The following is a 115,343-nucleotide window of genomic DNA, read 5'->3' on the forward strand; positions in this document are numbered from 1 at the left end:
GTTCTTCACGAATAATCTCTTCTACTTTTTTTAAAACTTTATTCCCCAATGGCAAAAAGCTATAAATACCACTGGCATTTTGTCTTATAAATCCTGCACGCAAGAGAAGCTGATGGCTCTTAATTTCTGCATCAGCCGGAGTTTCTCTAAGTGTAGGGATGAATGTATTACGTTGCTTCATCTATTAGCACCTCAGTTACCATATAAATTATTTATGTAGTGTGGGAATTTCCTTCTCACTATTTTATCTTAAATTAACAGGCAGTAACACCCTCATTTTTTTATTCTGGAGGGAGAAACTGCCTGTTCATGATTCATACGTTAAATTTTATAAGAAAAATCGTTGAATGTCATTCCATGTAACAACGAGCATCAGAACCATGAGGAGGGCAAACCCGACAAAATGGACCATTCCTTCCATTTGGCGATCCACCGGCTTTCCTCTTACCGCTTCAACAGCGAAGAAAAGAAGTCTGCCTCCGTCAAGGGCAGGGATTGGCAGAAGGTTCATAATACCCAGGTTGATACTTAAGATGGCCGCCCATCTCATCAGGTAGTATATACCTGATTTAGCCACAACATCTGTTGACTGATAGATTCCGACCGGTCCTGATAAAGCATCGATTGAGAACTCACCGGACACAAGCTTTCCTAGTAGAACAAAAATCATTTTGGTCCATTCATAGGTTTGTTGTGCACTATTGGTCACCACTTTGAGAGGGGACTTTTCAACAGGGCTATGAACTCCAATGATCCCTATTTCTTCCCCTTCTATTTCTTGAGGCTTAGGTGTGACAGGAATCTCAGTGTTAGAGCCATTACGATCCACATTAAATCGCAGCTCATCCCCTGGGTGTTTCTGTATGATTGTAACAATATCTTCCCATGTTGAAATCTCTTTACCGTCTATACTTAAAACAACGTCATTTTCCTGAAGGCCAGCTTCTTTGGCTGCCCCGTCTTCTGTTAGTTCGCCCAGAACGGGATCATTCGTTGGAACCCCTTGCAATAGACCCACAAGGATGAAAATGAAGAAGGCTAGAATAAAGTTAAAAAGAGGGCCTGCAAAAATGGCCATGGCTCTTTGAGGCAGAGATTTAGACGCAAATTGCCGATCCCAAGGTGCAATTTGTGTTTCCACTCCATCTTCAATGAACACGGCATCCCTGGAGATCGAGAAGGTTTTCAGTTCCTCCTCATCTTCCTCGTATCCACGAATATGTAGTCTATGCTCTAAATCTGCTTCTTCTACTTCAATGACACGAATGTTCGGATATCGATCTTTGTTATTCAAGACAATTTTTCTTATATTTTCATCCTGATCGAGTACAAGACCAACCCGATGTCCAGCCTTTAGCTCGACCATTTCCGGATCTTCCCCGGCCATCCGCACAAAGCCCCCAAGAGGCAGTAAGCGAATCGTATAGGTTGTTTCATCCTTTTTGTAAGAAAACACTTTAGGACCAAATCCAATGGCGAATTCACGGCATAGGATGCCTGCACGCTTAGCAAAAATTAAATGTCCAAGCTCATGGAAAAAGACTAAAGCTCCAAAAATAACAACAAAGGCAATCACCGTTTGCAAATAAAAAACCACCTTTTTTATAACCTGTCGGTAACAGATCTAAATGTTTAAAGTCCAGGCAAACACGTCCACTATCATACTACGTTACAGATCATGTAAACATGCCCAAGTACTCTACAACCAACTTGAAACGAGTTGTCGAGTCTGTCGATCAATCTCATGTATGGTTTCAAGGTCAGGTCTATGTATCACTTGATGGGAATTCAAGGCCTTTTCAATATACGTTTCAATATCAAGGAATGATATTTTATTATCCAGGAACAAGGCAACAGCCGCTTCATTTGCAGCATTTAAAACAGTTGTCATACTACCGCCAATCCGACCAGCTTCATATGCAAATGCCAGACATCGGAATCGATTTAAATCCATTTTCTCAAAATGAAGCTTACCCATTTCAACTAAGTCCAATCTATTACCTGGTCTTCGAAACCTGTCCGGATATGTTAAAGCATATTGAATCGGCACACGCATATCAGGTGTCCCCAATTGAGCCATCACAGATGAATCATGGAATTGAATCATCGAGTGGATGATGCTTTCCCTATGTTGTACAACATCAATTTGATCATAAGGAATATCAAATAACCAATGTGCTTCAATAACCTCTAATCCCTTGTTCATCATAGAAGCAGAGTCGATGGTGATCTTCGCTCCCATTGACCAATTAGGATGATTCAGAGCCTCTTTAACCGTGACACCAACTAATTCTTCTCTCGTACGGTCTCTAAAGCTGCCCCCGGAAGCTGTAATGATCAATTTTTCAATGTTCTTATCTTGTTCTCCCTGGAGAGCCTGGAAGATAGCAGAATGTTCACTATCAACAGGTAATAGAGTGCTGCCCTTTTTCCGGGCCGCTTCCATCACCAGGTGTCCAGCTGTTACAAGAGTTTCCTTATTGGCGATGGCTATCATTTTTCCTGCCTCTATGGCCTGCAGTGTAGGATAGAGTCCCACACTTCCCAGCACTGCATTAACGAGTATGTCAGCTTCCTGATGACAGGCCACCTCCACAAGACCTTCTTCCCCATACAGGACCTTAATGGAAGAAGGTACCTCTTTGGCTAATAATTCAGCATCTTCTTTATTCTGAACAGAAACCAGCTGAGGATTGAATTCTCCAATCACTTTTCTTGCTTCTTCTATATTTCTGCCAACAGACATAGCTGTCAGTTTGAATTCTTCAGGATGCTCCCGAATTACATCAAGGGATTGTGTTCCAATAGAACCCGTAGCCCCCATTAAGCTGATCTTTTTCAACACTACACTCCTCCCGCTAGAAGCCTTCTACCTTTTTTATAAAAGAAAGTGAAGAAGGGGAAATACAAATAATAAACTATCAAAACGATCAAGCATTCCACCATGTCCAGGTAATAAATGACCAGAATCTTTTACTTTGTAATGTCTTTTCAAGGCAGATTCGACTAAGTCTCCCACTTGTCCAAAGACAGAAAGAATCCCAGTCACGATAATGAGTTTGGGAATGGACATATCAAGATCTGTGAAGAATGTCATGATGACACCGACTACGATGGCACAAATGATCCCACCTACAAAACCTTCAATGGTTTTATTCGGACTGATTTCAGGCCATAGCTTCTTTTTCCCCATCGCTCTTCCGATGAAATAAGCACCTGAGTCTGTCGCCCATATAATAAATAAAGCATAGAAAACAAACTGTACTCCTTCATCCAAACGGATCTCCATGAAGTAATAGAATCCAATCCCTACATATAAAATGCTTAATAGAGCAAATGCCACATCATCGAATGTGTAACGGTTCTTGGTTGCCACTGTATATGTTAAAAAGAGCAGCACGGCAAGAAAAGCCATTTCAATTTTGGAATAGCCAAAGTCAGCTATGATCCCAATTGCATCGGTTGGGATCAAGAAAACCCACAAAAGGGCCAGAGATAATAAACCAGGAATGGTAAAAATCCATTGCCCCCTCATCTTTAATGCCTCATATAAACTGATTGAAGCAATAAGATACATTAAAATAATAAATGGTGTTTCACCAAAAATGATGATCGGTAAAAATATCGCTGCAGCTACCACTGCTGTAATAATTCTTTGTTTCATTAGGATTCCTCGCTTTGTAACCCACCAAATCTTCTTGAACGACCTTGATATGCTTCAATTGCTTCTATTAAATGCTCTTTGCCGAAATCCGGCCACAGTACGTCTGTAAAAAAGAACTCTGTATAAGCTAATTGCCATAGCATAAAGTTACTTAAGCGGATTTCTCCACTCGTTCGAATAAGCAGGTCTGGATCTTTTAAATCTTTCGTCATCAAGTAACTCGAAAACACTTCTTCATTTAATTGGTTCTCATCTAGTATTCCATTCTGAACATCTTTTAAGACATGCTTCATGGAATCTATAATTTCTGAGCGGCTGCCATAATTTAAAGCAAAGTTTAATATTAGTCCGTTATTATGCTTCGTAGCTTCCATCGCTTTCGTGACGGCTTTCTTCGTATGGTTCGGCAGTGCATCAGGAGAACCCATCATTTTAACTTGAACATTTTCTTCTACCAATTCAGGCAGAAAAGTTCCTAGAAACTCCTCTGGCAACTTCATCAGAAACTCAACTTCCATTTTTGGGCGTTTCCAGTTCTCAGTTGAAAAAGCATAGAGTGTTAAGGCCTCTACACCTAGTTCGTTTGCCAATTTAGTGATTCTCCGCACACATTTCATGCCTTCATGGTGTCCGGCCACTCTGGGCAATGCCCTTTTTTTGGCCCATCGTCCATTACCATCCATAATAATTGCTATATGACCCGGAATAGGGTGTTTTATTAATTCTTGAAATCGATCATCCACTTCCTCGGAAGTTTGCTGTCGTTTCCATTGCTTAAGCTTGTTTAGCATAAAAAATCCTCCACCAACAATCCAAAAAATATTTACCCTTACTATCATATCAAAAAATAAGGAAGATATCTTCAAGAAAATAGATTATGTATATTCATATAGGTATCTTGAACGTTTTATACGAAGTTGTTCCGCCCCATCACAACTAATATAAACGTTCTATCAGAGAATACGAGAAGCTTGCTATCATTACGCATACTCTAAACAAGCATAAACAAAGGGACTGTCCCATAAGGAATATGAGTTCACTTATAGGTCAGTCCCTTAGGATTAGAATATGATCATTAAACTTCTAACATTTCTTGTTCTTTATCTTTGGCAATGCCATCGATCTTGACGATGCTCTCGTCTGTTGCTTTTTGAACATCATCAGAGTATCCACGAAGATCATCTTCTGTTATGTCTCCGCTCTTTTCTTTCTTCTTAAGATCGTCATTTGCATCACGACGGATGTTACGAATCGCCACTTTTGCATCTTCAGCTTCTCTTTTCACAAGCTTCACGAGTTCTTTACGACGTTCTTCCGTTAAGGCAGGAACTACGATTCGGATAATATTCCCATCACTGGTAGGTGTAATTCCAAGATCTGATTTCAAAATCGCCTTCTCAATATCACCTAAAGCAGATTTGTCATAAGGTTGGATTACAAGCATACGAGCCTCTGGAATGGAAATTCCCGCTAATTGATTCACAGGTGTAGGTGCACCGTAATAATCAACTGTGATCTTATCAAGTAGTGATGCGTTAGCTCTACCGGCACGGATACTTGCTAACTCACGAGAAAATGTTTGAATTGCTTTTGTCATTCTTTCTTTTGCATTTGCAATGATCGTATTTGGCATTATGATTTCCCCCTAACGATTGTACCTATATTCTCACCAGTGATGGCCCTCTTAATATTCCCATCCTCCATAATAGAGAATACAATAAGTGGAATATCATTGTCCATACAAAGGGAAGAAGCTGTTGAATCCATTACAGCTAAACCTTCTTTCAGAACATCTAAATAGGAAAGTTCTTCATATTTAACAGCCGTTTCGTCCTTCTTAGGATCTGCTGAATATACTCCATCTACGTTGTTCTTAGCCATAAGGATCACTTCTGCTTCGATTTCAGCTGCTCTAAGTGCGGCAGTTGTATCTGTCGAGAAGTAAGGATTTCCAGTACCTGCTGCAAAAATCACAACACGTTTCTTCTCTAAGTGGCGGATCGCTCTTCGTCTAATATAAGGCTCTGCCACCTGACGCATGTCAATCGATGTTTGAACTCTTGTTTCAATACCCAGCTGTTCAAGGCTGTCTTGAAGGGCTAAAGAGTTCATAACGGTAGCAAGCATCCCCATATAGTCTGCAGATGCACGATCCATGCCCATTTCACTACCTATCTTACCACGCCAGATATTACCTCCACCAACTACAACTGCCACTTCAACATCAAGTTCAGCAATTTCTTTTACTTCTTCTGCAACATTTTTAATGACAGAAGGATTGATTCCGAAGCCATCATCACCTGCTAATGCTTCTCCACTAAGTTTCAGAACGACACGTTTGTATTTTGGAACGCCCATGGGAACCTCCATAAAATAGAATTTTTCTTGAAAAATAGGGAACACGCTAGGTGTTCCCTACTTATAGATGTTTAACTTTAGCTGATCTTATTTGTTTACTTGGTTCATTACTTCTTCAGCGAAGTTTTCTTGACGCTTCTCAAGACCTTCTCCTACTTCGTAACGGGTGAAGTCAGTTAAAGTAGCTTTATTTGCTTCAAGGTATTGACGTACTTTTTGATCTGGATTCTTAACGAATGTTTGATCTAAGATACAGATATCCTCGAAGTATTTCCCAAGGCGACCTTCCACCATTTTTTCAACGATGTTTTCAGGTTTTCCTTCATTTAATGCTTGTTGCTTAAGTACTTCACGCTCACGCTCTACTTCTTCAGCAGAAACCTGATCACGTGAAACATATTTAGGATTTAATGCTGCAGCGTGCATAGCAACGTCTTTCGCAACATTAGCATCTGTAGTGCCTTCAACCACTGTTAGAACAGCGATACGGCCACCCATGTGCAGGTATTCACCGAAAGCAGCGTTATCATCTTTAGTACGGATTTCAAAACGACGCAGAGTGATTTTTTCTCCGATTTTAGCGATAGCAGCATTGATGAATTCACTTACAGTTGAACCATTTGTCATTTTTTGCTCATGAGCTTCCTCAACAGAAGCTGGTTTGTTAGCAAGTAAGTGGTCAGATAATTCTTTTACAAGGTTTTGGAAGTTTTCGTTTTTCGCAACGAAATCTGTTTCTGCATTTACTTCAAGAATAATTGCAGTGTTTCCTTCGCTCGCAATGTAAGTAGTACCTTCTGCTGCGATACGGTCAGCTTTCTTAGCTGCTTTCGCAATTCCTTTTTCACGTAAAAAGTCAATTGCTTTGTCCATATCTCCATCAGTTTCTGTTAACGCTTTTTTACAGTCCATCATTCCAGCGCCAGTTTTTTCACGAAGTTCTTTAACCATTTGTGCAGTAATTGCCATAGTGGGTTTCCTCCTTAGATTAACTATGTAGACTATGTCACCAATAGGTGAGAGTCAAAAATGTACTGTCTCTATAATTGAGGACAGTAAATGTGAATACTCTTTAAAAAAAGGTGATAAGGGTAAACCCTCTTATCACCTTTCATTCATTACTCAGCTGCTACAGCTGCTTCTTCACCTTGCTTAGCTTCTAAAATAGCATCTGCCATTTTACCTGTAAGAAGCTTAACTGCACGGATCGCATCGTCATTCGCAGGAATAACTACATCGATTTCGTCCGGATCACAGTTTGTATCAACAATACCCACGATAGGGATATGAAGTTTACGAGCTTCAGCTACTGCGATACGCTCTTTACGAGGATCGATGATGAATAATGCATCAGGTAGCGTGTTCATATCTTTGATTCCGCCTAAGAATTTCACTAAGCGTTCATGTTCTTTTTTAAGTTGTACTACTTCTTTCTTAGGTAGTACTTCAAACGTTCCGTCCTCTTCCATTTTTTCAATTTCTTTAAGACGGGAAATACGCTTTTGGATTGTTTCGAAGTTAGTAAGAGTTCCACCCAACCAACGTTGGTTGATGTAGTACATACCTGCACGTTCTGCTTCTTCTTTAACAGACTCCTGTGCTTGCTTTTTCGTACCGACGAAAAGAACTTTACCGCCGTTACCAGCTAATTCTTTAACGAAGTTATAAGCTTCTTCAACCTTTTTAACTGTTTTTTGAAGGTCGATGATGTAGATGCCGTTACGCTCAGTGAAGATGTATCTCTTCATTTTTGGGTTCCAACGGCGGGTTTGGTGTCCGAAATGTACACCAGCTTCTAGCAATTGTTTCATAGAAATTACTGACATGTGTGTTTCCTCCTAAATGGTTTTTGTTTTCTCCTCCGTTTCCGTCATCTTGTAGTAGAAACTATTTATCAAAAATAGCACCATCTACCTCAATCGAGAAACGTGTGTAATCACACCATGAATACTATAGCATACCTATTCAGACCAATCAAGAACTTCCTACATAATTTGACGAAATTTTAAAAGAAGCTCAATTTCTGTTTGACCTTTTCCGACAGTTTGAGCTATTTCTTCTACGGTCAATCCTTCTCTCTTTAGTGAGAGAACCTGTTGAAGAAAGGGATCTTCATTGGTTTTTACTGTTGGTTGCACCTCAAACTTTTTTTCGCCGGCTCCCATTTGTGGTGTTAATTTTTGCTGATAGGCCTTTGAAGCTTGCTTATATCCTGCTCCTGACCACTTGGGATTGGTTTGAAGCGGGGAACTGTTTACATTTTCATCATCCGTATTGTCAGTGATACGTTTTTCACTTTTAGCATGTTGATTAAATGTACGCATGAACTCTTCATTCTCTTCTTTCATTTCGATCAGATAAGTAGAGATGACATCTTCCAATTCCTTGATCATTTTCTTTTGTTCTTTTTCCATGTTAAGAAAACGATTTTGCCTTGAGTATAAAATGACGATTGCCAGCAATGCAACGATATTAAGAAGAAAAGATATAAAAAGCAGGAATGTTACCATGAAATCACCTTAGTTTAGTTTGATTTTAGTCTTTCTTAAAACTATAAAGGACTGCCCCCTTAAACTGCATTTCGTCGGAACAGTCCATCAACATCTATTGGTTTGGCTCATTTACTGTTCTGTCAATCGAGAGGGTCAAGAGCCTAATAAATTGCGCAGTTTAAAGATGGCCTTGGAATGTATTTGTGAAATACGCGATGTTGATAGTTTCATGACTTCCCCGATTTCCGTTAACGTTAATTCTTCTTTGTAGAATAAGCTTAATACAAGCTGTTCCTTTTCAGAGAGGGTTAGAATCGTTTTCTCTAACTCCGATACTTTTTCACCCTTCAACACTTCTTCTTCAGGAGAGATCGTCTTATCATCTTTAATAGAATAGCTCTGAGATTCATGATCATCATCGGTTAGTTGCTCATCCATGGAAAGAATATTGGCAAAGAAATGTTCATTGGTCGTTTGGTAAACTTCTTCCGGAGCGATTTCTAACGAAGCAGCCACTTCCTCAGCCGTCACGTGTCGCAATAAAATTTGTTCGAGTTCCACTGTTTTGGCTTCAATTTTTTTCGCCCGGTCCCTTGTTGATCGCGGAAGCCAGTCTTCTTTTCTTAGTCCGTCAAGAATTGCTCCCCGTACTCTGAAGGAAGCATATGTATCGAACTTTAGATCTCTCGTTGGATCAAACTTCTGAAGTGCATCCAGTAATCCCATCAACCCAAGACTCTTTATATCTTCTCTCGAGACGTTTCTTGGCAGCCCAACGGAAATTCGCTGAACATGATACGACACAAGTGGCATATACTTTTTCACTAACATGTCACCTGCCCGGGTATCACGACTGTTTATCCATCTCTCCCAATATAGTTGTTCATCTGTTCGAGGGGGTTGCTGAGACATAAGTATCCTCCTTGCTTACTATTTTCTTTCTTGAAATCTACTTTAAAGTATAAAACACCTTGAGTATGAGCAAACGAACTTTTTGAAACTGAACGTATACTCACAATTCCTTAGTTCCTTCATTAACTGTGCGAACATGAAGGATTCCAGTCGATGTGAAGAATTCAATGGTTCTCCCTTTATTACCACCAATGTCCTCTGCTACAATCGGAACTCGATGCTTCAAGAGGGCCACCTTAACTGCATCCGCATTCCTCGGACCTATTCTCATCACATCGCTTTTTGCCTGAAATTGAAACATTTGTGCACCTCCCGCCATTTTGCACTTAAGTCTCCCCATATTCGCTCCCCGTATTCCCAGTTGTCGAATGAGTTCCTCTATTCCCGTGTCTGCGTATTTGGCTAAGTTCATCAACGGCTCTTTCCCTATCGTAGAATGGGGGAGCATAACGTGGACCATACCTGCCAATTTGATAAGGTCATCGTATAGTACAACTCCAATGCAAGAACCCAAGCCCGATGTGCGAATTGAACTTCCATTACCCACGATATTCATATCTGCAATCCCCACCTTTACCACGGTGTGTAAAGCATTCATAACTTCACACCAAGTGATTGAAAGATGACCTCAAATGAATCCGGATCGGGTAAGAGGAAGAAATGACCTTTCACACTTTCTGATTTCTGAAATTCTTCTTCTTTCAAGGCAGTATCTATAACAATCGCATAATCACTTACCTGAGAAATTTCAAGTAATCCGAAACCGATGATGGCTCCGGCCATATCTACCGATAATGCGGGGACTGAAGGTAATAGCTTAAGATTCGTAAAGTCAGATAGGGACGACAAATAAGAACCTGAGAGAATATTACCTAACTCTTGCATAGCTGATAATCCTAATTCTGAATACGGCGGTTCACTAAATGAAAAGGAACGATCCTGTATCATGGTCCGAATATAAATAGAGGCTTGTTCAAGAGGCAACAAAAAAAACATGCTTCCCGGTGCTTCCCCTTCAATCCTTAAGAATACACTTACGACCACATTATCCGGTCCCCCTGCCATCTCCATCATTTCATCGAATGTAACAACCTGCACACTGGGAACCTTCATATCAATCTTCTTACCCAGTAGAGTGGAGAGGGCAGTTGCAGCATGACCCGCTCCAATATTTCCGATTTCTTTCAAAATATCCAAGTGCATTGACGATATTTTCTTTTCATATCCCATTCGTATCTGACCCCTTAAATGGATTCCAGAATTTTGTCAAGATGGAGCAGGATCAACAAACGTTTGTTCTGCTTGACTACTCCACCAATGTACTCTGCCTCCATTATTCCGACAACTTGTGGCGGCGGTTCAATCATTTCTCTCGCTACATCTAACACATCATTTGCTGAATCTACGATCAATCCTACTTCTTTATCCTCTGAACCAACGATAATCAAACGGGTGCTTTCTGATGAATCTGAAGAGGATAAACCAAATCGGCTTCTTAAATCGATAATGGGAGTTACGACACCACGTAAATTTATTACTCCCCTAACATAGGAAGGCATTCCAGGCACTCTCGTAATATATTGCAGCTTCTCAATTGACCGAACCTGATTGACGGGAATCGCATATTCCTTATCCACCAATTGAAATACGATAAGCTTTAGGTCTTCCATCGTCTCTGATACTACACTCATTTCCCTTACCTCCTATTTTATCAACGCATTACAATCAACAATCAGCGCTACCTTTCCATCCCCCAATATAGTGCCACCGGAAATAGCGAATACATCGTGCAGATAATTCCCTAATGATTTTAGAACAATTTCCTGTTGACCAATAAAGGAATCTACCACTAACCCTGCCATCTTTTCACCTTTACGGACAACCACGACAGAATATAAGTCCTCATCCTTTGAATCTTTAGGAACTTCGAAAACATCCTTGAGGAATAACAATGGTACAATCTTGCCTCTGAAATCAATCACTCTTTGATTATGTGCGTTCATCATCTCTTCTTTTTTCACTATGGCCGTCTCTATGATCGAAGAAAGTGGAATTGCGTATTTCTCAGCTTCAATTTCAACAAGCATGACTGATATGATCGATAAGGTTAATGGTAATTGGATAGAAAACAGTGAGCCTTGTCCAACAGTAGAGTCGATTGTTATTGAACCGCCCAATGACTCAATCGTTGCTTTGACGACATCAAGGCCAACTCCCCTACCAGAGATATCCGAGATTTGCTCAGCAGTAGAAAAGCCTGATGCCAGGATGAGTTCATAGATTTGCCGATCCGATAAGGTTTGCGCAACTTCTTCTGATACAATTCCTTTTTGAATCGCTTTTTCCAGTACCCGCTGTTTATTTATTCCTGCACCATCGTCTTCTAGTTCAATAAATACATGATTTCCGCTATGATAGGCTCGCAGCTTGACGGTTCCTTGTTCAGGCTTACCATTTTTAGTACGAACATCAGGCATTTCGATTCCGTGATCTAAAGCGTTTCGAATTAAGTGGACGAGAGGGTCTCCAATCTCATCAATGACCGTACGATCAAGTTCGGTCTCTGCCCCGATGATTTCTAATTCTATTTCCTTATTTAAATCTCTTGCAAGCTGCCTTACCATGCGTGGAAAGCGGTTAAATACCGTCTCTACAGGAACCATCCGCATATTGAGAATGATGCTTTGTAAGTCTCCGGAAATCCGTGTCATTCTTTCAACCGTTTCATTTAATTCCGGGTTATTCAAATCTTTAGAGATCTGTTCCAGTCTGCCTCTATCAATGACAAGCTCTTCAAACAAATTCATCAGCACATCTAAGCGTTCAATATTCACACGGATCGTTTTGCTCGAAGGGTTCGATTGTTTTGATGGATTACTTGTTGTTTTGGGTATCATTTCTTCCCTTTCTTTTTCAACACCTTCTCTATGCTGTTCCTCATTAGCATTATTTTCATTATCATGAAGATGATGAGAGGTGAGTTCCAGTACAGTGACTTCTTCAACCTCAGATACCTTTCGTATACTCTTTTCTATGCCACTTGCATCCCCTTTTGACACAACGGCTACAACAAAGGAATGATCGAACTGTTCTTCTTCCAGCTGATCTACAGTTGGGAAAGACTTAATGACTTCCCCGATTTGTTCCAGCACTTCAAAAACCATATAAACCCTTGCTGCTTTTAAAAGGCAATCCTCCCGCAAGGATACGGTGATTTCAAAGCAATGGAATCCCTGTTCATAGGATTGCTGAATAACGGTTTGTTCAAATGCTTCATACTTCATGGATAATGTATGTATTTCGGTGGCTGAGGATGCGGCAACTTCATTACTAGCTGACTGTAGAACTTCACCCTTTTCAATCGCTTGGAGGAGAGTTACTACTTCTGACACGTCCCGCTTCCCATCTCCGCCGTCTGCGATAGAAAACACCATTGCTTCTAAGTCGTCAACGGATTTAAACACAATATCCAAAATTTCTGGCGTCACTTTTATTTTTTCGTTTCGAATAGCATCCAGTACGTTCTCCATTTTATGGGTAAGGTTTGCTAAATCCTCGTATCCCATCGTTGCAGACATTCCTTTTAACGTGTGAGCTGAACGAAAAATTTCATTAACAATCGCCAGGTTTTCAGGGTTTTTCTCCAATTCCAGTAATTGCTCATTACAGGTTTGTAGATTTTCCTTACTCTCTTCTATAAAAACTTCTAAATATTGACTCAATTCCATGTGCACCACACCTCTCTACAACATGTACTTCATAATGGTTTGAGAAATATCCCCGATGGTTTCCACGCTGTCCACTAAATTTGTCGCGATAGCCGATTTCGGCATTCCAAACACAATACAAGATTCTTCAGATTCTGCAATGGCTCTCACTTCGCCTCGTTCTTTAAGCTTGATCAATCCTTCAGAGCCATCAGAACCCATACCGGTCATAATGACAGCAATTTTGCCATAGTCTCGAATCAAGCTTACGGATTCGAACAATATGTCAACGGAAGGTCTGTGACCATTCCTTGGTGCTTCTTCCTTTGAAAGATGAATGGATAATTGTGATCCAAACTCAACAACCTTTGTATGAAAACCACCAGGTGCTATATATGCTGTTCCTTTTTGAAGGATTTCTTCATGTTCCGCTTCCTTCACTTTAATGACTGACTGACCATCTAACCGATTGGCGAGTGATCTGGTAAAACCAGGCGGCATATGCTGCACCACTACAACTGGTGCATCCAGGTTAGGTGGTAATTCAGTCAGCACCTGCTGTAAAGCGCGTGGACCTCCTGTTGAAGTTCCAATTAGGATTATTTTCGGTGAATTCATGCTCCAGTTGCTTTCTGAAGCTGTCGTGAGTTCTGTCCCATTAGCTTGTCTGCTTGATCCTTTTAATTCTGACCTCTTTCTCTTCCCATAAGTTTTGGTCATCTTTGTCATATTCACCTTGCTTGCCGCGACTACTTTTTCAACTATTTCATCTTGAACTTTATGAAGGTCCAATGATATGGTCCCTGAAGGTTTAGCGATAAAATCCACAGCTCCCAGTTCCATGGCTTTAAAAGTCTCCTCTGCCCCTTCTCTGGTTGTGGAAGAGAGCATCACGACAGGAACTGGACATTCCCCCATAATCCGCCTTAAGGCTTCTATTCCATTCATCCTTGGCATTTCAACATCTAAGGTTACGACGTCAGGACGAAGTTTATTAATTTTCGAGATTGCGTCTTCACCATTCCTTGCAATTCCTATCACTTCTAGTTGCTTTGAGGCTGTTAGAAAATCACTAATAAGTTTTCTCATAAATGCTGAATCATCTACAACTAGAACCTTTTTCATTCAGGACTTTTACCTCCCAAAAAATAAATTTTTCATACTCTTTAAAAAACCTGCTTGTTTACTCACCGGTTGTCCCCCGGAAAGCTGATGCAACATCGTACGCAGACTTAAGGTCATGGCTGAAGCAGGGTAAGAAACGACTAAGGGGGTTTGTTGAATGACCGCCTTCCTGACCGTTGAATCTTCGGGTAAGACCCCTAAAGAGACAATCTCCTTATGCAGGAATTTCCTCATCGTTTCTTGCAGTCTAGTAATCGTTTCAAGGCCTTCCTTCTTGAATTCAGCCCGATTACATGTCAGATAGAACTTTTTCTCTTGATCTCTCAAGTAAATATATTTCATCATCGAGTAGGCATCTGTGATTGAAGTAGGTTCAGGTGTCGTGACTACAATGATTTCATCCATGGCCAGGAGGAACTCTATTGTTTCTTTCGTAGCACCTGCCCCCATATCGAAAAGAATATAATCATACTTTTGAACTGCATACTCTAACACTTCAAAGAAGCGTTCTATCTGCTTCTCTTTCCACTCCACTATGTCTTTCAGGCCATTCCCACCGCTTATGTAAGAAATACCATGAACATTTTCACAAATAATCGTGTCGATATCCGATTCTTTTTCGTCGATATAATCCATGATTGAGTAGGTATGATGACTTCCCAGTAATATATGAATGTTTCCCATCCCGATATCAAGGTCAAATAATAATACTTTCTTATTTTCTCTACCAAGCAAAATAGAAAGGTTAGTTGAGATATTCGATTTTCCGACCCCACCCTTTCCACTTACAACTGCAATCGTTTTAGCAGGAGGAGAGTCATCTAAGAGCATTTTCCTCCTTAGGTTATATGCTTGATCTCTCATAGCGAAATCCTTTCATTAGAAAATGACCTATTTTTTCAATGTTCACCTCGGTGATATCCTCAGGTACATCCTGACCGATTGTTACATAGGCTGCACCGATCTTCATCTCGGACATCATGTTGATCATAGAGCCATAACTGGATGTTTCATCCAATTTCGTAAAAATGAACCGATCAATGTCAATAGAAGAAAACTGTGAAATGATTTCCTTCATATCCCGCTCCTTGCTGGTCAGGGATAGAACCAAGAACGTTTCCATGTGATGCTTGAAGTCGATAATTCCCCGCAAATCTTCTACATATTTCTTTTCTCTGAAATTCCGGCCGGCAGTATCAATGAACACATGGTCATAGTCCCGGAATTTATCGATTGCTTTTTTAAAGTCTTCCATTTTATAGACTACTTCAACTGGTACATTCAACAGACCGGCATACGTTTTTAATTGCTCGATCGCTGCAATGCGATACGTATCCGTCGTGATGAAAGCTATTTTCATCCGTTTCTCAATGACTGCCTCAGCAGCCATTTTGGCTAAAGTAGTTGTTTTACCCACACCTGTAGGGCCAACTACGTTAATATATTTCTTCTTGTAACTCATACCGCCTGAAGAGATTTCCTCCAGAAGAGCATTAAGAAAATACGTGACTTCCTGTCGGGCCCATTCATTTCGATTATTCCCTGGAAGAAAACCACCCTTGATCCTTCCTTCAAGATAGTCACCGAGTTGGAAGAGTGTTGGGTCACTCACATCATGATTTTTAAGATATAACAAGATTTCTTGAATATCTTCAGAGTAATTCTGGAATTGATTTTTTGATTTCATGGTAGAAATCATGTGTTTTAGTTCTTTTAATTCTGACTCTACCGACCGATTAGGACCGTCGTATTTTTTTTCGGAAGGATCGGAAGTAGGAACGATTGGTGCAGATGCGGCTTTCATCTTATTCATTTCCATCTTTTCAATCTCAACCTCTGGATCGATGGCAGCGATGACCTCTATCATCTTCTTTTTAAATAACCCCATAAATCCACCCGTATACGCTACTTTAGAGTTTAGGATGACAGCATCATCCCCTAATTCAGCTCTAACCTTTTTCATTGCCTCATTCATGGAAGGTGCTGCATATTTCTTTACTTTCATCCGACATTCACCACCCCTAAACTTTGTACTTCTACAGTTGCTTCTAATTCGTTATATGAAATGATAGGCACTTGTGGGAAATACCTCTCTGTCAATTGTCTTACGTACATTCTCACAGCTGGGGAACACAGAATGATCGGTGACTCCTCCATAAGAGACAACTGCTCCATTTGTGATGCGACTGCCTCCAGGATTCCTTGAGAATCGTTTGGATCCATTGATAAATAATTTCCATGTTCCGTTTGTTGAATGGCGTCGGCAATCAATTTTTCAACCTTTCCTGACATAGTCACAACCTTTAAGGAAGCATCTCCTTGAACATATTGACTGGTAATTTGCCTTGCCAACGATTGCCGGACATATTCAGCTAAAAGATCTGTATCTGAACTCATTTTGGCATAATCAGCAAGTGTTTCAAAAATAATCGGCAAATTTCTGATAGACACATTTTCCTTTAACAACTTGGCTAATACTTTTTGTACTTCACCTACTGTTAAAGGATTCGGCGTCACTTCTTCCACTAATATCGGGTAGGATTCCTGCAGGTGATCAATGAGCTGTTTCGTCTCCTGCCTGCCAAGTAGTTCATGAGCATTTGTTTTAATCATTTCGGTTATGTGGGTGGACACCACTGACGGCGGATCCACAACTGTATATCCGAATATTTCTGCCTGCTCTTTCATATCTTCTGAAATCCACTTAGCCGGAAGACCGAATGATGGCTCGACCGTATCAATTCCCTCGATCGAGTCATCCTCCACACCTGGACTCATGGCTAAATAATGATCAAGCAAAAGCTCTCCACGGGCCATCTCATTGCCTTTAATTTTCAAACGATATTCATTCGGTTGAAGTTGTATGTTGTCCCGGATCCTTACTACAGGTATCACCAGCCCCAGCTCTATCGCTAATTGACGGCGTATCATCACAATCCGGTCAAGGAGATCTCCTCCCTGATTCGTATCGGCAAGGGGAATCAGACCATAGCCGAACTCAAATTCAATCGGATCCACATTCAGTAAGTTCACGACGCTCTCCGGACTTTTCATTTCATCCTGCTCTACTTCCTCTTCCATTTCCATCATGTCGGATTCAGTTTCCTTAGGTGACCTTGAAAGCATGTAGGCCCCTATCGCTAATAAGGCTGCCACTGGAATGGTTAAGATATCGTGAATAGGAGTTGCTACACCCAGCATGAAGATCGTGAAGGCTGCTACATATAGCATCGCAGGATAAGCAAGTAGCTGATTCATGATATCCTGTCCCAGGTTCCCTTCAGATGCGGCTCTTGTTACCACGATGCCCGTGGCTGTTGAAATCAACAGGGCAGGAATCTGACTGACGATTCCATCTCCGACTGTCAGTAAAGAATAACGGGTTGCCGCTTCGGCAATAGGAAGCCCTTGTTGTGTCATGCCGATTATAATACCGAAGATTAAATTGATCATGACAATGACAATACCAGCTATGGCATCTCCCTTAACAAACTTGGATGCCCCGTCCATGGCACCATAGAAATCTGCTTCACGCCCTACTTTTTCCCGACGATTTCTGGCATCATGCTCTGAAATCATCCCGGCATTCAAATCGGCATCTATACTCATCTGCTTACCGGGCATTGCGTCAAGGGTAAATCTTGCCGCAACCTCGGACACACGCTCAGATCCTTTTGTTATGACAATAAATTGGATCACGATGAGGATGATGAATACTACGAGACCGACGAGAATATTTCCCCCTACAACGAATGTTCCAAAGGTTTCCACAACGTCCCCTGCTTCACCCTTACTAAGGATTGATCTCGTTGTGGAAACATTTAGACCTAATCGAAAAAGTGTTAACAATAATAATAGGGAAGGAAATATAGAAAATTGCAATGGCTCATTCATATTCATCGAGGTTAGGAGTACAAGGAGTGCAAGTGAAATATTAACGATGATCAGTAAGCTTAATAACCAGGATGGGAACGGGATGATAAGCATGGCAACGATTAATATGACACTGGCTAGTACGGATAAATCTCTTGCTGACATTGTTTCTCTCCTAACTGCTTACATTTGATTTTTTATTCGGTAAACATAAGCTAAAATTTCTGCAACTGCTTTGAAAAATTCTTCAGGTACTGCATCGCCTATTTCAGCCGAGTCATATAGGGACCGGGCTAAGGGCCGATTTTCCACCATAACCACATCGTTTTCATTGGCGATATATTTAATCTTCTGTGCTAGATAATCAACGCCTTTTGCCACTACATAAGGCGCATCCATTTTATTCTCATCGTATTTAAGAGCAATGGCAAAGTGAGTAGGGTTTGTAATTACTACATCTGCTTCAGGAACTTCCTGCATCATGCGTCTCATAGCCATTTCACGCTGTCTTTGCTTAATTTTGGATTTAATTAGTGGGTCGCCCTCGATGTTTTTATGTTCATCTTTTAAATCCTGCTTTGACATTCGAATATTTTTTTCAAAATCATATTTCTGATAAAGAAAATCGAATAGAGATAAGAATAGTAGCGCAAGTGAAGCAGCGATTCCCATTTGCACAGTCAAGCTCGCCATCGTTGCTAATGAATCCCCCACTGATTTAAACGATAAGCTTAACACTTGATCAATATTCATCCAGAGAATGACAAAGGTGATTGCCCCAACAAATGAAATTTTTAAAATGGATTTTAATAGTTCAACGATTGCTCTTAAAGAAAAGATACGCTTGAACCCTTTAATCGGATCAATCTTTTCAAGCTTCGGCTCCAGCGGTTTAGTGGTAAACATGACTCCTACTTGAATATAATTCGAAAACAATCCGGCAAGTAAGGCCACTAACATAATCGGTCCGAGAAGTAACGCAAGCTCTTTCATAATATCCATGGTTATGACTTGAACTGTATTCTCTGTCAGTTCCATCAGCATATATTCCTGAAAGGTTTGATTAAAGAGATCGAACACAATATTTCCAATATAAGAAGCACTGAATGTAAGGAATAAAAAAACGGCAAGAAGGATGATTGCTGTATTCACATCCTGACTTTTTGCTGTTTGTCCTTTTTTCCGGGCGTCATCCCTCTTTTTCGGAGTTGCTTTCTCTGTTTTCTCCCCACTGAAAAACTGTAGGTCTAATGTTAGCCACTGCAAATTATGTGCCTCCAATTATTCTCATTAAATCTCTCATGGTTACGAACATCATCTCAAATAGCTGCTGCATGACAGCAAACATCACACCCATTACAATAAATAACACGATAAAGGCAACGGCAATCTTAATGGGAAACCCAACGACAAAGACGTTTAATTGTGGAACCGTCCTGGCGACAATGCCCAAAGCCACATCTACTAAAAATAATGTTGCAACCACCGGAATCGACATTTGAAAGGCAATGATAAACATTGAATTAAAGGAAGAAATAACATAATCAATTAATCTCTCATCTCCAAATGGAATCCAAGGGCTATCGATGGGAATCAATTGATAACTATAGAAAATTCCGTCCAGTAGTAAATGATGTCCATCCAGGGCAAGCAACAAAAGAAGCGCAAAGGTATATAAATATTGACCCATCAAGGGGCTTTGGGTTCCTGTTTGAGGGTCGATTACATTGGCTATGGCAAACCCCATCTGGAAATCTATGAATCCTCCTGCTATCTGAATGGCCGTAACGATCATATAGGCAACAAAGCCAATGAGAAGACCGATCATGGCTTCTTTCATAATCAATAAAAAGTATTGTCCGTTGATTTCAAATGCCGCAGAATCAATCGTGTAATACATCACCCATGAGAGTACAAGCGAGAAAGCGATCCGATTCTGTGCAGGTATATTACGGTATGAAAACAGGGGCATTGTAACAAAAAAAGCCGAAACCCTTACAAACACAAGTAAGTATACCGATAGAATAGGTACAAGTTCTTCCATTCTCTTACCCTACGAACCTTGTTAAATCCGAAAAGATTTGTGAGGTATACGTCACAAGCTTCGTTAACATCCAAGGGCCAAAGAAAACAATTCCGATCAAGACCGCCACAATCTTAGGTATAAACGCAAGGGTTTGTTCTTGTATTTGTGTTGTTGCTTGAAAAATACTGACGACCAACCCGACTACGAGGGCCAGCAGCAGTAATGGACCTGAAACGATGAGGGTTACATATATTCCACGCTCCGCTATTGCGATAACAGATTCAGCATTCATTGAAGCTCACCTACTTAGAAACTTTGTAAAAGAGATTTTATTACTAAATACCAGCCATCCACTAACACAAACAGTAAAATCTTGAACGGCAAGGAAATCATTACAGGAGGGAGCATCATCATCCCCATGGACATCAAGACACTTGCTACCACCATGTCGATGACTAAGAAAGGAATAAAGATCATAAATCCTATTTGAAAAGCCGTCTTGATTTCACTTAACGCAAATGCCGGCACTAGGGATGTAAGAGGTATGTCTTCCACAGACTCCGGCCGTTCTGCCCCGGAATACTGTAAAAACAACTCTAGATCCTTTTGTCTTGTGTGCTTACTCATAAATTCTTTAAACGGAATCGAAGCCTTTTCGTAAGCTTCTTCAAGATTAATCTCTTCATTAAAAAGAGGGGTCAATGCTTCATCGTTTACCTCTTGAAAAGTTGGAGCCATGATAAAGAACGTAAGAAATAATGAAATTCCAATCAATACCTGGTTGGGTGGCATTTGCTGAGTGGCGAGAGAAGTTCTGACAAAGGACAGGACAATCATGATCCGGGTGAAAGATGTCATTAATATCAGAATACTGGGTGCCAGTGAAAGGACGGTAAATAATAATAGCAGCTTTACGCTTGTCGATACATTATCAGCAGAACTACTATTAAAAAACTCCATGAATTCATTCATCTGAATGATTCTCCTTATTCTTTAAATCCTTAAACATCTTCTTTCTTCCCTTGCTCATTTCCTCAAGCTGTGATTTCAACTGTGATTGAAATGAGCTTTTAGAAGACGCTGGAGAAGGGCCTTTTACCTTTGTCAACCAACTGGAAACGGCTGTTTTAGTATCGGGAAATTGAGCTTCCTGATAATAGGATAGTATCTCTTCTTTTTCTTTTTCATCCTGAATTTCTTTCAGTAGCTGAATATCTTCTCCCACACCCAGTACAAGTACTTGCTTGCCTACCTTAACAATTTGGACAGAACGATTGCCCCCGAGTGGCGTTCCACCTAAATGATTGATTAATTTCGTCTGTTGAAAGGATCTTCCTTTTTGATTTATAAACTTCAATAAAAAATAAATAAGTGCAACTACAAAGATAAGAGCAACGATCATTTTAAGATAATCCAAAAAAGTAACCGAGGTAGAGACACCTGAATCAGAACTGTCCGCCTCTTTACCTTGTTGTTCATTGCATTTCTCAGGATGCTCTATGCAGTCCTTAACATTATTCACTTCCGCAAATGCTGTTTGGTTTACAGCATTTGCAGCAATGATGAAAACGATCAGACCCACTAGAATTTGAAACTTCTTCAACACATGCACCTTCTTATTAATCTGTTAGCTTAGAGCTTTCTGGATAGCTTCGATGACACGATCAGCTTGGAATGGTTTAACGATAAAGTCCTTTGCACCCGCTTGAATGGCATCAATCACCATTGCTTGTTGACCCATTGCAGAGCACATGATAATTTTCGCACCTGAGTCGAATCCTTTAATCTCCTTTAAAGCTGCAATACCATCTTTTTCCGGCATCGTAATATCCATTGTGACCAGGTCAGGTTTCAGTTCTTTATATTTATCAACAGCTTGACTTCCATCGGCTGCTTCTCCAACTACATCGAACCCATTTTTCGTTAAAATATCTTTAATCATCATTCTCATAAAAGCTGCATCATCAACAATCAGAATTTTATTCGCCATTACCGTCATCCTCCATTGTCTAAGTTATTTAAGTTTTTTAATACGATCACTTTGACTTACGATGTCGGTAATTCTGACACCAAAGTTCTCATCTATCACGACAACTTCTCCCTTAGCCATTAATTGGCTGTTCACAAGAATATCAACCGGTTCTCCCGCTAATTTATCAAGCTCTATAATGGAACCGGATGATAGTTCAAGTATGTCCCTGACAGACCGGTTCGTTCTTCCGAGCTCTACCGTAACCTGAAGAGGAATGTCTAATAACATATTTAAATTCTTCGTTTCCTGTTGTCCCAGCGTTGTCGGTTCAAAATGACTAAACGTTGCCGGTTGTACATTTACGGTTTCTCCATGCACGCCTTGTCCGCCCAGATGTTGAGGAGACCCGTGCTGGTGGGAAGTACGGACAGTTTCCTCATACATACCGCTATAAGCAGGCACTGGTTGTGGAGCAGTAGGAGGAGCGACGCCCGGTGCAACCGCGGCTGCAACTTCTTCAGTAGCTCCACCATTCATTAATTCATCCACCAGGCTCTTGGCAAAAGTTAGGGGCAACAGCTGCATAATGCTCGAATCAATGAGGTCCCCAATTTTCAATGAGAATGATACCTTCACTAATAGATCTTGATCAGGAAGGTTTTCTTCCCCCTCCCCTTTAGGTATGTACATCAGATCGATGGATGGTGGGGAAATATCCACTTTCTTACTAAATACCGTGGACATGGAGGTTGCAGCAGATCCCATCATTTGATTCATGGCCTCTTGCACGGCGCTAAGCTGAATTTCACCCAATTCACCAGATGGATTCCTTCCATCCCCACCAAGCATTAAATCAGCGATGATCGATGCATCTGATTGTTTGATCACCAACAAATTCACTCCTGAAAATCCTTCAGTATATTGAACCTGAATGGCGACATATGGATGAGGAAATTCCTCTTCTAAATAATTCTTATTAATGATGGTTACTTTAGGGGTCGTTATCTCCACCTTTTTGTTAAGCAAAGTAGACAAAGCCGTTGCAGAACTCCCAAAGGAGATGTTCCCTATTTCACCTAAGGCATCCTCTTCAATTGAACTAATGTAGTCATTACTATTTATCGTTTTGCGCTCTTCTGTGTCCTCTTCGGGTTCTGCAGAACCACGAAGAAGAGCATCAATTTCATCTTGTGATAACATATCATCACTCATCATCGTCGTCTCCCCCCTTCAAGGAATCTAAAATTTGTACCGCCAGTTTCTTATTTGACTTCCCTGGCTGAGCAGTAAATTTAGGAATCTCACCCACTCTGATCGTTAAAGGATCATCGATTCGGGTGTTCATTTCTATTACGTCTCCTATATCCAGCATAAGGAACTCTTCAATTGAAATATCAGAACGTCCTAATTCAGCTACAATTGGTACATGGGCTTTCTTGATTCTTTTTTCAAGATGTGCCGTTTCTTCCGGCTTACTCTCTTTCCGTTTGCTTTCCATCCAATAGCTTCCTGATAATTTCGGAAGGATCGGCTCCAGGACAACGTGCGGAATACAGATGTTAATCATTCCACTTGTTTCACCAATCGTTGTATTTAATGAAATAACCACAACCGTTTCATTTGGTGACACCATTTGAAGGAATTGCGGGTTCACTTCAAATTCTGCAAAAAACGGGTCTACATCCGCCACAGTACTCCAGGCTTCCCTTAAATTCTCAAACGCCTTTTCAAAGAGCTGACTCATGATCCTTGTTTCAATTTCCGTTAAATTCTCTACTTTGTTAACGCTGACTCCTCTACCACCCATCACCCGATCCATCATCGAATAAGCGATATTAGGGTTGATTTCCATGAGGATCCTTCCATCCAATGGAGGCAATTCATAGACATTTAAAATCGTCATTTTCGGAACGGAACGGATAAATTCCTCATATGGGATTTGGTCAGCAGATGCCACGTTTATTTGAACGTACGTTCTTAGTTGGGCAGAGAAGTAGGTAGTCAAGATACGGGCGAAGTTTTCGTGAATTCTCGTTAAACTTCGGATTTGATCCTTCGAAAACCGTAAAGCTCTCTTAAAATCGTACACTTTCACTTTTTTCTCTTCTTCTTCTTTTTTGAAATCATCTGCGCTCATCTCTCCCGTATTGAGAGCAGACAACAGAGCATCGATTTCACTTTGAGATAAAATTTCACTAGCCATGCCTTCACCTCCAAATACTCTTTATAGTCTACTTTATTGAATCATCATAGAGGTGATATAGACTCTTTCTACCATTCCTTCTTGCATAAGGGAGTTCACTTTGTCTTTAACCCTTGTTTCGATCAATTCTTTCCCTTTTTTCCCTTGCAGTTCTTCTGCTTTCAATTCTGAAAGCTCTTCTATGATGATGTTATTCACTTGAAAATTTCTCTTTTCCAACTCACTTTTCGCTTTTTTACTATCCGTTTGAATCTTAAAGGAAATACGAATAAAATCATTGCTCATTAAATTGGTAGTCGTCTCAGGGATATCCACGGAGTTTTCAATCACTTCTTCAATGGAAGGCTCCTTCGTTTCTTCATCTCCTGAAAACTTCAGAATGACAACTAACGCAATCACACCGACAAGCGTAATCGTAACCAACAAGATCATCATGATTGTCAGGGCTTTACTCTTCAACTAGTACTCCCTCCCCCATGCGGCAGGCTTAGTAGATTTGCTTTTTGAAAGAAAGAAAGTGTAAGGCAGCGAACCTCGTCCACCGTTTCCTTCACAACATATCTTCTGCCATTTGTTAATAGAATCGTAGTGTCTGGAAACGCTTCTACTGTTTCTATGTATAAAGCATTCAACGTAAACGTCTTTCCATTCAGTCTGGTTAACGTGATCATCAGCTTTTGGGACCGACTTTCATCATCGGGGTTTACCAAAGGTACCCTCCGATTAGCCAGTCCCTTCCTCCCTTTTTAACGAACTAACGTTTCAAGTTTACAAGCTCTTGCAAGATTTCATCCGACGTTGTGATGATACGTGTATTTGCCTGGAATCCACGCTGTGCCGTAATCATTTCGGTGAATTCTTCGGATAGGTCTACGTTTGACATTTCAAGGAAACCTGATTCAATTGTTCCGATTCCAGATACTCCAGGTGAATCAACAATTGGAGCACCTGAGTTAGTAGTTACTTTGAAGTAGTTCCCCCCGGCTTTTTCCAGTCCACCGTCATTTGGGAACTTTGCTAATTGTAATTGTCCAGCAGGTGTAAGTACACCATCCTTATCAACAAAGTTCACTGTACCATCTTGACCAATACTCATACTCTTTGCATCAGTAGGAATATTAATTTTTGGAGACAAATAAAATCCATCACCTGTAACCAGATCACCAGATTCATCGAGATAAAAATTTCCAGCTCTCGTATATAAAGTCTCACCACCAGTTGCGTCCGTTACTTGAAAGAAACCAGACCCGGAAACTGCTAAATCTAGTACTCGTCCAGTTGATTGCAGACTTCCTGTAGTGTGAATAGTGTCAATGGTTGAAATTTGCGAACCCAACCCTATCTGTTTAGCATTCACACCACCCCTTGAGGCACCGCTAGCGCTAGCTCCAGAGATATTTTGATTAATCATATCTTTAAATACAACTCGACCTTTTTTAAATCCATACGTATTAACATTCGCAATATTATTTCCGATTACATCCAGCTTCGTTTGAAAGTTTTTCATTCCACTTATACCTGAATACATTGAACGTAACATTGATTTTTCCCCTTTCGTGTTAGCTGCTTCGATCATTCCACAGCTACAGGCTTCCTATTTGGTCCAGCCTATGAGTCTATTAGTATGGTTCCATTTATATTTGTGAAAATTTGAGAACTTGCTTCATCACGGTCTAATGCTGTTATCACTGTTTTATTTTTTGCACTTACAATTAGTGCTGCATCTTTTAAAATCACCAGTGAATCTTGAACACCCTTTGTTTTCGCCTCATCTACTTTCTCCCCTATCTTCTCCCATGTTTGTGGAGTAATAGAGATTCCCCGTTGTTCCATCCTTACTTTTGCATGCTTACTGATCTGCATATGGGGTACTTCTTGAATGGCTTTATCTAATTGAGCAGCGAAAGATGATGCGATTGAAGGTTTAGTAAAGGCTTTCGTTTTATAATTTGGTGCAATTGGTTGCAGTGAACGATGAACGAATGTCTTTTCCATACAACCACTCCCTAAGATTCAATTTTGATTAATTTATCACTGGAAATTTTGTCCCCTGCTTCTGTATGAAACCATATTTTTGAATCTTTCGTTGATACGGATTGAACGATTCCGCTCATCTCTCCATCTTCGCTGTTCCATGTTACGTTCTTTCCTATTAATAAAGATGCATTTACGAGAGAAGCTTCAGGGATATCCGTCGTATTCACTTGCGATATATTCCCGGGAGTCAGGATCGTGCCGTCCTCCATGATGAATTCAACAGAGTCACCTGTAAAGCGGACTCCTTTAACAAACCCCTGTCCTTCTTGTATTTCGGGTGTATCGCCTTCTTCAGATTCTATAATTTTATGCCATGTCACTTGTTTACCAACAAACTGATTGTAAGAGATCAATTGTGTTTGGGTTTGGTTATCCACAAATTTCTCCATTGTTTGCGTCAGGTTCGTCATTTGCTCTAATGATGAAAAGGTAGCCATTTGTGCGATGAAGTCTTTGTCCTGCATCGGATTTAACGGGTCTTGATTCTGTAATTGTGTCATCAGGATCTTCAGGAAGTCATCTTTTCCCAGAATATCCTTACCACCTTCACGCTGTTTTGTTTGGACGGTTGAATATAGTAAGCTCGGATCGATTTTCGTCATATTATCACCTATATTTCGGTATTTACGAGATATTCCTTAAAGGATTCAGTTCTTTCTTCTCCCCCGCTTCCTCCATGTTCGGGTTGATTCTGCTTATGTTGTTGTGAGGACTGTTGCTGTGACTGCCCTTTGGATTGCCGCTCAGCATCTGTTAACGCCTGTGAGATTTCAATCTTCTCTACCTGGAGGTTCTGAGATGTAAATGCATGCTTTAATCCTTGAATTTGAGAATCAAGCATTTCTTTCGCAGTTGCCGTTGAAGCTAATATTTTTGCGGTCATCACTCCGTTTTGCTGTAAAAGTTCGATCCTTAATGAGCCCAGTTGCTCTGGATACAGCTTGATTAACAGCTTACTCATGTTCGGCTGGGACACCATTTGAGATTTACTTAGGATATTCTGAAATTCTTTCACGAATTGTTCATATTGAACGGAGCGATTTCCTGATGAGAGACTCATGGAAACGGATTCTGTTTTCGGAAGTACAAAGTGTATGTGACTTGCCAGTATCGGTTGAATACTTTTCTTCTCCACTGTGACCCTTTCTGTTGAGGACTGCTTTTCCATTGTTTGCACAGGTGCTTGGCGTTGAAAAGCATCTTTCAAGATCCGGGACCAATCCTTCGCATGATTAAACTCCCTGGACAGGGATTGATCTACAGCCGCTTGAACCATCTTCATCATGTCTTTCAGCTCCGACGCTTTTGATGCTTCCATCACAAGTAAGTCACGGTTAGCTGCCAGAAGTTCAATGACCTTTACAAGTCTCGCCACTTCTTCCACTGGCCCTCTTCCACTTAAGCCCCCCACCTCATTCTTTAATGCGGATTGCAGTAACTGCATCGTTCCCAACAGGGTTTCATGAAGATCCTCTATACTATCACCTGATGAAGACGAAGATTGCTCAGTCCCAATAAGAGCGGATTGGAGCTCAGAAAAAAGTGTTTTGACCGTTTCTTTATCCATACCAACTATTTCAGCGATTTGGTCAAAGTCAAATTCCTTTAATCGGGATAAGTCTTCTAATTGTCCGCTTGATAGTCCAACTTCATCAAGCTCTGTTGCGCGTAAGATGCCTTGCAGGCTAACCAGAAGAGATAGTGTCTCGGGCTGTTTCACTTCTTCCCTTTCAACCACATGATTCGATACAAATCCTAAAAGTTTTGAAAACCCATCCAATTCTTTCTTAAAAAGCGTTGATTCCTGTCTCATCCCCATTAGTGGGTGGGAAGCTTGTGTACCTATTCCGACTTCCACTTTTTCACCTCCTCTCATGCCTTTAGCTTATCTTTCCTCCGTCGAGAGCAGCACCGTATATTTGGCAGCATCTTCCGGAGGCATGTTTTCTAAAATATCAGCTAGAGTATCAGGTTTGATACTTGATAGAATCTTCATCGCCTCATCGTCATTCATATTCATCAGAACAGGTGCTGCACTCTTTGCTGACATGGATTCAAATGTATTGACCACCTCTTTAAAGGCACGTTTGTTTTCTTCGCCAATTTGCCGTAACTCTTCAAGCTCTTCTTTTTGTTGCTGAATGGTTGCTTGTAGTTGTTCATTATCACTGTCTTTTTTTTCTGCTTCACTTTGAAGCTGAACAATTTTCGCCTCTTGATCTTCTGTTAAAGCTTGAAGTGAGATCATTTGCTCATGTAATTCCTCTCCATCCCGTGTATTCTCTGAAGGAAGGACTTTAGCTAAAAAGGGAATATCCGAACTTAAAGATTGAGCTTTTTCAAATACATTTATTCCTGCTACTGTCATGATTACAAGAGCGAAGGTTATAGCAAATAAGAGAGGAATGAAGATGATAAACACTACCCTTTGAAAACGACTTGATTGCTCTTTTTTTTCCTCTTCGATTACCTTTGCCATGAAATCACCTGACTCCCCGTTTCATATATTGAACGACCGACACTTCGTCTAATTGTTTATTTTCCACTTGTTGATTGCTTTGAAGGAAGCGATGGAGATCTTTTTCCCTCATCTTTTCGTATTTCTTCACTTCTACATTCATGTCCACAAGTTTCTCTTCGTACCAGTTCATTCGATTTCTAGCTTGTATCACCAAGTCCTGGTAATAAGAGATGGTCTTTTCGAGATTGGTAATGAATTGTTGATGATGTCGGATATCCTGTACGGATAATCCATTTTGCAATCCGGTTTCTTGGTGCTGTTCAAGGTATTCTTTCTTCTTCAGAAACTCATATAGCTTCTCGGCCACTTTTTCAAATTTTTCAATGGAACCCCTGTACATTTCTTGAACTTCATCTTTTTCTTTTTCCTTTAATGTTAAAATCCGCTCGAACCTGTATTGATAATTCACTCGATTCATCCACCTTTTTCCGATAGCTTTACAAGTTCATCAACACTTCCATGAAGGGAAACCTTCTCGTATACATCCTGCTTCAAGAAGGAGATGATGTCTGGATAGTATAGGATGGCTTCATCAACCTCACGGGAAGTACCCTTTTTATAAGCACCAATTTGGATAAGATCCTCGGAATTCATATAAGTACTCAATAGCTCTCTTATTCTAGTGGCGGCATGTAAGTGTTCATTTGATGCCAGATGATTCATTAACCGGCTCACACTTTTTAAAATATTGATAGCAGGATATTGGCCTCTATTTGCGATTTGGCGGTCAAGCACGATATGACCATCGAGGATTCCCCTGACCGTGTCTGATATAGGTTCATTTAAGTCATCACCATCTACCAATACGGTGTAAAATGCCGTAATACTTCCAAATACATTCGTTCCTGTTCTTTCTAATAGTTTGGGTAAAATAGCGAATACGGAAGGGGTGTACCCTTTAGTGGTCGGTGGTTCCCCGACCGCCAACCCGATTTCCCTCTGAGCCATTGCTACACGTGTAGCGGAATCCATCATGAGCATGACGTTCAATCCTTTATCACGAAAATATTCCGCAATGGCAGTTGCCGTAAATGCCCCTTTGATCCTCATTAAGGCAGGTTGGTCTGAAGTGGCTGCCACAACAATCGTTCGCTTTAACCCTTCTTCTCCTAAATCTCTTTCAATGAATTCCCTGACTTCTCTGCCCCGTTCACCGATTAACGCAATCACATTCAAGTCCGCTTTCGTATTTCGGGCAATCATCCCAAGCAATGTGCTTTTTCCTACCCCACTTCCAGCGAATATACCGACCCTTTGTCCTTTGCCTACAGTCAGCATGCTGTCGATGGCTTTTACACCAACCTCCATTTTCTCGTTGATTGGCGGCCTTGCCAAAGGATTGGGAGGGTCTTGTTCTGTATACGTTGTGCTCAATCCACTTGGCAAGTTACTTCCATCGAGTGGATGTCCAAGGGAATCAATCACCTTCCCTATTAAAGATGGACCAATTTTGATTTCTAACGGCTTTGCGGTTCCTTCAACCAAACTGCCGGGAGAGATATCCTGCATATTGGTATAAGGCATGAGGATCACTAAATCATCATTAAACCCTACCACTTCTGCTAAAATCACTTTCTGCTTGCCTCGGGAATAAATATGAATATGACATACTTCACCAACAGAACTTTCAGGTCCTTGAGATTCGATCATTAACCCGACAACCCGCTTTACCTTTCCAAACTTTTTGAAAGTCGGAATCCGGTGGATATGGTGAATTAGATCTGCGGCTTTCATTCAACATCACCTTCCAGAAAATGAAGAAGCTTCAGCTTTAATTCTCTTAATTGGGAATCCACACTCACAATGACACGTCCCTGATTGGTTTCTATATAACATTCCTCTGGTTTAAGGTCATCATTTGCATAAATAAAGCACTGAACATTAGTGGGGAACATGACTTCAAGCTCGTTTTTGTTTTCAACCAAAAGTTTATGCTTAGACGGATGAACATGAATCTGAATGTGGGGTAAATCTCTTACTTCCCTCAACCCCTGTTGGACGATTGAAAGGAAATGATCGGGTTCGTCCTCAAGTTTCCGATTCAAAATCTTCTCAGCACTTGTAATCCCCAGACTAACAATGACCTTTTCTGCATTGTGAATATAGTCATGATATTGTTGTTTATTTAGCTCGGTCATTTCATTGGCTTCCATTAAAAGCTGTTGATAATCTTGATAACCTTTGTTTCTGCCCTCTTCTTCACCTTGAAGAAATCCGGCATTATAGGCTTCTTGCATGAGTTGCTCCCGCTCGATCACCCACTTTTCTCGTTCACGTTCAATTTGACTCTGAGCATGAAGAGTCATTTCTTTCGCTTCTTCGATTATTCGGGCCGCTTTTTCTTTCGCTTCTTCTATAATGTGATCTACCTGATTTGCTCTGTTCAGTTCAAAGTCATTCGCTTCATGCTGCTTGGATTTTCCTAGTGGCATAACTCTTTTAAGGGATATCACTTTTCCATCTTCATGAATGGTTTGAGTAATGGAAGACTTAATGATTCTAGACAATGATATCGTCTCCTCCACCACGGGCTATGATAATCTCACCGGAATCCTCTAATCGCCTTATCACAGCTACAATCCTAGACTGTGCTTCTTCTACATCGCGCAAACGAACCGGCCCCATGAATTCCATTTCTTCTTTAAGGGTCTCCACCATTCGATTAGACATGTTTCTATATACAACTTCCTTGACCTCGTCGCTGGAGACTTTAAGGGCAAGGAGAAGGTCTTCGTTATCACAATCCCGAATGACACGTTGTATGGAACGTCCATCAAGGGTAACAATATCTTCGAACACAAACATTCTCTTCTTGATTTCTTCTGCTAATTCCGGATCTTGAATTTCCAATGCATCTAGGATTGTTTTCTCTGTAGAACGATCTACCCCATTCAGCACTTCCACCACTGCTTCAACTCCACCCGTTTGCGTATAATCCTGGGTAACTGTCGCAGAAAGCTTTCTTTCAAGGATAGCTTCTACCTCACTTATCACTTCTGGTGATGTACCATCCATAATTGCGATTCTCCTTGCAATATCCGCTTGAACGTCTTGAGGAAGTTCTGACAGAATTTGGCCTGCCTGCTGGGGTTCAAGATAAGATAGAATCAATGCAATGGTTTGTGGGTGTTCGTTTTGAATAAAGTTGAGAATTTGAGCAGCATCTGCCCTCCTTGCAAAGTCAAAAGGCTTTACCTGTAAAGATGACGTTAATCGATTGATGATAGCTAATGCTTGTTCTGATCCGAGTGCTTTTTCTAGTACTGTTTTGGCATAGCCAATCCCGCCCTGAGAGATATAATCTTGAGCAATGGCAATATTGTGAAACTCCTCTAGAATATCCTCTTTCGCTTCATTCTCTACCTTTTTGACTCCGGAAATCTCTAACGTTAATTTTTCGATATCTTCTTCTGACAAATGCTTGTACACTGACGCGGATACATCAGGACCAAGAGAGATCAGGAGGATGGCTGCTTTTTGTTTTCCGGTTAATTCTTTCTCTCTTCTAACCATGTTCACCCCTCCTAATCCTCTGCTAACCAGGTACGTAATAATTTTGCAAATTCTTCCGGCTTTTCTCTAGCCATCTTTTCAAGCTGTTTCCGGCGAATGGATCCTTCTGTTTCTTCTTTAGGCTCAATATCAGGGATATGGACAGGCTCCCTTTTTTCTTCGTAAACCATTTCTTCTAGCACTTCTTTCTTTCTGGAACGAATTAAGAAAAATACTAACAGTAGGATGACAACAAGAAGTATCCCTCCAACTACATAAGTCCACCAAGGAAGAACAGATTTCTCTTCAGAGACCAAGTTGACTTTTCCATTAAACGGTTGAACCGAAACGATTACTTTGTCTTCAATTGCCTCGTCTGTTAATTCAGGGGTAGAATCCTTGTCAATGGACGTTCGTACAATGGTCGATAGTACTTCGCGGATATCATCCACCCTATCTTGAGGAAGAGAATTTACCTCTTCAGGATTTGGAGGCTCCACCATTACCTGAATCCCAAGGTCCCGTATTTTGTATGGACTCTCTACCACTTCTTTACGGATACGATTGACCTCATTGTTGATCGTTTCTTCCATTCGTTCATAATCACCGTTTGATTCAGACCCAGAGCCATAAGTATCTCCGCTATTCGTTGGTTCATTGCCATCCCCGGCTCCAGGTGTCCCTCCCGGATTTGCCCCTTCTCCTGAAAAGGTTTCGGTAATTCGTTGGGCACTAACGGCAATTCCTTCCATATTTTCTTCATCCACTGGGGTTACAATGTTTTCTTCACGGTTTTCCTGGGTAAAGTCTATATCAGTTGTAACCGATACAACCACCTTGTTAAATCCAATCAATGTGCCGAGCATATTCTGAACTTGACGTTGTATATCACGTTCAATTTCTTTCTTAACATCCATTTGTTGAGCAAAGTTCCCTCCACCCATGGAATTATTTTGGGATTCCAAGTCAAAATACTCAAAAAATTGATTCATGATGACGATATTCTCAGTAGGAAGATCAGGAACACTTTTCGAAACCAGATGGTAAAGAGACTTAATCTGCTTTTGATCAAAAGTGAAACCAGGATTAGTATTTAATACAATGGACGCTGATGCTTGCTGAACGTCATCATTCAAGAAAACCTGCTTCTCAGGAAGATTGATCATGACTTTTGCATCTTGTACTCCCTCGATCCCTTTCATGAGTTGAGCCAGTTCCGTTTGCATTGCATCCAGCTTTAACACATTAAATTCATTATCGGTCATGCCAAATCCAGCATTTTGACTGAAGAAAGAGTAATCGATACTGCCCGAGTTAGGGATACCTTCTGCCGCTAACTCAACCTTTAATGTATCTACTTGTTCTTTAGGAACCATGATGGTTGATCCACCATCGGAAATCTCCGATGGTATTCCTCTACCGTCGAGATTTTCTTTTATGGTTCCGGTTTCTGATGGTGATAGATTACTGTAAAGGGGCACAAGAGACGTTCTTGTTGCAAAGAAGCTCACAACACTAATCAGAATGACCATAATCAGGAAGGTGGCACCCATACTAATCTTCTGTTTTTTTGTTCTGCTTGCCCAATAAGACTTTATTAGTTCTGTATATTTCTTTAACGATTCATTCATTACAATCCTCCGGTACATGACTGCATGAGCCTACTACATTGGCATTCTCATTATTTCCTGATACGCTTCTACTACTTTGTTTCGCACTTCCATGGTCGTTTGGAGCGTAATACTGGCCTTTTGCGAGGCGATCATCATTTGATGAAGATCAACATTTTCTCCCCGTACAAGCTTCTCTGTCATTTGATCTGATTGAACTTGCATTTCATTCACTTCTTCAATGGAATTTTTTAGTAATTGACTGAAATTCCCTGTACTTTCTGAAGGTGAAATATTTTTTTTTTCAAATGACGGACGTATAACTCCAGGATTAATCGAATTGATATTATGTATTGTCATAGAATTATACCTTCTTCCCTACTTACCAATTTCTAAAGATTTCATTAACATCGCTTTATTTGCATTAAATACGGTTACGTTTGCTTCATAAGAACGAGTAGCCGATATAAGGTCAACCATTTCTCGTAAAGGATCCACATTGGGTAGTTGTACATACCCCTCGACATTCGCATCAGGATGTTCTGGATTGTAGACCATTTTAAAAGGTGTCTCATTATCTTCTTCGATTCTGGAAACCTTTACCCCGCTACCAACACTATGTTTGTCTCCAGTGTTCATAGCATTATTTAATAATGATGAAAATTGATTTTCCTTAGATGCCATTACAACAGATTTTCTCTTATAAGGCCGCCACTCCCCTTCCACCATTTCTCCTCTTGTAGTGTCCACATTCGCCATATTAGATGAAATGACATCCATTCTTAAACGCTGAGCAGTCAAGGCAGAAGCTGTTGTATTCATACTTGTAAAAATAGCCATTATCATTTACCTCCCCTTACAACCGTTTGAAGACTGTTGAACTTACCATTTATCCGATCTGTCAGGGCGTTAAAATAGATTTGATTCGAAGCCATTTCTGACATTTCCTGATCTAAATCTACACCATTACCATTGTGATTATATTGATAAGCTGTTTTTGTTTTAACTGTTGGATGTTGACCGCTTGAATGAAAGGAAAAATGCCGGTGATCGGTTCTTTTGGCATCTAGTTGTTGAATTGATTGATCCAACATTTTCTTAAATTCTACTTCTTTTGCTTTATAATTTGGCGTATCGACATTTGCGATATTTTGAGAAATTACTTTTTGATTTAATGAGGCGTAATTAAGTCCTCTTTCTAGAGTTGTGAAAGTGTTGGAAAATAATTTCACTTAAGGCACCTCTATCCTTTTTTTTGACAAGATACTACTATTTTTTACAAATTTAGCATGCAACAGTATTTATTGTAATGTTTAGCAAGATTAGTGTCTATGAATATTCCGTAAATTTTCAAGAATGAGCTCGATAATCAAAGAATTCGTGACTTTTAATCTATATTTAACCCTTAAATTCCCAAGGATATTTTTACAAATAAATGATGTTTTTTCTAATTTTATTACATACATGTTACACTTCCGCTTTTTTAATAGAATTATTTTCAATGTACAAAATTCAAAGATGTTGCTTTCTTCATGAATCTCTTACATAAATATAAATCCACCTTTATTACACATGAAAATAACACCTGCAAAGAGGTGAAAGTTCTCATAATTCTCATTCTCTACTGGTTTAGAAGCATTTTGTCGAAAATAGTCGTAACATTGTTGTAACTTTATTGTACTATTCATGTCATTTATGACAATACCTAACGGATAATAATCGATAGTCCATTTGGCTTATTTTCACTAAACAATCTGATATTTCCGTCCATTCGTACCACAAAAGCGGAGGGACTTTGCTTAGAGGCGACAAGCATAAGCCAAGGCCACCGGAAAGGCGCTCATTGCCTTTTTGGTGGACTTGACTTATGACCTCGAGCCTCTAAGTCCCGGAGCTGGATGACACAAAAGCGGAGGGACTTTGCTTAGAGGCGACAAGCATAAGGGAAACCAAATAAAAAAGCTGTTCCCCATTTGGGAACAGCTTTTCATTGTATTAATTTGTACGAAGCTTATCTAATTCAACTAAGAACTTATTGTTTAAGACTTTAATGTAAGTACCTTTCATTCCCAGGGAACGAGACTCAATTACACCGGCACTTTCTAATTTACGAAGGGCATTAACGATTACTGAACGAGTGATTCCCACTCTATCCGCAATTTTCGAAGCCACCAAAAGACCTTCATTACCATTAAGCTCTTCAAAGATATGCTCGATCGCTTCAAGCTCACTGTATGATAATGAACTGATCGCCATTTGTACAACTGCTTTACTTCTAGCTTCCACTTCAATTTCTTCAGCTTTTTCCCGAAGAATTTCCATACCAACTACTGTTGCACCATATTCAGCCAAGATTAGATCATCGTCTTCGAAGCTTGCTTCCAGGCGAGCGAGAATTAATGTACCCAGTCTTTCTCCTCCCCCAATAATAGGAACGATTGTTGTTAACCCATTTTTGAAGAATTCTCTATTTTCAACAGGGAAAGCAGTATATTCACTGTTAACATCCAGGTTTGGTGATGTTTCTTGAACATTAAACAGGTTTTGAGTATACTCCTCGGGGAATTGACGGTCAGCAAGCATTTGTTTCATGCGCTCGTTTTCAATTTGCTGATTGATAGCGTATCCAAGTAATTTACCTCGACGACTTACAACGAATACATTTGCTTCGATGACCTTGCTTAGTGTTTCTGACATTTCTTTAAAGTTAACTGGTTTACCAGCTGCTTTTTGCAGCATAGCATTAATGGTTCTTGTTTTACCTAATAAATTCATTTCATTTCCTCCTACTACAACTTAAGTGTATCTATTATTTAATTTAGTATTGTGATTAATTCATCTATCTTTACCCAATAGAGTGAAGGTGAAAACTTATAGAATAAACTGACTCAGATCCTTATCCTTCGATATGGCGCCTAACTTATCATCCACATACTGAGGTGTGATTTTAACCGTTTCTAGTGTAATGTCCGGAGCTTCAAAAGATAAGTCCTCGAGAAGTTTTTCCATAATCGTATGAAGTCTTCTCGCTCCTATATTATCGGTGTTCTGATTTACGTCATATGCAATTTCAGCTAATCTACGAATAGCATCGTCAGAAAATTCAATTTGTATACCTTCTGTTTCCATTAAAGCAATATATTGTTTGATTATCGCATTATCAGGTTCAATGAGTATACGCACAAAGTCTTCTGTAGAAAGCTTCTGAAGTTCCACTCTGATTGGAAAACGACCTTGTAATTCCGGGATAAGATCAGATGGTTTACTCATGTGAAAGGCACCTGCGGCAATAAAAAGCACGTGATCTGTTTTCACGGAACCATGCTTCGTGACAACCGTAGATCCCTCTACAACTGGAAGGATGTCACGCTGAACCCCTTCTCTTGAAACATCGGCTGAAGATTGGCCAGAGCCCTTGCTTGCAATTTTATCAATCTCATCGATAAAAATGATTCCTGATTGCTCTGCACGCACGATTGCCTCCTGGGTCACTTCGTCCATATCAATGAGCTTTTGAGCTTCCTCATTAGTAAGAACGATTCTCGCTTCTTTCACCTTTAATTTGCGTTTTTTCTTTTTCTTTGGCATGAAGCTGCTCATGGCATCCTGCATGTTCATCCCCATCTGTTCCATACCGGATCCTTGGAGCATATCGAACATGGAAGGCTGCTGCTCTTCTACTTCAATGGTGATGAACTCTTCTTCAAGCTCACCATTCTGTAGCCTCGTTTCCATTCTTCGTCTTTGCTCTTGAAGGGAACTCTCTTCTTGCTTTTCTTCCTCTTCTTCCGAAGTGCCCTGAGTCTGACTGCCACCAAAGATCATTTCAAATGGGTTTTTGTAAGAGGATGACTTTTTCTTAGATGGTACAACCATTTCGACTAAGCGTCGATTGGCGTTTTCAGCAGCTCTTTCACGAACTCCTACCATCTTCTCCTCTTTCACCAGCCGGACAGACGTTTCGACTAAATCTCTTACCATTGATTCTACATCACGTCCAACATAGCCTACTTCAGTAAACTTTGTAGCCTCCACTTTTACAAAAGGAGCTCTTACAAGCTTCGCGATTCTTCTGGCAATCTCTGTCTTTCCGACCCCTGTTGGTCCCATCATTAAAATGTTCTTTGGAATCACTTCATCCTTTAATACATCAGAAAGAAGGCTACGGCGATAACGGTTACGTAATGCAACAGCGACCGCTCTCTTTGCATCTTTTTGTCCTACAATATATTGATCCAGACGTTCAACAATTTGCCTTGGAGTTAAGTGATCGGTACTCTTCATCAAATGGCACACTCCTTACTTTCCCTATAGTGTGAAAGAATATAAAATTTCTACATAATGATCCATGTTTAAAGCTCTTCAACAATAATTTGATTATTTGTATATACACATATATCAGCAGCAATTTGTAAGGAAGATTGAGCGATTTCCCTTGCTGATAAATGGTCACCTGCGTATTGCTTTAATGCTCTTCCAGCAGACAATGCATAATTTCCACCTGATCCAATGGCTAAAATTCCATCATCCGGCTCGATCACTTCACCTGTTCCTGAAATTAGAAGCAAGTGATTTTCATCCATTACAATCAACATCGCTTCAAGCTTTCTTAACACCTTGTCGCTTCTCCACTCTTTAGCTAACTCAACAGCTGCTCTCGGAAGGTTCCCGTTAAATTCCTGGAGTTTCCCTTCGAACATTTCCGATAGTGTGAATGCATCTGCAACAGACCCGGCAAAACCTGCCAATACTTTACCATTAAAAAGCTTCCGTACTTTTTTTGCTGTATGCTTCATCACAACTGTATTGCCAAATGTAACCTGTCCGTCACCAGACATCGCACATTTGCCTCTATGTTGCACGGCAAAAATAGTGGTTGCGTGGAATTGTTCCATATTCTGACCTCCAACTCTTCTAAGCACGTGGATGATGTGCTAAATACGTTTTTCTTAACTGGTCCTTTGATACATGAGTATATACTTGAGTTGATGATAACTGAGAGTGTCCAAGAAGTTCCTGAACCGTTCTTAAATCGGCACCATTATTAAGTAAATGCGTAGCAAATGTATGCCTTAGCATATGGGGATGAATCTTTCCGGTCAAGGAAGCCTTCTCGATAATCTTATTTAAGATAAGACGTATCCCCCTTTGGGTTAATGCTCCGCCACGATGATTGACCAACAAATGGGTATGAGTTTGATTCTTCATTAACATGGGGCGTGATTGTGTTATGTATTGTTCTATAGCATCATGAGCAAAGCTGCCAAATGGTACATATCTCTCTTTGTTACCCTTACCTTTCACAAGAATTGTAGAAAGACCTAAATCTACGTCCTTCAGTTGCATATTTGTGCATTCACTTACGCGAATACCTGTTGCATAAAGAAGTTCAAAGATGGCTCGGTTGCGTATGTCTAAAGGTGTTTCTCCACCGCACGCTTCTAACAATACTTGTATTTCTTCCTCGTAAAAAAAGTTAGGCAATCGTTGTTCTTTTTTAGGAAGATTCACAAAGGAAAATGGATTAACAGTTAGCTGTTTTTCCCGATTTAAATAACGGTAAAAACTTCTTAAACTGGAAACCTTCCTTGAAATGGAAGACCTCATTAAACCATGATCATGCAGCTTGGTTAAAAAAAGTCTCGCATCAGAATACTCGACATCTTTTAATGAACTTAAACCTTGTTCTTTCATAAATACGTAGAACTCTTCAATATCATGACGATATTGTTCAAAAGTGTGAGCAGAATAATGCTTTTCTATTTGTATATATTCAGTAAAGGATTGTAATTGTTCATATAATTGATTTTTCATTTTCAACACCTCACAAGGGCTACTAAATAGTAACACAACCTAGCAGCCCTTGCAATGAATTTTACACTTTTTTCACAAAGTTCTGAATTGTTTCTAAGGCCCGAGTTGCATGCTGTTCATTACGCTCTTTCTTGCCTTTTACCTTTTTGGGTAAATCAGGGAAAAGACCGAAATTAGCATTCATCGGTTGGAAGTTATTTTTGTTGGCAGTCGTTATATATCTTGCCATGCTTCCAATCGCTGTTTCATGTGGAAATACTAGGGCTGATTCACCCTTGGCTATCTTCGCAGCATTGATTCCAGCAATCAACCCGCTGGCAGCGGATTCCACATAACCTTCCACACCTGTCATTTGGCCGGCAAAAAAAAGATTCTCATGTTCTTTTAATTGATAGGTATCTTTTAGAACATTTGGAGAGTTGATGAAGGTATTTCTGTGCATGACCCCATAACGGACAATATCTGCATTCTCAAGTCCCGGAATTAATTGGAGAACTTCTTTTTGAGGGCCCCACTTTAAATGTGTTTGGAAGCCTACAATATTATAAAGTGTGCCCGCTGCATCATCTTGTCTTAACTGAACAACAGCATAAGGTCGTTTACCTGTTTTAGGGTCTTCTAATCCCACTGGCTTTAAAGGGCCAAATAACATGGTTTTCTTTCCCCGGGAAGCCATCACTTCTATCGGCATGCAGCCTTCAAAGAAGATTTCTTTTTCAAACTCTTTCAAAGGCACCGTTTCAGCTGAAATAAGAGCTTCATAAAAACGATTGAACTCACTCTCTGTCATCGGGCAATTTAAATATGCCGCTTCCCCTTTGTCATATCGGGATTTCAAATACACTTTGTCCATATCAATGGAATCCTTCTCGATGATTGGAGCTGCAGCATCATAGAAATATAAATGCTCTTCACCTGTTACTTTTCTAATTTTCTCAGAGAGACTCTCACTTGTCAGCGGCCCTGTGGCTACAATGGTAATTCCTTCAGGTAGATCCGTGACTTCTTCATTGAATACTGTGACATTCGGGTGATTTTTTACTTTCTCAGTAACATGTGCTGCAAATTCATGGCGGTCGACTGCCAACGCTCCCCCTGCCGGAACTGAACATGCATCAGCTGCTGACATAATGACCGAGTCTAATTGACGCATTTCTTCTTTTAATACCCCAACGGCATTGGTTAATGTATTTGCTCTAAGTGAGTTGCTGCACACAAGCTCTGCAAATTTATCTGTATGATGGGCAGGTGTTTGGCGTACAGGTCTCATTTCATAAAGGTTTACCTTTATTCCCCTCTTGGCAATCTGCCATGCGGCTTCACTTCCCGCTAACCCTGCTCCAATAACATTTACTGGCATCTATATAAACCTCCTGTAAATCGATCCTTCGTCTTAACCATATTGTATTGTACACCAATGCACAAAGATAAAAAAGACAAAAGCATATTGAGAATTTGTCATTTTGACTAAATGCAAACAGAAAAGGGCTGACCCAACAGATAATAGAGAAATCACCTGTTGGGACAGTCCCTTGTTACATTGTATAAGTTCATTGTTCAACAATCAATCTTTTTATTGATCAGAGGAATAGGAAACTCACACTATTTCTGAGGTTCTTCTTTATAATCACAATTCGTACATTGAATTTGATTACCTTTTTTAAGCTTTTTCTCTACGAGCAATTCTGAACATTTCGGACATTTCCGTTCGATAGGTTTATCCCAAGATAGGAAATCACATTCAGGATACTGATCACAGCCGTAGAAAATACGCTTTTTCTTGCTTTTTCGCTCTATGATATTCCCTTTTTCACATTTAGGACATTTCACACCAATTTCCTTGACGATCGGCTTTGTATTTCTACAATCGGGGAAATTACTGCATGCCATGAATTTACCATATCTGCCCATTTTGAACACCATTGGATGTCCGCATTCTTCACAGTCTTCACCGGCAGGTTCATCGCGGATTTCGATTTTTTCCATCTCATTTTCCGCTTTTTCTAAGTGTTTTTCAAAATCCTGATAAAAACGGTCGATGATACTTTCCCATTTCACATTGCCGTCTTCAATATCATCAAGGCTGCGCTCCATGTTTGCCGTAAACTCTACATCAATGATCTCCGGGAAGAACTCTCTAACTAACTCTAAGACGATTTCACCCAGTTCCGTTGGAATGAAACGCTTATTATCAAGTGTTACATAGCCTCTTCGTTGAATCGTATCCAGAGTCGGGGCATACGTGGAAGGGCGGCCAATACCCAGTTCTTCCAATGTCTTAACCAGCCTCGCTTCTGTATACCTTGGTGGTGGTTGAGTGAAATGCTGATTTGGATCAATACTTTCACTTTTCACTTTATCGTTTTCTTCCAAGGCAGGAAGAAGATTGTCTTTTTCTTCTTTCTGATCATCAGATCCTTCAACATAGACTTTCATAAAGCCTGGGAACTTCACTTTAGAGCCGGTTGCTCTAAACATGACTGAACCATTTACGATATCAACGCTCATCGTATCCATGATTGCCGGGGACATTTCACTTGCCACAAATCGTTCCCAAATCAATTTATAAAGTCTGTATTGATCTCTTGAAAGATATTCTTTCACTGAAGCCGGATCCCTTAATGTACTGGTTGGACGGATGGCTTCGTGGGCATCTTGTGACTTTTGTTGTTTTTTCTCTTTGCGCTCAGTCTGCTTAACGAAGTCATTTCCATATTTATTAACGATGTAATCGTTCGCTTCTTTTTGAGCCACTTCTGAAATACGAGTCGAGTCAGTTCTCATATAAGTAATAAAACCAACCGTACCTTCTTTCCCCATCTCAATTCCTTCATATAATTGCTGGGCAAGCATCATCGTTTTCTTCGCACGGAAGTTTAACTTTCTTGCTGCTTCCTGCTGTAGTGAAGAAGTTGTAAATGGCGGAGCCGGATTCCGTTTTCTTTCCTTTTTTGTCACTTTGTTAATTTCAAAGGACTTCCCTTTTACTTTACCAAGCACTTCTTTCACATCTTCTTCGGTCTTCAATTCAACCTTCTTACCGTCCATTCCGTAAAACGATGCCTGGAATGTATCGTTCCCTTTTGTGAATTCAGCTTCTATTGACCAGTACTCTTCTGGAGTAAAGCTTTTGATTTCATTTTCACGGTCAATGATTAATCGTACAGCGACGGATTGTACTCTTCCTGCACTTAGACCTTTTTTAACTTTTTTCCAAAGGAGAGGGCTGATGTTATACCCAACTAATCGATCTAAAATTCTCCGTGCTTGCTGTGCATCGACTAAATCCATATTGATTGCTCGTGGATGCTTAAAAGATTCTTTAATCGCATCCTTCGTGATTTCATTGAAGACCACACGACACTCGGAACTCGTGTCCATATCAAGGCTGTGAGCCAAATGCCACGCAATGGCTTCTCCTTCTCTGTCGGGGTCAGCCGCCAGGAAGATTTTCTTTACTTTTTTTGCTGCGGTTTTCAGTTCTTTTAATACAGGGCCTTTACCACGTATCGTTATATACTTCGGTTCAAATTCGTTTTTAACATCCACGCCCATTTGACTCTTCGGTAAGTCTCTGACGTGTCCCATTGAAGCCCTGACCTTATATTTCTTTCCTAAATAACGTTCAATTGTTTTCGCCTTAGCCGGCGATTCCACTATTACTAAATAATCTGCCATCCAATAAGCCTCCTTAAAGAGGAAAATAATCACTGTTTATAGCACCTTGGAATGATAAAGATCCTAGCGTAACGGAAACGTTTACACTTTCATTCACATAGGTATAGAATTGATATCATTGTAGATAATCACTACTTTTAACGATTTATTTCTCTTATATATAGTTTTAGATACCTGTTGCAAAATGTATAACAGTTTCACAATAATTGCAACCATTTTGTATAAATTACTTGTAATTATTCAAACATTCGCAGGAAAAATCCCACTTTATTAAAAGATTCTATATCATATGTTCTGACTTTATACTCCCAGTTCTGAAAAAATATCTTCTATTGATAAGACCATTCTTGCACCTTCCTGGATTAAACTGTTGGTTCCTTCTGCTAATGGCTCAAATATGGATCCTGGTATACATAATACTTCTCTTCCTTCATTTAATGCATAATCAGCCGTGATGAATGTCCCGCTTTTTTTTCTTGCTTCCGTAACAAGCACTGCGTCGGAAAGACCGCTGATGATCCTATTTCTAAAAGGAAATTGCCATTTTTCAGGTTTGATATAAGGGGGATATTCAGAGAGGAGAAGCTGATGCTTCATCATATGATGGGCTAACCCTTCATTTTGCTTCGGATAAATGTGGTTGAAACCTCCAGCAAGTACACCTATCGTTTGGCCACCTGATTGAATCGTTTCGTTATGAGCCACCGTATCGGCACCTTGCGCTAGTCCACTTACAATGACTACCTCTTTCTTCACCAGCTTTGGAATCATATCGCGAAGAATTTTATCAGTATAAAAGGTGGCATTTCTCGAACCGATAATGGCCAATTTTTTTTGGCCATGAAGGAGATTCCTGTTTCCTTTTAAAAAGAGGAGAAAGGGGGGATCATATACGTTTCCCAATAGAGCAGGGTAGTCTTCGTCCATAATTGTGATCCATTCTATATCATTTTCCGAATAAAGCTTTTTGTATCGCTCTGAATCAAATGAATGAAGATCTCTATAGAAGAGTTCTGAATTGACATTGGTGGAAAGGATTATCTTTTGAAGGGTGGAAGGGGATAAATCAAAGATAGAGTGTAATTTCGGGAGCGATTCTAGTATTCTTTTTGTTCCTTTCAATCCAATTCCCCGACAATGATGAATATGAAATAGAATATGACGACGTTCTTTCATTTATTACCTCCTGAATATTGTTTAATAGAGGATATAAAACTGAGACTGATAGCTTGAATGCCATCAGTCTCAATCCATGATTAATGCGTTTTACATTTATCTAAGATTCCTTCTTCTTTAAGAACCTTTATTAATGTTTCTCCCATATCTGAAGGTGTAGGAGCAACTTGAATTCCGCATTCATTCATAACGCGAATCTTCTCATCAGCTGTTCCTTTACCGCCTGAAATGATCGCACCGGCATGGCCCATACGTTTTCCTGGAGGTGCTGTACGTCCTCCAATGAATCCTACTACAGGCTTAGTCATGTTGGCTTTAACCCATTCAGCAGCTTCTTCTTCAGCAGTACCGCCGATTTCACCAATCATGATGACGGCATACGTATCTTCATCTTCATTGAATGCTTTCAATACATCGATAAAGTCTGTTCCATTCACAGGGTCTCCACCGATACCGACTGCCGTCGACTGTCCGATTCCCGCTTGTGAAAGTTGGTGAACTGCTTCATACGTAAGTGTACCAGAACGTGAAACAACACCTACATGACCTTTCGTATGGATGTAACCAGGCATGATTCCGATTTTACACTCTTCAGGTGTGATGACTCCCGGACAGTTCGGTCCTACAAGGCGTGTTTTCTTGCCTTCCATATAACGCTTGACCTTCACCATATCCAATACCGGGATATGTTCAGTAATACAGATTGCCAAATCAAGCTCGGCATCTACCGCTTCCATGATTGCATCTGCTGCAAACGGAGCAGGAACATAAATGACGGATGCATTTACGCCAGTTGCTTTCTTTGCTTCTTCAACTGTATTGAAAACAGGTACGCCTTCAACCTCAGTTCCGCCTTTTCCTGGTGTTACACCTGCCACGATTTGTGTACCGTATTCAAGCATTTGCTTCGTATGGAAAAGAGCTGTTGATCCTGTAATCCCTTGTACAACAACCTTGGTATCTTTATTAATAAATACGCTCATTAGTCCCCCGCCTTTCTCAGCCTACTTGCTCAACGATTTTTTGTGCGCCGTCCGCCATAGATTCAGCTGCAATGATATTCAATCCTGATTTATTAAGGATTTCTTTCCCTAAGTCAACATTTGTACCTTCAAGACGAACCACAAGAGGAACTTGAAGACCGATTTGCTTAGCTGCTTCTACAACACCTGTTGCAATAACATCACATTTCATGATTCCACCGAAGATATTGACGAAAATACCTTTAACGTTTTCATCAGAAAGAATGATTTTAAATGCCTCTGTTACCTTTTCCGCTGTCGCACCGCCCCCAACATCAAGGAAGTTAGCGGGATCTCCGCCGTAATGCTTTACGATGTCCATCGTTGCCATGGCAAGACCTGCTCCATTAACCATACAACCGATATTACCGTCAAGGGAAATATAGCTCAGGTCATATTTAGAAGCTTCGATTTCTTTTGCATCTTCTTCTTCAAGATCGCGTAGTTCAATGACATCTTTTTGACGGTATAATGCATTTGAATCGAAGTTGAACTTCGCATCAAGTGCCATGACGTCTCCGTCACCTGTCACAACCAATGGGTTGATTTCGACGATTGATGCATCCTTTTGGATGTACACGTTATAAAGACCCATCATGAACTTGGCTGCTTTTCCAACCAGTTTTTGAGGGATATTGATGTTGAATGCAATGCGTCTGGCTTGGAAGCCTGTTAATCCAACAACTGGATCGATGTACTCTTTAAAGATTTTTTCCGGTGTTTTTTCTGCTACTTCCTCGATTTCTGTTCCGCCTTCTTCAGAAGCCATCAGGACAACTTGGGAAGTCGCACGGTCAAGTACCAGACCTACGTAATATTCTTTCTTAATATCACAGCCTTCTTCGATAAGTAAGCGCTTTACTTCCTTACCTTCAGGGCCTGTTTGGTGAGTTACTAATGTTTTGCCGATTAACTCATCTGCATATGTACGCACTTCGTCCAGGCTTTTAGCGATTTTCACTCCGCCAGCTTTACCTCGACCACCTGCATGGATTTGGGCTTTCACTACATACACGCTGGAATCTAATGTCTTCGCCGCTTCTACTGCTTCTTCAGCTGTAAAAGCCACTTTACCATTTGGTACGGATACCCCGTAATTTCTGAGGATTTCTTTACCTTGATATTCATGGATATTCATTTTCCATCCTCCTATCAAACTCTTCAAAAAATAGACTGCGCTTTCATTGTATAAAATGACAGTATATCTGTCTACCATTATGCTAAAAATATTATATTAATTTTAAAATTCTGAACTTGAAATAGTAGAATTACTCCATATGCTCCGTTGTTCCTGAAGTGACTATCCTTGAAATTATTATTCTTAAAAAATATAATTTGCTATTCTAATTCGTGTTGATGCCTTTTAGTGACAGGAAGTATATTCGATTGGCAAAGAATTATCCCTTCCCCGCTATATCCCGATCTAATCGATAGATGAAAGCAAAAACCTCCGCTACAGCGCCATATAATTCTTCGGGTATTGATTCTCCTATATCCAGGTTCCCAAGAAGTGAGAGTAAGCTCTTGTCTTCTTGTACAGGTATTTGATGGTCTTTTGCTTGAGCCAAAATGTTTTCAGCAATGATTCCCTTCCCTTTAGCAAGGACCTTTGGAGCTGATTCACTACTTTGATTATATCCTAAAGCAATCGCTTCTTTTCTCTCATGAGGGTTTTTCATATCTTTAAATCAACTCCCGAAAACGTTTTAAAACGTTCTGCCATGATTTTATCAGAAAGCTCAACCTGCTTATCCGGAGCTTTCACCTTTACCATAGATAGTTGATAGTCCAGTTTCTCCAGACCTTCTTTTAATCCAGGAATAAATGATCTGGACATCCTCTCTGCGTTTGGGTGGTCATTCCAAACGGTCAAGGAGACCACCCGGTTTTGAACCTGCATATCGATCAATGTCTCTCTCATGATATCCAGCTCTAAATAAAATAAAACCCGGCAGTAGTCTCCATCAATCACACCTTTTTGTTTCTCTTTCCCTGTCCATTGAAGGGTGATATCGGTGCCCTGTCCATTTAGAGAAAATGGGAATTGCTGTACGATTGTTAGAAAAGGAGAACTCTCCTGTGATTGAAGCACTTGGTGGTTCATTTTGAGAACAAGATCATCGGCTAACATTCGAATATCTGCGAGTGGGTGATTTTGACTTAACCCAATGAGATACTGCTTAATTGTTGGATGATTTTGAAGCTCTTGTCCGTTTTTTTGTAACTGAGCTTCAAAGTTAATCCCAAACGTTCCAATTACTTTTTTCAGCATCCTTGCCAGTTCTTCTCCCCGAATCGTCTGAGTGATTTCTTGCTCTATCTGTAGGTGAAGTTTTTGTAATAGCCGTTCCATGTTCGATGCAGGTGCTCCTTTTCCATAAGACTGCAAGAGCCTCATATAGTTCATCTCAATGGACCGCCATTTTCCCTCTCCAACTACTCCCATCAGCTCTTTAGCTGCCACAAAGGAAGGTTTATCCATTTCTCCATTTAGTACAGTCTCCGAACTCAATAGTATATTAATCCATTTATCGATATGAGTTCCAGATCGTTTAGGAATTTCCGGGATCCTGCCGGTAGTCGTTGATAGGAGCTGATTCAGATCATTTCGAAGCTTTACGGGAGCTGGACCTGGATGATTTGCCAATTGGGTTCTTAGAATATCGATCTTTCTTTCCCACTGCCCGTATGTAGACTGTTTCAGTTCTTCTGAAAGCATTGTCTTTAACCCTTTCCTCCACTGATTCATGGGAGTGTCTTTCGGAAAGACTCCTAGTGATTTCAATAGATCGAAATGGCCTAATCGATTTGAGAAGGTTTGGGATGAATCAACTAAACTGGATAAGGCATTTATCACAAGTTTTTCAGACGCCAGCCTATTCAACGGTTTCTGGATCCCCGTAAGTAAATGAAGTGCGGCCGTGCCCCCTCCAGTTCCCCTTAACTTTGAAGACAGCTCATTTAACATGGATAAAATGCTGGTGGTTGAAGTTCCCGCTCTCATTGAGAGAAAGACCCTGTCAGAAAGCGGCATGTTCCTCTTAGCCATTTCAACCAGGGTTTTCACATTTTCCGATGAATCCTTCCCTTTCAAATGTTTCTCTCCGAATAATAGCAGTTCTTTATGAATGGGAATGTTTTTTTTCATTAGATCCATTACAAATTCGTTCATTTCTTTTCCACTTGTTGATATGGAAAAATGCTGTAATAGATTTGCTGCTATTTGCTTTCCATTTTCTACTCCAGTTTGCCCACGGCTCGGGATCAGATGTAGACTTACACTACTTTCAGATTGCTTCACTTCTACCCAATAACGTTCTCCAGCTTCCATAGGCGCTTCAATTTTCGCAATAAACCGTTGTCCATTTGCTGACACCACCGCATTGCCCTCTCCTAACAGCTTATGGACGCTGATAATTAGAACTTTTCCACTTTGAATGGAAAAGGGCTTTTGATCAAGGGGCTGGTTACTGTAAATACCATGAATATGGGTCATATCCTTATCTCCCGTTCATTGTGAATCCTAATCGTTTATACAGGCGAACCGGCTGCTAATCTATAGCAGCTCCTTCACAGGTGCAAAGGTCTTTCGATGAATGGGCGTCACTCCTAATTTCTCCAGCCCGCCTAAGTGATCCTTTGTTCCATATCCTGCATTTTTCTCAAACGCATATCCAGGATAGGTAGCGGCATACTCCTTCATCAGCCTGTCACGTGTCACCTTGGCAATGATGGATGCTGCGGCGATGGATATACTTTTCGAGTCTCCTTTAATGATCGACTGACTCGGAAAGGGCGATTGAATTTTCATCGCATCGATCAGTAAATACTCAGGCTGAACCGGCAGGCTGTCGATCGCTTCACTCATAGCCTTTTTTGTAGCCTGATATATATTTATGGAATCAATTTCTTCCGCATGTACCATTCCTACTCCAACAGATGTTGCGTGTTCCATGATGTATTCATAGAAATCTTCTCTTCTTGCTTCTGTTATCTTCTTGCTATCATTTAATCCCGCCAAATAGAAGTCATGGGGCAGGATGACGGCAGCCGCTACCACAGGACCTGCTAAAGGACCTCTGCCTACTTCATCGATTCCTGCAATAAGGGTGAATCCTTGCTGGCGAAGTTCACTTTCATATTGAGTAAGGACGGCAAATTCTTCTCTTTCCTTCTCTCGTTTCATCTGCTCGCGTTCAATCTGTTTTAATAGTTTTTGGACACCAATTCTTTTGTCCTTCTTCAATCCCTCAAGAATCGGATCATGAGCAGAAGCAGACTTGATGATTTCACTTATTTCCTTAATGGTCATATGTACTGTATTCATATTGCTCCTCCTATCTATATCGGATGTACTTCACATAAATAAAGAGGCTGCGCTAAAGAGATCCCCTCTTTTTACAGCCTCTTTTTTATTCGCTCTCCCGCTCAGTCTCACCAATGATGTCAAACGTCATGGGTCCTAATTGTACATTTCGAATGTCACGGACGATAATTTCAGATGTCTTGTCATAGTTCACTTCTCCACCAGCCATCAGACAGCCTCTTTTAGCTCCGATTTTATCGAAGCTATCCACTACTTCTTCAGGTATTCCTTCGAGGCCGTAGCGCTCTTCTAATCGCTCTGGATAGTTCTCTTCAAGAAATCGCAAACCATAAACGGCGATATCCTGTAAATTCAGGATGGTATCTTTAATGGCACCGGTCAATGCCAGTTTATATCCAACTTGCGGATCTTCAAACTTAGGCCATAATATACCAGGCGTGTCGAGCAGCTCAAGCTCTTTCCCTACTTTGATCCATTGCTGGGCTTTTGTCACTCCAGGAGTATTTCCTGTTTTCGCTATATTTTTCTTAGCCAGGCGATTGATTAATGTGGATTTTCCTACGTTAGGAATACCGACAATCATGGCTCTTATGGCACGAGGTCTCATTCCTCTTGATTTCATGCGGTCGAACTTTTCTTTTAATATTTCTTTAGCGGCTTGAACTATGACTTGAAGTCCTTTGCCAGCCTGTGCATTTACAGCAAGGGCTGTTATTCCTTGCTCTTTAAAATAAGAAATCCACTGATTCGTTCTATTTGTATCTGCCATGTCTGCTTTATTTAACAAAACAAGTCGCGGCTTTTGTCCAATAATTTCTTCTATCATTGGATTTCTTGATGATAACGGTATTCTTGCATCTACTAATTCAATCACAATGTCTACAAGTTTTAACTTCTCAGTAACTTGCCTACGAGCTTTAGCCATATGCCCTGGGAACCATTGTATTGTCATATGACCACCTCCAAACAACTTTTTTCTATTATTTCACGAAACCTATATCTTTAACAGGCCAATAGATCACTTTTGTATCACCGATGACTTCTTCCATTGGAACTGTACCGATGTGACGACTATCTTTACTGAATCGGCGATTGTCACCCATCACAAAGATTTCCCCTTCAGGAACAGTGCCTTTTTCAATGATATCATTTAAAGTGAAATCTTCTGTTAACACACCTTCATTTAATTGATCTTTATACTCTTGTAAGTATGGTTCATTATACGCTTTTCCATTAATATATAATGTGTCATTTTTGTACTCTACTTCATCCCCCGGGAGCCCGATGACGCGTTTAATATAGTCTTTTTGTTCAGGTGCATGGAAAACGACGATATCAAATCGCTCCGGCTCCCCTAATTTACTTACAATCATTCGATCTCCATTATGTAAAGTAGGCATCATTGATAATCCATCGACAACAATGGGTGCAAATAAAAAGAATCTGATAATTGCAGCTAAACCTACTGCGATCAACAGTGCCTTCATCCACTCCCACCACTCATTTTTCTCTTTAACCACATCTCCACCACCCAATGTATTTTTCTATCTTTTTCTATTCTACTAGAAATTCTTGTATTTCTCATTAAAAAAAGGTGGCTTCATTAAAATAGTCAGGCCGTTTTTCCGCGGATGTTTCATTTATTTCACAACAAATCTTGTAAAATAAGGAAAAGGAGCTTGTCTCCAAGCTCCTTTTCTTACGTTCTTATCGAATTTCTTTAATACGTGCCGCTTTACCACGCAGGTTACGCAGGTAATAAAGTTTCGCACGACGGACTTTACCGCGACGAATAACTTCTAATTTAGCGATCTTTGGTGTGTGTACTGGGAACGTACGTTCAACACCTACACCGTAAGAAATTTTACGAACTGTAAATGTTTCGCTGATACCGCCACCGCGGCGTTTGATTACTACTCCTTCGTATACCTGAATACGTTCACGAGTACCCTCAACGATGTTAACGTGTACACGTACTGTATCACCAGGACGGAAAGATGGTAGATCAGAGCGAAGTTGTTCTTTCGTAATATCTTCGATTAATTTGTGCATCTTTTTCAACTCCTTCCAACAGATGCTCTTACAAAAGCGATTGATTGCAGCGGAACATCGGGATCAATGGCAACAGGGGATAACCCCTCAAGCCACAAAGAATATAATATCACACAGACAACCAGGATGCAATAGCCTATTTAGACTTTCTCCATTCCTCTATCCAGGCTTTTTGTCGATCTGTGAGCTTATAGCTTTCCAATAGATCCGGTCTTCTTTCATAGGTTCTTCTCAAACTCTCTTTCTCTCTCCATTCATCGATCAGACGGTGATTCCCTGAAATCAGCTCCTCCGGTACCTTCATCCCCCTAAAGTCGGACGGGCGGGTATAATGGGGATGTTCAAGGAGTCCTGACGAGAACGAATCCAGAATGGGAGAATCCTCATTCCCAAGCACACCTGGAAGCAGGCGTACTACACTATCAATGACCACCATGGCGCCAAGCTCTCCACCAGTCAAAACATAGTCTCCAATCGAAATTTCATCTGTGACAACATGCTCCCTGATTCGCTCATCGTAGCCCTCATAGTGCCCACATATAAATACGAGATGATCTTCTTTGGCCAATTCCTCAGCCTTTTGTTGAGTATAGCGTTCACCTTGGGGACACATGAGGATAACCCTCGGTTTTGATTGTTGTTCACTCTTCAATGCGTCGACGGCATCAAAAATAGGCTGGGGCTTCAAAACCATACCTGCTCCTCCACCATACGGATAATCATCGACTTGATTATGCTTATTGTCAGCGTATTCCCTGAAGTTAATCACATTATAGCTTACAGCTTCTTTTTCATGTGCTTTCTTAAGTATCGATTCACCTAATATTCCTTCGAACATAGGTGGGAAAAGAGATAGGACATCAATTCGCATCATGATAACAAGCCTTCCATAGGTTCTATCGTGATGAGCTGCTTCTCAATATCGACGGTTTTCACAATATCCTCAATGTAAGGAATAAGGTGTTCTTTCCCCCGTTGACCCTTCACTACCCAAACGTCATTCGCTCCGGGGCTCAGAATCTCTTTAATCGTCCCCAGTTCTTCTCCTTCAGTCGTAACGACCTTACAGCCAACGATTTCATGGAAATAGTATTCCCCTTCTTCAAGTTCCTGTAATTGGTCTTCTTGAACCTTTAAGATGCCTTCTTTAAATTTCTCAACCTCATTAATGTTTTCATAACCCTCAAAGGTCAGTAAATCAAAGCTCTTATGATTTCTATGAGATTTAATCACGAGATTGATCGGTTCATTATTTTGACCTTGGAACAAATAAAGTGTGTTCCCTTTTTGATAGCGTTCTTCCGGGAAGTCGGTAGTCGAGACGATCTTTACCTCTCCTTTAACTCCGTGCGTGTTGACGATCTTACCTACATTAAACCACTTTTCCATAGCTTTCACCTCTTGCATTAACGAATTTCTTTCACAATACCATCTTCTACGACAATCGTCTTAGAAAGTGCTTCTTCCTCCCAATTGTCACCAACTTGAATGTCCATCATACCTTGGACTTCCCTTTCCTTTAGTTCGCTTCCGATAGGCAGGATATTTAACTGCTCGATTTGGAATTCCAAGAGCTTGATCTTTTCAGCACGTTCATTCAATTCTCTTTCAAAATGCTGACTTAACTTATGTGACGGGTATTTCTTCCCACGTTCGATCTTTTTCATTTCGAACTGCAACTGGTCACATTCCTTGGCTAAATGAAACTTTTGATTTTCATATCGTTTCATTAACAAGTCCTTACTGTTTACTGTCAGCACTTGTTTAATCGTAATCGTATGTATCACATTCAAAAGCTCTTCCTCCTCCTTCTATTCACCCCACGCTGTCATATTAAATCCTTAGGGTGTTCTCTTCGGGGAGTGTTGGATTGTACCATTTTTTCTTTATATACAGCAGCCTAAGCCTATGAAAAAGGGGACTGACGTCTTAAGGCTATATAGTAACCTTGTGGGTCAGTCCCCTGGTTCTAAAAGAGCAAGTGTTGAAGGTCTAAAGCCTCATGAGAAGGCAGCTGATGAAAGCTTCCTTACTCCACTATCTCTAAAAAGATTTTCTTCTGTTGTGAAGATCCTGCTGCAGCGTATACCACAGTTCGAATCGATTTAGCTACTCTCCCTTGTTTCCCAATAACCTTCCCCATGTCCTCGGGATGAACAGATAACTTATACGTTATGCCGTTCGTTCCTTCATCCGTTTCGATGTGGACCGCGTCAGGATGGTCAACTAAGGGTTTCACAATCGTTAGAATAAGATCTTTCATCGATCTAATCGATTACTTGCTGTTTTTAGCATTGTGGAATTTTTCCATAATGCCTTGTTTTGAGAATAGGTTACGAACTGTGTCAGATGGTTTAGCACCATTAGATAACCATTTAAGAGCTAACTCTTCATCGATTTTCACTTCAGCTGGTTTAGCAACCGGGTTGTACGTTCCAACTGTTTCGATTTGACGTCCATCACGTGGTGAACGAGAATCTGCAACTACGATACGATAGAAAGGAGATTTTTTTGCTCCCATACGTTTTAATCTGATTTTTACTGCCATAATTAAAGCACCTCCGAATAGTTTCACACAAGTTAGTATAATATCAAATGTGTATTTTGTTTGTAAAGTGTTTTTTCTTAACAGTTCTATTTTTCTTATGAAAAACAGAATGAATTGCTTACATAAATGGGAATTTCATCCCTTTTTTCTTACCTTTTCCTTGCATGCCGCTCATCTGTTTCATCATTTTCTTCATATCCTCGAATTGTTTCAGAAGCCGGTTTACCTCTTGAATAGAAGTTCCACTTCCTTTGGCAATCCGTTTACGGCGGGAAGCATTGATGGTTTCCGGATGAATTTTCTCATCACCAGTCATGGATTGGATAATCGCCTCTACATGACTGATCTGCTTGTCATCGACTTGCAGCTTATCCAGACCCTTCATTTTGTTTGCTCCCGGCATCATTTTGAGTAACTCATCAAGTGGACCCATTTGCCTTACTTGACCTAATTGCTCAAGGAAATCATCAAATGTGAAAGACATGGTACGCATTTTTTGTTCCAGTTCTTTGGCTTTCTCTTCATCCACATTGGCCTGAGCCTTTTCGATGAGGGATAAAACATCCCCCATACCGAGAATCCGTGACGCCATACGCTCAGGATGGAATGCTTCCAAAGCATCCATCTTCTCGCCCATCCCAACAAATTTAATTGGTTTTTCAGTGACTGAACGGATGGATAATGCGGCCCCGCCACGTGTATCACCATCAAGTTTTGTCAGCACAACACCGGATATGCCAAGAGCTTCATTGAAGCTTTGCGCAACATTTACTGCATCTTGACCAGTCATGGCATCCACCACAAGGAAAATTTCCTCTGGATTTGAGAGTTCTTTAATTTCTTTCAACTCTCCCATTAGATTTTCATCAATGTGAAGTCGACCTGCCGTATCAATCAGAACATAATCGTGATGTTCTTCTTTTGCCTTTTCGATGGCTTGCTTTGCAATTTCCACCGGACTGACCTGATCCCCCAATGAAAACACAGGAAGGCTTAATTGCTTCCCGATGGTTTCTAACTGCTTGATTGCAGCAGGACGGTAAATATCAGCAGCCACTAAGAGTGGTTTGCGGTTATGTTTCTTTCGAAGCAGGTTCGCAAGCTTACCAGTGGTGGTCGTTTTACCTGCACCTTGTAAACCAACCATCATAATGACAGTCGGAGGACGTTTAGCGACGGCAATCTGACTTTGTTCGCCACCCATCAAGTTTGTAAGCTCTTCTTGAACAACTTTAATGACCTGTTGTCCAGGTGTAAGACTTTTCATGACTTCCTGTCCGACAGCCCGTTCACTTACTTTCTTGACGAATTGCTTCACCACTTTAAAATTAACGTCTGCTTCTAAAAGAGCAAGACGAACTTCACGCATCATTTCTTTAACATCCGCTTCTGATATCTTTCCTTTTCCACGGATTTTTTGTATTGTACCTTGCAGTCGGTCGGCTAATCCTTCAAATGCCATTCATGCCGCCTCCTAATCCAATATTTCAAGATCATCAATGAGTTTTAAACAATGAGAAGAATCGATTGATGGTTCTTCTATTTTTTGTCTGAGTTGATCAAGAATCTCGTTGCGTTCTTGAAATTTTTTAAATAATAAAAGCTTTTCTTCGTACTCCTCGATCATGGCCTCTGTTCGTTTAATGTTATCATACACTGCTTGTCGACTAACATTATACTCTTCAGCGATTTCCCCTAAAGAGAAATCATCCAAATAATAGAGGGACATATAGCTTCTTTGCTTAGGAGTTAACAAAGATTGATAAAAATCGTAGAGATAATTCATTCTGGTTGTTTTCTCCAGCACGGATATCCCTCCTTGTTAAGTGAAAAACCTTTACATATGAAGAATACAGTCTTTACGGGCGTTTGTCAAGGATACTTATAGATTTTTCAGAGAGAAAACCTAAAAAAACATACTGATTCCGTAAACAAAAGAAGAGTAACCTGCAAGACCGCTTCTCAAAGTCTCTCATCAGGCTACTCTATCGATTCTTGTATCTATTCTTCTTCTTTATCAACCAGGTTTGAGAATAAGCCATAGACATACTTTTCAGCGTCGAACGGCTGGAGGTCGTCCATTTTTTCTCCAAGACCTACATATTTCACAGGGATTTCGAGCTCGTTTCTGATCGCAAGGACAATACCACCTTTTGCTGTACCATCAAGCTTCGTCAGGACGATTCCTGAGACGTTTGTTGCTTCTTTAAAGGTTTTCGCCTGTACCATTGCATTTTGACCTGTGGTTGCGTCAAGAACGAGTAATACTTCGTGAGGAGCTCCCGGAATTTCTCTTTCAATCACTCGCTTCACTTTTTCAAGCTCTTTCATAAGGTTCACTTTATTTTGCAACCTTCCTGCCGTATCACAAATGAGTATGTCTGCTTTTTTCGCTTTGGCAGACTGGACGGCATCAAACATAACCGCCGCAGGATCGCTTCCCGCCGCCTGCTTAATGACCGGAACTCCTACACGTTCACCCCATACTTCAAGCTGCTCGATCGCTCCTGCTCGGAATGTGTCACCTGCAGCAAGAACAACATTCTTACCCTGTTCCTTAAACATATGGGCCATTTTTCCGATGGTCGTCGTTTTTCCGACACCGTTCACCCCGACGAATAATAAAACTGTTAGCGCATTGTCTTGAATGTTCAGGCTGCTGTCTTCTTCACGATCCCCCTGGTAGATTTCTACGAGCTTCTCTGAGATGACAGATTGAACATCTTCCGTGTCTTGAATATTCTTTCGCTTCACTTCAAGCTTTAGTTCATCAATCAGCTCCATCACTGTATCAAAGCCGACGTCCGCTCCTATCAGGATTTCTTCCAGCTCTTCAAAGAAGTCTTCATCGACTTTGCGGTATCTGGCAACCAGGTCATTCATCTTTGAAGTGAAGTTGTTCCTCGTTTTACTTAATCCATCTTTAAATTTCTCTGTTACATTATCACTCGACTGTGTAAATTTATCTTTAAGTTTCTTAAAAAAACTCATTCTTCCGCACCCCTTACCTAAGTTTCAAGTAATTCCTTTGTTTCTTGCAGTCTGACAGATACCAATTTGGACACACCGGATTCCTGCATCGTTACACCGTACAGTACGTGGGCTTCTTCCATCGTTCCTTTACGATGGGTGATGACAATGAATTGTGTTTCATCACTGAATTTTTTTAAATACTGACTGAATCTCTGCACATTTGCTTCATCAAGAGCTGCCTCAACCTCATCCAATATACAGAATGGCACAGGGCGGATCTTCAGGATTGAAAAAAGGAGTGCAATGGCCGTCAAGGCCCTTTCCCCACCTGACATCAGGCCCAGGTTCTGCAGCTTCTTCCCAGGTGGTTGTGCCACTATATCGACCCCGGTATGAAGAAGATCTGATGGATCTGTCAGCTTTAACTGAGCTCGTCCGCCACCAAACAAGGCTTTAAATACACCTTCAAATTCCACTTGAATGGCCGTAAAAGTTTGATCAAAACGTTTGATCATTTCTGTATCCATTTCATTAATGACCAAATATAGTGTATCCTTCGCTTCAGTTAAATCATTCTTTTGCTCAACTAAAAATTCGTACCGTTCTTTTACTCGTTCATATTCGTCAATGGCACCTAGATTGACGGTCCCCAGCTCTTCCAAGGCCAATTTCACAAGTTTCACTTTCTTTCTTGCTTCTTCAACCTCAATCGTCAATGGGTAGTCGGACTTAGCCGCTTCAAATGAAAGCATATACTCATCACGTAAATGATCAAGACGATTTTCCAGTTCAACATCAAGACGATTGATCTTTACTTCCTCGTCCCTTAAAGCTCCAACCAATCCTTTATGCTGACGCTTCAATTCTTTTAACTCAAGCTCCTCATCTTCAACCCTATGCTGAAGCTCCAAGCGCTCTTCACGTCGCAAAGAGATCAAATTTGACGTTTCTGCCTTTTGAATTGCACATTCTTCTGCCTTCATCCCGAGCTGCTCTTCACCTGAAAAATTATCCTTCATTTCCGTCTGCAACCATTCTAAATCATCCTGCAAAGTCGCTTTTCGCTTCTTTGATTCAACGATTGTTTCCTGCACCCGCTTTAATTGACTACGACTGTTGACCAGTTGCTCGTTTCGCGCAGCCAGGTTCGCTTTAATATCGCTGATTTCGTTCAATAAAGCGTCTTTGGACGTTCGTTCACTATTCTTCTGCAGAGTAAGCTCACTGATCTTTAGATCGAGTCTTGTAATCTCTTCTCCAATTTCATCGAGTGACGATCTTAATTCTTTCGTTCTGGAATCATGCTTTTCTTTAACCGACGTAAAGTCTTTTTTCTCCAAGTCATATAGGGAAAGCCTTTCATCCAGATTCTGTTGGGATAATTCATTTTCACGAAGTTGGGAAAGAAGCTCTTGCTCCTTGAGTCGCAAACGCTCTCCCTTCACTCTCATTTCCTCAAGCTTCTTTTCTCTGAAGCTGCTCTCTTCTTTGAGTGATTTCACTTGAGACTGAAGCTGTTCAGTCTGATTTTCCATTGTAGTAAGCTTTGCTTTCATTTCTTCAAGCTCACCTTTTCTGGAAAGAAGAGAATTCTTTTTCTGCTTTATCGTACCACCCGACATGGATCCGCCGGGATTAACCACATCCCCATCAAGAGTCACGAGACGGTAGCGATATTGTATAAGCTTCGCGATTTCATTGGCACCCTTTAAATCCTTTGTGATGATCACATTTCCAACCAGGTTGGAGATCACCATTTGGAAGCGCTGATCATAATTCAGGAGATCGGTTCCAACTCCTATAAAGGAAGAATGCCCCTTCAGCATGTTTTTTTGACTATCGGGTATCGATTTCCCTTTGATCACGTTCATCGGTAGGAAAGTAGCACGGCCATATTGGTTCTTCTTTAAGAAAGCAATGGCTTTACGACCATCTTCTTCAGTGTCGACCACAATATGCTGCATGGAGGCTGCCAGAGCAGTTTCCATAGCTGTTTCATATGCTTTAGGTACGGTAATCAGTTCTGCAACCGCACCTTGAATACCGGTTAACTGACCGTCACGTTCCTTAAGGACTTCTTTTACACCTTGGAAGAAACCTGTATAGTCCTCTTCCATTTCCTCAAGCATTTCTTTCCGGGATTTTGCTTGTTGCAGAAATTGGATAGCTTGGTAAAGGGTTTTTTCTTGCTTTTCATATTTTTCTTTAACCGATTCAAGCTTCTTCTGTTCTTCCCTATAGAAGAATATGTGCTCATCGATTACCTCTTTTTGCGCTTGCAGCTCTTTCGAAAGTTCTTTGTGACGCAGATGAAATTCCTCACGCTGAATCACATATTTTTCATTCTCTGCTTCTAATCGGCCGCTTCGATTGGATTGCTGCTCCAGTTGCTGCTCAAGGTACTGAATTTCATTTTTGGCTGACGCCTGCTGATTCAGCTTTTCAATGTAATCACTTTTGAAGGATTCAATCACATCTTCAATATTTTCATTGTAATGCTTAAATTGATTCTGTTTCGTTATGAGCAGCTCTTTTAGTTCCTTGACGTCTGAATCGATAGACTTGAATTCCATTTCTCCTTTTTCTTTTTCAGAAGTCAGTTGTTGGATTTGATCCTTGGTTTCTTCTATCGATTGCATTAATTGAGATTCGTTGGAAGACGAATTCCTCTTCCGCTCCACTAATACTTGCTTCCTGCCCTCAAGCTTCTCCAATTCTTCACTAGTAGCCAGGAGCACCTCTTGAAGATTCGAAATCGACTCATCAAGAGCTGCAATTTTATCCCGGGTGTGGGTTAGAATGGCCTCTTTCTTTTGTATACGCGTGGAAAGTGCAAGTTCTTCTTTCCCATGATGCTCGAATTCTTCACTGAGCTTTTCCCATTGCTTATGTAAATCCTCAATATCATAAACCGTCAGGGCAACCTCGAACTTCTCCAGCTCTTCTTTTTTCTCTAAATAGTCACGTGCCATGGAAGCTTGAATCTTAAGAGGTTCTACCTGCCCTTCCAACTCATGAAGAATGTCATTTACACGATTAAGATTTTCCTGTGTTTCGAATAACTTATTCTCAGCCTTTTTCTTGCGTGATTTATACTTCAATACGCCCGCTGCCTCTTCAAAAATGGTTCGTCGTTCTTCGGGCTTACTATTAAGGATTTCTTCCACTTTCCCCTGACTGATGATAGAGAACGCTTCTTTCCCCAAACCTGAATCCATAAATAATTCAATAATGTCTTTCAATCGACAAGGCTGTTTATTGAGTAAATACTCACTATCCCCGGAACGGTAGACTCGTCTTGTGACACTGATTTCACTGTAATCAATCGGAAGGGCTCCGTCTTCATTATCCAAGACAAGTGTTACCTCTGCTATATTAAGGGCTTTTCTCGAATCACTGCCGGCAAATATAACATCTTCCATCTTTGATCCACGTAAACTTTTTGCTGATTGCTCGCCCAGCACCCAGCGAATCGCGTCGATAATATTGCTTTTTCCACTGCCGTTTGGTCCAACAACAGCTGTAACACCCGGGACAAATTCCACGGATATTCTTTCTGCAAAAGATTTAAACCCCATTACTTCTAGTTGTTTGAGGAACATCTTCTTTCCCCCTATTTAGCGTCTAGCTTTTGTTTTAGCTTCTCAAGAGCCTTCTGTGCGGCTTGTTGTTCGGCTTCCTTCTTAGATCGACCTTTTCCGATACCTAATTCTTCGTCATTTAAACTGACACGGGAAATGAACTGACGATTATGGGCTGGCCCGCTTTCTTCAAGGATGCTGTATTCAATCATTCCTGCACTGCCTCGTTGGACTAGTTCTTGTAGCTGGCTCTTATAATCCATCACATGAGAAAAAGCACCGACATTGATTTTTGGATAGACAACTTTTTCAAGGATTGAAATCACTGTATCTAACCCTTGATCCAAATATACCGCTCCGATAAACGCCTCAAAGACATCTGCGAGTAGTGCTGGTCTTTCTCGACCACCTGTCATTTCTTCTCCTTTACCAAGTAAGATGAGCTCGCCGAAATTCAGTTCGATCGAGAACTTAACCAAGGATGGCTCACATACTATGGCTGCCCTTAATTTCGTAAGTTCACCCTCACTCATCATTGGATACTTCTTAAATAAGAATTGAGAAACCGTTAGTTCCAAGACGGCATCTCCAAGAAATTCTAAGCGTTCGTTGTCTTCATAAGGCTTACGACGATGCTCATTCACATAGGATGAATGAGTAAAAGCTTGTTTAAGTAGTTTTTCATCATTAAATTGAATCCCGATTTCATCTTGAAACGTTTTGAACTTTCCATCATTTTTATATCTGGTTATTCCTTTATTTCTACTTTGCTTCCGCATAAGGCACTCCACCTTGCTCTATATATGTTCTCATTGTATACTAATCAAGTTTATGCTAAAAAAATCATTTACGCAAAAGTTTCTTGCGTACGTTAGAACACAAATAAACTTGGTAGAGGTGAGACCTCTACCAAGTTTTAAATGGTTTTGAATGAAAGATGGACGTTTGCCCATCTTTTAATTCAATCTAACGATTAAGCGTTTGCTTTTATGTAGTTCACAGCATCACCTACTGTGCCGATTTTTTCAGCATCATCGTCAGAAATTTCCATGTCAAATTCATCTTCAAGTTCCATAACCAGCTCAACTACATCAAGGGAGTCAGCTCCTAGATCTTCTTTGAAAGAAGCTTCAAGAGTTACTTGAGATTCATCTACACCTAGACGATCAACGATAATTTTTGTTACACGATCTAATACTTCTGCCATTTTTGTCACCTCCCCTCAAGTATTATAGAGCATTTTGACCTCTAATGAAAAGAGTATACATGAAAACGATCAATAATTTATTATTTTCTTGCCGTTACATGACCATTCCGCCATCGATATGAAGAGTTTGGCCTGTCATATAAGCAGCTGAGTCGGAAGCCACAAATGTTACTACCTTGGCGATATCTTTTGGGTCACCAAAGCGGCTTAAAGGAATTTGCCTTAACATTTCATTACGCACATCTTCCGGCAGCTGATCCGTCATATCCGTAGAAATGAAACCAGGAGCGATCGCATTTACCGTGATGCCACGGGGTGCCAACTCTTTTGCTGTGGTTTTCGTTAATCCGATTACACCCGATTTAGCAGCTACATAGTTTGCCTGACCAGGGTTTCCACTCACACCAACAATCGAAGAAATATTGATGATTCTGCCGCTTCTTTGCTTCATCATTTGGCGGGTAACGGCCTTCGTACAAAGGAATACACCTTTTAGATTGATGTTAATGACATCATCCCATTCTGCTTCTTTCATTCTCATTAATAAATTATCTTTCGTAATTCCAGCATTGTTAACCAGAATATCCACTGAACCGAATTGACTAATCGTTTCCTTTACCATGGCTTGAACAGCATCACTATCCGATACATTACATTGTACGGCAATGGCTTCTCTGCCTAAACCTTTAATTTCATCGACGACTTCATTAGCCTTCGCTTCACTTCCTGAATAGTTTACGGCAACATTACAGCCTTCACGGGCAAGCTCTAGAGCGATCTCCCTACCTATTCCCCGGGACGCCCCCGTTACCAGGGCAACTTTTCCTTCTAAATTCATTTAAGCTTCCTCCTTTAACGCTTGAATGGTTTGTTCTAAAGATGCTTCATCTTGAACAGCATACGTTTTCACTCGTCTATTGACTTTTTTCACTAAACCTGAAAGGACTTTTCCGGGTCCAACTTCGATAAACGTATCCACATCTAATTCAAGCAGCTTCTCAACAGTATCTTCCCATTGAACAGGAGAGTATAATTGTTCAATTAATAAACGTTTGATTTCTTCACGATCCGTCACAGGTTTGGCCGTCACATTCGCAACAACCGGTACAGCTGCATCTTCAATCGTGATCGAATCTAGAATTGAGACAAACTGGTCGGCAGCAGGTTTCATTAATCGAGAATGGAATGGTCCACTCACTTGAAGTGGAATGACTCTCTTTGCTCCAGCTTCTTTCGCTTTCTCTGAAGCAAGCTCCACTCCTTTCACCGTACCTGAAATCACAATTTGACCAGGACAATTTAAGTTTGCCAGCCCCACTGGATGTCCCTCATTTGTTACAAGATCGGTAACTTCCTTTAGCGGCTCTCTTTCCATGCCAAGAATAGCAGCCATCGTGCCTTCTCCACTTGGAACTGCTTGTTCCATGAATTCCCCTCTTTTACGAACCGCATACACAGCATCTTCAAAGCCCAGGGCTCCGGCAGCTACCAGGGCGGAATATTCACCTAAGCTATGTCCGGCCGTATAATCTGCTGTGATGCCTTCTGCCTTTAAACGGTCAAGAATCGCGATGCTCGTCGTTAATAAAGCAGGCTGGGCATTTGTCGTTTGGGTAAGCTCCTCTTGGGGTCCTTCGAATATAACCGTTGATAGCTTTGTATCTAATGTTTTGTCCGCTTTAGTGAAATACTCCTGTACTTCAGGATATTGATCAGCCAATTCTTTTCCCATCCCGACTGATTGGGAACCTTGTCCAGGAAAAATGAACGCGATTTTACTCATACTTTTCTTCACTCCTATTGATAGCATCTTTAATTGTATTGGAGACATCGTGCTTCACCATTTCTCTGGCTTGTCTCATGGCGTTATATAAAGCAACTTCATTTGATGAGCCGTGGGCTTTGATCACCGGTGCTTTTAGACCAAATAAGCCCGCGCCTCCATACTCTGTATAATCAAGCATGTCTTTCATCTGCCTTAAATCATTTTTCACTAACCCGGCAGCCAATTTATTTTTTGTTGAGGCTGTAAAGGTCTTCTTGAGCATCGAGAAAACAGAAAGAGCCGTCCCTTCAATCGTCTTCAACACCATATTCCCGGTGAAACCATCGGTTACTACGACATCCGCAGGGCCTTCAAGTAAGTCCCTGGACTCTACATTTCCCACGAAATGAATAGGGGCGTCCTTAAGAAGTTGGAAAGACTTCTTTGTTAATTCATTCCCTTTTTTATCTTCGGTCCCAATGTTTAATAAGCCTACACGGGGATTGTTGATTCCTCTTACTTTCTCAGCATAAATGCTCCCCATGATGGCATATTGAAGGAGATGCTCAGGCTTGGCATCAACATTTGCACCTAAATCGAGCATGAGAAATCCTTTACCATCCAATGTCGGAAGGGTTGGTGCCAAAGCGGGGCGTTCAATCCCATCAATTCTGCCTACAATGAATAATCCGGCTGTCATAAGGGCTCCCGTGTTTCCTGCAGAGACACACGCATCAGCTTCCCCATTCCGGACTGCTTGGGCCATCAGCACCATAGAGGCATTCTTCTTGCGTTTAACGGCTCTAACAGGTTCATCTGTCCCCTCTATCACTTCATCCGTATGAACGATCGTCAAACGATCAACGGGTGTGATGTACTGCTTGATTTGGTTTTCATCTCCGAATAAAAGCACTTCTATATCGTTAAATTCCTTCAATGCCCTCTTTACACCAAGAACAATTTCTTTAGGAGCATGATCTCCGCCCATTGCATCAACGGCTAACTTCATCTACGCTTCATCCTTTGCAGAATTTTTAGAGCGATACATTTCGAATTCACCAGTGAAAACGAGCTCGCCACCGACTAAACTTTGAACTTCTACCGTTGTTCGGTCCTTTAGATCCTTCATATGTATCACTTTTGCTTTCGCGACAACACGCTCCCCTTCCTTTACAGGCCGGGTAAAACGGATTGTTGACTTAGCTGTTAATGCTAAGTCATCATTAATGACTGCTACCGCAAGAGAGTTTGCTTGAGCGAACAAATGATGCCCTCTCGCTATTCCATTTCTTACGAAAACATGCTCTCGTTTCACATCAAAAATGGAAATCGCACTCTGATCTAAATCTATATCAATAATTTCTCCAATAATCTCTTCAATAGGTAATGATTTCACTTCGTCTTCAAACGATTTCTCTGCTACATATTTAATCCGTTCACGAAGCTCCGGTATAGACAATTCCATACGATCCAACCGGATTGTCTGTACGCTCACCCGAAAACGTTCAGCTAATTCCTCATCTGTTATAAAAGGATTTTCCTTTATCGTGTCTGTAAGGTTTCCCTGTCTTTCTTTTTTTGAAAGTCTCAATATCAACACCGTCCAGTATTAGTACTAGGTACTAATAGTAGTATATAATCTAAAAAAGCAGATTGCAAGAAATAATCTCACAATCTGCCTTTCTAGTCTAGCTTTTCACCTTCTAATATCCCCGCAACCGACAGATACGCCCGAAGAGGTTCAAACTCGGGATCCTTCCAGAAAAGATCGGATTGAATTAAGCTTGCAGCATCATCTCTTGCAACTTCCAACGCACGATAGTCATGCACCATATCTGCCACTTTAAACTCAGGAAGCCCACTCTGCTTTCTGCCAAAGAAATCCCCCGGGCCTCTCAGCTCCAGATCTTTTTCACTCAGAACAAATCCATCATTGGTTTCGGTCATGATCTTCATTCGCTCTTTTCCAACCTCTGTTTTCGGTTCGGCAAGAAGAATGCAATAGGACTGATGTTCCCCACGTCCGACTCTCCCTCTTAGCTGATGAAGCTGAGACAACCCAAAGCGTTCAGCATCATAAATAAGCATAAATGTGGCATTGGGAACATTCACGCCCACCTCGACAACCGTGGTGGATACGAGTACTTGGAGATGATTTGCACTAAATTCCCTCATCACTTCATCCTTCTCATCAGGGTGAAGCCTTCCGTGCATCAATCCGACGTTGTATCGTCCTTCAAAGTAGTGCAGTAATTGATTGTAGACATCGATCGCATTTTGAACATCCAGTTTGTCAGACTCTTCAATCAGCGGACAAATCACATAGGCCTGTCTGCCTTGATCCAACTCCTTGTCCATAAATGAAAGCACCCTTGCTAGCATATCAGCTTTAGCCCAGTAAGTTTCAATCGTCTTTCTTCCAGCTGGCATTTGGTCGATTATACTCACATCCATCTCTCCAAACACCGTAATAGCAAGTGTTCTTGGGATGGGAGTCGCTGTCATAAATAATACATCAGGACTTTCCCCTTTTTCCCTGAGAACCCGTCTTTGATTTACCCCAAAACGATGCTGTTCATCGGTTACTACGAGTCCAAGAGACTTAAATTGCACATCCTCCTGGATAAGTGCATGTGTTCCAATGAGGATATCTATTTCTCCTTCTTTTAACTTTTCTAATAAAAGCCGTCGTCTTTTTCCTTTTACGGAGCTTGTTAACAGGGCAACAGACAGGCCTACCGGCTCCAATAATTCACTCAGAGAATTTGCATGCTGTTCTGCGAGGATTTCCGTTGGAACCATTAAAGCCCCTTGAAATCCTGCGGTTACACTCGAATAGAGTGCGATAGCCGATACGACTGTTTTCCCCGATCCGACATCCCCTTGCAAAAGCCGATTCATTCGGTAAGGAGACTTCATATCTGCCGAAATTTCATTCACTACCCGCTTTTGTGCATCGGTTAGCGGAAACGGGAGAGAGTCAATAAATTCTTTGATTTTACTTAAATCATAATTCTGTTGTAGACCAGACGAATGTTCTCTTTCAAACTTCCTAAGCGCCTGCATTTTCAGTTGAAACAACAAGAACTCTTCATACACAAATCGTCTTCTCGCCTGCTTCATGTCTTCAGTAGAATCTGGGAAGTGGAGATGATAGAGAGCATCTTTTCGACTGGACAGCTTATATTTCTCCATCAACTGGTGGGGCAGGTTCTCCGTTACCAAATGACTGTAATCCTGAAAACCCTTTTTAATGAATTTTCTTAGTGTGTTGTTTTTTATAGAGCCCTTCAACGAATAAACAGGTTCAAAGTCTCCCTGTTTCCCATGTGGCCCCGACTGAAAATGCTGAACCGTAATGATTTGCCTATTCTTATCCCATTTCCCTGTGACCGTCACCGTATCGTGAAGGTTTATTTTCTTCTTTAGATACGGCTGATTAAAGAATACGGCCTGAACTAAATTCCTCCCGACCAATATTCTTAACGTCAAACGTGATTTTTTTCTCCCATAATACATTAATGCAGGTTCAGAATGGACCTTCCCTTCCACTGTGACACGCTCATCATGGGCTACTTCCTCTAAGTCCCGAAGCCTGTAATCTTCGTACCTGTAAGGCAGATATTCTAACAAATCCAGAACAGAATATATCCCCATTGCATTCAGTTCCACAGCTGTTTCTTCACCAATCCCCTTTATGTTCTGGATCGTTAGCCCTTCTTTATGAGTCTTCACGTTTATTCAGGGAAACCCCAAAGATTTTCGCTTCCAGCTCCCTGCCTGTAGGGGTGGCAGCCAAGCCACCTTGAGCTGTCTCTCTTAGTGCCACTGGCATTGTTTGACCGATTTTGTACATAGCGTCAATCACTTCATCACATGGAATCCGACTCGTTATGCCCGCAAGTGCCATATCCGCTGCAACCATTGCATTTGCCGCCCCCATTGCATTCCTTTTCACACAAGGTACTTCAACGAGGCCTGCAACAGGGTCACACACAAGACCTAACATATTCTTTAAGGTAATGGCCATGGCCTCGGCTGACTGGCTGGGTGTGCCCCCGGCCATTTCAACGATGGCAGCTGCAGCCATCCCACTGGCAGAACCAACCTCTGCTTGACATCCGCCGGCTGCACCTGAGATGGAAGCATTATTCGCTACAACAAAACCGAACGCCCCAGACGCGAATAAAAAGCGGATCATTTCATCTTTAGTAGGATTCAACTTATTTTTCACGGCAAACAATGTTCCCGGAACAACTCCTGCAGATCCCGCAGTAGGCGTCGCACAAATCGTTCCCATTGCAGCATTCACTTCATTGGTTGCTACCGCTTTACTAACTGCATCCAGGATAGTGTCCCCGGAAAGTGAACGGCCTTTCTCAATATATTTTTGTAAAAGTACGGCATCCCCGCCAGTTAAGCCTGAATGTGATTTCACACCTTCCAGACCTCTGGCTACTGCCTGTTCCATCACTTCCAGGTTTTTCTCCATTTGACTGTAGACTTCTTCGAATGTTTTACCTGTAAACTCGATTTCTTGTTCAATCATAATGTCAGAAATTTTCTTGTTCTGACTTTCAGCAAGTTCAACTAACTCTGCTACATTTCGAAACATTAAAATGACCTCCTCGCCTGAATGTAAACGCTATCATTATATTAATTGATTAATCGGAAATTCGGGTAACCTGAGTAATATTGGGCAGAGACGTTAATTCATTGATGACAGCCTCATCAATCGGCTGATCTACTTCAATGGTCATCAATGCCATTTGACCTTTCTCTTTGCGTGAAACATCCATATGTCCTATATTCAATTGATGTTTGGCAATGACATTGGATACAGATGCAATGGCTCCAAATCGATCATCATGAACAACCAATATGGCAGGATGGTGACCTGAAAGCTTGAGCTCAAAACCATTAAGTTCTATTATTTCAACTTTCCCGCCCCCAATGGAGATACCCACTAATTCGATTTCACCCTGCTCATCTCCCATCCTGATACGGGCAGTATTCGGATGATCCGTAATGGCGTCCTCCTCTTGGAACTTGATCTTTATTCCTTTTTGTTTGGCTACATTGATTGATTCGATAATTCGTTCATCATATGTATCATAATCAAGGATTCCACCTACAATGGCTACATCTGTTCCATGACCCTTGTATGTTTTTGCAAAAGATCCGTAAAACGATATCGTCGCCCATTTCGGTTCCCGACGAAACAGGTTTCTCGCTACTCTTCCTATTCTCGCTGCACCAGCAGTATGAGAACTTGATGGACCAATCATAACGGGACCAATAATATCAAATACACTTTTGTATTTCATGACTTTTCCCCCTAACTTAACATCCGGTCTATACTACCATTCTAACATAATGGAAGGGGACAAACTCCATATAGAGCTGTCCCCTTCCTTTATTCCTTATTCAACTGAGAATATATAGGAGTAAAGTGGTTGTTTACCATTATGAACTTCCACTTCTACATCTTCATAATGCTCTTCTACATACTCTTTTAATGAATCCACGTCCTCTTCTGTTACATCCTCACCATAAAGAATGGTTAAGATTTCAGAGTCTTCATCCAGCATTTTCTCTAATAAGCTTTGCGCTGTCTTTTGACGGTCATGATCAGAAATGACTATCTTCCCTTCTGCGATTCCCATAAAATCATCTTTTGCAATCGCAACACCATCAATATTCGTATCTCTGACAGCAAACGTGATTTGACCGGTTTTGACCTGCTTAGAAGCTTCAGTCATTAACTGCTTGTTATCTTCAACAGAAGCTGAAGGATTAAAAGCAAGTAACGCGGCCATTCCTTGAGGTACTGTCTTCGTTGGGACAACAGCTACTTCCATTTCCAGAACTTCAGCCGCCTGATCAGCTGCCATAATAATATTTTTATTATTAGGCATGATAATGACTTTCTTCGCATTCACTTCTTCAACAGCCTTCACGATATCCTCCGTACTTGGATTCATCGTTTGACCACCTTCTATCACAGAGGTAGCCCCGATGCTCTTGAACAGCTCGGCGATCCCTTCTCCCATCGCTACAGTCACAATGGCAAAGTCAACTTCTTTTGCTGCAGCAGGAACTTTAGCGTTCACAGGCTTTGTTTCACCAACAATGCTGCTGTGCTGCTGTCTCATGTTTTCAATCTTGATATTAATGAGACTTCCGTATTTATGACCATACGTCAATACATCCCCAGGTTGTTCAGAATGGATATGTACTTTAGCTAATTCATCGTCACTAATGACAAGCAGTGAATCACCGAATTCACTTAAATCCTGACGGAAGTTTTCTTCCACAAAGGATTGTTTGTCTTGTTCAAATCTGACCATGAATTCAGTACAATAACCAAACTCAATATCTTCTGTACTCATGAAATCCTGAGCTGTTTTGTGATGCTCAGCACTTACAAGATCATTCATGGAAGGTAACGAAGCTTGATTTGAAACCTTTTCACCCTTTAGCTCGGCTAAAAAGCCTTCATATACGAATAATAGTCCTTGACCACCACTATCGACTACTCCTACTTCCTTTAGAACAGGAAGTAAATCAGGTGTACGATTTAATGAAGCCTGTGCCTCATCGACGATTGCCTGCATAACCTTTACGAAATCACTTTCTGTTTCAGCTGCAGAAACACCTTTTCTGGCAGCATCTTTGGCAACCGTTAAAATCGTTCCTTCAACAGGTTTCATGACCGCTTTATAAGCCGTTTCCACACCTGTTTGAAGTGCATTGGCAAATTCCACACTCGATAAGGATTCTTTCCCTTCAATTGCTTTACCAAAGCCTCTGAACAATTGGGATAAGATAACACCTGAGTTACCTCTTGCTCCCATCAATAACCCTTTAGAAAGAGCAGCAGCCACATTTCCAATATGACCTTGAATATGTTTTTGGACTTCTTTCGCACCAGAAGTCATGGATAAATTCATATTTGTTCCAGTATCACCATCAGGAACAGGAAAAACGTTTAATGCGTCAACTAACTGCGCATTCGCAGATAATTGGGTGGCACCTTGTATCACCATTTCAGCAAAACGTTTTCCTTCCAAAGATGTAATCGACACGAATCTTCCTCCTCACTACGGGTTCGTGACACGAACCCCCTGCACAAAAATATTTACTGAATCTACCGCCAAGCCGACGGTCTTATCAAGAGTATATTTAACCTTGGATTGTACGTTATGAGCAATCTCAGAAATTTTTGTACCATAACTCACAATAATATACATATCAATATGTACTTCCTCTTCATCTTGACGAACGATCACTCCGCGAGTGAAATTTTCTTTACGTAAGATATCTGTGAAACCGTCTTTAATTTGGTTCTTTGAAGCCATTCCAACAATTCCGTAGCAATCCACCGCTGCACCTCCAGCAATCATTGCAATGACATCATTCGTAATATCAATTTGTCCGTACTGCGTTTTTAATTCGATGGACATGGAATGTTTTCCCCCTTTAATTACATGCTTGGCTAAAAACATTTTACTATAAGTATGGTGTTTTTGAAAGCTAAACTATTATCTCTACGTGATATGTTGGTTATGCCATCTATTTTTTCCTTAATATGCAAAGATTAATCAATTATTCTTCAGGTGGATATGACATATCATATATCGTGTTTTTAAGTAATGATCTGTTATTTTCCAAATACGTAATCAAAATTACTGCCTGTTTTTCTATGGTTCCAACAGATTAACTGGCCCTTCTTCCATCAGAAGGTAGAAAAAAGACGCCTAGCAACTAGACGTCTTCTCATTTTAAGTATTATACGCGTTCAACTTTACCAGATTTCAACGCTCTTGCAGAAACCCATACTTTCTTAGGCTTTCCGTCTACAAGAATTCGAACTTTTTGCAGGTTTGCACCCCAAGTACGCTTGTTCGCATTCATTGCGTGAGAGCGAGCGTTACCTGAGCTAGCTTTACGGCCTGTTACTACGCATTGTTTTGCCATAATATATTCCCTCCTCACTAACAAGAAGCTGAAGTTAATTTCAGTTCCACATTTCGCTTATTATCATAAAGATACTTTAATAATTTATCACACAACTTTCTAGAATGCAATACTACAATTAAAACCTTTCAAGAAAAAATACTTTACAGGCAGAAAAGCGGAGGCGGCTTGAGTAGGCCTGACAAGCACAACTGGGAAATCCCAAAAGGCGCTTTTTGCCTTATGGGATTTTTCAGTTGTGACCTCGAGGGACTAGCCGCCGGAGCTGGACATATAGAAAAGCGGAAGGGGCTCGGCCTGAGGCGACAAGCATAAGGCGAACTAACCGGAAAGGCGCTTTTTGCCTTTTTGGTTAGTTTGACTTATGACCTCGAGCCTCAAGCCCCTGGAGCTGGACATCGCAGAAAAGCGGAAAGGGCTCGGCCTGGGGCAGGAACACGACTGTTCACAATTTGGCGCAACAAACTCCAAAAGTGGCACAAGTTTGTGTGAAAGTGGCGCAACAAACCCAACAAGTGGCACAAGTTTGCTTGAAAGTGGCACAAGTTTACCCCAATGGAGGACTCTACACAGCCAAAAATACTCTTCCAGCACACTATTGAAAGCTCTCATCAACATTTCCCTGTCCTTAAATAACAATTACGCTCTCATTTTTCTAAAAACCACCTCACTTCTTCCATAAACAAAAAAGAAGATGGCACTAAAGCCATCTCCAACAAACTATTTATTCTTTTTTAAACGTTCCTAACATCGCCCTCACAAGTCCACCCAAGAATTTTGGTAATTTAATTGTATAAAAGCGCATTTTTAGTCCCTCCCCACAATCTAAAGAACGTAATGTTTCGCTTGACAACAGTTCAGTCTATTCAAGCAGTGTCAGTTAAGTACGTCTTCTTTTCTACCTGGTTTAAGAAGCTTTAATCACTGCTTCTTATCACCATTAATATGCCATTTGAAAAGGAAAAAGTACCAGATGATTGTATAAGTTCATTACTAATACATAGTGTGGATCCTCTGGAAATATTCCGATTTTCTAATGGATATTTAAAGCCGGTGAGGGTGATCCCTTCGACACTTTCGGTTACCGAAACGAAGGAAATATACTGTAATTCCGGGCTTTTTTCAACGGAATGCTCTCCAGGTTTGGCTATGTATAAACGATTTTGCACATCTATGATTTCCACTTCAATATCCGTATTTAATAGTCTCGGAGTCATTAATAATTGCAGGTTGCCCATGAAATGATCAAGCCGTCCACCGGTCGCACCAAAAATGTTGATTTTGTCAGGATTCTGATCAATCGCCCAGTTCAGCGCAAGCTCCAGATCCGTCTCGTCCTTTTCAGGCTTAAAACGATTGACTTCCTTAACTTTTTCTTGGATCAGCTCCCACTCTTTCTCGTTCACTGAATCAAAATCTCCAAAAGCGACATTCGGTTCAATATTTTGTTCAAGTAACGTGTATACCCCACGGTCCACACCAATCCAGTTTGCCTCACCATCCGAATATGCGTTCAATTCAGGGATGTATCTTTCTGGTCCGCCGGCAACGATATTGATTTCCATATTCTTCACTCCCTTTTTTATAAAAATAGACTGACCCTAAAGGATCAGCCTGTCATCTCTTATGTGAGAGATTTCTTTAATTCTTCGATTGCTGCCCCTCGGTCGCTGCGGTTGTAGATGGCAGAACCTGCAACAAACACATCTGCTCCTGCTTCAGCACAAATAGCTGCTGTTTCAGGGTTAATGCCACCGTCCACCTCGATTTCAAGTGTAGGATTGATTTCATGTGCCCATTCACGAATCTGTTTGATTTTTGGTACGACCGATGGGATGAATGATTGCCCACCAAATCCAGGGTTCACTGTCATAAGCAGGACCATATCGACATCTTGCAAAATTGGCTTGATCATTTCTGCCGGTGTTGCAGGATTTAGGACGACTCCCGCTTTTACACCTTTGCTTTTGATCATCTGAATCGTTCTATGCAAATGGGGATCAGCTTCTACATGGACGGTAATATAGTCAGCTCCAGCATCAGCAAAAGCTTCGATATATTGACTTGGATTTTCAATCATAAGATGTACGTCCAGTGGTAACGTCGTTAATGGACGTATCGCTTTCACGATCATTGGCCCCAGCGTGATATTCGGGACGAAGTGACCATCCATCACATCCACATGGATATAGTCGGCTCCCCCTTTTTCCACATCTTTAATTTCGTTCCCTAACTCTGCAAAATTTGCAGACAGAATGGAAGGTGCGATTTTCATGTTTAGTACCTCGGCTTTCTTTCTTTTATTTCTTTATGGAATGTTAAGTAGTGATCGTAGCGGTAAGTAGGGATTTCTCCTTCATCCACGGCAGCTTTAACGGCACATTTGGGTTCATTGATATGAAGACAGCCCCTAAATTTACAATCGTCTGATACTTCAACCATTTCGGGGAAGCATTGTGGCAGCTCTTCTATTTCAAGCTCTGAAAACTCCAATGAACTAAAACCTGGGGTATCCGCTACTAAACCATCCTCAATATCAATCAGCTCCACGTGACGAGTGGTATGTTTTCCCCGGCCCAAATGGGAGGAGATCATAGCCGTCTTTAATTCAAGTTCAGGTTTCAAGGCATTAAGCAAGGATGATTTCCCAACTCCGGACTGGCCGGCAAAGACAGAAATTTTATCACTTAAATAAGGTGTTAATTCCTCTACTCCATGCTCTGTTTTAGAAGACGTCATCAGGACTTCATAACCAAATGAGCGGTAATCTTTCACATATCGTTCGATCTTGTTTGTTTGATCAGGCGTTAGCAAGTCCATCTTGGTAACACAAATAAGCGGTTCTATTTCTTTACTCTCCACTAACACAAGAAAGCGGTCAAGTAATGCCGGGCTAAAATCTGGTTCGCTTGCAGAGAAGACCAATATCGCTTGATCGACATTCGCAATCGGCGGACGTACTAACTCATTCTTACGTGGAAAGACTTTCAGGATGTATCCATCCGTTTTGTTCTCTGCTTGAAATTCAACATAATCACCCACCAGGGGGGTTATTTTATTCTTACGGAAATTTCCTCTACCCCGGCATTGCGTAACGCTTCCTTCTGAAAGTACATAGTAAAATCCACTTAATGCTTTAACGATTTTTCCTTCAGGCATTCGAAACCTCCTATTCAAAAACATTCATTAAATAATTTAGTCATCTGGGTTATGTATCATTATCATTATAAATGAAAACAAGAGGACTGTCCCGTCAGGTTCATAAAAAACCTCGGTACAGCCCTTTGGCAATTGTCATTTATTCTTCTTTAGGATACTCGACAGTACCTGTTTTATACTCTTTTTCATCAACGAGAATGCGATATTTCCCAACAGTTCCTTCTTCCAATGTGAACTTCATTGTAATGGTCGTATCCTCATAAATGCTGATGAGTTCGTCACTATCTTCAATCTTTTTATTCTTGTCCTCAATAAAAATATCCACTACTTGAGGATCTCCATTGTCCTTGGTATAAGGAATGGTCATTTCCTCTGTAAACTCCTTGGTCGGTACTTCCTTCGGTGGCTCAGGACCCTTAGACATGATAACGTAAACATCCTCACCCTTACTAATAGGAGTATCTGCCACAGGCTTATGAGAAATCACCCTACCTTCTTCAACCTCATCTGAAAACACTTCACTCTGTACAATGATATTTATTTCCTTTGAAGCTTCATATTTATCAAGTGCAGTTTGATCGAAACCTACCAAGCTTTCTAAATCAAACTTTTCAGTTCCCTTACTCACGGTAAAGGTTATCGTCGTTTCATCTGCCACGACTTCTACTCCAGGAGATGGATCCTGGTCGGTGATTGTTCCAGCAGGTTCGGATTCATTGAACTCTTCTTCTTTCTCTACCGTGAATCCTTTTTCTTCAAGTTCAGAGGACACCTCTTCAAAATTCTTTCCTACATAGTCCTCTACTCGAACTTTTTCTTTACCTGTACTAACATAGATATCTATAGCCGATCCTTCATTCGCCATCCGTCCTGCCTTTGGGTTGGTCTTGATTACAAAACCTTCAGGAATCGTTTCATGGGATTGTTTTTTTGTTTCTCCGACGACAAACCCCTCTGAAACGATGGTGGAAATGGCTTCAGTCTGATCTTTTTCGACCACATCGGGCACCTGAATTTCCTTTGGCCCCAGCAGCTCAGGAACGAAAGTAACAGCAGCAACTCCTAAAAGAATAAGCAAAAAGAATAAACTAATAATAAGAATCGGCCACTTCTTTTTACTCTTTTTCTTAGGTGTTCCCTTCTTATTTTTCTTCTTTCCGTTCTTCTTCCCCTCTTGAACGGGAGGAGTTGGCTTCGTTTGTAATTTGTCTGTATCCGAATGATGGTGAACAATCGTATCGTCTAGATTCGAATAAGCCTTTTGATCGGTGATGACCGGAATGGCCTTTGTTGCCTCGTCATCAAGGGGAACGGCGAATTTCGGTTCATTCATCCGGTCCGGGTCCAAGGCTGAGCTCAATGCCTCGTCCATATCCTCGAGGCTTTCATACCGTCTGAATGGGTCTTTAGCCGTTGCCTTTAATACGATATTCTCAACACTCTGTGGAATATCCGGATTCCATCTTCGTAGAGAAGGAGTTTCAGATTGCAAGTGTTTTAAAGCAATCGAAACCGCTGATTCCCCAGAGAATGGGAGTCTGCCCGTTAACAATTCAAACATGACGATTCCAAGTGAGTAGATATCTGATTTCTTTGTGGCCATGCCGCCCCTCGCCTGTTCAGGGGAGAGGTAATGGACCGATCCCAGGACTGAATTGGTCTGGGTGATCGAAGTGGCACTAAGAGCCATCGCGATCCCGAAATCCGTGATCTTCACATTTCCATCTTCATCAAGCAGGATATTGTGAGGCTTAATATCACGGTGAACGATATGATTCTGATGAGCATGAGACATCGCTAAGGTTAACTGCTTCATAATATCGATCGCTTTGTCTACATGAACAGGTGAATGCTGCTGTATGTATTGCTTTAAGGTCATGCCATGAACATATTCCATGACAATATAGTATAGATCGTCTTCTTCTCCTACATCGTATATACTCACAATGTTCGGATGTGTCAAGCTAGTAGCAGATTGGGCTTCTCGTTGGAATCGTTTAATGAATTCCTCTTCATTGGCAAAATCGATTCTGAGCATTTTAATAGCCACTTCACGATCCAAAATCACATCATGAGCTAAATAAACGTTGGCCATCCCTCCGCCGCCGATTAGTTTAATGATTCTGTAACGCCCACTGATGCGCTTTCCTTCCATCATGTTATCACCCGCTTTCCGTTTCAGCGGCAAACTCAACAATTACTACGGTAATATTATCCTCACCGCCATATTCATTGGCTAAATGAACAAGCGACTCTCCTTTATTTTCTAGGGAGTTGTCATGAACCAATATCTCTTTCATTTCTTTTTGGGAGACTTTATTAGAAAGACCGTCTGAACACAATAAAATAACGTCTTCTTCTTCAAACATTATCGTTTTAATATCCATCGTAATTGAAGCTTCCGTACCTATCGCTCTAAGTATTACATTTTTTCTTGGATGATGCTCTGCATCCTCTTTCGAAATTTCACCGCTTCTAACTAATTCATTCACAAGTGTATGGTCTTCTGTTAGCTGATGAAAACCATTTTCGTTCAGAATATATCCTCTGCTGTCACCAATATTAACAATGGTTGCAAATAATGAGGTGCAAATGGCTCCGACAAGAGTCGTTCCCATTCCCTCGCACTCCGAATTGGATTGAGAATAAGTATATACTTCTTTGTTTACTTCGTTAATAGTTGTTTTTAACCAATTTTCGGCTTCATCAGCGGTGTGAAATTTTTCGGTTTTCTCCCATAAGTCCTTTAAGATCGAAATGGTGAGCCCACTAGCAACATCTCCTGCTCGGTGGCCCCCCATTCCATCTGCTACAACAGCTAAATGATCGCCGTGATGATTCACAAATACCCCGGCACTATCTTCATTTAGTTGACGCACTTTCCCTTTGTCCGTAAAATAAACAGTTTTCACTTAGGTCACCTCGTCTCTTCTTCTGCACCTGATTCAAGTAGCTCCTTATACTCATAGTTGGATGCATTTCAGTTCAAAAAATGAATTCACTTTGATTATCTTCGTTATATACGATCAGCTTCACATTCATTCTGAATGGAGTTGATAATGAAAAGAGCGAATATTTTCGGGCTTATCACTTTTGAGGAAATAAACATATGATTACAAAGTATTAGATAATCAAAGATTCATTAAGGGCTGTTGTACTTTTACGACTTTTCTAGTGAGTTTTCCTGCTTTTCTTTCGACATTTGATTTATTTCGACTCATTTTTTTCTAAAACACGAAATGAAAAACCCATCTCCACCAAAATCTTGTGGAAATACTTGTAATTGATTTTCTTTAATAAAAGGAGTAATGGAATCCGGAAGTCCATCTAGAGGATCAGGCTTAAATTCACTATGATCACTTAAGAAAGCCGCCACAGTACCTTCATTCTCATTTTGGTCTACAGTACATGTGCTATAAACTAAAAGTCCATCTTTTTTTAACAGTGGTGCAACCGCTGATAAGATGTCCAGCTGAATCTTTTGTAGTGATAGAAGATCGGACTCTTTTTTAGCATATTTAATATCCGGTTTTCTTCTTAATACACCTAAGCCAGAGCACGGAGCATCGACTAAAATACGATCGAAACTTTCTTTTTCAAACTTCTCTCCTGCTTTTCGACTATCAAGGGTTGCCGACTTTACATTATTTAATCCAAGTCGAGTCGCATTTTCGTCAATTAATTTCACCTTATGCTTGTGTAAGTCCAATGCATGGACTTCACCGGTACCTGAGAGTTTTTCGGCTATGTGGGTCGTTTTGCCCCCAGGTGCTGCACACGCATCTAACACTTTCATCCCCTGTTCAAGCTTTAAAGCATAGGAGACAAGCATGGAACTTTCATCCTGGATGGTACACTGTCCGTTACGATAAGCTTCTGATTTTGCCAGGTTACCTCGAAGTGACTGAATAGCCTCCGGGACAATTGCGCTTACTTTCACTTCATTTCCACTATCCGTTAAACGTTTAACCAGTTCTTCCCGACTGATTTTGGTCATGTTGACACGTGCCGTTTGTTTAGGTGCGATTAAATTGGTTTCACACATTTCTTTCGTCTTCTCCAGACCAAATTGTTCTTCCCATCTCTTCACTAACCAATAAGGATGACTCGTTTCGATGGCCACCCGCTCGATCGGATCTTTAATACTGTCAAGGGAAGGAAGCCCTTTCCTCTGAACAGAACGCAAGACCCCGTTTACTAATCCTGAAATGCCTTTGTGTCCTCTCTTCTTGGCGATTTCTACAGCTTCAAAGAAAACAGCACGGTCAGGAATTCGATCTAAGTACACAAGCTGATAAAGGGATAAGCGCAAAAGTTGACGAACCCACTCATCCAGCTTCCCTTTAATAAATGGAGCTAAATAGAAATCCAACGTCATTTTCCGTTGAATGGTTCCATACGTCAGCTCCGTTAATAATCCAATGTCTTTACTTGGCAGTTGATTTTTTTCAATCACAGAATTCAATAATAAATTACTATACGATTGATTTTTCTCTACTGCTTCAATGACATCAAGCGCTGCTTCACGAACGGTTTTATTTCTTTTACTCATTATTTTCTCCTAACATCATTCCTGCTTTTAGGTGAGAGCCAGCCCCACGCAGGTAATCCTTTGCACTCATTCTCTTTTTACCGGAAGGCTGTAAATCGGTTATTTTAATTCCCACAGAATTGCCTGTAGAAACGACGAATCCATCCTCTTCAATCTTCACGATTTCACCAGGTGCAGCAGAAGTACCTCCGACTTTTTCTCCCCACCAAACTTTGATCACAGAATTTTCTAATGTAGTGTAAGCAACCGGCCAAGGGTGAAGTCCTCTAATATGGTTGTAGATTTCTTCTCCAGTTTTCTTCCAGTCAATTTTTTCTTGTTCCCGCTTGATGTTTCGTGCAAACGTCGCTTTTGAATCATCTTGCTTGACCGGGGAAATGTCCCCCGCTAATAATTTGGGCATCGTTTCAATCAGTAACGCTGCACCTGCAACACTTAGTTTGTCATGAAGCGTCCCGACATGATCCCGCTCTTCAATATCCACTTCCACTTGACTTATAATGTCTCCTGCATCAAGCTTTTCGACCATATACATAATGGTAATGCCCGTTTTCTCTTTTCCTTGGAGAATGGAATAATGAATGGGTGCCCCCCCTCTAAGTTCAGGAAGTAAAGAGGCGTGAACATTGATACATCCATATTGTGGAGCTTCCAGTAATTCGTTAGGAAGAATTTGCCCAAAGGCCGCTGTAACTATAAGATCAGGCTTCAATGCAAGCACTTTGTTTAACTCATCTTCATTCTTTATTTTCTCTGGTTGGTAGACTGGGATCCCGTGTTTTTCAGCTGCTACTTTTACAGGAGGAGGCGTGAGGATCCTTTTTCTTCCCACCGGGCGGTCAGGCTGTGTCACAACCGCAATAACATCATACTTTTCATCTAATAGAGATTGAAGAACAGGAACTGAAAAATCAGGTGTTCCCATAAAAATCACTTTCGTCATTAAGCTTCATACCTTTCTAATTCTTCTTCTGTAACATATTTTTCTACCTTTGAGGTAAATAGGATACCGTGAAGATGATCGATTTCATGTTGAATCGCTCTCGCTAAAAAATCCTCCGCATGAAATTCAATCATTCTTCCTTTTCGGTCATGCGTTTTGACCTTGATGGAATAAGGACGGGTCACTTCGCCATATAAGCCCGGGAAACTTAAGCATCCTTCGAGGTCGGTTTGAGATCCCTCCGCCTCGACGATTTCCGGATTGATAAGCTCGATTGTTCCAGTGTCATCCCCGACATCGACCACTGCTATCTGAAGGTCGATTCCTACTTGGGGCGCTGCAAGGCCGACACCGTCCGCTTCAAGCATAGTATCATACATATTTGCAAGTAATTTTTTTAATTTCTTATCAAATGCCGTTACCTTCTCACATTCTTTTTCTAAGATCGGATCAGGGTGCATTACAATTGGAAGTATTGCCATAAGTCTCCTCCATTTTTCCGTATAAATAGTGTTACATCATCATATAAGGGTTCACATCTATGGAGATTGTTAACCCTTGGGATGCATATTGTTGCTGGTACTGGTCTAATACTGTCTTTAATGTAGTTCCAAGATTTGGTTCCAGCTTGTATTTTATCAAACATTGATAGCGATATCTATTCTTTATCCTGGGGATTGGTGATGCAACGGGCCCAAGAATAATCGTTGTGTCGGATAGCTTTGAACGAATATAGTTCGTCATCTTCTCTGCAATATCCACCACTTTCATTAAATCTTCATGACTCAATGTGATCAGAGTGATGTAGTAAAAAGGAGGATAGGAACCCATTTTCCTCATCATCATTTCCTGCTGATAAAAACGGTTGTAATCATGATTTGACGCTAACTCGATTGAATAATGCTCAGGTGTATACGTTTGAATCACGACTTCTCCGGGCAGCTTGTGTCTGCCGGCCCGCCCACTTACTTGTGTCAGTAATTGAAACGTCTTTTCTGCTGCTCTGAAATCCGGAAGATGGAGCATGGTATCTGCACTGAGAACCCCAACAAGTGTGATATTCGGAAAATCGAGACCCTTAGCAATCATTTGAGTACCAAGAAGGATATCCGCTTTCCCTTCTCCAAAGGCTGTTAACAGTTTTTCATGGGAGCCTTTTCGTGAAGTTGTATCTACATCCATACGAATGATTCGAGCATCTGGAATGAGTTTCGTCAATTCCTCTTCAACCTTTTGAGTTCCGGTCCCAAAATAACGAATATGCTCACTCGTACATTCAGGGCAAGTACTTGGAACTCCCTCCTCGTAACCGCAATAATGACACTTCATGCCATTTGAAAAACGATGATAGGTCAAAGATATGTCGCAGTTTGGACACTGAAGGACAAAGCCGCAATCTCTGCACATGATGAAGGAGGAATGCCCTCTTCTATTCAGGAATAGAACGGTTTGCTCTCCCTTTGCCATCCGGTCCTGAAGCTTTTCGAATAGTTTTGTTGAAAACATGGAACGGTTTCCCTTCCTCAGTTCCTCTCTCATATCCACAATGTCAACGGATGGTAATGGACCGTCATTCATGCGTTTATCCAAAGTGAGAAGCTCATATACACCTTTCGATGCCCGTGCAAAGGATTCCAAAGAAGGTGTAGCACTTCCTAAAATTACAGGGCACTTATGATATTCCCCTCGATAAATGGCGATGTCTTTAGCATGATAACGGGGATTTTCCTCTTGCTTGTAACTTGTCTCATGCTCTTCATCGATAATGATGATCCCGATATTTTCAAAAGGGGCAAAAACGGCTGAGCGGGCACCGACCACTACTTTTACTTCCTTACGCTGAATTTTCCTCCACTCATCATATTTTTCACCAACTGACAAACCGCTGTGCAGTACAGCTACATCATTTCCGAAACGGCCCTTAAAACGGTGAACCATTTGGGGGGTAAGGGATATTTCAGGAACTAATACAATCGCTTCCTTCCCTTCTTGTAAGACCCGTTGAATGGACTGCAGGTAAATTTCTGTTTTACCACTCCCTGTTACTCCGTAAAGAAGGAATGTATGATGTTTGTCTTGATCGATGGTGTTTAGTATAGGACGAATCGCTTGGTCTTGCTGGGACGTCAACGTTAGGGGTGAGGTTTTCTCAAATGTTTTGTTTTCAAAGGGGTCACGATACATTTCAACGTTTTTTTCAATCAGAAGCCCTTTATTGACCAACGATTTAACGGTAGATGAAGTGGTTGCCATCTCTTCAAGGAGGGTTGACGCTAGTATCCCGTCACCACCCGGAGCAGAATCACTCATGTACTCTAGGATTTGTTTCTGCTTATTTGCTTGAAGGGGCAGGCTGTTCTTTACCTCTTCTAAATCATCGTCTGGAACATTAAGATAAAGTTTTCGAACCGTTTTCTTATTTCCTTTCGCTTTCACCCTGTAAATCACTTCCACCGAACCATTTTTAACCTCTTTATGAATGAGAGGTAGAAGTCCGCTGTCTTCAATCGCTTTCCAGGAAACCTCTTTCCCCTGCTGAAAGAAGCGCTGTAAAGAGTGATGAAGCTCGTCAGGTCCCTTGTTTTCTTCTAGCTGAAAGAACTTTTCGTATTTGGCTTTCATTGCTGCAGGCAGCATGGATTGAAAAGCAGAGATTTTAAAACAAAGTGTTTTCTCTGTCAGCCAGTTCCCCAGTTTAAGCAATTCGTTGTTGAGAACTGGTACAAGATCCATTGGCTCAATGACCGGTTTGAGTTTCGACACTTCGCCTTTTTCCTTTAATTCAATCACAAAACCTTGAATTTTCCTTGGTCCAAACGGAACAACCACCCTCATGCCGGGAAGGATGCTGCCTCTCCATTCATCCGGGATACTATAGTCGTAGGTGCGATCCGTTTGCATGGCAGGGACGTCGACGATTACACTAGCTACGTTCATATGGCGTACCCTTCTTTAATTGCCGGACTGCTTCTTTATAGATTTCTTTCGCTACATCCACTTTTGATAATAACGGCAGATCCCGAACGTCCCCACCTTTTGTCACGATTGAAACCCGGTTTGTGTCGGTACCAAAGCCTGACCCCGCTTCTTTCACATTATTTGCTACGATCATATCTGCCTGTTTTTTTTCAAGCTTAGCCTTGGCATACTCCTCAACATTTGTTGTTTCCGCAGCAAATCCGATAAGAAATTGATGATTCTTTCTCTCTCCAAGACTTTTTAAGATATCCTTCGTCCTTTCGAATTCAATCACGAGATTTCCATCTTTTTTCTTTAACTTATCCCCGAATATTTCTTTCGGACGATAATCAGCCACCGCAGCGCTCTTCACCACGATATCCGCCGTTGGAAAAGCTGCGTGAACCGCATTGTACATGTCTTCGGCACTCATGACGGAAACCAATTCAACACCACGTGGAATCGGTAAATGAGATGGTCCTGAAATCAACACGACCCGGGCTCCTAAAGACACAGCTGCTTCTGCAAGGGCATAGCCCATTTTCCCCGTTGAACGATTGGAAAAGAAGCGTACAGGATCCACCATTTCCCTGGTAGGGCCAGCTGTTATCACTACTTTTTTCCCTTGTAATAGCATTCCTTCACTATCAAGATCTGAAAAATAGCGATCAACCAACTCCACTACTCTTTCAGGTTCTTCTAATCTTCCTTTTCCAACGTATCCACAAGCCAAATACCCTTCACTTGGTTCGACAAATTCGTAGCCAAACTCAAAAAGGGTATTAATATTTCGTTTCACCGCTGGATGATCATACATATGTACATTCATGGCTGGGGCAATCCAGACTTTCGTTGTAGTTGCCAGTATAGTTGTAGATATCATGTCATCTGCAATTCCATTCGCGAGCTTCCCGATGATGTTGGCCGTTGCTGGAGCTACGAGTACAAGGTCCGCCCAGTCAGCTAAGTCGATATGAGCAATCTTTGACGAATCCTTTTCATCAAAGGTATCCCAATATACATCTTGACGGGATAATGCTTGGAAGGTAAGTGGAGCCACAAATTTTTGAGCTGATTCAGTCATGATGACTTTCACTTCGGCACCGCTTTGGACCAGCTTGCTTGTTAAAGCAGCCGCTTTGTATACAGCAATTCCACCAGATACACATAGCAGTATTTTTTTCCCCTTGATCATTCTGCTTTCCCCCATTACTCTTTATACTTCCTTTATTATGAAGGATATTGATAGAAAAAGAAAATAGGGTTGTCCCGAAAAGATCATGAAATCTTTCGAGTCAACCCCCTAGAGTTTTTCATTAAGCATGATGATGCTTATTCATCAGAATAAACAGCTTTGGCATCTCTTTCTTTCATAGATAATTGACCGGCCTGAATTTCTTCAAGGGCTTTTCCTACAAATTTTTGAGACTCATAGCGGTTCAAACGGTAATCCCCTGTGTCTTGCAGGTTTCTCGCTCGCTTAGCCGCAATACTGACTAACGAATATTTAGAATCAATCTTCTTCATTAATGAATCAATGGATGGGTTTAACATTTATTCAACCTCCAGCATATTTAAGTATCGTTGTTGCACTCGTTCCCGTTTACAGTGTTCTGCTTGAACAATGGATTTAATCTTGTTTACTGCATTTTCAATTTGATCATTTTCAACAATGTAATCATATAAATTCATCATTTCGATTTCTTTTCTAGCAGTATTCATTCTGCCCTGAATCAAATCATCCGTTTCAGTTCCTCTTGTTACGAGACGATTCTGAAGTTCAGAAAGACTAGGGGGTGCCAGGAAGATAAATAAACCTTCAGGGAATTTATCTCTAACCTGCTGTGCACCTTGCACTTCAATTTCAAGAAAAACATCTCTTCCTGCATCAAGTGTCTCTCGAACGTAATCAACCGGAGTGCCATAATAGTTTCCAACGAACTCTGCATACTCCAAGAGCTTTCCTTGCTTTATAAGCACTTCAAACTCTTCTCTTGATTTAAAGAAATAATCTACACCATCCACTTCTCCTTCTCGGGGTTTACGAGTGGTCATGGAGATGGAATATTCAAATTTTGTATCTTCTTGGGAAAAAATCGCTTTACGAACGGTTCCTTTTCCTACACCTGAAGGTCCGGATAGAACGATCAGCAATCCTTTTTCTTTCATTTATTTACCCTGCCCTTCTTCTACTATATCCTCTTTATCCGTTAAACGATGAGCAACGGTTTCGGGTTGAACAGCTGAAAGAATAACGTGATCGCTATCCGTAATAATAACCGCTCTTGTTCTTCTTCCGTATGTAGCATCAACAAGTGTTCCCCGGTCTCTTGCATCCTGAATCAAGCGTTTGATCGGTGCTGATTCGGGACTAACAATCGAGATGATCCGGTTAGCTGAAACGATATTTCCAAATCCTATATTGATGAGCTTAATCGACATAACGCTCCTCCTAATCAATAGTTTAGTTTCGCCGGAATGATGGGAAACTAAACTTCTTATTCTACATTTTGCACTTGTTCTCTTAGCTTCTCGAGTGTTGATTTCAGTTCCACAACAATCGTGGCGATAAAGGAATCATTTGCTTTCGAACCAATCGTGTTCACTTCCCGGTTCATTTCCTGGATCATGAAATCCAACTTCCTGCCTACAGGCCCTTCACCAGCCAATGTGGAATGAAAATACTGGATATGACTTTCTAATCTCGTCAGTTCCTCGGTAATATCCGATTTATCAGCAAAAATGGCAACTTCCATAAGTAAACGACTTTCATCGAAGGAAGTTTCATTGTATTCGAGAATCCTTTTTCTTAACCGCTCTCTATATTGATCGACCAGTTCAGGAGCATGATTGGTAAGTTCAACAATTTTGTTCTCAAAATGATTGAGATGGGTGAGAAAATCCTTCTTGAGAAGCTGTCCTTCTTTTTCCCGCATTAACCTAAGGTCAGTTGCCGCTTTTTCTACAGCTTTTAACACCAAATGCTCAAGTTCTTCATTTTCTTCTTCCATTTCTTCAATCAACACAAATTCTTCCCTGTTTAAGAGGTGGGCTAATTGCACTTCATCTTTTAGGGAGAAGGTTTCTTTCACTTTATTTACTAACTGATAATAATCTTGAATGAGCTTCCAGTCAATATGTAGATTTTTATGTACTAAGCCATCACCGGTAATGGTGATGAAAATATCCACTTTCCCTCTCTTAACGGACTGGGATAGTTGTTTTTTAATTTTATCCTCAAGTTTCATTAATTGGCGGGGCATTCTTATGTAACATTCACTGAATCTGTGATTAACGGATTTCATTTCTACCGTTACAGTATGTTGTTCAGAGTCTACTTTGCTTCTACCAAAGCCTGTCATACTGACAACCATTACGATCACATCCAATCTTTTGACGTAGATCAACTGATTTCATGCGTGCATTCACACTATAAAAAAAGGTAATAGAGGCTTTTCTCTATTACCTTTAGGATTATACCACATTTCACTATTTTTTTCTTGCAAAAAATGACCCTGCCAGCAAAAACGTTGGAACGGAGCTTAATCCGATGATTAAGAACCAGTCTTTTAGCGCGATCGGTACTGTATGGAAGATCGGCTGCAATGATGGGATGTAGATCACAAGAAGCATTAATACGAGTGAAGATAACACGGCCCACACCAGATACATATTTCCAAACGGATTTCTTGAAAACACTGATACTTCACTTCGACAGTCGAACACATGTATCAGCTGTGCCATAACCAATGTAGCAAAGGCAACCGTTTGGGCATAAGCCAAGTGATCAGGATGAGTCTTATATGACAACATAAATGCAAGTAAAGTGACTCCTCCGATTAAGAATCCCCTTGACACCACTTTCCAACCTAATCCCCTTGCAAACACCCCTTCTTTCGGATGTCTTGGCTTTCTCTTCATGACATCATCTTCAGGCTTATCAAGACCCAGTGCCATGGCAGGAAGCCCATCTGTCACAAGGTTCACCCATAGAATCTGAATCGGCACCAATGGAAGTGGGAGTGCAAGAATCATAGCAAAGAGCATGACGAGGATTTCCCCGACGTTCGAAGCCAGCAGGTACCGGATAAACTTTCTGATATTTTCATAGATGTTCCTGCCTTCCTGAATCGCCGATTTAATCGTCGCAAAGTTATCATCCAACAGGACCAGTGAGGAAGATTCCTTGGCTACATCCGTTCCGGTTATTCCCATCGCTACTCCAATATCGGAGGATTTTATAGCAGGAGCGTCATTTACTCCATCCCCGGTCATCGCCACCACATGTCCCCTGTTTTGCAGGGCTTTGACGATTTTCAATTTATGCTCAGGAGAAACTCGTGCAAATACGGATACATCTTCTACCATTTCTTCTAGTTCATGTACTTCCATTTGATTTAACGCTTTTCCATCCAGAACGCGATCCTTGTTTTTTAAGATCCCGAGTTGTTTAGCAATCGCTTTAGCCGTTAAAATATGATCCCCAGTAATCATGACCGTCTTGATACCGGCTGCACGGCACTCTTTTACCGCCTGCTTCACTTCAGGTCTGGGAGGATCAATCATACCTTGTAAGCCAATGAAGGTGACTCCTTCTTCAATTTTTTCTTCGGTAATTCCTTCCATGGAACTTTCATTGAGGGGTTTATACGCGATCGCAATGTTCCGTAGGGCATTGGAAGACATCTCGCTGATTGCATCTTCTACTTTTTGAGACATTTCAGTTGTTTTATGTTGAAGTCTTCCTTCCCACAAGATGGATTCGCTTTTACCGACCAATACGTCGGGAGCACCTTTCGTTACAGAGAATTGTTTCCCATTTTGATCGACTACGATAATACTCATCATCTTTCTGGTAGAATCAAAGGGGAATTCTTTTACAACCTTAAATTTTTTCTGCAAAGACTCCCGGCTTAATCCAGCTTTCAACCCTGCAACAAGAAGAGCCCCTTCTGTAGGATCTCCATCAACTGCAAAGCTTTCTTCACGTGTCACCAGTTCTGCATGATTGCAAAGCATTCCAAAAGTTAATAATTGTTGCAGGGCGTTCTCATTGTGAGGTGTAACCCTTTGTTCCCCGTTGTAGAATTGGCCGTTCGGCTCATATCCGGTCCCCGTTACCGTCCACGTTCTCCCTCCACTCCATAGATGTGTGACCGTCATCTTATTTTGGGTCAGAGTCCCTGTTTTATCTGAGCATATTACCGATGCACAACCTAATGTTTCAACAGCCGGCAGCTTTCGAACGATCGCTTTCTTCTTGATCATCCGCTGGACGCCGAGGGAAAGGGCAACGGTGACAATGGCTGGTAAGCCTTCAGGAATAGCGGCTACAGCCAATGAAACTCCCGCTAAGAACATGGTGTACATATCATGGCCTTGGATCACACCGATTCCTACGACTAATGCCGTCAATACGAGGGCAACCGTGATCAGTATTTTCCCTAATTCTTCAAGCTTTCTTTGAAGTGGAGTTATCATCGTTTCTGCTTTTTGAATCATATCAGCAATTTGTCCCATCGCTGTTTTCATTCCGATTGATGTAACCACACCAATTCCATTACCCCTTGTGACCATCGTCCCCATAAAGGCCATATTCTCTAAGTCACCGAGACTCATATTTTCGCCATTAACGGGGTTCGTTAATTTAGTAACAGGTACAGATTCCCCTGTTAAGGCAGATTCCTCTATTTCCAGGTTGTTCGCTTCAATGAGGCGTACATCTGCCCCGATCCGATCGCCGCTTCCAAAGCGAATAATATCTCCAATAATAACCTCTTTTGAAGCGATCTTCACCCATTCCCCATCCCTTAATATCGAAACCTGAGGTGCTGAGAGTTCCTTTAAAGCCTGTAGGGACCTTTCTGCTTTTCGCTCTTGAAAAAAACCTAAAAAACCGTTGATTAATACAATGGCAATGATTGCAATCGCATCGATGTATTCCCCAAGTAATCCTGAAATGAGTGTGGCTGCCAATAACACAAGAACCATAAAGTCCTTAAATTGACTGAAAAATAATAACAAAGCCGATTGCTTCTCAGCTTCTTCTAATTGATTGTACCCATATTGTTTCCGTCTTTTAGCTACATCCTCTGTTGAAAGACCTTCTTGATAATTGGTATTCAATGACTGCTCTATATCCTCTTGTCTCATCTCATGAAATTTCATGCAACCATTTCACTCTCCTCCTACGGTACGAAAAGTTGTCCCTTCTCATAGCATTCTTATTCAGACTCGTCCTAAAAAATGATATGATTTATGTATGTTTTGCATTTTATCGTTTAGAAGGGTAAAATCGATTACATTTGAAACACGGAGATCTTGACAAAGTCGGATAGAATTAAAAACGAATGAAACCGTTTAAAGTAGAGGATGTTTTATATGTCATTTGATGGATTATTTACGAGAAGCATGACGAAAGAATTGAATGAAAACTTATTACACGGACGCATTAATAAAATACATCAACCTTATAAAAATGAAATCATCATGATTATCCGGGCGAATGGAAAAAATCACAAAGTTTTATTATCCGCCCACCCCAATTATTCCAGGGTACAATTAACCAACGAAAATTACGAAAACCCTTCTGTTCCTCCTATGTTTTGTATGCTTTTACGTAAGCATCTGGAAGGGTATATCGTAGAAGGAATCAAACAAGTAGAGTTGGACCGGATGATTATATTTGAAGTAAAAGGAAGAAATGAAATCGGTGATATTTCATACAAACAATTAATTATTGAGATCATGGGCCGACACAGCAATATTATTTTAGTTGATAAAGAACGAAATATGATTCTGGATAGTATCAAGCATATTTCACCAAGTATGAATACCCATCGTACCGTTTTACCGGGACATACGTATGTTCTACCCCCACAGCAGGATAAGAGAAATCCTCTTGAAGCAACAAGTGATGATATCCTAAGAGCACTGGACTTTAATTCCGGCAAACTCGATAAGCAGATCGTTCAATCTTTCGCCGGAATTTCTCCTCTCTACGCTAAGGAAGTCGTCCACCGGGCAGGAATTGGAAGCCAGTCGACCTTTGCAGAATCCTTCTTAGAATTGATTCAACATGCAAAATCGAATGACTCAACACCAACCCTCATTAGCGGAGAAAAAGAAACGTTTTACTGGATGAATCTTGACCATCTTCAAGGAGAGAAACAAACCTTTCCTTCGTTAAGTGCATTATTAGACCGGTTCTTCTATCAGAAGGCGGCACGAGATCGGGTCAAGCAACAAGGAAACGATTTGGAACGATTCATTCGAAACGAAAGGGATAAAAATGTAAACAAAATCGAAAAATTAAAGCAAACGTTGGAGGATGCCCGACAGGCTGATCGCTATCAATTGCTGGGTGAACTCCTCACGTCGAATCTATATGCCGTTGAACGAGGAATGACTGAGGTTAGCGTTGTAAATTACTATGATGAAAACGGGGAAAGCATTACGATCCCCCTCAACCCACAAAAGTCTCCTTCGGATAATGCCCAAAACTATTTCTCACGCTATCAAAAAGCAAAAAATGCAGTGAAAATCGTACATGAGCAAATTGAAAAAGCCGACAATGAGATAAAGTATCTAGAGCAATTACTTCAGCAATTAGAATCGGCTTCTACGAAAGATGTAGAAGAGATCAGAGAAGAACTTGAGGAAGAAGGTTACCTGAGGGTTCGCAAGCAGACGAAAAAGAAAAAGGCCAATGTGAAGCCCGTTCTGGAAAACTACACATCGAGTGATGGCACACAAATATTAGTCGGGAAAAACAATAAACAAAACGACTATCTAACAAACAGAGTCGCAGGAAGGGAAGAGATTTGGCTTCACACGAAGGATATTCCCGGCTCCCATGTTGTAATCAAGAGTCAGAATCCTTCCGATGAGACGATCAAGGAAGCGGCTAACATTGCTGCCTACTTTAGTAAAGCACGTGATTCAAGCTCGGTACCTGTTGATTTCACTCAAGTCAAACAGGTAAAGAAACCAAAAGGAGCCAAGCCGGGGTTTGTCATCTATGAAGGACAGCAAACCGTGTATGTGACACCTGATTTGGATTTGGTCCGGTCATTAAAAGAATAATTTTAGTTAGAATGTACTTTCCCCCAGGCTGATATTGGCCTGGGGAAAGTATTTTGGTTATAGTACAGGCGAAAAATGCAGAAAGGCAGATAAACGCCTCCCCACTATCATTCTCCTATTAAAACTAAAAAGCAACTCACAAAAGAGTTGCTTTCCACCTTAACTGCCCCACTTCTCAGGATTTTCACTCCAAAGCTTCAATTGTTCCAGATCTTCTTCACGAATGATGGAGTTTTGAAGCGCTATGTCCAATAAGCTTGAGTAATCGGATAGAGCATATGCTTTAATGTCGTGTTCCCCCAGCATCCTTTTTCCTTTTTCTAACTCGTATGTGAAAATGGCAGCTACCCCTAATACTTCACAGCCCGCTTCTCTTAATGCGTTTACAGCCGTAATACAGCTACCTCCCGTTGAGATGAGGTCTTCTACCACGACCACTTTTTGTCCAGGCGTCGCTTTCCCTTCAATCTGTTTACCTTTTCCGTGAGCTTTCGCTTTTGACCTGACATAACACATCGGAAGGTTTAATTTTTCACTCACCCAAGCAGCATGTGGAATTCCAGCTGTTGCAGTCCCCGCAATGACTTCCACCTGAGGAAATTGCTCTTTAATAATCTCAACAAGACCCGTAGAGATTTCATCCCGCACTGTAGGATAAGATAAGGTCAGTCGATTATCACAATAGATCGGGGACTTTATTCCGGATGACCATGTAAATGGCTCCGTCGGATTTAAAAATACAGCTTCAATGTCTAATAGTTTTTTTGCGATTTCTTGTTTCATTCTTTGTCCTCCCATTCATGTACGATCCGCTCATATGCAAGTACCGGATTATCGGCACCTGTGATACTTCTTCCAACGACAATGTAGGAAGATCCTAATTCTTTTGCCGTTTGTGGTGTAGTGACTCTTTTTTGATCTCCTAAATGATCTTCTGCTAATCTGATCCCAGGAGTTACACGTATAAAGTCAGAACCGCAATGTTCTTTAATCAGGCGTGATTCGTGAGGAGAACATACCACTCCATCAAGTCCCGCTTCTTTCGAAAGGGTGGCATAATGTAAGACAGACTCATTAATGGATTTAATAATTAGTTGTTCTTTCTGCATTTGTTCTTCCGTTGTCGACGTCAATTGTGTGACGGCAATCAGTTTTGCTCGTTTATGATTGGCAGGAGTACCCGCATGCAGACCTTCCAGCGCCTTTTCCATCATCACACTGCCACCTGCAGCATGCACATTGATCAGGTCCAGGTCGAACCCGGCAAGTCCCTTCATGGCGCCGTATACTGTATTGGGAATGTCATGTAGCTTCAAGTCCAGGAAGATACGATGATTTTTATTTAAAATCTTTTCGATGATAACCGGTCCATTTTGAAGGTATAGCTCCATACCTACTTTTACATTTAAACTCTCTGAAAATTGATCTAAGAAGATTGATGTCTTCTCCCACGTTGGGAAATCAAGAGCTATAAACGGCTTTTGATTCATGCTTCCCCCAGCTCCTTCCGGTCAATTGGGATATATGGTCCACTCCCAGCTCATCAAGTAACGGCGGTAAATCTTTTATGATACGCTGACACACGAATGGATCCACGAAGTTTGCTGTACCGACGGCTATGGCACTTGCCCCTGCGTAAAAATATTCAATCACATCTTCAGCAGTTTGTATGCCCCCCATTCCGATAATCGGAAGATCCACCTGTTGACTTACTTCATAAATCATACGAATCGCGACAGGTTTAATGGCTGGTCCTGACAATCCACCTGTTTTATTAGCCAGGATCGGCTTTCCTGTCTTCATATCCAGCCTCATCCCGAGGAGTGTATTGATCATTGTCAGCCCGTCTGCCCCCCCTGCTTCAACAGCCTTGGCCATGTCGACAATATTGGAGACATTCGGTGATAACTTTACATATAGTGGGACCTGCGAGACTTCTTTTACTCTCTCAGTCAATTCTTTTGCCACTTCGGGAATGGTACCAAAGGCAATTCCCCCTGTTTTTACATTTGGACAGGAGATATTCAATTCAAGGGCCTTAACGTTTTCTGCGGTTGAGATGACTCTTGCCACCTCCACATAATCCTCAACTTGAGAACCAGCCACATTTGCAATGATTGGTACATCGTACTGGGAAAGCCATGGAAGTTCGTTTTCCATCACACCTGTTAGTCCTGGATTTTGTAAACCAATCGCATTCAGCATCCCGGCGTTCGTTTCTGCGACGCGGGGAGTAGGATTTCCAAAACGAGCTTCTTCCGTCGTCGCTTTGATCATGATCGCCCCAAGCTCGCTTAAATCATAGAATTGACTATATTCGCGACCAAAGCCAAAGCAGCCTGATGCCGGCATGACCGGGTTTTTTAATGATAATCCCGGTAATTCGATTTTTAATGATTTCATAAAAGCACCACCCCTACTGGAAATACAGGTCCGTCACTACAAACCTTCACGTAGCTTGCCCCTTCAGGATCATCCTGTTTATGACAAACACAAGCGAAGCATGCACCTATTCCGCAGCCCATTCGTTCTTCTAAAGAGATAAACCCTCGTTTGTCCTCTAATTCGACTTGAAGTGCTTTTAGCATCGGAGTCGGACCACAGGAATAAAACACATCAAAGGCCGGTGCTTTTTCTCGAATAACATCTGTTACAAAACCGGGAGTTCCGAGGGTTCCGTCCACTGTGGCGACAAAGGTTTCACCCAATTCTCTGAACATATCTTCATAAAAGCTCACGGATTCAGTTTGAAAACCGAGGATGTGTTTCACTGTCCAACCATTTTCAACCAGCTTTTTAGAAAGACCGTAGAGGGGAGGAACTCCAATTCCTCCACCTACTAACAGTGCGGTCTTACTTGCGTCTTCGACTGGGAAACCATTTCCAAGAGGTCCTAAAACGTCGACTGTTTCTCTTATTTTCACCTCTGAAAGAAGGATCGTTCCCTTCCCTTCAGCACGGTAGATCAATGTCATCGTGAGGTTTTCCGGGTTGTGAGAGGCGATGGAAATCGGCCTTCTAAGTAAAGGGTCTATTCCCGTACCCACTTTAATATGGACAAATTGCCCAGGAGCCTTGATCTCGTTCACCAATTCCCCTTGTAGAACCAATTCAAAGATGTTTTCAGCTATTCTTTCATGAGAAAGCACAACCATCTTTTGATTTACGATCATTGAAAAACCGCCTCTCTCGTCTTCGGTTGTGATGGAAGAGCCTCAGCAGAGAATGTCATGGATTCAATCACTCTCAGGATGGCTTCTGCCGTGTCCAGGGATGTAAGACATGGAATGCCATTCTCTACAGATTCTCTACGGATTCTAAATCCGTCCCGGGCAGGTTGTTTTCCTTTTGTTAAAGTGTTTATGACAAGCTGTGTTTCTCCACTTTGGATGATATCCAGCAGGGTTGGTCCGGTAGATCCGATCTTATCCACCTCACGAACGGTGATGTTTGCTTTAGTCAGATGCTCAGCCGTGCCCTTAGTTGCAAGGATCTGATACCCGATATCGATAAAGCGTTGCGCCAGGAGAACCGCTTCTTCTTTGTCTTTATCTGCTACGGTCATGAGTACAGAGCCGTACTCTTTCATTTGCATCCCTGCTGCAACCATTCCTTTGTAGAGGGCTTTTTCCAGTGTAAGATCTTTCCCCATTACTTCACCTGTTGATTTCATTTCAGGCCCTAAAGTGATGTCCACCCGTCTTAGCTTGGCAAAGGAGAATACAGGAACCTTTACATATACACCATGTTTTTCAGGAATTAATCCTGATTCATATCCTTGATCTTTCAGGGAGATTCCAAGTATGGACTTAGTTGCAATATTCGCCATCGGTACATTCGTAATCTTGCTGATGAATGGTACTGTTCGGCTGGAGCGTGGGTTCACTTCCAGAACAAATATTTCTCCTTTTGAGATGACATATTGGATATTCAGTAACCCAACGATGTTTAAGCCTTTGGCGAGTCTCGTTGTATAATCAACAATGGTTTGTTTCTGTTCTTGAGTGAGCTGCTGTGGAGGATAGACCGCGATGGAATCTCCCGAGTGAACTCCAGCCCGTTCGATATGTTCCATGATTCCAGGGACGACTACGTCTATTCCGTCAGAAATGGCATCCACTTCAATTTCTTTTCCGATCAGGTAACGGTCGATTAGAACCGGATGCTGTGGATTCACTTTCACTGCATTCTTCATGTATTGAAGAAGTTCTTCTTCCCGATACACGATTTCCATCGCTCTTCCACCAAGAACGTATGACGGTCTTACCAGAACCGGGTAACCGATGCTTTCTGCGATCTTAATGGCTCCTTCTACAGATACCGCTGTTTTCCCTTCAGGTTGAGGGATGCCCAGTTCATTCAGTGTATGTTCGAATTTGTCCCGGTTTTCTGCACGATCTAAATCTTCAAGGGATGTACCGAGAATCGTGACTCCTCTTCTCACTAGCTCTTCTGCAAGATTGATCGCGGTTTGCCCACCAAACTGCACGACAACTCCCTTAGGCTTTTCAAGATCAATGATGTGCATCACATCTTCTACCGTAAGAGGTTCAAAGTATAATTTATCCGAGATGCTGAAGTCGGTCGAAACCGTTTCTGGATTGTTATTTACGATGATCGCTTCATAACCCGCTTCTTTAATGGCCCAGACAGAGTGAACGGTCGCGTAATCAAATTCGACTCCCTGACCGATCCTGATCGGTCCTGACCCAAGAACGATGACACTCTCCCGAGAAGTGACCTTGGATTCATTCTCATCCTCATAGGTTCCATAGAAGTAAGGAGTTTCCGATTCAAACTCAGCCGCACATGTATCTACCATTTTATAGACAGGTGTCAATTTATTTTCTTTTCTCCAGCTATACAATTCTGCTTCTGTACTATTCCATAGCTTGGCAATCGTGATATCTGAGAAGCCCATACGCTTTGCTTTTTGGCCCAGCTCAAGATTGAAGGGATGTAGAGTTAATTCCTTTTCGAATTCTACGATTCTATTCATTTTATACAGGAAGAAAAGATCGATTTTGCTCCAATCATGAATGGTTTCAATCGTCACTCCTCTTCTAAGTGCTTCCCCGATATAGAAGAGGCGTTCATCTCCTGCTTTGCGGATTCTCTTCTCGATCCACTCGTCTGTAAATTGTTCAGCATCACTTAATTCTATATGATACGTGTTGCTTTCAAGGGAACGAATCGCTTTAAGAAGTGACTCTTCCAATGTTCGCCCAATCGCCATTACTTCACCGGTTGCTTTCATTTGCGTACCGAGGTTACGCTTGGCAGCCTCAAATTTATCAAATGGCCATCTCGGGATCTTTGTCACCACATAGTCCAGGGCAGGTTCGAATGATGCATATGTTTTACCTGTTACAGGATTCATCATTTCATCCAGGGTCAGTCCTACAGCAATTTTTGCTGCAAGCTTCGCAATTGGGTATCCCGTTGCTTTTGATGCAAGTGCAGAAGAACGGCTCACCCTTGGGTTCACTTCGATGATGTAATACTGGAAGCTGTCCGGATCAAGGGCAAGCTGGACGTTACAGCCCCCTTCTATTCCTAATTCACGGATGATATTTAAGCTTGTATTCCGCAGCATTTGATACTCACGGTCACTTAAGGTTTGACTTGGTGCTACAACAATTGAATCTCCCGTATGAATTCCAACCGGGTCGATGTTTTCCATATTACACACCACGATGGCGTTATCGGCTGCATCTCTCATAACCTCATATTCTATTTCTTTGAAGCCAGCAATACTTTTCTCCAGCAAACATTGGGTTACCGGACTATATTTCAATCCTGAGCTTACAATCTCGACCAATTCGTCTTCGTTGTGACAAATTCCACCACCGGTTCCACCTAATGTATAGGCAGGACGAACGATGACCGGATAGCCTATTTCATTCACAAATTGATAGGCTTCATCTAAGGAATGAATGATTTCACTTTCCGGAACCGGTTCTCCCATTTCATTCATCAAGTTCCTGAACAAGTCACGGTCTTCCGCTTTCTCGATTGCAGAAAGCTTCGTCCCGAGAATTTCAACTCCGCATTCTTCTAAAACGCCCGATTTAGCAAGTTCAACAGCCAGATTCAATCCCGTTTGCCCACCTAATGTAGGAAGTAGGGCGTCAGGTCGTTCTTTGCGAATAATTCGACTGACAAACTCCAGTGTAAGTGGCTCGATATACACTTTATCTGCCATTTCAGCGTCAGTCATGATTGTAGCTGGGTTTGAGTTTACAAGAATAACACGGTAGCCTTCCTCTTTTAAGGCGATACACGCTTGAGTTCCGGCATAGTCGAATTCTGCAGCCTGTCCTATGATGATTGGTCCGCTTCCGATAACTAAGATGCTTTTAATGTCTGTACGTTTAGGCATGTTGAAGCTCCTTTCTTTTCTCATCTTTCATAAGTTGTAAGAAATCATCGAATAAGTAATTTGAATCCTCAGGTCCAGGTGACGCTTCAGGGTGATACTGAACCGTAAAGGCCGGGAAGTCTAAATGCTTTAATCCTTCTACTGTGCCATCATTGATGGCCATGTGAGTAACTTGAAGCCTTGATCCTGTCAATGACTTTTCATCTACTGCATAGCCGTGGTTCTGGGAAGTCAGTGCTACTTTTCCAGTTTTTATATCTTTTACCGGGTGGTTGCCTCCGCGGTGACCAAATTTCATTTTGAAGGAGTCCCCTCCACATGCCAGAGCAAACAATTGATGCCCTAAACAAATACCAAACAGTGGAATTTCTCCCAGTAGCTCTTTAATGGTCTCAATGGCTTCCGGCACATCTTTCGGATCCCCCGGCCCATTTGAGAGCATGATCCCGTCAGGCTGCAAGCGACGAATCTCTTCAGCTGACGTATTGTAAGGAACCACAATCACGTCACAATCACGCTTGTTTAATTCTCTCAGAATTCCGTGTTTCATCCCAAAGTCCATTAATACGACACGATATCCTCTTCCTGGACTGGCATAAGCTGTTTTGGTCGAAACCTGCATGACTTGATCTGTTCTTAGAGCTGTATCATGCAATTTCTCAAGCATTTCTTTTGGATCTAATTCAGCTGAGCAAATGATGCCTTTCATTGCTCCATGCTGTCTGATGATTCTTGTTAACTTTCTGGTATCGATATCTGAAATTCCTGGAATCCCTTTTATTTTTAATAATTCATCCAATGTTGATTCATTTCTCCAGTTAGAAGGAAAATCAGCAACTTCTCTCACAATGAATGCTTTGATAGCTGGAGTGATGGACTCAAAATCGTCGCGATTGATTCCATAGTTCCCTACTAGAGGATAGGTTAATGTGACAAGCTGTCCACAGTAAGATGGATCTGATAGTATTTCCTGATATCCTGTCATACTTGTGTTGAAAACCACTTCTCCAATCGTTTCTTTATTCGCTCCAAATCCTTCTCCTACGAATACTGTTCCATCGTCTAAAATGAGTTGTCTTTTCATTGTTTGTTTCCTCCTTCATTCCATACAAGAGATCCCTGATAAAAAGTAGCTTTTGGAAAGCCTCTGCACTCCCAGCCTGTAAATGGGGTATTTTTTCCTTTTGATAAAAATTCAGCTGGGTCAATCCCTTTTTGTTCATTTAAATCTATAAGCGTAAAGTCAGCTTCTCCTCCTACTTCTAGTAGTCCAAACGGAAGGTTAAATGCTGAGCTTGGTTTAATCGTCATCCAGTCAATTAACTGCTTTAATGTGAAGATTCCTTTTTCTACAAAGTGTGTATAGAGTAACGGAAAGGCTGTTTCCAATCCTACAATTCCGAAAGGAGCGAGCTGCATCCCTTCTGACTTCTCTGCTTCCGTATGAGGTGCATGATCCGTCGCAATAAAGTCGATGGTGCCATCCAGCAATCCTTCTATTAACGCTTGCTGATCTTCTTTGCTTCTAAGAGGCGGGTTCATTTTGAAATTCGTATCAAGCCCTGGAATATCATCTTCACACAGGAGAAGATGGTGTGGTGTTACTTCAGCTGTCACATTGATCCCAGCCCTTTTAGCATCACGGACCACTCTTACTGACTCTTTTGTTGAAATATGACAAACGTGATAATGTACACCTGCTGCTTCTGCAAGCAGCACATCCCGGGATATATGTACGGCTTCACAGATGGAAGGTATTCCTTTCAGGTTATGCTCTTTGGAGAATGTTCCGTCATGAACCGCTCCTCCATAAATCAGGGTATTCTCTTCACAGTGGGCCACAATGGATGCATTGATGCCGGCTGCCTTCTTCATGGCTTCAAACATCATCCCTGCCGATTGCACCCCTACCCCGTCATCTGTGAATGCAAATGCCCCATTTTCTTTTAAGGAAGGTAAGTCATTAAGCGTTTTTCCAATTTGTCTCTCTGTGATGGCGGCATAAGGTAATACGCGAACACTCGCTGTTTCAGAGATTTTCTTGTTTAGGGCTTGCAGATTTTCTACCGAGTCAGGTACGGGTCTTGTATTAGGCATTGCAGCGATGGTAGTGAAACCACCCTTCGCAGCAGCTTTTGTTCCCGTTTCGATTGTTTCTTTGTGTTCGCCCCCTGGTTCCCTTAAATGGACATGAAGATCAACAAAGCCTGGGGAAATCAATAACCCATCTGCTTGAAATTCCTGGTGATCGGTACGTTTGAGGTCTGTTCCCATCTCGATGATTTTCTGATTCTCCACCTTCACATCCACTATCTCAAGAACACCATTCTTTGCTAGAATACGTGCATTTCGGATTAACCAATTCATTTCAAATTCCCCCTAGTTAGTTGCTTTCAAGTGCTCTCTTTAAAACAGCCATTCTGATGTAAACTCCATTTTCCATCTGCTTAAAGATTCTTGATTGATCACATTCCACCAATGAATCTGCAATTTCAACCCCACGGTTGACCGGTGCCGGATGAAGAATGATACCGGTTGGTTTCATTCGTGCTTTTCGACTTTCCGTCAAGCCAAAGCTTTCATGGTATTCCTCTTTCGTTAAACTTGATGTACTATCGTGTCGCTCATGTTGAATTCTCAGTAACATGACCACATCGGAATCTGCTATACAATTATCTATCGGCCTATATTGATGTCGGTCCTGTGATGGGAACCATTCCTTTGGTCCAGAGAACATGACTTCGGCTCCCAGCTTTGTTAACGCTTCTGCATTGGATCGTGCCACCCGGCTGTGGGCAATGTCTCCAATGATCGATACCTTCAGTCCTGCAAATCCTCCAAATTCCTGTCGTATGGTCAACAGGTCCAAAAGGCATTGAGTTGGATGATTACCACATCCATCGCCTCCGTTGATGACGCTTATGTTAAGTGGTGCAAGTTCATCGAAATATCGTTCAAGTGAGTGCCGGATTACAACGGTTTCGACCCCGATGCTTTCTAATGTTTTCACCGTGTCATACAAGCTTTCTCCCTTTTGTACACTTGAAGTCTGTGCTTCAAATGGAATGACCTCGAGCCCAAGTTTCCTTTCCGCCATTTCAAAACTGCATTTCGTCCGGGTACTTGCCTCGAAAAAAAGATTGGCTACATATTTATTGGAGCCTTCCTTCCATGTTTCCCCCTCTTTAAAGTGTTCAGCTGCATCTAATATTTCAATGATTTCCTCTTTTGATAAGTCATTCATTGTCAATAAGTTCTTCATCATGGGACAACCCTTTCTTCTCTTCTTTCAAAAAAACACCCTGCCAATTTTCTGACAGGGTGTTTTTGAACATGCCAACAGGGACCGTGCGAAAAATCCCACGTGCCTGTCTTGTTCAAATTCACCCTTCTTAGACTCTCTGGACCATGTTAAAAGGTGCTTCTATGCAACATCATGCTTAGCATTTTCTTCTTCGAATAAGTTGTTTTCTCCTTCGCTTTCTTCTCTGCCTGGTAAGACAAGATTAAGGAGAACTCCGACAATCGCTGCTAGAGCCATTCCTGATAAGGATACCTGCTCATTGACCTTCACGAATGCCCCTCCTACCCCGATTACCAGGATCACTGAGGAAATCACCAGGTTTCTCTTGTTTCCTAAGTCTACTTTGTTATCAATCAGCATGCGCAGTCCGCTAGAGGCGATGATTCCGAACAGAAGGATGGATACTCCGCCCATGACGGCTGATGGTATCGATCCAATCAAGGCTGTTATCTTACCGACAAATCCGAACATGATGGCAAGGACTGCGGCTCCTCCAATTACGAATACGCTGAACACTCGTGTTATGGCTAATACTCCAATATTTTCACCATACGTTGTATTAGGTGGTCCACCGAGGAAGGATGCAATCACAGTTGCTACCCCATCCCCAAGAATGGAACGGTGAAGACCTGGTTTCTCAATGAAGTTTCTTCCTACTACTTTACTTAGAACCATCTGGTCTCCTGTATGCTCTGCCAAAGTTACGAGGGCAACAGGTACCATTATGGACACGATTTCCCAAGAGAAGCTTGGCGTGTAGTCAACAAATGGCATGAAGAAGTCCGGCATTTGAAAAAGCGGTGCATCGAATACTTGTTGGAAATTTACTAACCCTGCAAAAACCGCGATGACATATCCACCAATGATTCCAGCTAAAATCGGTACCATTCCAAGAAACCCTTTGAAGTAAATCGAGCAAATCACGGTAATGGCCAGAGTCGCAAGTGCCACCATAAAGTGTGTGTTACTGTAAACCAATTCTTCTGCTCCAGGATTTTCATACATGGCCATATTTACGGCCGTTCCTGCCAGGCCTAATCCGATAACCATAATCACTGGTCCTACAACAATCGGTGGAAGAATTCTCACCAGCCATTTCAACCCCAGTTTAGATATCAGTAATGCAACAATTCCGTAAACAATCCCGGCGAGAAAGCTTCCCATCATGGCAGCCTCCGGTCCTCCAAAGCTCTTTGCAGCTAAGATAGGTGCAATGAAAGCAAAGGATGATCCTAAGTAAGCAGGAATTCTGCCCCTTGTAATGAAGAGGTAAGCAAGTGTTCCTAAACCACTTGAGATAAGGGCGACTCCCGGGCTTAACCCTACCAGGAATGGAACTAATACCGTTGCTCCAAACATGGCGAATAAATGCTGTATACTTAAAGTGATCCATTTTCCTAACTTCGGTACTTCTTCTACATCTAATACAACTTGTTGGTTTTGACTCATTTATTTTTCCTCCTCTAATACCCAAATTCCCCAATAAAAAACCCTCTTTGTCCAAAAGAGGGCACAAAGAGGGTACAAGAAGGTCTATTATTACCTTCATTCCCATCCTTTGTCAGCCTCACGGGACCACTCTTAAAAGGACTTCCGTTATTCTTTTTCGTGTATTGCGACGATATCTTCCTGATCGACCTCTGTTAAGGCAACCATAATTTTTTCGGAGCTGGATGTAGGAATGTTTTTTCCAACAAAGTCTGCTCGTATCGGTAATTCTCTATGTCCACGATCGACCAGTACTGCAAGTTGGATTTGACTTGGTCGTCCAAGATCCATCAATGCGTCCAAGCCTGCCCTGACCGTTCTTCCTGTAAATAATACATCGTCTACCAGGATGACTTTCTTGTTGGTAATATCAACAGGCAGGTCAGAACCTTTCACCTCGGGTTCATGATCTTCTGTTTTCTTAGTTAAGTCATCTCGGTATAGGGTTATGTCTATTTCCCCTACGGGAATCTTTTCGCCTTCAATATCATGGATTCGCTCCGCTAATCGGTTAGCGATGTAGATGCCTCTTGTTTTGATTCCAACAAGAACACAGTCCTCAATTCCTTTGTTGCGTTCAATGATTTCATGAGCTATCCTTGTCAGAGCTCTTCGAATGGCGGGTTGATCCAATACCGTTGCTTTCTTTGTCACTTTCGCCACCTCGTTTCTTTAAAATAAAAAATCCCTCTCACCGTAGGGATGAGAGGGCACACTTATCGTTGTAATCTGATTGCACGCCAAAACGATTTGGTCGTACATGCTCCTTCTCAGCCTCACGGGACCGTATTAAAGGTTACTTATTCAATTAACTAAATCATAAAGGTCGAGTCGGAATTTGTCAACGATTATTTTCAAGATGCTTCACAAGTTTAGTGAACTCTAAAGGTAACTCCGAGTGAAATTCCATATATTCTTCTGTTCTGGGATGAACAAACCCTAAAACCCCTGCGTGAAGAGCTTGTCCCTCTATGCTCAGTGTTTTCCTTGGTCCATACTTAGGATCCCCGGCAAGGGGGAAGCCGATATACTTCATATGCACACGGATTTGATGCGTTCTCCCAGTTTCCAATTCACATTCAACTAATGTAAAATCTTTATAACGATCAAGCACTCTGAAATGAGTAACTGCTTGTTTGCCGTTATCCACTACAGCCATACTCTGACGATCTTTAGGGTCTCTTCCGATTGGAGCATCAATGGTGCCGTATTCGTGGGGAATAAGACCATGTACGATGGCTGTATATTTTCTTGTAACCGACTTTTCTACAAGCTGATTTACCAAATGCTCGTGGGCCATGTCATTTTTCGCCACCATCAGTAAGCCGGAAGTGTCTTTATCTATACGGTGGACGATCCCCGGTCTTAGAACTCCATTAATGCCTGATAGATCCTTACAATGATACATCAATCCGTTCACCATTGTACCTGAATAATGCCCAGGTGCAGGGTGAACGACCATTCCCTTTGGCTTATTTACAACGATGACATCCCCATCTTCATATGCAATGTCAAGGTTAAGATCTTCCGGCTCTACATCCAGCTCTTCCGGTTGAGGGATTGAAACCGTGATGACTGCATCTAGAGGACATTTAAAGTTGGGTTTAACTGCATCACCATTCACTTGAATATGCCCTTCCTTTATCCATTGTTGAACCTGTGAACGGGACCATTCCTTATTCAACTGACTTACGACTTTATCAATTCGTTCTCCCTGGTCTTCCTGCTGTATGTTGTGCTGAATTACTTCCATTTTTGTTCTCCTTCTTTGCTTTTCGTTCGTCTAAATACATGTAAATTAGTAACAATGCCACTCCAATGGTTAATGCTGCATCTGCAATATTAAATATCGGAAAATCATAGGAAAAGATGTATGTATTTAAGAAATCAACCACTTCTTTTCGAAAGATACGGTCAATAAAGTTTCCAATAGCTCCACCAAGCATAAAGGCTAAACTTAAACTGAATAAAGAATGCCCTTTTGCATGGACTTGCATATAATACACGATACCTACAATCACTACTACTGTAATAATGTAAAAAAACCACATTTGCCCTTGAAGTATTCCCCATGCTGCACCTTGATTTCGATGAGAAGTAAGATATAAGACGTTGTCAATGATCTTTATACTTTCTCCTTCTGTCATTCGTTTCACAACCAACCATTTTGTTAATTGATCGAGTCCAATCACAACCAAAGCCAATAAATAATAATACACAAAGGTAACCTCCGAACATCGTTTAAATGATTACCTTTGCATTTTAGCATAAAAGGGAGAATAAAGACACTTAAACTAAGGAGAACGACGAAAACCTATAGTGTGGCTGTTAGGAATAAGATGAGATTTTTCCAAATCGTCTCCATTCCAATGCATCTTCCAGAGATGTGCATGTTGGGTTCATCTTAATGAAATCATAGGGAATTTCTTCTCCGCTCATTTCACAATAGCCATATTGATTATCTCTAAATCGATTTAACGCTTGTTTCACTTCTGTAATTTCTTCATCAATATACTGCTGAATTAAAGGATGTTGAGATTGACTTGCCTCCAGCTCTTTCAAGGATGTGGTCAGTTCTTGAACAATGGATGTGTATCGGTCATATGTCATCTTTGATCCCTCCATTTATAGTATGGGGGAAACAGACCTAAAAATTGTGTTGCAAGATATAGCAATTTTGGAATTAGAAAGGCTGTCTGGACGAAAAAAGACTGACTCACATTGAGTGTGAGTCAGCCTTTTTAAATTATGCCAGGTGTGAATAGCTTTCTTTCACTACTGATGCACATCTTGTGCAAAGAGTAGGATGATCTTTATCCTTGCCGACTGTCGGTGTGACAATCCAGCAGCGGTCACATGTTTCACCTTGCGCTTTTTCCACGACAATATTGATTTCACCAAGACTTAATGCATGTTCTGGTGCTTCGTTCACTGCTCCACCGATTTCAAATGCGGAGACGATGAATAATTGTTTTAAGTCTTCCTTAATTGAACCTAGTAAAGCTTTCGTTTCATCATTTACGTAAAGGGTCACTTTAGCCGTTAATGATTTACCAATCATCTTCTGATTACGCGCTTCTTCAAGAGCCTTTAAAACATCATCTCTTAACTCAAGGAAAGCATTCCATTTCTTCTTCAACTCATCAGCATTTCTTACCTCTTGCACTTCAGGCATATCTGTTAGTTGAACACTCTCTCCCTCTACTCCAGGGATATGAGCCCACACTTCATCAGCTGTATGAGACAGGATTGGAGACATCAGTTTCGTAAGCGCAATCAGGGATTCATATAACACAGTTTGAATGGCTCGACGCTCTTCATGATTTTCTGACTCGATATATAGAACATCCTTCGCAAAATCTAAATAGAATGAACTTAAATCAAGCGTACAAAAATTATTTACAGCGTGATAGATGCTTGCAAATTCATATTTGTCGTATGAATTTCTCACATTTTTCACAAGATCATTAAGCTTTACAAGCATGAATTGATCCACTTCTCTTAATTGATCGAAGGATACCGCATTGGTACTTGGATCAAAGTCGGAAAGATTTCCCAATAAGAAACGGTACGTATTACGGATTTTACGATACACTTCAGCCACTTGCTTCAAGATTGGATCCGATACACGTACATCTGCTTGATAATCAACCGATGCAACCCACAGACGAAGGATATCGGCTCCAAGCTGCTTCATCACTTTTTCAGGAACGACTACGTTCCCTAATGATTTACTCATTTTTCTTCCGTCACCATCAAGAGCAAATCCATGACTTAACACGCCTTTATATGGAGCTTTACCCGTCACTGCTACACTTGTAGTCAAAGAAGAGTTAAACCATCCGCGATATTGGTCAGATCCCTCTAAATAAAGGTCTGCAGGACGCTTGAGGTCATCTCTTTCTTCAAGCACCGCTTGATGTGAGGAACCTGAATCAAACCAGACGTCCATGATATCCTGTTCTTTTGTGAACTTCCCATTCGGACTTCCTTCATGGCTGAATCCTTCAGGTAGAAGATCCTTCGCTTCTTTTTCAAACCAGATGTTTGATCCATGTTCACGGAAGAGCTTCGATACATGGTCGATTGTTTCATCTGTAATGATTTCCTGGCCATTTTCAGCATAAAATACCGGGATAGGCACTCCCCATGCACGTTGTCTTGAAATACACCAGTCTCCACGGTCTCTAACCATATTGTAAAGGCGTGTCTCCCCCCAAGCAGGTACCCATTTCGTTTCATTGACAGCTTCCAGCAGTTCTTTACGGAATTTATCGATTGACGCAAACCATTGTGCCGTCGCTCTAAAGATAACAGGCTTTTTCGTACGCCAATCATGTGGATAGGAGTGAGTGATAAAGTTAAGCTTTAATAATGCTCCTGTTTCCTGTAGCTTTTCTGTAATCGGTTTATTGGCTTTATCGTAGAATAAACCTTCGAATCCAGGTGCTTCAGATGTCATAACGCCTTTATCGTCAACCGGGCATAACACATCCAAACCATATTTCTTTCCTACCAGGAAGTCATCTTCCCCGTGTCCTGGAGCGGTATGAACACATCCAGTACCAGAATCAGTAGTGACATGCTCCCCTAGGACAACAAGTGAATCCCGATCATATAATGGATGTTTTGCCACGATATGCTCAAGCTCTGCACCTTTAACCTTTTGGGATACAGAGTAATCTTCCCATTCCAGATTCTTCGCTACTTCTTCTAATAAATCTTCAGCTACTACATAGCTGCTTTCTTTCACATTTACTACGACATAACTTAGATCTTCGTGCACGGCAATTCCCAGGTTAGCAGGAATCGTCCAAGGTGTTGTCGTCCAGATGACTAATTGAGTCCCTTCTTCAAGAACTCCCTTTCCTTCTGTAACGGCAAAACCGACATAGATGGAAGGAGAACGCTTATCCTGATATTCAATCTCTGCTTCTGCAAGAGCGGATTCACTTGATGGAGACCAATACACTGGTTTTTTACCTTTGTAGATATAGCCTTTCTTCGCCATATCACCAAACACTTTAATCTGTTGAGCTTCATATTCAGGCTTTAATGTAATATATGGATTATCCCAATCCCCGCGCACCCCTAATTGTTTGAACTGAATGCGTTGATTGTCAACCTGCTCATATGCATATTCCTCACACAATTTACGGAACTCAGCGATAGTCATTTCTTTACGTTTCACGCCTTTGTTCGTTAACGCCTGCTCAATCGGTAAGCCATGGGTGTCCCAGCCTGGAACATACGGTGCATGAAACCCGCTCATGGATTTATAGCGAACGATAAAGTCTTTAAGGATTTTATTTAATGCATGACCCATATGAATGTTTCCATTCGCGTACGGTGGTCCATCGTGAAGAACAAATAATGGACGATCACTCGTTCTCTCCTGCACTTTTTGGTAAATATTCATTTCTTCCCATTTTTTCTGTGTATCCGGTTCGCGTTTCGGTAAATTGCCTCTCATCGGAAATTCCGTTTTGGGCATCAATAATGTATCTTTATACTCCATGAAATCTTCCTCCTAAACGTTTCTCTTAATTGCCATCTTTTCTAAAACCTGCAATTCTTAATCAGGCTATCCCTTTTAGAAACAAAAAAAAGCTTTCTCATCCCTGGAAAGGGACGAGAAAACTTTTCCCGCGGTACCACCCTCATAAAGATCGAAACCGACCTTCACTCGTTTTGATTCGTAACGTGATCAAGACGCTATTCATTACTCTTCAGAAGTGAATTTCATGAGTAGAGCTCTAGGGTGATCTTCCGTACCTTTGTTCCTTGTCGGGCTTTCACCGTCCCCGACTCGCTAGAAAGGAATGATCATAAGAAACGTACTGTCCCTGTCTTAGCCTTCATTATGGCAATTTAGATTGTTGTTCAATTATATGAAAGTATTGCTCTTTTCGTCAAGACAATGTCTCTTCTTCTTTTAAAGTTTTTAAATCTGTTGCATCCAAATCGAATTCCATTAATTGATCCCAGTCATTTGTATCAAGTAAATCAAGTTGGGCTTCAATTAACATCTTGAAACGAGTTCGGAACACCTTTGATTGCTTCTTTAGTTCTTCAATTTCAATGGCAATCTTACGGGCTTTGGATAATGATTCGTTAACGATGCGATCAGCATTCTTCTCGGCTTCCTTAATGATCAGCTTCGATTCTTTCATTGCATTACGCTTAACTTCTTCCCCTGCTTCTTGAGCAATGACGATTGACTTGTTTAATGTTTCCTCGATGCTTGTAAAATGACCTAAACGTTCATTCAAGGAGTTTAAACGTTCTTCGGTTTCTTTCTTCTCACGGATAAGAATTTCATAATCTTTAATAATTTGATCTAAAAATTCATTGACCTCATCCTCATCATAACCACGAAAGCCACGACTAAATTCTTTGTTATGTATGTCTAATGGCGTTAAAGGCATGGGAGCCACCTCCAGTACTTGGTGAATTACATATTTATTATAACTAAAATTTCGACAGTATGTGGGAGTATTCCTTTATTTTTCTTAAATTATTTCAGTATTCCGACAGAAATTCGCCATTTCTCCCGTTTTGTTCTTCCTTCAATGGACAATAACTTACTTCTTCCGTATCCTCTTGCTGAAAGTACATCGCCGGCTTCGACTTCAAAAGAGGCATTTTCGACTGTTTTCCAATTAACTTTTACATGATTACTCTTGATTAAGCTTTGAGCTTTTTGGCGGGAATCATTATAAACTGCTGCAAGAACAACATCTAACCGCAGGGAACTTACAGTAGTCACTTTTTCGAGCCATTCTTCCTTACTCACGATTCGATCCTTCAAAGGAATATCCTTCAAGGATATCTTTGCCTTCCCTATTTGTGTGAGTTCCATTCGAACGTATTCAGAAATCTCATCAGCAAGCATGAGTTGAATGGTATCGTCCACTGCTAAAATATCCCCGAATTTTTCACGTTTCAAGCCTAATGACATAAGAGACCCTAATACCTGTCTATGTTCTATTGTAACAAACTTGGACGGGTACTGTATTTCAAATAGCCTAATTCCAAAATCTTCTTCTTCAGGCTGAAAATAAGAAGGATACAATAACGCTCTCTTCCTCTCTGTATTCTCAGGATAGAATGAGAGGAGAATTTCATCGTTGTTTCCGATGATTGACTCGACAATATACTGTTGTCTCGGATCCAAAAAGTCTGTTCGTTTGGCTGAATATTGGTTTTCCACTGCCAGTTTCCATTCCAATACAGCATCCACAAACTCTTTCTCATCCGGTCTGAAATGTTGATGAATTGAAGACAAACGCTCACCTCCTCTGTGATTTACCCAAAATAAAAAAACTGAAACTGTTCAATACGTTTCAGTTCTTTAAAGGATATATGATCTCCTGCTTCTCAATTAAAGAAGCCATCTAAATAATTGGTATAACCCAGATTGTGCTAAGTTCAACACAATGAACGCCACGATTGGTGAAATATCAATCATCCCGATTGAAGGAACAAAACGTCTAAACGGTTCTAAATACGGTTCGCATATTCTTGCTAAGAACTGCCCAATCGCCGTCTCCCTTGCATTTGGAAACCAGGACATTAATATATAAATGATTAAAGCCCAGGAGTAAATTTGAATAAGGTTCGATAAAATCTCATAAAGCAACACCATAGTTTACATTACCACCTCGAATCTGATAGATCTTCCTCTTTTAAGAATTCTGAGATATTTCCACTTACTTCAACATTATCAGGCGTACAAAGAAAAATATTATCTCCAACACGCTGAATGTCGCCGCCAATCGCGTAAACAGTTCCACTTAAAAAATCGACAATGCGTTTCGCTTGATCATGCTGAATTCGCTGTAAGTTAACAAGTACAGAGCGCCGGTTTTTCAAGTGATCAGCAATCTCTTGAGCTTCGGCGTATACTCTTGGTTCAACAAGAATCATCTTAGAGGACTTTTGAACACTTTGAAGACTGACAACATTTTGTTTCGAATTTGAAGGCTGCGACTTCATGGGCTTCTTCTCCTCGTATTCTTCTTCAAACTTTTCTTCTTCATAATCATATTCATCTTCATCTAACAAAAAGAACGTTTTAAACTTCGACTTGATACCCATTTGTATTCATCCCCTCTCAGTCATTTCCAACTAATGCAGTTCCAATACGAATAAACGTAGCCCCTTCTTCGATTGCAATCATGTAATCATTGCTCATCCCCATTGATAATTCTTTACAAGGGGCGTATGGAAGGTTTAATGCTTTGATTTCTTCCTGGATTGTTTTCAACTGTTTAAAACATGTCCGTAAGAATGGTTCATCGTCCGTATGTGGAGCCATCGTCATTAATCCTACGACTTTAATATTTGTGAGGTCTTTTAAACTCCCAATAAATTCTTTTACTTCTTGAGGAGATAACCCATGTTTCGAGTCTTCTCCCGAAACATTCACTTGAACAAAACAAGACACAGGCTTGTCCGCTCTTTTATGAATTTCTTTGGCTAATGACAGACGATCCAGAGAATGTATGTATGATACTTTATCAATGATGTTTTTTACTTTTCTAGTTTGCAGAGATCCAATGAAATGCCACTGGGGTTTGTCCTGTAGAACTTCCCACTTGGAGAGCAGTCCTTCGTCACGATTTTCCCCTAAGTGAATAAGGCCGGCTTCAACCGCTTCTTCTGCCCTCTCAATTGAAACGTATTTAGTGACCGCAACAACATGTACGTCTTCAGGGTTTCTTCTACTGCTCTTACATGCATTTTCAATATTTCCTTGGATGATTCTAAATTTTTCAGATACTTTCATCTTCTTTCTCCTTCCAGCCAATAAAGCTCATGATTCTTCCTGTTTTCCCACCATCTCTTCTGTAGGAGAAAAACTCATTGTGACAGGATGAACAATAACTAGAAGTGTGGATCTGTTCAGCATTTAAACCAGTTTGTACTAAAAGCTGTTCATTCAACTTCTTTAAATTGAGGTAATATTGTCCCTCTTCCTTTAAATTATAGGGTAAGTTGTTTTCATCTTCTAGTGTTTTTTTCACTTTATCAATCACATAGTCATCAACTACATAACAATTTTCACATATGGATGGCCCGATAACAACCTCTAGAGAAGACTTGGAGGCCCCTTGTTCCATAAAAGCACCGACCATTTTGGGCCCGATTTCTAAAACTGTACCCTTCCATCCGGCATGAGCCAATCCGATAGTACCCGATTCTCTGTCCAGGAAATATAGCGGAACACAATCTGCATAGCACATGGTTAAAAGAATATTCTCATTACATGTGATAAAGCCATCGGTATCTTTAATGCTGGTATGATAGTACTCTGCGCCTTTTCCCTTGTCTACTTTTCCTACTGTATGAATATTATTTCCATGGGTTTGTTCAGCAGCTACCCATGATTCAACAGGCATAATTAAACTGGAAGCAAGTATTTGACGATTACCAATCACCGAGGATTCATCGTCTTCAACGTGCAACCCCATATTGAAAGAGTGAAATGGTCCGGTACTGACACCTCCCGACCTTGTCGTGATCCCTGCAACTAGCCTTGGATTCTCTTTCGTCCATGTATCTATAAAATAATAAGATTCTGTTTCTCTTTTAAAAGGCTCCTTCGACACGTTGAATCTCCTTCGTTTTTATTAAGTGTACCATAGACTTTGAAGATTCGTCATGTATCGGGAGATTGTTTCGGTTCCTGGAGCTGACCTTGAATATGATGATTTTCTTTATATCGTACCAGAATAACATCCTCCCCTATTTTTACAATGCTGCTCCAAGGGATCACAATATCTTCATCTTTACCGAAGAATCCTAATATTTTTCCTCCTCCCCCGATTACGATCGCCTCAATCCTTCCTGTATCCAGGTTAATTTCTATGTCCCCTATATTCCCTAACTTTCTCCCGTCCGAAATACTCACGACATCTTTCACCTGAAACTCAGATATACGCACCATCCGTTTTCACCCTCTTTTCTCCTTGTTTCACATTTATTCACATAAATTAATCGCTGTTCCTTCACCTTATTCAAGTAGTTAATATTAGTGTATGCAGCAAAAAGAAAGGCAGACCTTTCAGAGAAGGATCTGCCTTTCTTTTCTTATTGTCCAGCTTCAGCGGCTAGCCCCTCGAGGTCACAACAGAAAAACCCCATAAGGCAAAAAGCGCCTTTCGGGGTTTTCCTGTTGTGCTTGTCGGGGCTGAACGAGCCGCCTCCGCTTTTCTTTGTCCAGCTGCAGGGCTTAGAGGCTCGAGGTCATAAGTCAAACCATCCAAAAAGGCAAAGAACGCCTTTCCGGATGGTTCGCCTTATGCTTGTCGCCTCTGGGCAAAGCCCTTCCGCTTTTCTTATTGTCCAGCTACGGCGGCTAGCCCCTCGAGGTCACAACAGAAAAACCCCATAAGGCAAAAAGCGCCTTTTGGGGTTTTCCTGTTGTGCTTGTCGGGGCTGAACGAGCCGCCTCCGCTTTTCTTTACTTATTGAATATTTTTGTTCATTTGTTTTATTGCTGCTTTTTCCAGACGTGATACTTGTGCCTGAGATATGCCTATCTCGTCAGCGACTTCCATTTGAGTTTTCCCTTGAAAGAAGCGTTTACTGATAATGAGTTTTTCTCGATCATTTAATCGCCTCATTCCTTCTTGAAGAGCGATCTCTTCAATCCAATGGAAATCACGGTTCTTTTCGTCGCTCAGTTGGTCCATTACAAAGATAGGATCTCCACCATCGTTATAAATGGGTTCAAACAGCGAAACAGGATCTTGGATGGCATCTAACGCAAATACAATTTCTTCATGAGATACATCAAGCACTTTAGCTATTTCTTCAGCAGTCGGTTCCCTGGATGTTTCACCCATTAATCTTTCCCTTACTTGCAGAGCTTTGTACGCAATATCTCGTAGTGAACGGGATACTCTTATTGGGTTATTGTCTCGTAAATATCGACGGATTTCTCCAATAATCATCGGAACCGCGTATGTAGAGAATCGAACGTTCTGACCTAAGTCAAAGTTATCAATGGACTTCATTAACCCGATACACCCTACTTGAAATAAATCATCAACATACTCACCACGGTTATTAAAGCGTTGAATTACACTTAAGACGAGGCGCAAATTCCCATTTACAAGTTTTTCTCTTGCGGTAATATCGCCCGCTTGCATTTGCTTGAATAGTACTCTCATTTCATCATTCTTGAGAACTGGTAATTTGGAAGTATCTACACCACAAATCTCGACTTTATTACGTGTCATTCTTTCCCCTCCTTGTAGGAGCTGCTGTACAAAATTCAGTATTTCCTTGAAGAGGAAAAATATGCATTTCATTCTGCCAAGTAATGGCTCATACTTTCCAAATCCCTTAATTTATCTGGGTAAATCCGACAAAAAAAAAAGTTCAAATCCTGATAATAAAAAAAAGCTGACCTTTTCGATTGAAAAGGTCAGCTTTCTTGTCATACCATTTTATTAAATTCCTTCTTTAGACGTTTAATAATCCTCTTTTCTAACCGGGAGATATAGGACTGTGAGATGCCAAGCATATCAGCGACATCCTTCTGGGTCTTCTCTTCTTCTCCCATTAAACCAAAACGCAGCTCCATAATTTGTTTTTCACGATCAGAAAGTTGGTGAAGGGCGTTAAAGAGTAATTTTTTATCAACGGTTGCTTCAATGTCTTTTGTTATAATGTCTTCATCTGTTCCAAGTACGTCTGATAACAGTAATTCATTTCCATCCCAATCAATGTTGAGGGGCTCATCGAACGAAACTTCAGATCGGATTTTATTATTTCTTCTTAAGTACATGAGAATCTCATTTTCAATACATCTAGAAGCATACGTAGCTAATTTGATTTTTTTCTCTGGATTGAATGTGTTAACTGCTTTAATCAAACCGATTGTCCCGATGCTGATTAAGTCTTCAATATTGATCCCGGTATTCTCAAACTTTCGTGCTATATATACGACTAGCCTTAAATTACGCTCAATCAATAGCGAACGTGCCGCCTTGTCTCCATTAGGCAATTTATTGAGTAGTACTTCTTCCTCCTCTTTTGTCAATGGAGGGGGAAGTGCTTCACTACCACCTATGTAGTAAATTTCATCTGTCTTCAGCCCAAGTTTGATTAACAGTTTGTACCAATAGTATAAAAATTTAAATTTGAATTTTTTCATTGTTGCTCCCCCTTCTATTTCTTTAAATTGTGAGTATAGTAGTAATAATTGATTTAAGAAACGTTAAGAACCGGCTTTTGCGAAGCCATCTTTGGATGAACGATCGCTTGAAAATTTCCATCTGCTGAAAGCGGATCCTCTCTGAAGGCAATCAGTCCATTCGGAATCGCCCATTCTGTTTCATGATC

General features: G+C 41.1%; 119 protein-coding genes and 1 other annotated feature (2 of these 120 only partly in view). Of the genes, 1 reads left to right on the forward strand and 118 read right to left on the reverse strand.

From position 1 onward, the window contains the following. The 94 genes from ACFQWC_RS07505 to ACFQWC_RS07970 form a co-directional block, all read right to left on the reverse strand. On the reverse strand, nt 1-181 hold the 5' end (the start) of the coding sequence (locus tag ACFQWC_RS07505) for a proline--tRNA ligase (protein ID WP_299740917.1). 1,529 nt of this gene lie to the left of the window's left edge; 181 of the gene's 1,710 nt are visible here — the first part of the coding sequence; the start codon lies at nt 179-181; its stop codon lies beyond the left edge, outside the window. Between the two features lie 147 nt (nt 182-328). Beyond that, complete coding sequence (rseP, locus tag ACFQWC_RS07510) at nt 329-1,585, reverse strand: RIP metalloprotease RseP (RefSeq protein WP_299740915.1); 1,257 nt, start codon at nt 1,583-1,585, stop codon at nt 329-331. A gap of 114 nt (nt 1,586-1,699) precedes the next feature. Further along, nucleotides 1,700-2,842: a 1-deoxy-D-xylulose-5-phosphate reductoisomerase gene (locus ACFQWC_RS07515; RefSeq protein WP_299740913.1), complete on the reverse strand. Its 1,143-nt coding sequence runs from the start codon at nt 2,840-2,842 to the stop codon at nt 1,700-1,702. Between the two features lie 36 nt (nt 2,843-2,878). After that, nucleotides 2,879-3,664, reverse strand: a complete 786-nt coding sequence (locus ACFQWC_RS07520) for a phosphatidate cytidylyltransferase (RefSeq protein ID WP_299740911.1) — start codon at nt 3,662-3,664, stop codon at nt 2,879-2,881. Then, complete coding sequence (locus tag ACFQWC_RS07525; protein WP_299740909.1) at nt 3,664-4,455, reverse strand: undecaprenyl pyrophosphate synthase; 792 nt, start codon at nt 4,453-4,455, stop codon at nt 3,664-3,666. The genes ACFQWC_RS07520 and ACFQWC_RS07525 overlap by 1 nt, the downstream gene beginning before the upstream one ends. A 284-nt stretch (nt 4,456-4,739) precedes the next feature. Next, nucleotides 4,740-5,297, reverse strand: a complete 558-nt coding sequence (frr, locus tag ACFQWC_RS07530) for a ribosome recycling factor (RefSeq protein WP_299740907.1) — start codon at nt 5,295-5,297, stop codon at nt 4,740-4,742. After that, nucleotides 5,297-6,022 carry a UMP kinase gene (gene pyrH / locus ACFQWC_RS07535; RefSeq protein ID WP_299740905.1) on the reverse strand — a complete coding sequence of 242 codons (726 nt, stop codon included), beginning with the start codon at nt 6,020-6,022 and terminating at the stop codon, nt 5,297-5,299. Before pyrH ends, frr begins: the two co-directional genes overlap by 1 nt. A gap of 87 nt (nt 6,023-6,109) precedes the next feature. Further along, the gene (tsf, locus tag ACFQWC_RS07540) at nt 6,110-6,991 is read right to left on the reverse strand and encodes a translation elongation factor Ts (RefSeq protein WP_299740904.1); all 882 of its coding nucleotides are present in this window, start codon (nt 6,989-6,991) and stop codon (nt 6,110-6,112) included. Between the two features lie 149 nt (nt 6,992-7,140). Continuing rightward, the gene (rpsB, locus tag ACFQWC_RS07545; protein ID WP_044337376.1) at nt 7,141-7,848 is read right to left on the reverse strand and encodes a 30S ribosomal protein S2; all 708 of its coding nucleotides are present in this window, start codon (nt 7,846-7,848) and stop codon (nt 7,141-7,143) included. 159 nt (nt 7,849-8,007) lie between these two features. Further along, nucleotides 8,008-8,532: a hypothetical protein gene (locus tag ACFQWC_RS07550; RefSeq protein ID WP_377106765.1), complete on the reverse strand. Its 525-nt coding sequence runs from the start codon at nt 8,530-8,532 to the stop codon at nt 8,008-8,010. A gap of 135 nt (nt 8,533-8,667) precedes the next feature. Next, on the reverse strand, nt 8,668-9,426 hold the full coding sequence (locus ACFQWC_RS07555; RefSeq protein WP_299740897.1) for a FliA/WhiG family RNA polymerase sigma factor: 759 nt from the start codon (nt 9,424-9,426) through the stop codon (nt 8,668-8,670). Between the two features lie 100 nt (nt 9,427-9,526). Beyond that, a complete protein-coding gene (locus tag ACFQWC_RS07560) occupies nt 9,527-10,024 on the reverse strand; it encodes a chemotaxis protein CheD (protein ID WP_299740895.1) in 498 nt (165 codons plus the stop codon). After that, nucleotides 10,021-10,656, reverse strand: coding sequence for a chemotaxis protein CheC (locus ACFQWC_RS07565; RefSeq protein WP_299740893.1), 636 nt, complete (start codon nt 10,654-10,656; stop codon nt 10,021-10,023). The genes ACFQWC_RS07560 and ACFQWC_RS07565 overlap by 4 nt, the downstream gene beginning before the upstream one ends. 14 nt (nt 10,657-10,670) lie before the next feature. Further along, the gene (locus ACFQWC_RS07570) at nt 10,671-11,096 is read right to left on the reverse strand and encodes a chemotaxis protein CheW (RefSeq protein WP_299741294.1); all 426 of its coding nucleotides are present in this window, start codon (nt 11,094-11,096) and stop codon (nt 10,671-10,673) included. Between the two features lie 33 nt (nt 11,097-11,129). Beyond that, nucleotides 11,130-13,154 (reverse strand): chemotaxis protein CheA, encoded by a 2,025-nt coding sequence (locus tag ACFQWC_RS07575; protein ID WP_299740891.1) that lies wholly within the window; start codon nt 13,152-13,154, stop codon nt 11,130-11,132. Between the two features lie 15 nt (nt 13,155-13,169). Further along, entirely contained in the window at nt 13,170-14,258 is a 1,089-nt protein-coding gene (locus ACFQWC_RS07580; protein WP_377106768.1) for a protein-glutamate methylesterase/protein-glutamine glutaminase, read from the reverse strand. Between the two features lie 9 nt (nt 14,259-14,267). Continuing rightward, nucleotides 14,268-15,089, reverse strand: a complete 822-nt coding sequence (locus tag ACFQWC_RS07585) for a MinD/ParA family protein (protein WP_299740887.1) — start codon at nt 15,087-15,089, stop codon at nt 14,268-14,270. Between the two features lie 13 nt (nt 15,090-15,102). Further along, nucleotides 15,103-16,263, reverse strand: a complete 1,161-nt coding sequence (flhF, locus tag ACFQWC_RS07590; RefSeq protein WP_299740885.1) for a flagellar biosynthesis GTPase FlhF — start codon at nt 16,261-16,263, stop codon at nt 15,103-15,105. Next, nucleotides 16,260-18,296, reverse strand: a complete 2,037-nt coding sequence (gene flhA, locus ACFQWC_RS07595) for a flagellar biosynthesis protein FlhA (protein ID WP_377106771.1) — start codon at nt 18,294-18,296, stop codon at nt 16,260-16,262. Before flhA ends, flhF begins: the two co-directional genes overlap by 4 nt. Before the next feature lie 18 nt (nt 18,297-18,314). Further along, entirely contained in the window at nt 18,315-19,397 is a 1,083-nt protein-coding gene (gene flhB / locus ACFQWC_RS07600; RefSeq protein ID WP_299740880.1) for a flagellar biosynthesis protein FlhB, read from the reverse strand. Nucleotide 19,398: 1 nt separating this feature from the next. Then, the gene (gene fliR, locus ACFQWC_RS07605; RefSeq protein ID WP_377106773.1) at nt 19,399-20,175 is read right to left on the reverse strand and encodes a flagellar biosynthetic protein FliR; all 777 of its coding nucleotides are present in this window, start codon (nt 20,173-20,175) and stop codon (nt 19,399-19,401) included. A 4-nt stretch (nt 20,176-20,179) separates the two neighbouring features. After that, nucleotides 20,180-20,449 (reverse strand): flagellar biosynthesis protein FliQ, encoded by a 270-nt coding sequence (gene fliQ, locus ACFQWC_RS07610; RefSeq protein WP_299740877.1) that lies wholly within the window; start codon nt 20,447-20,449, stop codon nt 20,180-20,182. Between the two features lie 14 nt (nt 20,450-20,463). Continuing rightward, nucleotides 20,464-21,129: a flagellar type III secretion system pore protein FliP gene (fliP, locus tag ACFQWC_RS07615; RefSeq protein WP_299740874.1), complete on the reverse strand. Its 666-nt coding sequence runs from the start codon at nt 21,127-21,129 to the stop codon at nt 20,464-20,466. Beyond that, nucleotides 21,122-21,760, reverse strand: coding sequence for a flagellar biosynthetic protein FliO (locus tag ACFQWC_RS07620; protein ID WP_299740872.1), 639 nt, complete (start codon nt 21,758-21,760; stop codon nt 21,122-21,124). Before ACFQWC_RS07620 ends, fliP begins: the two co-directional genes overlap by 8 nt. Nucleotides 21,761-21,784: 24 nt before the next feature. After that, complete coding sequence (locus ACFQWC_RS07625) at nt 21,785-22,147, reverse strand: response regulator (protein WP_299740870.1); 363 nt, start codon at nt 22,145-22,147, stop codon at nt 21,785-21,787. Nucleotides 22,148-22,171: 24 nt separating this feature from the next. Beyond that, the gene (gene fliY / locus ACFQWC_RS07630; protein WP_377106777.1) at nt 22,172-23,344 is read right to left on the reverse strand and encodes a flagellar motor switch phosphatase FliY; all 1,173 of its coding nucleotides are present in this window, start codon (nt 23,342-23,344) and stop codon (nt 22,172-22,174) included. Then, entirely contained in the window at nt 23,334-24,332 is a 999-nt protein-coding gene (gene fliM / locus ACFQWC_RS07635) for a flagellar motor switch protein FliM (RefSeq protein WP_377106779.1), read from the reverse strand. The genes fliY and fliM overlap by 11 nt, the downstream gene beginning before the upstream one ends. 33 nt (nt 24,333-24,365) lie before the next feature. Further along, entirely contained in the window at nt 24,366-24,791 is a 426-nt protein-coding gene (gene fliL / locus ACFQWC_RS07640) for a flagellar basal body-associated protein FliL (RefSeq protein ID WP_377106781.1), read from the reverse strand. Continuing rightward, the gene (locus ACFQWC_RS07645) at nt 24,788-25,003 is read right to left on the reverse strand and encodes a flagellar FlbD family protein (RefSeq protein WP_299741293.1); all 216 of its coding nucleotides are present in this window, start codon (nt 25,001-25,003) and stop codon (nt 24,788-24,790) included. Before ACFQWC_RS07645 ends, fliL begins: the two co-directional genes overlap by 4 nt. A gap of 83 nt (nt 25,004-25,086) precedes the next feature. Beyond that, a complete protein-coding gene (flgG, locus tag ACFQWC_RS07650; RefSeq protein ID WP_299740862.1) occupies nt 25,087-25,872 on the reverse strand; it encodes a flagellar basal body rod protein FlgG in 786 nt (261 codons plus the stop codon). 68 nt (nt 25,873-25,940) lie between these two features. After that, the gene (locus tag ACFQWC_RS07655; RefSeq protein WP_377106783.1) at nt 25,941-26,327 is read right to left on the reverse strand and encodes a TIGR02530 family flagellar biosynthesis protein; all 387 of its coding nucleotides are present in this window, start codon (nt 26,325-26,327) and stop codon (nt 25,941-25,943) included. A gap of 11 nt (nt 26,328-26,338) precedes the next feature. Further along, the gene (flgD, locus tag ACFQWC_RS07660) at nt 26,339-26,971 is read right to left on the reverse strand and encodes a flagellar hook assembly protein FlgD (protein WP_299740858.1); all 633 of its coding nucleotides are present in this window, start codon (nt 26,969-26,971) and stop codon (nt 26,339-26,341) included. A gap of 8 nt (nt 26,972-26,979) precedes the next feature. Then, nucleotides 26,980-28,227, reverse strand: a complete 1,248-nt coding sequence (locus ACFQWC_RS07665) for a flagellar hook-length control protein FliK (RefSeq protein WP_377106785.1) — start codon at nt 28,225-28,227, stop codon at nt 26,980-26,982. Nucleotides 28,228-28,254: 27 nt separating this feature from the next. Then, a complete protein-coding gene (locus ACFQWC_RS07670) occupies nt 28,255-28,848 on the reverse strand; it encodes a MotE family protein (protein WP_299740853.1) in 594 nt (197 codons plus the stop codon). Between the two features lie 4 nt (nt 28,849-28,852). Next, nucleotides 28,853-29,299, reverse strand: a complete 447-nt coding sequence (fliJ, locus tag ACFQWC_RS07675; protein ID WP_299741292.1) for a flagellar export protein FliJ — start codon at nt 29,297-29,299, stop codon at nt 28,853-28,855. A gap of 5 nt (nt 29,300-29,304) precedes the next feature. Then, nucleotides 29,305-30,624 (reverse strand): flagellar protein export ATPase FliI, encoded by a 1,320-nt coding sequence (gene fliI, locus ACFQWC_RS07680; RefSeq protein WP_299740851.1) that lies wholly within the window; start codon nt 30,622-30,624, stop codon nt 29,305-29,307. Then, the gene (fliH, locus tag ACFQWC_RS07685; protein ID WP_377106788.1) at nt 30,621-31,397 is read right to left on the reverse strand and encodes a flagellar assembly protein FliH; all 777 of its coding nucleotides are present in this window, start codon (nt 31,395-31,397) and stop codon (nt 30,621-30,623) included. Before fliH ends, fliI begins: the two co-directional genes overlap by 4 nt. After that, a complete protein-coding gene (fliG, locus tag ACFQWC_RS07690) occupies nt 31,390-32,403 on the reverse strand; it encodes a flagellar motor switch protein FliG (RefSeq protein ID WP_299740847.1) in 1,014 nt (337 codons plus the stop codon). Before fliG ends, fliH begins: the two co-directional genes overlap by 8 nt. Nucleotides 32,404-32,414: 11 nt before the next feature. After that, nucleotides 32,415-34,013, reverse strand: a complete 1,599-nt coding sequence (gene fliF / locus ACFQWC_RS07695) for a flagellar basal-body MS-ring/collar protein FliF (RefSeq protein ID WP_299740845.1) — start codon at nt 34,011-34,013, stop codon at nt 32,415-32,417. Nucleotides 34,014-34,046: 33 nt separating this feature from the next. Next, nucleotides 34,047-34,352 carry a flagellar hook-basal body complex protein FliE gene (gene fliE, locus ACFQWC_RS07700; RefSeq protein ID WP_377106791.1) on the reverse strand — a complete coding sequence of 102 codons (306 nt, stop codon included), beginning with the start codon at nt 34,350-34,352 and terminating at the stop codon, nt 34,047-34,049. 18 nt (nt 34,353-34,370) lie between these two features. Continuing rightward, nucleotides 34,371-34,832 carry a flagellar basal body rod protein FlgC gene (gene flgC, locus ACFQWC_RS07705; RefSeq protein ID WP_299740840.1) on the reverse strand — a complete coding sequence of 154 codons (462 nt, stop codon included), beginning with the start codon at nt 34,830-34,832 and terminating at the stop codon, nt 34,371-34,373. A 2-nt stretch (nt 34,833-34,834) separates the two neighbouring features. Then, complete coding sequence (flgB, locus tag ACFQWC_RS07710; RefSeq protein WP_299740838.1) at nt 34,835-35,224, reverse strand: flagellar basal body rod protein FlgB; 390 nt, start codon at nt 35,222-35,224, stop codon at nt 34,835-34,837. Nucleotides 35,225-35,987: 763 nt separating this feature from the next. Continuing rightward, entirely contained in the window at nt 35,988-36,767 is a 780-nt protein-coding gene (gene codY, locus ACFQWC_RS07715) for a GTP-sensing pleiotropic transcriptional regulator CodY (protein ID WP_044337406.1), read from the reverse strand. A 96-nt stretch (nt 36,768-36,863) separates the two neighbouring features. Continuing rightward, a complete protein-coding gene (gene hslU / locus ACFQWC_RS07720) occupies nt 36,864-38,276 on the reverse strand; it encodes an ATP-dependent protease ATPase subunit HslU (RefSeq protein WP_299741291.1) in 1,413 nt (470 codons plus the stop codon). A 68-nt stretch (nt 38,277-38,344) separates the two neighbouring features. Then, nucleotides 38,345-38,887, reverse strand: a complete 543-nt coding sequence (hslV, locus tag ACFQWC_RS07725) for an ATP-dependent protease subunit HslV (protein ID WP_044337408.1) — start codon at nt 38,885-38,887, stop codon at nt 38,345-38,347. A 19-nt stretch (nt 38,888-38,906) separates the two neighbouring features. Continuing rightward, nucleotides 38,907-39,806 carry a tyrosine recombinase XerC gene (gene xerC / locus ACFQWC_RS07730; protein WP_299740834.1) on the reverse strand — a complete coding sequence of 300 codons (900 nt, stop codon included), beginning with the start codon at nt 39,804-39,806 and terminating at the stop codon, nt 38,907-38,909. Nucleotides 39,807-39,867: 61 nt separating this feature from the next. Beyond that, entirely contained in the window at nt 39,868-41,166 is a 1,299-nt protein-coding gene (gene trmFO / locus ACFQWC_RS07735) for an FADH(2)-oxidizing methylenetetrahydrofolate--tRNA-(uracil(54)-C(5))-methyltransferase TrmFO (RefSeq protein WP_299740832.1), read from the reverse strand. Nucleotides 41,167-41,408: 242 nt separating this feature from the next. After that, the gene (gene topA, locus ACFQWC_RS07740; protein ID WP_341357865.1) at nt 41,409-43,484 is read right to left on the reverse strand and encodes a type I DNA topoisomerase; all 2,076 of its coding nucleotides are present in this window, start codon (nt 43,482-43,484) and stop codon (nt 41,409-41,411) included. A gap of 300 nt (nt 43,485-43,784) precedes the next feature. After that, nucleotides 43,785-44,660, reverse strand: a complete 876-nt coding sequence (gene dprA / locus ACFQWC_RS07745) for a DNA-processing protein DprA (RefSeq protein ID WP_299740828.1) — start codon at nt 44,658-44,660, stop codon at nt 43,785-43,787. A gap of 80 nt (nt 44,661-44,740) precedes the next feature. Continuing rightward, entirely contained in the window at nt 44,741-45,643 is a 903-nt protein-coding gene (gene sucD / locus ACFQWC_RS07750; RefSeq protein ID WP_044337414.1) for a succinate--CoA ligase subunit alpha, read from the reverse strand. Nucleotides 45,644-45,659: 16 nt separating this feature from the next. Further along, nucleotides 45,660-46,820: an ADP-forming succinate--CoA ligase subunit beta gene (gene sucC / locus ACFQWC_RS07755; RefSeq protein WP_299740825.1), complete on the reverse strand. Its 1,161-nt coding sequence runs from the start codon at nt 46,818-46,820 to the stop codon at nt 45,660-45,662. Between the two features lie 259 nt (nt 46,821-47,079). Next, nucleotides 47,080-47,361, reverse strand: a complete 282-nt coding sequence (locus ACFQWC_RS07760) for an EscU/YscU/HrcU family type III secretion system export apparatus switch protein (protein ID WP_113968236.1) — start codon at nt 47,359-47,361, stop codon at nt 47,080-47,082. After that, a complete protein-coding gene (locus ACFQWC_RS07765) occupies nt 47,358-49,178 on the reverse strand; it encodes a hypothetical protein (protein ID WP_377106797.1) in 1,821 nt (606 codons plus the stop codon). Before ACFQWC_RS07765 ends, ACFQWC_RS07760 begins: the two co-directional genes overlap by 4 nt. Nucleotides 49,179-49,238: 60 nt before the next feature. Next, on the reverse strand, nt 49,239-50,009 hold the full coding sequence (locus tag ACFQWC_RS07770; RefSeq protein ID WP_377106799.1) for a ribonuclease HII: 771 nt from the start codon (nt 50,007-50,009) through the stop codon (nt 49,239-49,241). A gap of 85 nt (nt 50,010-50,094) precedes the next feature. Then, the gene (gene ylqF / locus ACFQWC_RS07775) at nt 50,095-50,961 is read right to left on the reverse strand and encodes a ribosome biogenesis GTPase YlqF (protein WP_299740816.1); all 867 of its coding nucleotides are present in this window, start codon (nt 50,959-50,961) and stop codon (nt 50,095-50,097) included. 28 nt (nt 50,962-50,989) lie between these two features. Further along, nucleotides 50,990-51,529 (reverse strand): signal peptidase I, encoded by a 540-nt coding sequence (lepB, locus tag ACFQWC_RS07780; protein ID WP_299740814.1) that lies wholly within the window; start codon nt 51,527-51,529, stop codon nt 50,990-50,992. Between the two features lie 187 nt (nt 51,530-51,716). Then, nucleotides 51,717-52,061, reverse strand: a complete 345-nt coding sequence (gene rplS, locus ACFQWC_RS07785; RefSeq protein ID WP_032088854.1) for a 50S ribosomal protein L19 — start codon at nt 52,059-52,061, stop codon at nt 51,717-51,719. A 136-nt stretch (nt 52,062-52,197) separates the two neighbouring features. Then, nucleotides 52,198-52,932, reverse strand: a complete 735-nt coding sequence (gene trmD / locus ACFQWC_RS07790) for a tRNA (guanosine(37)-N1)-methyltransferase TrmD (RefSeq protein ID WP_299741290.1) — start codon at nt 52,930-52,932, stop codon at nt 52,198-52,200. Further along, the gene (gene rimM, locus ACFQWC_RS07795; RefSeq protein ID WP_299740811.1) at nt 52,932-53,450 is read right to left on the reverse strand and encodes a ribosome maturation factor RimM; all 519 of its coding nucleotides are present in this window, start codon (nt 53,448-53,450) and stop codon (nt 52,932-52,934) included. Before rimM ends, trmD begins: the two co-directional genes overlap by 1 nt. 17 nt (nt 53,451-53,467) lie before the next feature. Beyond that, a complete protein-coding gene (locus ACFQWC_RS07800) occupies nt 53,468-53,854 on the reverse strand; it encodes a YlqD family protein (protein ID WP_299740809.1) in 387 nt (128 codons plus the stop codon). 236 nt (nt 53,855-54,090) lie between these two features. Then, complete coding sequence (locus ACFQWC_RS07805) at nt 54,091-54,324, reverse strand: KH domain-containing protein (RefSeq protein WP_299740807.1); 234 nt, start codon at nt 54,322-54,324, stop codon at nt 54,091-54,093. A 12-nt stretch (nt 54,325-54,336) separates the two neighbouring features. Continuing rightward, nucleotides 54,337-54,609: a 30S ribosomal protein S16 gene (gene rpsP, locus ACFQWC_RS07810; RefSeq protein WP_032088859.1), complete on the reverse strand. Its 273-nt coding sequence runs from the start codon at nt 54,607-54,609 to the stop codon at nt 54,337-54,339. A gap of 118 nt (nt 54,610-54,727) precedes the next feature. Further along, complete coding sequence (ffh, locus tag ACFQWC_RS07815) at nt 54,728-56,071, reverse strand: signal recognition particle protein (RefSeq protein WP_299740804.1); 1,344 nt, start codon at nt 56,069-56,071, stop codon at nt 54,728-54,730. A gap of 12 nt (nt 56,072-56,083) precedes the next feature. Then, the gene (locus ACFQWC_RS07820; protein WP_371928757.1) at nt 56,084-56,395 is read right to left on the reverse strand and encodes a putative DNA-binding protein; all 312 of its coding nucleotides are present in this window, start codon (nt 56,393-56,395) and stop codon (nt 56,084-56,086) included. A gap of 215 nt (nt 56,396-56,610) precedes the next feature. After that, entirely contained in the window at nt 56,611-57,600 is a 990-nt protein-coding gene (ftsY, locus tag ACFQWC_RS07825; protein WP_299740801.1) for a signal recognition particle-docking protein FtsY, read from the reverse strand. A 17-nt stretch (nt 57,601-57,617) separates the two neighbouring features. Next, complete coding sequence (smc, locus tag ACFQWC_RS07830; protein WP_341357862.1) at nt 57,618-61,184, reverse strand: chromosome segregation protein SMC; 3,567 nt, start codon at nt 61,182-61,184, stop codon at nt 57,618-57,620. Between the two features lie 11 nt (nt 61,185-61,195). Beyond that, on the reverse strand, nt 61,196-61,942 hold the full coding sequence (gene rnc / locus ACFQWC_RS07835) for a ribonuclease III (protein ID WP_299740798.1): 747 nt from the start codon (nt 61,940-61,942) through the stop codon (nt 61,196-61,198). A gap of 194 nt (nt 61,943-62,136) precedes the next feature. Beyond that, nucleotides 62,137-62,370, reverse strand: a complete 234-nt coding sequence (gene acpP / locus ACFQWC_RS07840; protein WP_032088865.1) for an acyl carrier protein — start codon at nt 62,368-62,370, stop codon at nt 62,137-62,139. Nucleotides 62,371-62,464: 94 nt separating this feature from the next. Continuing rightward, nucleotides 62,465-63,208, reverse strand: coding sequence for a 3-oxoacyl-[acyl-carrier-protein] reductase (gene fabG, locus ACFQWC_RS07845; RefSeq protein WP_341357861.1), 744 nt, complete (start codon nt 63,206-63,208; stop codon nt 62,465-62,467). Further along, on the reverse strand, nt 63,209-64,153 hold the full coding sequence (gene fabD / locus ACFQWC_RS07850) for an ACP S-malonyltransferase (RefSeq protein ID WP_299740789.1): 945 nt from the start codon (nt 64,151-64,153) through the stop codon (nt 63,209-63,211). Further along, nucleotides 64,146-65,144 (reverse strand): phosphate acyltransferase PlsX, encoded by a 999-nt coding sequence (plsX, locus tag ACFQWC_RS07855; RefSeq protein WP_299740787.1) that lies wholly within the window; start codon nt 65,142-65,144, stop codon nt 64,146-64,148. The genes fabD and plsX overlap by 8 nt, the downstream gene beginning before the upstream one ends. After that, complete coding sequence (fapR, locus tag ACFQWC_RS07860; protein WP_377106806.1) at nt 65,145-65,726, reverse strand: transcription factor FapR; 582 nt, start codon at nt 65,724-65,726, stop codon at nt 65,145-65,147. A gap of 92 nt (nt 65,727-65,818) precedes the next feature. Further along, nucleotides 65,819-67,870 carry an ATP-dependent DNA helicase RecG gene (recG, locus tag ACFQWC_RS07865; protein WP_377106808.1) on the reverse strand — a complete coding sequence of 684 codons (2,052 nt, stop codon included), beginning with the start codon at nt 67,868-67,870 and terminating at the stop codon, nt 65,819-65,821. After that, nucleotides 67,857-68,750, reverse strand: a complete 894-nt coding sequence (gene sdaAA / locus ACFQWC_RS07870) for an L-serine ammonia-lyase, iron-sulfur-dependent, subunit alpha (RefSeq protein ID WP_299740781.1) — start codon at nt 68,748-68,750, stop codon at nt 67,857-67,859. The genes recG and sdaAA overlap by 14 nt, the downstream gene beginning before the upstream one ends. Before the next feature lie 49 nt (nt 68,751-68,799). Then, a complete protein-coding gene (sdaAB, locus tag ACFQWC_RS07875) occupies nt 68,800-69,462 on the reverse strand; it encodes an L-serine ammonia-lyase, iron-sulfur-dependent subunit beta (protein ID WP_044337431.1) in 663 nt (220 codons plus the stop codon). 96 nt (nt 69,463-69,558) lie between these two features. Beyond that, entirely contained in the window at nt 69,559-71,223 is a 1,665-nt protein-coding gene (locus ACFQWC_RS07880; RefSeq protein ID WP_299740777.1) for a DAK2 domain-containing protein, read from the reverse strand. Between the two features lie 15 nt (nt 71,224-71,238). Further along, nucleotides 71,239-71,601, reverse strand: a complete 363-nt coding sequence (locus ACFQWC_RS07885) for an Asp23/Gls24 family envelope stress response protein (protein WP_034755738.1) — start codon at nt 71,599-71,601, stop codon at nt 71,239-71,241. A 325-nt stretch (nt 71,602-71,926) separates the two neighbouring features. Then, nucleotides 71,927-72,115, reverse strand: coding sequence for a 50S ribosomal protein L28 (gene rpmB / locus ACFQWC_RS07890; protein ID WP_034755741.1), 189 nt, complete (start codon nt 72,113-72,115; stop codon nt 71,927-71,929). 724 nt (nt 72,116-72,839) lie between these two features. Continuing rightward, complete coding sequence (gene spoVM / locus ACFQWC_RS07895) at nt 72,840-72,920, reverse strand: stage V sporulation protein SpoVM (RefSeq protein ID WP_032088878.1); 81 nt, start codon at nt 72,918-72,920, stop codon at nt 72,840-72,842. Between the two features lie 112 nt (nt 72,921-73,032). Continuing rightward, on the reverse strand, nt 73,033-73,680 hold the full coding sequence (locus ACFQWC_RS07900) for a thiamine diphosphokinase (RefSeq protein ID WP_377106812.1): 648 nt from the start codon (nt 73,678-73,680) through the stop codon (nt 73,033-73,035). Between the two features lie 59 nt (nt 73,681-73,739). Continuing rightward, nucleotides 73,740-74,390 carry a ribulose-phosphate 3-epimerase gene (rpe, locus tag ACFQWC_RS07905; protein WP_299740769.1) on the reverse strand — a complete coding sequence of 217 codons (651 nt, stop codon included), beginning with the start codon at nt 74,388-74,390 and terminating at the stop codon, nt 73,740-73,742. A 2-nt stretch (nt 74,391-74,392) separates the two neighbouring features. Next, the gene (gene rsgA / locus ACFQWC_RS07910; RefSeq protein WP_299740767.1) at nt 74,393-75,274 is read right to left on the reverse strand and encodes a ribosome small subunit-dependent GTPase A; all 882 of its coding nucleotides are present in this window, start codon (nt 75,272-75,274) and stop codon (nt 74,393-74,395) included. Nucleotides 75,275-75,413: 139 nt separating this feature from the next. After that, nucleotides 75,414-77,432, reverse strand: a complete 2,019-nt coding sequence (pknB, locus tag ACFQWC_RS07915) for a Stk1 family PASTA domain-containing Ser/Thr kinase (RefSeq protein ID WP_299740765.1) — start codon at nt 77,430-77,432, stop codon at nt 75,414-75,416. A gap of 4 nt (nt 77,433-77,436) precedes the next feature. Beyond that, the gene (locus ACFQWC_RS07920; RefSeq protein WP_299740763.1) at nt 77,437-78,186 is read right to left on the reverse strand and encodes a Stp1/IreP family PP2C-type Ser/Thr phosphatase; all 750 of its coding nucleotides are present in this window, start codon (nt 78,184-78,186) and stop codon (nt 77,437-77,439) included. A 305-nt stretch (nt 78,187-78,491) separates the two neighbouring features. Then, on the reverse strand, nt 78,492-79,826 hold the full coding sequence (gene rsmB / locus ACFQWC_RS07925; RefSeq protein WP_299740761.1) for a 16S rRNA (cytosine(967)-C(5))-methyltransferase RsmB: 1,335 nt from the start codon (nt 79,824-79,826) through the stop codon (nt 78,492-78,494). Continuing rightward, complete coding sequence (gene fmt / locus ACFQWC_RS07930) at nt 79,819-80,769, reverse strand: methionyl-tRNA formyltransferase (protein WP_299740759.1); 951 nt, start codon at nt 80,767-80,769, stop codon at nt 79,819-79,821. Before fmt ends, rsmB begins: the two co-directional genes overlap by 8 nt. Further along, complete coding sequence (def, locus tag ACFQWC_RS07935) at nt 80,769-81,251, reverse strand: peptide deformylase (RefSeq protein WP_299740757.1); 483 nt, start codon at nt 81,249-81,251, stop codon at nt 80,769-80,771. The genes fmt and def overlap by 1 nt, the downstream gene beginning before the upstream one ends. A gap of 31 nt (nt 81,252-81,282) precedes the next feature. After that, entirely contained in the window at nt 81,283-83,706 is a 2,424-nt protein-coding gene (gene priA, locus ACFQWC_RS07940) for a primosomal protein N' (RefSeq protein WP_299740755.1), read from the reverse strand. Then, nucleotides 83,693-84,922: a bifunctional phosphopantothenoylcysteine decarboxylase/phosphopantothenate--cysteine ligase CoaBC gene (coaBC, locus tag ACFQWC_RS07945; RefSeq protein WP_299740753.1), complete on the reverse strand. Its 1,230-nt coding sequence runs from the start codon at nt 84,920-84,922 to the stop codon at nt 83,693-83,695. The genes priA and coaBC overlap by 14 nt, the downstream gene beginning before the upstream one ends. 137 nt (nt 84,923-85,059) lie before the next feature. Continuing rightward, on the reverse strand, nt 85,060-85,281 hold the full coding sequence (gene rpoZ, locus ACFQWC_RS07950) for a DNA-directed RNA polymerase subunit omega (RefSeq protein ID WP_299740751.1): 222 nt from the start codon (nt 85,279-85,281) through the stop codon (nt 85,060-85,062). Continuing rightward, nucleotides 85,282-85,896: a guanylate kinase gene (gene gmk / locus ACFQWC_RS07955; protein WP_299740749.1), complete on the reverse strand. Its 615-nt coding sequence runs from the start codon at nt 85,894-85,896 to the stop codon at nt 85,282-85,284. It lies immediately after the preceding gene. Further along, the gene (gene remA / locus ACFQWC_RS07960) at nt 85,897-86,169 is read right to left on the reverse strand and encodes an extracellular matrix/biofilm regulator RemA (RefSeq protein WP_044337446.1); all 273 of its coding nucleotides are present in this window, start codon (nt 86,167-86,169) and stop codon (nt 85,897-85,899) included. A 56-nt stretch (nt 86,170-86,225) separates the two neighbouring features. Further along, on the reverse strand, nt 86,226-87,101 hold the full coding sequence (locus ACFQWC_RS07965; protein ID WP_299740746.1) for a YicC/YloC family endoribonuclease: 876 nt from the start codon (nt 87,099-87,101) through the stop codon (nt 86,226-86,228). Between the two features lie 115 nt (nt 87,102-87,216). Then, entirely contained in the window at nt 87,217-89,895 is a 2,679-nt protein-coding gene (locus ACFQWC_RS07970; protein ID WP_299740744.1) for a cation-translocating P-type ATPase, read from the reverse strand. Nucleotides 89,896-90,108: 213 nt separating this feature from the next. On the opposite strand from ACFQWC_RS07970, the gene ACFQWC_RS07975 reads away from it, so the two are divergent. Next, nucleotides 90,109-91,812 carry an Rqc2 family fibronectin-binding protein gene (locus ACFQWC_RS07975; RefSeq protein ID WP_299740742.1) on the forward strand — a complete coding sequence of 568 codons (1,704 nt, stop codon included), beginning with the start codon at nt 90,109-90,111 and terminating at the stop codon, nt 91,810-91,812. A gap of 159 nt (nt 91,813-91,971) precedes the next feature. Here the strand turns inward: ACFQWC_RS07975 and pyrE are convergent, their stop codons facing one another. The 24 genes from pyrE to spoIIGA form a co-directional block, all read right to left on the reverse strand. Beyond that, nucleotides 91,972-92,595 (reverse strand): orotate phosphoribosyltransferase, encoded by a 624-nt coding sequence (pyrE, locus tag ACFQWC_RS07980; RefSeq protein WP_377106819.1) that lies wholly within the window; start codon nt 92,593-92,595, stop codon nt 91,972-91,974. Further along, entirely contained in the window at nt 92,592-93,302 is a 711-nt protein-coding gene (gene pyrF / locus ACFQWC_RS07985) for an orotidine-5'-phosphate decarboxylase (protein ID WP_299740737.1), read from the reverse strand. Before pyrF ends, pyrE begins: the two co-directional genes overlap by 4 nt. Continuing rightward, complete coding sequence (locus ACFQWC_RS07990; RefSeq protein WP_299740735.1) at nt 93,274-94,215, reverse strand: dihydroorotate dehydrogenase; 942 nt, start codon at nt 94,213-94,215, stop codon at nt 93,274-93,276. The genes pyrF and ACFQWC_RS07990 overlap by 29 nt, the downstream gene beginning before the upstream one ends. Beyond that, entirely contained in the window at nt 94,212-94,985 is a 774-nt protein-coding gene (locus ACFQWC_RS07995; RefSeq protein ID WP_299740733.1) for a dihydroorotate dehydrogenase electron transfer subunit, read from the reverse strand. The genes ACFQWC_RS07990 and ACFQWC_RS07995 overlap by 4 nt, the downstream gene beginning before the upstream one ends. Then, a complete protein-coding gene (carB, locus tag ACFQWC_RS08000; protein ID WP_299740731.1) occupies nt 94,982-98,194 on the reverse strand; it encodes a carbamoyl-phosphate synthase large subunit in 3,213 nt (1,070 codons plus the stop codon). The genes ACFQWC_RS07995 and carB overlap by 4 nt, the downstream gene beginning before the upstream one ends. Beyond that, nucleotides 98,187-99,278 (reverse strand): carbamoyl phosphate synthase small subunit, encoded by a 1,092-nt coding sequence (locus ACFQWC_RS08005; RefSeq protein ID WP_299740729.1) that lies wholly within the window; start codon nt 99,276-99,278, stop codon nt 98,187-98,189. The genes carB and ACFQWC_RS08005 overlap by 8 nt, the downstream gene beginning before the upstream one ends. After that, the gene (locus ACFQWC_RS08010; protein ID WP_341357857.1) at nt 99,275-100,561 is read right to left on the reverse strand and encodes a dihydroorotase; all 1,287 of its coding nucleotides are present in this window, start codon (nt 100,559-100,561) and stop codon (nt 99,275-99,277) included. The genes ACFQWC_RS08005 and ACFQWC_RS08010 overlap by 4 nt, the downstream gene beginning before the upstream one ends. Before the next feature lie 16 nt (nt 100,562-100,577). Continuing rightward, nucleotides 100,578-101,456 (reverse strand): aspartate carbamoyltransferase catalytic subunit, encoded by an 879-nt coding sequence (locus ACFQWC_RS08015; RefSeq protein WP_299741289.1) that lies wholly within the window; start codon nt 101,454-101,456, stop codon nt 100,578-100,580. Nucleotides 101,457-101,618: 162 nt separating this feature from the next. Continuing rightward, nucleotides 101,619-102,947, reverse strand: coding sequence for a uracil-xanthine permease family protein (locus ACFQWC_RS08020; RefSeq protein ID WP_377106824.1), 1,329 nt, complete (start codon nt 102,945-102,947; stop codon nt 101,619-101,621). A gap of 147 nt (nt 102,948-103,094) precedes the next feature. After that, on the reverse strand, nt 103,095-103,640 hold the full coding sequence (gene pyrR, locus ACFQWC_RS08025; protein WP_044337457.1) for a bifunctional pyr operon transcriptional regulator/uracil phosphoribosyltransferase PyrR: 546 nt from the start codon (nt 103,638-103,640) through the stop codon (nt 103,095-103,097). 187 nt (nt 103,641-103,827) lie between these two features. After that, complete coding sequence (locus ACFQWC_RS08030) at nt 103,828-104,739, reverse strand: RluA family pseudouridine synthase (RefSeq protein WP_299740720.1); 912 nt, start codon at nt 104,737-104,739, stop codon at nt 103,828-103,830. Further along, nucleotides 104,687-105,205, reverse strand: a complete 519-nt coding sequence (gene lspA / locus ACFQWC_RS08035) for a signal peptidase II (protein ID WP_299740718.1) — start codon at nt 105,203-105,205, stop codon at nt 104,687-104,689. Before lspA ends, ACFQWC_RS08030 begins: the two co-directional genes overlap by 53 nt. Nucleotides 105,206-105,314: 109 nt before the next feature. Further along, nucleotides 105,315-105,596, reverse strand: a complete 282-nt coding sequence (locus ACFQWC_RS08040) for a hypothetical protein (protein ID WP_299740716.1) — start codon at nt 105,594-105,596, stop codon at nt 105,315-105,317. Between the two features lie 136 nt (nt 105,597-105,732). Then, the gene (gene ileS, locus ACFQWC_RS08045) at nt 105,733-108,504 is read right to left on the reverse strand and encodes an isoleucine--tRNA ligase (protein ID WP_299740714.1); all 2,772 of its coding nucleotides are present in this window, start codon (nt 108,502-108,504) and stop codon (nt 105,733-105,735) included. A gap of 106 nt (nt 108,505-108,610) precedes the next feature. Continuing rightward, nucleotides 108,611-108,848, reverse strand: a binding site (T-box leader). Between the two features lie 50 nt (nt 108,849-108,898). Then, nucleotides 108,899-109,414, reverse strand: a complete 516-nt coding sequence (locus tag ACFQWC_RS08050; RefSeq protein WP_034755815.1) for a DivIVA domain-containing protein — start codon at nt 109,412-109,414, stop codon at nt 108,899-108,901. A gap of 89 nt (nt 109,415-109,503) precedes the next feature. Beyond that, nucleotides 109,504-110,274 carry a YlmH family RNA-binding protein gene (locus ACFQWC_RS08055; RefSeq protein WP_299740708.1) on the reverse strand — a complete coding sequence of 257 codons (771 nt, stop codon included), beginning with the start codon at nt 110,272-110,274 and terminating at the stop codon, nt 109,504-109,506. Between the two features lie 96 nt (nt 110,275-110,370). Then, nucleotides 110,371-110,634 carry a YggT family protein gene (locus tag ACFQWC_RS08060; RefSeq protein WP_299740706.1) on the reverse strand — a complete coding sequence of 88 codons (264 nt, stop codon included), beginning with the start codon at nt 110,632-110,634 and terminating at the stop codon, nt 110,371-110,373. An 8-nt stretch (nt 110,635-110,642) separates the two neighbouring features. Continuing rightward, entirely contained in the window at nt 110,643-111,086 is a 444-nt protein-coding gene (locus ACFQWC_RS08065) for a cell division protein SepF (protein ID WP_299740704.1), read from the reverse strand. Between the two features lie 16 nt (nt 111,087-111,102). Then, nucleotides 111,103-111,777 carry a YggS family pyridoxal phosphate-dependent enzyme gene (locus ACFQWC_RS08070; RefSeq protein ID WP_299740702.1) on the reverse strand — a complete coding sequence of 225 codons (675 nt, stop codon included), beginning with the start codon at nt 111,775-111,777 and terminating at the stop codon, nt 111,103-111,105. After that, entirely contained in the window at nt 111,764-112,600 is an 837-nt protein-coding gene (pgeF, locus tag ACFQWC_RS08075; protein ID WP_299740700.1) for a peptidoglycan editing factor PgeF, read from the reverse strand. Before pgeF ends, ACFQWC_RS08070 begins: the two co-directional genes overlap by 14 nt. 50 nt (nt 112,601-112,650) lie before the next feature. Further along, the gene (locus tag ACFQWC_RS08080; RefSeq protein ID WP_299740698.1) at nt 112,651-112,938 is read right to left on the reverse strand and encodes a YlmC/YmxH family sporulation protein; all 288 of its coding nucleotides are present in this window, start codon (nt 112,936-112,938) and stop codon (nt 112,651-112,653) included. 520 nt (nt 112,939-113,458) lie between these two features. Further along, complete coding sequence (sigG, locus tag ACFQWC_RS08085) at nt 113,459-114,307, reverse strand: RNA polymerase sporulation sigma factor SigG (RefSeq protein ID WP_377106830.1); 849 nt, start codon at nt 114,305-114,307, stop codon at nt 113,459-113,461. Nucleotides 114,308-114,435: 128 nt separating this feature from the next. Continuing rightward, on the reverse strand, nt 114,436-115,155 hold the full coding sequence (gene sigE / locus ACFQWC_RS08090; RefSeq protein WP_299740693.1) for an RNA polymerase sporulation sigma factor SigE: 720 nt from the start codon (nt 115,153-115,155) through the stop codon (nt 114,436-114,438). Nucleotides 115,156-115,208: 53 nt separating this feature from the next. Further along, nucleotides 115,209-115,343, reverse strand: the 3' portion of a protein-coding gene (spoIIGA, locus tag ACFQWC_RS08095) for a sigma-E processing peptidase SpoIIGA (protein ID WP_377106832.1). It continues 792 nt past the right edge of the window; 135 of the gene's 927 nt are visible here — the last part of the coding sequence; its start codon lies off the right edge, out of view — the gene reads right to left on this strand; the stop codon is at nt 115,209-115,211.

It is taken from the genome of Rossellomorea sp. GCM10028870 (assembly GCF_042666755.1).
Classification (GTDB): domain Bacteria; phylum Bacillota; class Bacilli; order Bacillales; family Bacillaceae_B; genus Rossellomorea.

What these genes read in the sequence shown, in the direction of transcription:
- codY (WP_044337406.1), bottom strand. Translation starts at nt 36,767, where the DNA reads ATGAATTTATTAGGTAAAACAAGAACCATTAATGCTATGCTGCAAAAA.
- ACFQWC_RS08060 (WP_299740706.1), bottom strand. Translation starts at nt 110,634, where the DNA reads ATGGTGTTGCTTTATGAGATTTTATCGAACCTTATTCAAATTTACTCC.
- fliI (WP_299740851.1), bottom strand. Translation starts at nt 30,624, where the DNA reads ATGAAAGCCGCAGATCTAATTCACCATATCCACCGGATTCCGACTTTC.
- fliQ (WP_299740877.1), bottom strand. Translation starts at nt 20,449, where the DNA reads ATGAATGCTGAATCTGTTATCGCAATAGCGGAGCGTGGAATATATGTA.
- hslV (WP_044337408.1), bottom strand. Translation starts at nt 38,887, where the DNA reads ATGGAACAATTCCACGCAACCACTATTTTTGCCGTGCAACATAGAGGC.
- def (WP_299740757.1), bottom strand. Translation starts at nt 81,251, where the DNA reads ATGGCAATACTTCCAATTGTAATGCACCCTGATCCGATCTTAGAAAAA.
- rpsB (WP_044337376.1), bottom strand. Translation starts at nt 7,848, where the DNA reads ATGTCAGTAATTTCTATGAAACAATTGCTAGAAGCTGGTGTACATTTC.
- ACFQWC_RS07975 (WP_299740742.1), top strand. Translation starts at nt 90,109, where the DNA reads ATGTCATTTGATGGATTATTTACGAGAAGCATGACGAAAGAATTGAAT.
- ACFQWC_RS08030 (WP_299740720.1), bottom strand. Translation starts at nt 104,739, where the DNA reads ATGGAAGTAATTCAGCACAACATACAGCAGGAAGACCAGGGAGAACGA.
- ACFQWC_RS08005 (WP_299740729.1), bottom strand. Translation starts at nt 99,278, where the DNA reads ATGAAAAGACAACTCATTTTAGACGATGGAACAGTATTCGTAGGAGAA.
- rsgA (WP_299740767.1), bottom strand. Translation starts at nt 75,274, where the DNA reads ATGCCTGAAGGAAAAATCGTTAAAGCATTAAGTGGATTTTACTATGTA.
- sigG (WP_377106830.1), bottom strand. Translation starts at nt 114,307, where the DNA reads ATGAAATGCATATTTTTCCTCTTCAAGGAAATACTGAATTTTGTACAG.
- flgG (WP_299740862.1), bottom strand. Translation starts at nt 25,872, where the DNA reads ATGTTACGTTCAATGTATTCAGGTATAAGTGGAATGAAAAACTTTCAA.
- ACFQWC_RS07760 (WP_113968236.1), bottom strand. Translation starts at nt 47,361, where the DNA reads ATGAAAAACCCTCATGAGAGAAAAGAAGCGATTGCTTTAGGATATAAT.
- rpmB (WP_034755741.1), bottom strand. Translation starts at nt 72,115, where the DNA reads ATGGCAAAACAATGCGTAGTAACAGGCCGTAAAGCTAGCTCAGGTAAC.
- flgC (WP_299740840.1), bottom strand. Translation starts at nt 34,832, where the DNA reads ATGGCTATTTTTACAAGTATGAATACAACAGCTTCTGCCTTGACTGCT.
- ACFQWC_RS08020 (WP_377106824.1), bottom strand. Translation starts at nt 102,947, where the DNA reads ATGAGTCAAAACCAACAAGTTGTATTAGATGTAGAAGAAGTACCGAAG.
- ACFQWC_RS07995 (WP_299740733.1), bottom strand. Translation starts at nt 94,985, where the DNA reads ATGATCGTAAATCAAAAGATGGTTGTGCTTTCTCATGAAAGAATAGCT.
- fabD (WP_299740789.1), bottom strand. Translation starts at nt 64,153, where the DNA reads ATGAGTAAAATCGCGTTCATTTTTCCTGGACAAGGTTCCCAATCAGTC.
- fliP (WP_299740874.1), bottom strand. Translation starts at nt 21,129, where the DNA reads ATGAATGAATTCATGGAGTTTTTTAATAGTAGTTCTGCTGATAATGTA.
- flgD (WP_299740858.1), bottom strand. Translation starts at nt 26,971, where the DNA reads ATGACGAAAATCGATCCGAGCTTACTATATTCAACCGTCCAAACAAAA.
- sigE (WP_299740693.1), bottom strand. Translation starts at nt 115,155, where the DNA reads ATGAAAAAATTCAAATTTAAATTTTTATACTATTGGTACAAACTGTTA.
- ACFQWC_RS08040 (WP_299740716.1), bottom strand. Translation starts at nt 105,596, where the DNA reads ATGACATATGACCGATACACATCCATTGTTCAAGAACTGACCACATCC.
- trmFO (WP_299740832.1), bottom strand. Translation starts at nt 41,166, where the DNA reads ATGCCAGTAAATGTTATTGGAGCAGGGTTAGCGGGAAGTGAAGCCGCA.
- topA (WP_341357865.1), bottom strand. Translation starts at nt 43,484, where the DNA reads ATGGCAGATTATTTAGTAATAGTGGAATCGCCGGCTAAGGCGAAAACA.
- pyrE (WP_377106819.1), bottom strand. Translation starts at nt 92,595, where the DNA reads ATGAAACAAGAAATCGCAAAAAAACTATTAGACATTGAAGCTGTATTT.
- remA (WP_044337446.1), bottom strand. Translation starts at nt 86,169, where the DNA reads ATGTCGATTAAGCTCATCAATATAGGATTTGGAAATATCGTTTCAGCT.
- ACFQWC_RS07885 (WP_034755738.1), bottom strand. Translation starts at nt 71,601, where the DNA reads ATGTCCATCGAATTAAAAACGCAGTACGGACAAATTGATATTACGAAT.
- ACFQWC_RS07570 (WP_299741294.1), bottom strand. Translation starts at nt 11,096, where the DNA reads ATGGAAGACCTAAAGCTTATCGTATTTCAATTGGTGGATAAGGAATAT.
- ACFQWC_RS08050 (WP_034755815.1), bottom strand. Translation starts at nt 109,414, where the DNA reads ATGCCTTTAACGCCATTAGACATACATAACAAAGAATTTAGTCGTGGC.
- dprA (WP_299740828.1), bottom strand. Translation starts at nt 44,660, where the DNA reads ATGAAAGAACGTCGTCATATTCTATTTCATATTCATCATTGTCGGGGA.
- ACFQWC_RS07555 (WP_299740897.1), bottom strand. Translation starts at nt 9,426, where the DNA reads ATGTCTCAGCAACCCCCTCGAACAGATGAACAACTATATTGGGAGAGA.
- fabG (WP_341357861.1), bottom strand. Translation starts at nt 63,208, where the DNA reads ATGAATTTAGAAGGAAAAGTTGCCCTGGTAACGGGGGCGTCCCGGGGA.
- rpoZ (WP_299740751.1), bottom strand. Translation starts at nt 85,281, where the DNA reads ATGTTAAACCCATCCATTGATTCATTAATGAAGAAGATTGATTCTAAA.
- rpe (WP_299740769.1), bottom strand. Translation starts at nt 74,390, where the DNA reads ATGAAAATCGCACCTTCCATTCTGTCTGCAAATTTTGCAGAGTTAGGG.
- ftsY (WP_299740801.1), bottom strand. Translation starts at nt 57,600, where the DNA reads ATGAGTTTTTTTAAGAAACTTAAAGATAAATTTACACAGTCGAGTGAT.
- fliY (WP_377106777.1), bottom strand. Translation starts at nt 23,344, where the DNA reads ATGATGAGTGATGATATGTTATCACAAGATGAAATTGATGCTCTTCTT.
- ACFQWC_RS07900 (WP_377106812.1), bottom strand. Translation starts at nt 73,680, where the DNA reads ATGGAAATCAATATCGTTGCCGGCGGACCAGAAAGATACATCCCTGAA.
- ACFQWC_RS07645 (WP_299741293.1), bottom strand. Translation starts at nt 25,003, where the DNA reads ATGATCACGTTAACCAGACTGAATGGAAAGACGTTTACGTTGAATGCT.
- spoVM (WP_032088878.1), bottom strand. Translation starts at nt 72,920, where the DNA reads ATGCGCTTTTATACAATTAAATTACCAAAATTCTTGGGTGGACTTGTG.
- rnc (WP_299740798.1), bottom strand. Translation starts at nt 61,942, where the DNA reads ATGCGGAAGCAAAGTAGAAATAAAGGAATAACCAGATATAAAAATGAT.
- priA (WP_299740755.1), bottom strand. Translation starts at nt 83,706, where the DNA reads ATGAACGTAGCTAGTGTAATCGTCGACGTCCCTGCCATGCAAACGGAT.
- ACFQWC_RS07820 (WP_371928757.1), bottom strand. Translation starts at nt 56,395, where the DNA reads ATGAATTATCTCTACGATTTTTATCAATCTTTGTTAACTCCTAAGCAA.
- ACFQWC_RS07580 (WP_377106768.1), bottom strand. Translation starts at nt 14,258, where the DNA reads ATGAAAAAGGTTCTAGTTGTAGATGATTCAGCATTTATGAGAAAACTT.
- acpP (WP_032088865.1), bottom strand. Translation starts at nt 62,370, where the DNA reads ATGGCAGAAGTATTAGATCGTGTAACAAAAATTATCGTTGATCGTCTA.
- fliF (WP_299740845.1), bottom strand. Translation starts at nt 34,013, where the DNA reads ATGAATGAATCGTTAAAGAAATATACAGAACTAATAAAGTCTTATTGG.
- ACFQWC_RS07970 (WP_299740744.1), bottom strand. Translation starts at nt 89,895, where the DNA reads ATGAAATTTCATGAGATGAGACAAGAGGATATAGAGCAGTCATTGAAT.
- ACFQWC_RS07520 (WP_299740911.1), bottom strand. Translation starts at nt 3,664, where the DNA reads ATGAAACAAAGAATTATTACAGCAGTGGTAGCTGCAGCGATATTTTTA.
- sucC (WP_299740825.1), bottom strand. Translation starts at nt 46,820, where the DNA reads ATGAATATCCATGAATATCAAGGTAAAGAAATCCTCAGAAATTACGGG.
- rsmB (WP_299740761.1), bottom strand. Translation starts at nt 79,826, where the DNA reads ATGAGTAAAAGAAATAAAACCGTTCGTGAAGCAGCGCTTGATGTCATT.
- xerC (WP_299740834.1), bottom strand. Translation starts at nt 39,806, where the DNA reads ATGAAAAATCAATTATATGAACAATTACAATCCTTTACTGAATATATA.
- ACFQWC_RS08065 (WP_299740704.1), bottom strand. Translation starts at nt 111,086, where the DNA reads ATGGGTATCAAGTCGAAGTTTAAAACGTTCTTTTTGTTAGATGAAGAT.
- ACFQWC_RS07565 (WP_299740893.1), bottom strand. Translation starts at nt 10,656, where the DNA reads ATGGGATATGAAAAGAAAATATCGTCAATGCACTTGGATATTTTGAAA.
- ACFQWC_RS07765 (WP_377106797.1), bottom strand. Translation starts at nt 49,178, where the DNA reads ATGACCCATATTCATGGTATTTACAGTAACCAGCCCCTTGATCAAAAG.
- sdaAB (WP_044337431.1), bottom strand. Translation starts at nt 69,462, where the DNA reads ATGAAATACAAAAGTGTATTTGATATTATTGGTCCCGTTATGATTGGT.
- fmt (WP_299740759.1), bottom strand. Translation starts at nt 80,769, where the DNA reads ATGACGAAAGTGATTTTTATGGGAACACCTGATTTTTCAGTTCCTGTT.
- ACFQWC_RS07670 (WP_299740853.1), bottom strand. Translation starts at nt 28,848, where the DNA reads ATGGCAAAGGTAATCGAAGAGGAAAAAAAAGAGCAATCAAGTCGTTTT.
- carB (WP_299740731.1), bottom strand. Translation starts at nt 98,194, where the DNA reads ATGCCTAAACGTACAGACATTAAAAGCATCTTAGTTATCGGAAGCGGA.
- ACFQWC_RS07965 (WP_299740746.1), bottom strand. Translation starts at nt 87,101, where the DNA reads ATGGTTGTCAGTATGACAGGCTTTGGTAGAAGCAAAGTAGACTCTGAA.
- ACFQWC_RS08080 (WP_299740698.1), bottom strand. Translation starts at nt 112,938, where the DNA reads ATGGTGCGTATATCTGAGTTTCAGGTGAAAGATGTCGTGAGTATTTCG.
- coaBC (WP_299740753.1), bottom strand. Translation starts at nt 84,922, where the DNA reads ATGATCAAGGGGAAAAAAATACTGCTATGTGTATCTGGTGGAATTGCT.
- hslU (WP_299741291.1), bottom strand. Translation starts at nt 38,276, where the DNA reads ATGAAGAGTACCGATCACTTAACTCCAAGGCAAATTGTTGAACGTCTG.
- ACFQWC_RS07575 (WP_299740891.1), bottom strand. Translation starts at nt 13,154, where the DNA reads ATGGAATTGAGTCAATATTTAGAAGTTTTTATAGAAGAGAGTAAGGAA.
- smc (WP_341357862.1), bottom strand. Translation starts at nt 61,184, where the DNA reads ATGTTCCTCAAACAACTAGAAGTAATGGGGTTTAAATCTTTTGCAGAA.
- trmD (WP_299741290.1), bottom strand. Translation starts at nt 52,932, where the DNA reads ATGCGAATTGATGTCCTATCTCTTTTCCCACCTATGTTCGAAGGAATA.
- ACFQWC_RS07625 (WP_299740870.1), bottom strand. Translation starts at nt 22,147, where the DNA reads ATGGCGAATAAAATTCTGATTGTTGATGATGCAGCTTTTATGAGAATG.
- flhA (WP_377106771.1), bottom strand. Translation starts at nt 18,296, where the DNA reads ATGTCAGCAAGAGATTTATCCGTACTAGCCAGTGTCATATTAATCGTT.
- fliG (WP_299740847.1), bottom strand. Translation starts at nt 32,403, where the DNA reads ATGGTTAGAAGAGAGAAAGAATTAACCGGAAAACAAAAAGCAGCCATC.
- flhF (WP_299740885.1), bottom strand. Translation starts at nt 16,263, where the DNA reads ATGAAAGTAAAGAAATATGCAGCACCTTCCATGAATGAGGCAATGAAA.
- ffh (WP_299740804.1), bottom strand. Translation starts at nt 56,071, where the DNA reads ATGGCATTTGAAGGATTAGCCGACCGACTGCAAGGTACAATACAAAAA.
- ACFQWC_RS07560 (WP_299740895.1), bottom strand. Translation starts at nt 10,024, where the DNA reads ATGAATGCTTTACACACCGTGGTAAAGGTGGGGATTGCAGATATGAAT.
- ACFQWC_RS07805 (WP_299740807.1), bottom strand. Translation starts at nt 54,324, where the DNA reads ATGAAAGATCTTATTCTAACGATTGTGAAACCCTTAGTTGACCATCCT.
- ACFQWC_RS08070 (WP_299740702.1), bottom strand. Translation starts at nt 111,777, where the DNA reads ATGAAAGTATCTGAAAAATTTAGAATCATCCAAGGAAATATTGAAAAT.
- ACFQWC_RS07525 (WP_299740909.1), bottom strand. Translation starts at nt 4,455, where the DNA reads ATGCTAAACAAGCTTAAGCAATGGAAACGACAGCAAACTTCCGAGGAA.
- sdaAA (WP_299740781.1), bottom strand. Translation starts at nt 68,750, where the DNA reads ATGTTTCGAAATGTAGCAGAGTTAGTTGAACTTGCTGAAAGTCAGAAC.
- fliE (WP_377106791.1), bottom strand. Translation starts at nt 34,352, where the DNA reads ATGACAATACATAATATCAATTCGATTAATCCTGGAGTTATACGTCCG.
- ACFQWC_RS07655 (WP_377106783.1), bottom strand. Translation starts at nt 26,327, where the DNA reads ATGGAAAAGACATTCGTTCATCGTTCACTGCAACCAATTGCACCAAAT.
- gmk (WP_299740749.1), bottom strand. Translation starts at nt 85,896, where the DNA reads ATGAAAGAAAAAGGATTGCTGATCGTTCTATCCGGACCTTCAGGTGTA.
- tsf (WP_299740904.1), bottom strand. Translation starts at nt 6,991, where the DNA reads ATGGCAATTACTGCACAAATGGTTAAAGAACTTCGTGAAAAAACTGGC.
- fliM (WP_377106779.1), bottom strand. Translation starts at nt 24,332, where the DNA reads ATGGCTAGTGAAATTTTATCTCAAAGTGAAATCGATGCTCTGTTGTCT.
- pyrF (WP_299740737.1), bottom strand. Translation starts at nt 93,302, where the DNA reads ATGAATCAAAAGCCGTTTATAGCTCTTGATTTCCCAACGTGGGAGAAG.
- pyrH (WP_299740905.1), bottom strand. Translation starts at nt 6,022, where the DNA reads ATGGGCGTTCCAAAATACAAACGTGTCGTTCTGAAACTTAGTGGAGAA.
- ileS (WP_299740714.1), bottom strand. Translation starts at nt 108,504, where the DNA reads ATGGAGTATAAAGATACATTATTGATGCCCAAAACGGAATTTCCGATG.
- ACFQWC_RS08015 (WP_299741289.1), bottom strand. Translation starts at nt 101,456, where the DNA reads ATGAAGAACTTATTGACAATGAATGACTTATCAAAAGAGGAAATCATT.
- rpsP (WP_032088859.1), bottom strand. Translation starts at nt 54,609, where the DNA reads ATGGCAGTAAAAATCAGATTAAAACGTATGGGAGCAAAAAAATCTCCT.
- ACFQWC_RS07585 (WP_299740887.1), bottom strand. Translation starts at nt 15,089, where the DNA reads ATGCTCTTAGATGACTCTCCTCCTGCTAAAACGATTGCAGTTGTAAGT.
- ACFQWC_RS08010 (WP_341357857.1), bottom strand. Translation starts at nt 100,561, where the DNA reads ATGAATTGGTTAATCCGAAATGCACGTATTCTAGCAAAGAATGGTGTT.
- ACFQWC_RS07990 (WP_299740735.1), bottom strand. Translation starts at nt 94,215, where the DNA reads ATGAAATCATTAAAAATCGAATTACCGGGATTATCATTAAAAAACCCG.
- rplS (WP_032088854.1), bottom strand. Translation starts at nt 52,061, where the DNA reads ATGCACAAATTAATCGAAGATATTACGAAAGAACAACTTCGCTCTGAT.
- sucD (WP_044337414.1), bottom strand. Translation starts at nt 45,643, where the DNA reads ATGAGCGTATTTATTAATAAAGATACCAAGGTTGTTGTACAAGGGATT.
- frr (WP_299740907.1), bottom strand. Translation starts at nt 5,297, where the DNA reads ATGCCAAATACGATCATTGCAAATGCAAAAGAAAGAATGACAAAAGCA.
- pknB (WP_299740765.1), bottom strand. Translation starts at nt 77,432, where the DNA reads ATGATGGAAGGAAAGCGCATCAGTGGGCGTTACAGAATCATTAAACTA.
- ACFQWC_RS07770 (WP_377106799.1), bottom strand. Translation starts at nt 50,009, where the DNA reads ATGAATACAGTACATATGACCATTAAGGAAATAAGTGAAATCATCAAG.
- rimM (WP_299740811.1), bottom strand. Translation starts at nt 53,450, where the DNA reads ATGGAAAAGTGGTTTAATGTAGGTAAGATCGTCAACACGCACGGAGTT.
- fliR (WP_377106773.1), bottom strand. Translation starts at nt 20,175, where the DNA reads ATGGAAGAACTTGTACCTATTCTATCGGTATACTTACTTGTGTTTGTA.
- plsX (WP_299740787.1), bottom strand. Translation starts at nt 65,144, where the DNA reads ATGAAGTTAGCCGTTGATGCAATGGGCGGAGATCATGCTCCTAAAGAA.
- ACFQWC_RS07550 (WP_377106765.1), bottom strand. Translation starts at nt 8,532, where the DNA reads ATGGTAACATTCCTGCTTTTTATATCTTTTCTTCTTAATATCGTTGCA.
- ylqF (WP_299740816.1), bottom strand. Translation starts at nt 50,961, where the DNA reads ATGACAATACAATGGTTCCCAGGGCATATGGCTAAAGCTCGTAGGCAA.